Below are 88,191 nucleotides of genomic sequence, written 5' to 3' on the forward strand. Positions count from 1 at the left end.
GGTTTAGACCGTCGCGAGACAGGTCGGCTGCTATCTATTGGGGGTGTCATGGTATCTGACGGGAACGTCCGTATAGTACGAGAGGAACTACGGATGGTGGCCACTGGTGTACCGGTTGTCCGAGAGGGCACTGCCGGGCAGCCACGCCACACGGGGTAACGGCTGAACGCATCTAAGCCGGAAACCCACCTGGAAAAGAGATACCGCCGAGGTCACTCGTAGAAGACGAGATCGATAGACTCGGGGTGTACGCATCGAGGCAACGAGATGTTCAGCCCGCGAGCACTAACCGACCGAAGCCACCAATCATACCGCATTGGATACACGGACCCGTGATACGGGTCCAGGCGGAACCTGGATTGCACGTACATTACGGTCGTCGCCATCGGATCACCGATACTGGCGTCCCGGACATCGTCCGGGCGCGCGGTTCGATTCCGCGGATCGGCGTTAGGGCGGCCATAGCGGCGGGGTGACACCCGTACCCATCCCGAACACGGAAGTTAAGCCCGCCTGCGTTCCGGCGAGTACTGGAGTACGAGAGTCTCTGGGAAACCTGGTTCGCCGCCTCCACTCATCGCCCGACACATTCCGTCGGGCACTCATCACCCTCGACCAGCCACGGCTGGTCGGGGGTTTCTGTATTTGTAGAGCGACAGCTATCGTCGCGGTCGTCGCACGAACATCGAGAACGGCCGCTATTCCAGCTGCTCGGCGTACTCGAAGTCGAGTTCGGTCGCCTCGGGGTAGTCGCCGTCGAGTTCGATCCGCCAGCCGTGGATCGCGGTCGGGTCCGACAGGGCGGCCGAGAGCGTCGCGCGCACGTCGGCAACGTCGACGCCGTAGAAGTCGTCGGGGACGCCCGCCAGGTACTGCAGGGCAGTCTCGAACAGCGAGCGCATCCCGTCGTCGTTCTCGAAGTCGAAGTGCTTGTACGCGCCGGCGGCGACCTGGACCATTCCGTGGAGGAACTTGCTCTCTGCGGTGCCGCGGCCGTAGTTGTACCACTCGTCCTCGAAGCAGTCGTGCGATTCGTGGTACTCGCCGCTGTTGAACAGCGCGACGCCGTGGACGACGGCACGCCGGAGCGTACCGTGTTCCCACCCGTTGGACGCGCCGCGGTCGGCCCGCCACCCGGTGGGATCGCCCGACGTGGGCGGCCCGACGCCGTAGTCCCGGGTGTGTTCGTCCATCGGCAGTCACTCGGGGCGCGCGACGTGTAATCCCGTCGGTCCGGGCGACGCTCGCGAGGTGGGATAGTCGACGTGGTGGGCCGCACCCGAGAGTGTTAACCGGCTACCGGCCGAGCGGGACGCCATGGACGCTGCGTTCGAACACGAAGTCCCGGTCCGCTATCGCGACCTCGACACGTACGGGCACGTCAACAACGTCGTCTACGGCACCTACTGCGAGGAGGCGCGGGTGGCCTACGTCGAGGAGGTGCTCGGGCTCGACGAGATCGACGAGTTCACCGCCGTCGTCGCGTCGCTGGAGGTCGACTTCCGGTCGTCGGTGACGGAACTGACGACGGTCGACGTGGGCGTCTCGGTCGTCCGGATGGGCGAGTCGAGTTTCACGATGGCCTACGAACTCCGCCAGGGTGGGGAGGTGGTGGCGGAGGCGGAGACGACCCAGGTGTTCGTCGACCCGGAGACCAGGGAGTCGCGGCCGATCCCCGAGGCGTGGCGCGAGCGGGTCCGCGAGTTCGAGGGGCTGGACGACTGAACGGGGACGGTTCAGACGGTGTCGTCCGGGTCGTAGGCGTCGGCCATCCGGGCGGCTTCGGTAGCGTAGCGCTCGCGCTCCTCGGGGTCGGTGACGGTCCCGAGGTTGCGCGGGGGCACGTCGACCGCGGCGGTCGTCTCGCGCACGTCGCTCGTGAAGCTCGTCAGCGCGCGCTCCTTGCGGAAGTACCGCCGCCCGTCCGGCGTGGCGTAGACGAGGATGATGATGTTCTGCTCGTCGTCGGAGTAGGTGCGCTCGACGAGCCAGACGCGGACGGTCTCCTCGCTCGCCGCCGCCGTTCCGCTCGTCGGGGACGCCGGGTCGTCGGTCATACCGACGGGTAGGCGCCCGAGGCGGATAGGCGTTCGTCGGATTCCGACGGCGTGGGAACCCAGTTCAGGTCTCCGTCGGGTCGGGTCGTTCGCCGACGGTGACCTGTACGCGCTGGACTTCGCCGTCGCGGAGGACGGTCAGTTCGACGGTGTCGCCGGGTTCGGTCTCCGTGAGGAGGTACGTGCCGAGCGCCTCGCCGCTCCCGAGCTGCTGGCCGTCGATGGCGAGGATCACGTCGCCGCCGACGGGGACGGGCTGGTCACCGACGGACTCGGCCGCGGTCGCACCTTGCAGCGCGTCGGCCGAGGGGCCGTCCTCCAGGACGGAGACGACCGCGAGGCCGTCGGTGCGGTTGAGGTCGTTGGCGTCGGCGACCGCGGGGGTGACGGGCGTCGTCCGGACGCCGAGGAAGGGGTAGTCGAACTCGCCGTCGGCGACGAGCTCGGGGACGACCCGTTCGACGACGGACTGGGAGACGGCGAAGCCGATGTTCTCGGCGCCCTGCTGGGCGATGCCGGCGGTGTTGACGCCGACGACCTCGCCATCGCAGTTCACCAGCGGGCCGCCGGAGTTACCGGGGCTGATCGGCGCGTCCGTCTGGACGACGTCGGGGATCTCGAACCCGAACTGGGTCGGCAGCGTCCGGTTCAGGCCGCTGACGATCCCGTGGGTGATGGTCTCCTCGAGCCCGAGCGGGTTGCCCAGCGCCGCGACGCGCTCGCCGCGCTCGGGGCTGTCGGCGAGCGAGAGCGCACCCGTCCCCGCGGGCGCGTCCGAGACGTTCACCACCGCCAGGTCGGCGTAGGTGCTGCGGCCGACGACGGTCCCCGACCGGAACTCGCCGTCGTCGAACTCGATCTCGACTTCGGCCGCGCCGTCGACGACGTGGGCGTTGGTCACGACGTACGCGTCGCCGGTCGCGTTCGCGCCGGTCGCGTTCCCGGCGTCGTAGACGAACCCGGAGCCCTGCCCGGAGCTCGTCCGGACCGAGACGACCGAGTCGCTGGTCCGGTCGAACAGCGACCGGTAGTCACAGGCTGCCTGTTCCTGCTGGGCGTCCGCGACGGGGGCCGCTCCCGGGGCAAGCGCCAGCACGCCGCCGACGCTTCCCGCCGCGAGGAGGATCGTCAGGAGTACCGCTGTCGTTGTCCGTTGCATCGTCTCCGCGTTGCCCCGCCCCGCGGAAGTCACCCCGAATCGTTTCGTCGCGTTGGCACGGTCAAATCGCGGTTGCGAACGGAGTTGGGAGCGGTTACTCCCGGGACCGGCGTGGCGGCGTCGATAAGCGGTCGATACCGCCGGGACCGCGCCGATAGACGCGTCAGTCGTCCGCAGGACGGCGAGACCGTAGCCTATTCATGCGGGTCAACCGAACCACCGCGTGCGTGCGAGGGTAGCCAAGCCAGGAAACGGCGGCGGACTCAAGATCCGCTCCCGTAGGGGTCCAAGGGTTCAAATCCCTTCCCTCGCACTGCAGGACCCACGCGGTCCCTCGCCAGTGCGGAAGACCCGCGGGGCCGAACGGACGGCCCCGGTGCGAGCGGGGAGCGCGACGGCGCCCCCGCGAGCGGAGCGGTCTTCCCTCGCAAACTTCTCACGGAATCGCCGCTCGAGCGAAAGCTCCGTCCAGAAATCCCGCCGTCGGGGGCAGGTTTATGGGAATCCAGCGCGGAGATTGTGGTATGGCAACGGACGACACGGCGACCAACCCGCTGGAGGTGCCACCTCTGGAACACACCGCCTTCTTCGACATCGACACCAGGGACGGCTACGTCCGCATCGACCAGTCGTGGGGCGACCAGACGCTGTACACGCCCGAGGAGGCCCGCGAGATCGCCGAGTCGATCCTGGAGCAGGCCGACGAGGCACAGGGATCGGAGTAGCGGCCTACCGCTACCTTACTTGCCGCCCATCCGGCCGGAGAAGTCCCAGGTGTAGGCGCGGCCTACGTCGATCCGGATGCGCACCTCCTCGCGCTCGGGTGAGAGCAACTGCCGGGCCAGCTTCGAGTCCGTGTCGCCGAGGTAGCGCTCGACGAGGTCGCGGAGGACGGTCTTGTCCTCGTCGGGGGCGATGTCGGCGGTACCGGCGCCGCGGACGCCCCGGTAGGGCACGTCGTTGGTCGATATCTCGAAGGCGACGCCGGCGTTCTCGCGGAGATACCCGACGACCTTGGCGTTCGCGCCGGTGGCGCATTCGAGGGCGCCGTCGCGGTAGCGGTACCACAGCGAGAGCATCCAGAGGCCGCCCGCCGGCGTGTGGGTCGCGAGCCTGACCGGGATCGTCTGCTCGTCGAGGAACTGTTCGGTGCGCTCGCGGTCCCAGTCGCCGGTGATCTCGTCCATCGGGGTTCTACCGGACGGTCGGACGGCAGGGGGATAAATGGTCAGACCCGTTCGAGCGCCACGCGGAAGTCGGCGCCGCCGGCGTCGCTGTCGCGGACCTCGACGGCCCCGCCGTAGGACTCGGTGAGCGCGCGGACGAACCCGAGCCCGAACCCGGTCCCGTCGCTGTCGGGGCCCTTGACGCCCATCTCGAAGATGTCGTCCCGGATGTCGGGGTCGATGCCGGCGCCGTCGTCGGCCAGCCCGACGACGAGCCGGTCGGTCGCGGGCGCCTCGGCGTAGAGGTCGACGGTCACCCCGCCCTCGTTGTGGACCGCGGCGTTGGTGAGGACGTTGGTGAACACGGAGTCGAGCAGGTCGCCGGCGTAGACGCGGTACTCGAACGCCCCGGGGTCGAACGTCACCGACAGCGACTCGTACTGGTCGGTCGCGTCGCGGACCGTGTCCTCGAGCAGCGGGCGCAGGTCCCGCGGCTCGGGCTCGCGCTGGGATTCGAGCGTCGAGACCAGGTCGCCCACCCGCTCGACGAGGTCGGCGGAGTTGTTCGCGGCGCGTTCGATCTTGGCGACGTACTCGCTCGCCTGTTCGTCCTCGACTATGCCCGAGACGGCGTCGGCGAAGCCGGCGATGACCTGCAGGTCGTTGCCGATGTCGTGGCGCAGGAGGCGGTCGTACAGCTCGACCATCTCCTTGCGGGTCTCGAGGTCCTGGCGCGCGCGTTCGAGCCGTTCGCGCGAGCGGATGTTGCTGACGGCCGTCGCGGCGTGGGTCGCGAGGATCTCCATCGGGCGGACGACCTCGTCGCCGAACGCCTCCGCCGAGGTGGAGCGGACGACGATCACGCAGATGGGCTCGTCGACGATCCCCTCGGGGACAGCCAGCGCCGCGGTGGTGTCGTCGTCGGCGTCGCGGCCGGCCGCCTCGCCGGTGACGGTGACGGTCTCGCCGGTCTCGTGGGCCTCTTTGGCCACCTCGCTGGGCGTGCCGCCGGCCGAAACCTCGGGGTTCGTGCTCCCGACGACGTGGAGGTCGCCGTCGCGGACCTCGACGACGGTCACGTCGCTCAGCTCGAAGAGGATCGTGATCGCCTCCAGGGTCAGCGAGACGACCTCGTCGACGGACTCGCACTGGTTCAGCGCCTGCCCGTACTTGTTGAGGTCGGCGACCTGCCGCGCGAAGTCCTGGCGCTGTTCGAATCCCATGAGGTCTCGACTGGTTGTCCCACCTTCGGAAACTCGCAGGTAAACCCTTTCGCCGCCGTTATCAGCTGTGAGACGGGGACCGTCGCGGGCTGTCGACGGCTGGCCGCGGCGGGTCGTCGCCCCGGTGGAGTCGGTCGTCGGTTCGTCGGGGCCGGTCAGTCGATCCGGTAGCGCAACAGTGCGGCGATCCCGCCGAGGTTTCGGAGTTGCTGGCCGGGGTCGAACTCGCCGGAGAAGACGGTCACCTCGCCGCCCTTCTGCTCGGTGGTCTCGATGACCTCGTCGACGTCGATCTCCCAGTCGCCCTCGTCGCCGCGTTCGGCCCGCAGGCGCTCGTCGAGCACGAGCAGCTGGTCGATGGCGCCGAACTCGGCGGCCTCGGCGACCTGGTCGGGACCGTAGGCCACCTCCGACCCCGTCGCGATGCGCTCGGTCAGCTCGTCGATCAGGTCGGCCTCCGCGGAGATGCGCGTCTGGGTCTGGACCTCGTCGACGGCGCCGCGCTTGAGCACCTCGTGGACGCCGCGGTCGCCGACGCCCGTCGTGTCGACCGTCGTGACCTGCGCCGGGAGGTCGAAGGCGTTCTCCTCGATGTAGTCGAGCGCGTCCCGCTTCGTGAACCCCGGCCCGGCGAAGATGACCGCCTCGACGTCCATCCGTTCGAGGATCTCGCCGAGTTCCTCGAACAGCTCCTCGCGGGGCCGGGCGCCGTCGCCCCACGCGGCCTTGCCCGTCGGGCCCGTGATCGACGCCCGCTCTTCGGTGCCGTACTGGGCGACGGTGTGGACGTGGGCCTCCCCCTCCTCGACGGTCGCGATGGCCACGTCCGGGTTCTCGGTCGCCTCGACCGCCTCCTCCAGGCGGTCGTCCTGGTCGGGTTTCCAGACCTTCTCGACCTCCAGCTCCTCGAAGGGCTCGACGTTGAGCGTGTGGTGGAAGTCCAGCTGGTCCTCCCGCGAGCAGTCGACGATGACGCCGCCGACCCGGAGGCGGTTGGCGAACTTGGCGAACTCCACGTCGTCGACCTCGAGTTCGACCCACATGTGCTCGCGCTCGCCGCCGGTGTCGCGCATGTCGTCGTCGTTACGCTGGATGCGCCGCGTCGTGTCGCCCGAGACGAGGTCGCCCGGCTCGACGACGTAGGTGAGGTGCCAGAGGTCGTCCAGGCTCTCCGGGACGAGGGTGACCCGCTCCCGACCCTCCGTCGTCGGGTGGCGGTCGTTGATCTGCATACCCGAACCTCTGCCTCCGGCGGCAAGTGTGCTGTTATTCCGCGCCGTCGGACCGGTCGCCCCGGTGGCCTCCCGGTCCGGGCCGCCCGCGCCGCCCGCCGGACGCTCCTGGGTCGACGGACGTCCCGCTCCTTGACCGCCCGTCACGGTCCCCGTTCGGCGCTACGGTTTTCACTCCGCGGCCGCTAGTTCGGGCGACAGTGACCCACCCATCCTCCGGGGCCGGCGACGCGTCGCTCGGCCCGAACGACCCCGTCGAAGCGGCCGACGGCTACTCGCGGACGGTCTACCGGGAGTGTGACCTCTGCGAGACGGTGACCGACCTCACCGAGTCGCACGGCCTGTTCGTCTGTGGCGCCTGCGAGGAGCAACTGCTGCCCTGACCGGCGGCGGCCCGCGGGCGAGGCCGTCCGCGACTGTGTCGACTGTGTCGACTGTCCTGGCCCTGTTTCCGGGACCTTCTTGCCCTCGGGTCGCGCCCGTTCGAGTATGACCGAGATCATCGACGGCAACGCGGTCGCCGAGGACGTGCGCGACGAGGTGAGCGAGGCGGTCGACGCCCTCGAATCCGAGGGCGTGACGCCGACGCTGGCGACGGTGCTGATGAGCGACGACCCCGCCAGCGAGACCTACGTCTCGATGAAACAGAGCGACTGCGAGGAGGTCGGCATCGACACCGTCGACGTGGACATCGACTCCGACGCCGACGCCGCGGAGCTGTACGACACCATCGACGAGCTGAACGCCGACGACGACGTGGACGGGATCCTCGTCCAGATGCCGGTGCCCGACCACGTCGACGACCGCCGGGTCCTCCGCAGCATCGACCCCGAGAAGGACGTCGACGGGCTCCACCCGGAGAACATCGGCCGCCTGGTCGCCGGCGACGCCCGCTACAAGCCCTGTACGCCCCACGGCATCCAGCGCCTGCTCGAAGCCGCCGACGTGGAGACCGAGAGCAAGGAGGCCGTCGTCGTCGGCCGCTCGCGGCTGGTCGGCAAGCCGATGGCGAACCTGTTCATCCAGAAGGCGACGGGCGGCAACGCGACGACCACCGTCTGTCACTCCCGAACCGAAGACCTCGCCGAGCAGACCCGGTCGGCGGACATCCTCGTCGCGGCGGCGGGCGTCCCGGAGATGATCGACGGCTCGATGGTCGGCGAGGGCGCGGTCGTCGTCGACGTGGGTATCAACCAGGTCGACGCCGACACCGAGAAGGGTTACGAGCTGGTCGGCGACGTGGACTTCGAGAGCGCGACGGAGAAGGCCTCGGCGATCACGCCCGTCCCCGGCGGCGTCGGCCCGATGACCCGCGCAATGCTCCTGTACAACACCGTCAACGCGGCCGCGCTGCAGTCCGGCGTCGAGAGCGCGCTGTAACCGGTTTTCCCGTTCCCTTCAGAGGTCGACCTCGAACTCCTCGAGCCGCCGCTGGGCCTCGACGAGGGCGGTCTCGTCGTCGTCGGCCAGCGCGCGGCCGATGGCGCGGACGATGTAGACGAGTTCGCCCGCGCTGCGGGGGGACACGTCGCCGTCGAGCGCCTCGATGCGCTTCTGGTGGTCGCGCAGCGTCGCCAGCAGCGACCCGACGGTCTCGTCGGGGTTGTCGTCGAGGTACCGCCGCAGGTCCGAGCGGTAGGCGTCGACCGCGCGGGCGTAGGCGAGCCCGCGGACCGTCCGCATCGACTCGGGCACCGCGTCGGCGGGCGGGCGCTCGCCCGCGTCGGCCCCGCGGAGCAGTTCGAGGAAGTAGTACTCCTCGTCGTCGGAGACGCGCATCGCGCGGGCGACCTCCTCGCCGGCGAGCCGGAGCTCGGCCGCCGCGAGGTAGGTGTCGTCGAGCGGGCGCAACTCGCCGCCGCTAACGAACCCGGACTGGCGGACGTACTCCCGGCAGCGCTCGGCGGCGGCCTCGGCCACGTCCGCCAGCGGCTGGTCGTCGACGAGCCCGCGGATCTCGGTCAGGTCCAGCTGCGCGTTGCCGGCGGTGTGTTCGGTGGGGTCGTCGAGCCCGACGCTCCGCATGCTGCCGCAGTCCGGGCAGACGACGCTCCCCGTCTCGTAGTACGACCAGCGGGTCCCGCACTCCTGGCACTCGCGCTCGCCGCGGATCTTCATGCGTCGGCCTTGCGCCCGAACGCCTAAAGTCGACGCGGTCGAACGACCGGAACGGCACCCGTGCCCCCGCTCGCACCCGGCCGAGAACACGTTAGCGGACAGTCAGATGGCGATGGGATCCTGGGTCGGTATCTTTAAGTTGTTCCCGGCCGGATGTACAGGTGACGCTTCGCTTGGAGGGCCGAAGCGTCAGCGGGGACCAATTCAGGGCGGCAAGCGGCCGCGTGGGTTTTTCCCCCACGCGGCCGCTTTCCATTCCTTTCGTGACGTCGACTCGCGAGCCGAGGGTGTGTCCGGCGCGCTAGAGTTCTCTGCAGGGAGACCCGAAGTGTGTCGGCCCCGGGAGCCCGGAACACGTCCGGTAAGTCGTCGTTACCGCCACACAGCGGCAGCTCCGTCGTCGGTGGCCCCCGAGGACACGCGCCGCCGACCAGCACCCACCGCCGAACGGGCGGCCGCGTCGGGCGGCCGCGTCACTTGATCGACAGCGAGTCGTCGGACGCGTCGGCGTCCTCGTCCCACTCGAGTTCGAGTTCCAGGCCGAGCTCGCCGGGGCCGTCGGTCGGGCCCTCGCGCTCGACTTTCACCTCGAACTCGACCTCGCGGGGCACGTCCACCGTGATGGAGTCCGCCCCGGTCTCGAGCGTCAGCGGTTCGCCGGTCTCCAGTCGGTCGGCGACGGTCCGGAGGTACGAGGCCGTGTCCGTCCGGGTGAGTCGCCGCTCGTCTTCGAAGAGGACTGTCTCGGGCATACCCCACGTACGCGCCCACCGGAGATAAGTGTCCGCCCCCGTCCGGGCAGCACGGTCGGCCGTCGACCGACGGGACGACGTTTCGACGGCGATACGTGAAATCGAGCGAATACGAGTGCTCCCGCGTATCCATCAGCGGATTTAACAATGAGAGAGCGGGTAACGCCGGAGTAATCCGGGTGTTCGAATATCCTGACCCGCTCATCAGTCGATATATTTATCAATATCCGACAGTAAATTGCGAACGGACATTACCGATGTACGACCTGACAGGATTCCAGCGTGACCTGCTGTACGTCATCGCGGGGAAGGAGGAGCCCCACGGGCTGGCGATCAAGGAGGAGCTCGAGGAGTACTACGAGAAGGAGATCCACCACGGACGGCTCTACCCGAACCTGGACACGCTCGTCGACAAGGGGCTCGTCGAGAAGGGCCAGCGCGACCGGCGGACGAACTTCTACAGCCTCACTCGCCGGGGTCGCCGCGAGATCGAGGCTCGCCGCGAGTGGGAAGAGCAGTACGTCGACCTCTAGGGGTCGCCGCGTGACGTACCGTCGGACGCGTCCGCCCCGCCGTCGCTCCCGGCTTCCTCGCCGGTTGCGGCGGCTTCGTCGTCGGTCAAGGGGGATCCACCGGCGGCCGCGTCCGCGTCGCGGGTCACGCCGTCCCCGCTCTCGCCCTCCGGTTCGGTCCCGCCAGCGGCCGCGCTATCGGCGTCCATAGACGGTCGGCCCCGGCCGAGCAGGGCGGGGACGACCACCCCGCCGAAGTGCGTGAGGAAGACGAGGATCATCGGTCCGAGGAACAGGCCGTACCAGCCAAAGAGTAGCGGGCCGAGGATGTACGCGAACATCACGCTCCCGGTGTGCAGCGACCCGCCGGTGACGTACGGCCGGACCAGGAGGTCCGGGATGACGTCGACGACGACGAACGAGACAGCGACGAAGGCGCCGACGAACACCCAGCCCGTCCCTTCGGTGAACGCGGTCGCGGCGAGGTAGATCGAGACGGGCACGTAGACGAGTTTCATCCCGACGACGGGGATCAGGCTGGCGATGCCGGTGAGCAGGCCGACCAGGGCGGCGTACGGGACGGCGACCTCGGGGGGCGCGAAGACGTTGAGGACGCTGTAGGTGATCGCACCGACCGTCGCCGTGACGACGGCGTTGAGGATGTTGCCGGCGAAGATGAGTTCGAGGCTGTCGTCGACCTCGCGGGCGAACTCCTCGAAGACCGTCGGGCCGTCGTCGTCGAAGCTGGCCACCCAGGCGGCGAGCCGGTGGTCGTCGCGCAGCAGGTAGAAGGCGACGGCGAAGACGACGAACAGGTGGAGCAGGCCGGTCCCGAGAAAGCCCAGGTAGCTGGTCCCGCGGGACAGCAACGGGCCGACCAGGTCCATCCCGCCGGCGCCCTCGAAGACGCCCCGCGGGTTCTCGACCGCCTCCGTGACGTTCAGGTACGGGCCGGCGACCGCGATGTACTGGTCCAGGTCCGTCGTGCCCGCGAACTCCTGGAGTTCCTGAACGCCGATGGCCGTGGCGTACAGCAGCAGCAGTACCGCCGGGAGCGCGAGCGCGACCAGCGCCAGCGCGGCCGAGACGGACCGCTGGCCCACCCGGTCGCGGATCTCCCCGTGGACCCGCCGCGTCGAGTAGTAGATGAACAGCGCGAACACGAAGGTGCCGACGAACGACCAGAGCACCCACAGCAGGGCGAGCCCGAGGACTATCCCCACGGCCGCCCAGCCGATCCGCCCCCAGTCGGGGGCGAACTCGAACTCGACCATCGTCCGCGCAGTGGGTCGGATCGGACATAAAACGGCCAGTTCGGTCACGAACCCGGCCGGGGTAACGCCACGCTATTTATAAGTGAGAACGGCATACGTCGGGCAGTGTTCGGAGTCGCGCAGTTGTCGTCGGTCCCGCTCGACCAGGAGGTGCTCCAGATCACGCTGGCGGGCGTGCTGGGCCTGTTCCTCGGGCTGGAGCGGGAGTGGTCGCACAAGTCCGCCGGCGTGCGGACGTTCTCGCTGATCAGCATGCTCGGCGCGGCGTTCACGGTTCTGGGGTCGACCCCGCTGGTGGTCGTCGGCGGCGCGCTCGTCATCGTGCAGGGGACGTTACTGGCGGTCAGGGGCCTGCTCGCCGACGAGGAGGAGGAGGAGGGGCTGTCGCTGACCACCTCGATGTCGATGCTGGTCGCCTACGCCGTGGGGACGCTCGTCGCCAGTGCCTACACCATCGAGGCGGTGACGGTGACGGTCTTCTCGGCGCTGTTGCTCGTGCTCAAGCGAGAGCTACACAGCTTCGCCTGGGGGATGACCCGGACCGAACTCCGGTCGGCCGCGGAGTTCGCCATCCTCGCGTTCGTCGTCTACCCGCTGTTGCCCGCCCGGAGCTACGAGGTCGGCGCCGCCGACCTGATGGTCGAGGTCGAGCCCCGGGTCATCTGGCTGATGGTCGTCACCGTCGCGGCCATCGGCATCGTCAACTACGCGATCGTCCAGACCTACGGGAGCCGCGGCATCGCGGTCACCGGCTTCTTCGGCGGCCTGGCCTCCTCGACGGCCGTCGTCGGCGCGATGCTCGACCACGTCGAACAGCGCCCCGCGGTGAGCTCCTACGCCGTCGCGGCCATCCTGCTGGCCGACGCGGCCATGGCCGCCCGCAACCTCGTCATCGCGCTCGTCTTCACCTTCGAGACGGGGCTGCTCCTCGGGGCAGTCGTCCCGCTCGGCGCGGTGATCCTGGGGAGTATCGCGATCGCCGCCTACACCGCCGACTGGACGGAAAACCTGGAGATGGACCTGGAGAGCCCCTTCTCGCTGCGGAACGTCCTGAGCTTCGGCGGGCTGTTCCTGCTCGTCATCGTCGCCGGCGGGCTGGCCGCCGCCGAGTTCGGCCGGCTGGGCTTCTACGTGACCGCCGCGCTGACGGGGCTGGTCTCCAGCGCCGGCGCGACCACCTCCGCGGTGATCCTCTACCGCGGCGGCGGCCTCTCCGGCGAGGCGGCTATCTTCGCCATCCTCCTCGCGACGGCCTCCAGCATCGTCGTCAAGGCCGGGCTGACCTTCGCCGGCCCCGACCGGGAGTTCGCCGTCAAGACGGCGACGGTCAGCACCGTCCTGCTGGTCGCCGCCGGCGCCGTCACGGTCGGCGCGACGCTGTGAGGGCCGCGGTTCGACGCCCGGGTCCACCGCGACCCGACGGCCGACCGGCGAGCGCCCGTCAGATCACTTAACTTCCGACTGTGCTTCACTGCCGGCATGGACAGGGACACGGCGGAGCCCGCGGTGTCGTCGATCCCCGGCGAGCGCGCCCGGGAGTGGGTCGAGCACCACCACGAGACGGCCGCCCCGAGCACCTACGTCTACGAGTTCGTCTGGGACTACACCGAACCGGCGGAGGGACCGTTCTGCACCGACGTCGACGGCAACGTCCTCGTGGACTTCACCAGCCACGTCGCCGCCTCCCCGCTGGGGTACAACAACCCCAAACTGATGGAGCGCATGGAGGGGTTCGACCTTGTCGACCCCATGAAGATCGCCGGCCAGGACTTCTACGTCGCCAGCGGCGAACTCGGCGACCACCCGTTCCCCACCCCCGCCGACCTGATGGACCGGCTGACCGACCGGAGCGCTCAGTACGGCATGGACACCGTCTTCCTCTCGAACTCCGGCGCCGAGGCCGTCGAGAACGCCATCAAGATCTCCTACGACCACACCGGCGCCGACTACGGGATCACCTTCCAAGGGGGCTTCCACGGCCGCACCCTCGGCGCGCTGTCGCTCAACCGCTCGAAGTCCGTCTACCGACGCGACTTTCCCGAGATCTCCAAGGTCCACGACGTGCCCTTTTGCGACGACCGGACGTGCGACGCCGACTCCTGCTCCTGCGGCTTCTTCACCGGCGAGGGCTCGCAGTTGCGGAAACTGCTCGACCCGAAGCGCGGCGCCGTCCACCCCGACGACGTGGCCTACCTGGTCCTGGAACCGATCCAGGGCGAGGGCGGCTATCGCTTCCCGAGCGACGCGTTCGCCCGGGAGATCGCCGACCTCTGCGAGGAGCACGACCTGACGCTCGTCGCCGACGAGATCCAGTCCGGCGTCGGCCGCACCGGCGAGTTCTGGGCGTCGGACCACTACCCGTTCGAGCCCGACGTGATCGCGAGCGCGAAGGGGCTGCGCGTCGGCGCGACTATCTCCCGCGAGGAGGTGTTCCCCGAGCAGACCAGCCGACTCTCCTCGACGTGGGGCGCCGGCGACATCGTCTCGGCGCTGCAGGGCGCGCTCACGCTGGACGTGATCGACGACTACGACCTGATGGACAACGCCGTCGTCCGCGGCCGGCAGTTCCTCGAATCGATGCGCGACGCGGACCTCGACCCCGTCGTCGACGTACGTGGGAAGGGGCTGATGCTCGCCGTCGAGTTCGACACGAAGGAACGGCGCGACGACGTGCAGGCCGCGGCGATGGAGCGGGGGTTGCTGACGCTCGGCTGCGGCCACAGGACGCTGCGCGTGCTCCCGCCGCTGGACGTGACCGGGCGGGAGATCGACCTCGGCGTCGACCTGCTGACCGCCGCCATCGACGACGTGGCCTGACCCTCCGGAGCCCGGAAATTCGCGGTTACCCCGAGTAATCCACGAATAGAAATCCGGATTCGGGCGGACGAACGACCGTGTTCCCCGCCGTCCACACGGTCGGTCTCGGCCTCGCGGTCGTCCCCGGCGGCGCCGGGACCGTCCTGCAGACCGGGGGGAGCGAACTCCTCTCGAACCCGTGGTTCTACGCGGGCGTGTCCGCCCTGTCGCTGCTGGTCGGGTCGGCCGTCGGGATCTGGGTCAGCCCGGCCCGGCGGTGGCAGGCGGCGCTTTTGGCCGTCGGCGGCGGGTCGCTCGTCATCTCGCTGGCCTTCGAGCTGTTCGGGCCGGCCTTCCGGAACATCGGCGAGTACCCGGCCTCCGGGTACTTCCTCGTCGGCATCGTCGTCTTCGGGGCGCTGGACGTGGCCATCGACCGCTGGGCCGACGACGACACCGAGGAGAACGGCGTGGGCCTGTGGGCGAGCGTGACGACCGACGGCATCCCGGAGAACGCCGCAATGGGGTCGCTGCTGGCCGGCGACTTCCACGGCGCGCTGGCGCTCCTGTTCGGCCTCGCGGTCACCAACGGCTCCCAGTCGATGATGTCGGGCACGAACATGGCCGAGACCCACGGCGACCGGAAGACGATGGCCGGCTGGGCCGTCACCGCAGTCGTCGTCAGCGGGGCGGTGATCGCCGGCTACCGGCTGCTCCCGCCGCTCCCGAACTACTGGATCGCCGCGGTCCGCGCGTTCGCCGCCGGCGCTATCCTCGCCAGCCTCGCCGGCGAGATCTACCCCGACGCCTACGAGGAGGCCGGCCCGTACGTCACCCTCGCGACCGCCGTCGGCTTCCTGGTGACGTTCCTGCTCTGAACGGTGTCTGCGGGGCGTTCGAGCGTCCCGGCCCGGATCGCCGTGGGGGGCCGGGGACGGCGGTAACCGCACCCGACAGCCAGTGCCGGTCGGGTCGATCCGACCGGGGATCGACCCCGCCGCGACCGCACCACAGCGCGAGAGCGGCGCGCTTTTGCCGCCGAGGCGAGTTCGCCCGTCCATGTACGAGGTCGAGGTCAAGGTCCGCGCGGACCACGAGGCGGTCGAGCCGGCGCTGGCGACCGCGGGCGCCGAGTTCGTCGACAGCGTCGTCCAGGCGGACACCTACTACGACGCCCCTCACCGGGACTTCGCGGAGACCGACGAGGCGCTGCGGATCCGCCGGGAGCACAGCCCGGAGTCGGACGAGCCCGGGGACGAGGGCGGCCCGGAGACGACGAAGATCACCTACAAGGGGCCGCTGCTGGAGGCCGAGTCGAAGTCCCGCGAGGAACACGAGACGACCGTCGCCGACGCCGAGGCAGTCGTGGGGATCTTCGACGGTCTCGGCTTCGAGCCGGCCGCTACGGTTCGAAAGGAGCGGGCCCACTACCGCCTCGACGGCTACACCGTCACGCTCGACAGCGTCGACGGCCTCGGCGAGTTCGTCGAGGTCGAGACCGAGACCGCGGACGACGACATCGAGACCGCCCGCGAGGGCGCCCGCGCCGTCCTCGACGACCTCGGGCTCGACCCCTCGGAGCAGATCCGCACCTCCTACCTCGGCCTGCTCCTCGCCGACGATGCGGGAGAGTAATGAGATCGGGCGTTTCGGTTTCCGCAAGTTATACGAGTGGGGGTATCCAACGCGGAGACAATGACGAACAGGAACGTGAGCGTCCAGCCGGCGGCCGGACGCGCCGTCGAGGACCAGGAAGTGGAGATCGTCGAGCGGAAGGGCCTCGGCCACCCCGACTCGATCTGCGACGGGATCGCCGAGAGCGTCTCCCAGGCGCTCGCACAGACGTACCTCGACCGCGTGGGGAAGGTGCTGCACTACAACACCGACGAGACGCAGCTGGTCGCGGGCAACGCGGCGCCCGCGTTCGGCGGCGGCGAGGTGCAGGAGCCCATCTACCTGCTCATCGTCGGCCGGGCGACCAAGGAGTACGAGGGGACGAAGATCCCCGCCGAGACCATCGCGCTGGAGGCCGCCCGCGACTACCTGCAGGCGAACTTCCCGCACCTCGACGTGGGGACGGACGTGATCGTCAACGTGCGCCTCGGTGAGGGCAGCGGCGACCTGCAGGAGGTCTTCGGCGAGGAGGGGTCGGTCCCGATGGCCAACGACACGAGCTACGGCGTCGGCCACGCGCCGCTCACCGAGACCGAACAGATCGTCCTGAACGTCGAGCGCCGGCTCAACGGCGAGTACAGCGACGAGAACCCCGCGGTCGGTCAGGACATCAAGGTCATGGGCAAGCGCGAGGGCGACAACATCGACGTGACCGTCGCCGCCGCCGCGGTCGACGCCCACGTCGGGAGCCTGGAGGAGTACCGCGAGACGGTCGCGGGCGTCCGCGAGTACGTCGGCGAGGTCGCCGCCGAGTACACCGACCGCGAGGTGACGGTCCACGTCAACACCGCCGACGACTACGACGAGGGCGCCATCTACCTCACGACGACGGGCACCTCCGCCGAGCAGGGCGACGACGGGTCGGTCGGCCGGGGCAACCGCGCCAACGGCCTCATCACGCCCAACCGCCCGATGAGCATGGAGGCCACCAGCGGCAAGAACCCCGTCAACCACATCGGGAAGATCTACAACCTCCTCTCGACCGAGATCGCCCAGTCGGTTGTCGCCGACGTGGACGGCATCCGGCAACTGCAGCTTCGGTTGCTCAGCCAGATCGGCAGCCCCATCGACGAGCCCCACGTCGCCGACGCGACGCTGGTCACCGAGGACGGCGTCTCCGTCGCCGACATCGAGGACGAGGTCGCCGCCGCCATCGACGAGGAACTGGCGAACGTCACCGACATCACCCGCCGCGTGATCGACGGCGAGCTCTCGACGTTCTGAGCGGCCGCCCGTCGGACGACGCGTCCGGTCGGCCGCCGGTCGGGGCGGCCGCCGTACGAAGGCTGTTTATACGCGGGGTCGTCAACGGGTAGCCATGCACCCGCCGGGCGCAGACGTGGTCGTGGTCCGCCACGGCGAGATCGGGACCAAGAGCCAGCACGTGAGCGCGAAGATGGAGCGGCGGCTCCGCGAGAACCTCCGTGCGGTCCTCGACGACCGCGGGCTCGACGCCGAGATCGAACAGCGGCGGTTCCGCCTGTGGCTCCACACCGACGACCCCGAGGGCGTCACCGCCGCGGCGGCCGACACGTTCGGCGTCGTCTCGGCCAGCCCGGCCGCCCGCGTGGACGCGACGCTCGAATCAATCCGCGAGGGACTCGCCGAGGCCGCCCGCGAGGGCTACGACGGGGGAACCTTCGGCGTCTCCGCGCGGCGGGCCGGCGAGGAGTCCGCACATCCCTTCTCCAGCTCCGACATCGAACGCGAGGGCGGCAGCGCCGTCTGGGACGCCGCCGAGTCCCGGGGGGTCGACCCCGAGGTGGATCTGGACGACCCCGACACCGAGTTGTTCGTCGACTGCCGGGCGGACGACGCGCTGGTCTTCCTGGAGAAGCGGGCCGGCCCCGGCGGACTGCCGCTCGGGACCCAAGATCCGCTCGTCGCCCTGCTGAGCGGCGGGATCGACTCGCCCGTCGCCGCCTGGGAGGCGATGAAACGCGGCGCGCCCGTGGTCCCGCTGTACGTCGACCTGGGGGACTACGGCGGGGTCGACCACCGGGCGCGGGCCGTCTCGACGGCCGAGGCGCTGGCCCCCTACGCGCCCGACTACGACATGCGCCTCCGGGTGGCGCCGGCCGGCGACGCCGTCGCCGGGATCGCCGACGCCGTCGACGCCGGGCGGATGCTCGTCCTCCGGCGGTTCATGCTCCGGGTCGCGGCGGCCGTCGCCGAGGAGTACGGCGCCGTCGGGGTCGTCACCGGCGAGGCGGTCGGCCAGAAGTCCAGCCAGACGACGGCCAACCTCGCGGTCACGAGCGCCGCGGTCGACCTGCCGGTCCATCGGCCGCTGCTGACCGTCGACAAGACCGACATCACCGCCCGTGCCGACGAGATCGGCACGTTCGACGAGTCGACGATCCCGGCCGGCTGCGAGCGGCTCGCGCCCGACTACCCCGAGACCCGGGCGCGGGTCGGCGAGATCGAGGAGCGGGAACCGGACGGCCTGGCGGAGCGGGCCCGCGAGGTCGCCGAGGGGGTCGAGGTCCTCGACGGCTGTGGCATCGGCGACCCCCCGGAAGGCGAAACCGCTTAGGGGCGCCCGCGTCTCGACCCGAGCATGACGCGGGTGTGTCTGGTCGGCGACGAGGACGTGAACCTCCGCTACGAGTTGCTCTCCCGCGAGACCGCCCGCGAGGCGCTGGCCACCTACGACCTGCGCGAGCCGTTCGAGAACGCGGTCGGCGTCGAGACCGTGAGCCTCGGGGCGGCGGTCGCGCTGCTGAACGACCTCGACTGGTACCTCGTCCGGTTCGTCGACGAGGCGATGGTGCTCGAACCGAGCGTCAGCGAACGCGAGTGGCTCTCCCGCGACCTCGCGACGGCGCTCCGCGACGACGCCGTCGACTCCGACGAGGCCGCCCGCTTCCTCAAGATCTACGGCCTCGAACCGGCGGGCGCCGCCGGGGACGGGACCGACGCCGGCGACGGCTCTGAAGCCGGGGACGACCGGGACGGCTCCGTGGCGGGGGACGACGGACCCGGACGGCTCGTCGAGCCGATGTACGTCACGCGGACGGGCGGGGACGTTCCGGAGTACGACCTCCGCGACGTGGCGGAGACGGTCGTCGAGCGCGTCACCGAGTCTGAGTTCGGCGCCTGAGGCCGGGCCGTTCGGCCGCCCGCCGCGGCCGGACCGTGCCGCCAGCAGATTTATGCGACGCGCTGTCACACACGGCTAGTGTGTCATCGCGCCGATCGGTCGCCGGGGTCGTGGTCGTGCTCGCGCTCGCGAGCGTCCTCCCGGGACCGGCCGGTGGCGTCCGAACGGACGGCGGACCCGGCGGGCAAGCGCCGCTGGGGGTCGACGGCTCCGGGTGGGCCGGCGACACCGGGTGGATCGGGGACACTGAGTGGCCCGGCGACACCGGGTGGGCGGCCGGTCCGGGATTCGCGGGGTCGCCCGACGAGAACGAAACCGCGCCGGCGGTCGTCCAGACGGTGACCTACAGGCAGGCGCCGAACGCGTCGGGGACGATCGCGGCGACCCAGCGCTACCGGGTCGGGGCGAACGTCTCGGCGCTGGTCGTCTACAACTACACGCGGGGGCGGGTGGTCAACGCGACCGGGTTCGCCGAGCGGTCGAACGGCCGCTGGGTCTGGGACGGGAACACGACCGACCCGTCGGTGCGCCTCCGGGTCGGGGTCAACCGGTCGAGTCGGCAGTTCGGCGGCCTGCGGTGGGTCGACACCGGCGACTGGGCGCTCGCCAACCCCCGGACCGACTTCGCCTACCGCGACGCGGACCGCGACCGGTGGGTGTACTCCTGGGCGTCGAGCGCGCGCGTCGACCGCCGGACCCGCGTCGGGGCCGACCAGCGCGGCTTCGCCGGCCCGTCGATCGTCTACCTCGGCGGGTTCGAGGCGTCGACGGCCAACGCGACCGCCCAGCGGATCAGGCTCGTCCGGCCGGCGACCGCCGAGCTGGCCGACGAGCCCGACCGGGTGCTCCGCGTGCTGTCGGTGGCCGCCGACCAGCTCCGCGTCGGCGCCCGCGACGAGGTCGTCAACGCCTTCGCGGGGCCGCGACCGCTCCGCCACGGGGGGACCGCCGCGCTCGGGTCCGGCGAGCGCCAGGACTTCTGGGTCTCGGCGGGCTCCGACGCCGGCGTCCCGCCGAACACCTGGATCCACGAGTACGTCCACACCCGCCAGTCGTTCGTCCTCGGCCAGGAGATGGCGTGGTTCCGCGAGGCGAGCGCGAGCTACTACGCCGCCGTCCTCTCGGTCCGGGTGCCGCCGACGCGCCCCGGCGAGTTCGACAGGTTCCGCGCGACGCTGGCGAACGAGCGCGGCGCGAACGCGACGCTGTCGGACCGCTCGTCGTGGTCGACCACCTACGTCCCCTACGCGAAGGGCGCCCGCGTCCTCGCCGCGCTCGACGGCCGTATCCGGGCGTCGACCGGCGGAAACCGGACCCTCCAGGCGGTCTTCCGCCGGCTGAACGACCGCGACGGGCTGGTCACCTTCGAGGTGTTCGCCTCGGTCGTCGCCGACGTGAGCGGCGAGTCCCACCGCGAGTGGCTGGACGACCACGTCCGCGGCGGCGCGCCGGTCTCGCCGCCGGCGTCGCCCTACGCCTACACTGCCCCCGGCGGCGACTTCGACGCGGACGGCGACGGCCTGACGGCCGCGGCCGAACGGGCCAACGGGACCCACCCGTTCGTCGCGGACACCGACGGCGACGGCGTCGACGACGGGGTCGAACTCCGCCTCGGGACCGACCCCACCGACCCCTACTCGACGCCCGCCGTCGGGAACGGGACGCTCGGGAACGCGACCGCCGAGGTCGGGATGGCTGGAGGGGCGATCGCCGCGAACGCGACTGCGCGGGAAGCGAGCGCCTCGCCGACGGACGCGGCGGGGAGCGCCGCGGCGGGGTAGCCCCGCGGGGGGGAGTGGGACGGCGCCGTCCCGAACGGGACCGGCCCGGAACGGCGCTTTCAAGGTGCAGTCGGCCCGCGATCCGGGTATGACCACAGTCGCCCTGCTCGTCAGGCCGCCCGAGCCCGGGACCGTCCTCGACCGCCTCGTCGACAGCGGGGCGGTGACCGCCGCGGAGGCGGCCGACCTCTACGCCGCGATGGCCCGCGACGTGGCGGCCGCCGTCCGGGCCAGCGGCGGCGACCTCCTCGTCAACTACCTGCCCGCCGGGGCCGACGACCCGACCGAACCCGCCGGGGACGAGGAGTCGCTGGACGCGGTGCGCTCGATGCTCGGCCCCGCGCTCGACGACCCCGACGCGCCCCGCTACGAGGTGCAGGTCGGCTCGTCGCTGTCGGCCCGGGTCGGCAACACGGTCACCCATCTGCTCGACCGCGAGGAGGTCCGGAGCGCGGCGGTCGTCCGGCCGTCGGCCCCCTTCGTCCAGCGCCGAATCGTCGACAGCGCCGCGATGAAGCTCCGACAGTCCGAGGTCGTTCTCGGCCCGGCGACCGACGGCCGGGTCTCCTACGCCGCGTTCACCGAGCCGGTCGACTTCGAAGACGCGTTCGCCCAGCCGGCGGTCGAGACGCTGACCGACCGCGGTCGCGACGCGGGCCTGGACGTGGACTTCCTGGAGACGCTCCCGGTGGCGGAGACGCCCGGCGGGTTCGCCACGCTGGTCACCCAGCTCCGGGCGCGCCGGCGGGCCGACCTGTGGGTGCCGCCCCACACCGCGGCGGTCGTCGAGGACCTCGGGCTGGTCGCCTCCGCGACCGAGGACGGCCTCGCGGTCGGCCGGGACTGAGCGAACGCGAGGTGCTCGCCGCGGTCGCGAAATGCCCCGCGTCCCCGGGGCTGACCGACAGGCCTTAGGGTCGACGGCGAGAATCCCCGACCGCGGTGGGATAGCGAAGTGGCCTAACGCGCCTGCCTTGAGAGCAGGTGTCCTCACGGACCCAGGGGTTCAAATCCCCTTCCCACCGCTTTCTGTCGCGAACAGATCGGCGAGCACCTCGTGTGCTCGCCAGCGTGAGCGACGACCGCGGCGTCGGGATTCGAATACGGCAGACCGACGGGGGGAAGGTCTGGCATCGAGTTCAAATCCCCTTCCCACCGTGTTCTGCCGTGTCGCTCCCGACGGCGAGCGGCCGCTCTTAGCCCACTCGAATCGCTTCGATCGCCGCGTGAGCCCTTCGGAAGTCGAATCCTGGTTCGACGACCGTCGAGATGGCGGCCGAAAGAAGACGAGTTATGAGGGAGGAGCACACCGGTGGAGATAGCGACCGCGTAACAATGTCAGACAGCTACGATCTGGTCATCGTCGGCGGTGGAATCAGTGGGGCATCGCTTCTGTACACGACGGCGAAGTTCACGGACATCGACTCCATCGCGCTGGTCGAGAAGGAGTCGGAGGTCGCCGCGATCAACTCCCATCGGACGAACAACTCCCAGACGCTGCACTTCGGCGACATCGAGACCAACTACACGCTGGAGAAGGCCCGGGAGGTCAAGGAGGGCGCCGAACTGCTGGCGGGCTACCTCGAACACCACGACCCCGACCGGGAGATGCACTCGAAGCGGTCCAAGATGGTCCTCGGCGTCGGCGAGGAGGAGGTCGCCCAGCTCGACCGCCGCTACGACGAGGAGGGCTTCGGCGACCTGTTCCCGAAGCTCCGGCCGATCGGCCGCGAGGAGATCGCCGACCTCGAACCGAAGGTCGTCGAGGGCCGCGACCCCGACGTGGAGATGCGCGCGCTCCAGACGCCGGACGGCTACGTCGTCGACTACGGGATGACGACGAAGTCGTTCGTCGAGCAGGCGGCCGAAGAGACGAACGTCGACATCTACACCGGGACCGAGGTCACGAGCGTCGAACCGACCCGCGAGGGCTACGAGATCGCGACCTCCGACGGCGACTTCGAGTGCGAGGCGGCCGTCGTCGCCGCCGGCTCCCACAGCCTCCAGATCGCCAAGGAACTCGGCTACGGCCAGGACAAGGTCCTGTTGCCGGTCGCGGGCAGCTTCTTCCTCGCGGACGACCTGCTGAACGGGAAGGTCTACACACTCCAGATGAAGAAGCTCCCCTTCGCCGCGGTCCACGGCGACGCCGACGTCCACGACGGGTCGATCACGCGGTTCGGCCCGACGGCCAAGCTCGTCCCCACGCTGGAGCGGGGCCGGATCTCGACGGTGTCTGACTTCCTCGACGTGTTCGGCCTGAACGCCGCGGCGTTTCTCAGCTACGCGAACATCCTCTCCGACAGGGTACTCCTGCCCTATGTCCTCCGGAACCTCGTCTACGACCTCCCGGAGGTCGGCCCGCGGCAGTTCCTCCCCCACGTCCAGAAGGTCGTCCCGAGCGTCGAACTCGACGACATCGAGCGCGCGGAGGGCTACGGCGGCGTCCGTCCGCAGATCGTCGACACGAGCGAGCGCTCGCTGGACATGGGCGAGGCGAAGATCGTCGGCAAGGACATCATCTTCAACATCACCCCCTCGCCGGGCGCCTCGACCTGCCTGAAGAACGCGATGCGGGACGCCCGCACCGTCGTCGACTTCCTCGACGGTGACTACGCCTTCGACGAGGAGTCGTTCCGCGCCGAGACGATCGGCCACTTCCCGACCGCCGACACCGGCGGCCCGTCGGTCGACGCCGACGGCGCGACCGGCGTCGCCGCCGACGACGACTGAAAATCGCTACTCCTCTCCGTCCTGCAGCTCCCGGATCGCGTCCTCCTGTTCCTTCCGTGCGATCCCGCCGCTCTCGGCGTGGCGCCCGGTGTACTGCGAGTCGGGGATCGCCGACCAGACGGAGCTCCCCCCGGTTTCGGTGGTCCGCGCGAACCACACCGCACAGACGACGAGGTAGGCGAAGACGGCCAGCGCGAGGCTCGGGACGTAGGCGTTCTCGGCCAGTCCCAGGCCCTCGACGAGGAGGTCCAGCAGGGCCGCTACGCCGGTGACGAGGACGCCGCCCAGCAGGAAGAACACCGCGACGACACGGACCCAGCGGGGCACCGAGAGGTCGACTGTTCGGGCCATCGTCGGATGTTCGGTGCGACTGGGAAAAGGTCTTCTGGCCGACCTGTCCGTTCGATTCGACGTGCGAGTGTATCAGTGGTTTCTGTTGGCTGGGTCGTGGAAAGAAGTCGTATCGGAGTGGCCGCGCTCGACGGTGAGCGTTGAAAGCCCTCGGCGCGCTCGCGGTCGCTGAGCGGGATATCCGCGCTCTCCGCACCGCCCACGCGGATAGTGGCCCGCTCAGGCGACTACATAAACGCGAGCGCGCCTCGCCCGTTCAGTCCACCGGGAGAGCACGCTCTCCCGAGCCCGCGCTCACACGGTCGCGCGGACACCAGGGACAGCACCGCACAGCAACCGCGCCGCACCCGCCCCGCACGGCACCGCAGACGGCCACAGACCTCCCCAGCCGATTCGCTCGTTCGTTGCACTCACTCTCTCATCCCTCGCGCGGTGTCGTCGCGCGCATAAAAGCGCGCTCCAGCGCGCGCCGACCACACCGCAGCCGTTCACTGCAACCGCTACGCCTGTACTGAACGTCCCGGAGGCCACCAAAGACTCTGGTGGTGGGGCACGTAGGACGGGTATGGTCGAGTGCGCGGAGGAGGGTTGCGAGGCCGAGGCGGTCGTGGAGTTACACGTCCCCTGGGCCGACAACCGGCGGGTCTGCGCCGGCCACGCGCGGGTGATCGCACGGCAGGATGGTGTGGTCGCGGACCCGCTCGACGGTCAGGAGGACGAGTGGCCCTGAGGGGTGGCGGGGTCGCAAACGGACCGGCGGCGAGCCGGTCGGGCCGAGCCGCTGTCAGTCCGGGCCCGAGGGGCCGCGCATCCACTGGTCCGACCGGTAGGACTGGGCCACGTCGAGACAGCGCTCGACGAGCGGGTGGGGGTCGTAGCTGACGACGCCCTCCTCGCGGTCGAAGTCGACGACGCCGACCTCGTCGAGCTTCGGGAGGTGCTGGTGGTGGAGCGTCGAGCGGAGCACGTCGGCGTCGACCCCACACTCGGTGGCGACCGCCTCGACGAGCGCCGGGAGTTCCAGCGCACCCCGGGGCGCCGTGCGGAGCACCTCGATCACCGCCCGTCGCCGCCGGTCCGCGAGCAACTCGAAGGCCATGTCCAACTCGTCGTCTTCGTCCCCGTCGTCGGCCGTCATCGCCTACGACTTTGTGGAAACGCTGTATAAAAGACTACCGTGCTAACCCGTAGACCGTAGCCGAATCGACAGGACGGCTACTCGGCCGCCGGACGAACGGGCCGTGAACTGCGGGAGCGAGTCACCGACGGGGCCCGACCTCAGACCGTCGTCGCGAGCATGACCTCGTCGAGGTACTCGCCGTCGATCCTGTAGTGGTCCTCGCGGACGGCCTCGACCTCCCAGCCGTGGGCTTCGAGGAAGTCGATGGCGCCCTCGTTGGCGTCGGGGACGCTGTTGTAGATCTTCTCGTAGCCGTTGTCGCTGGCCCACTCGACGCCCCGGTCGAGCAGTTCGCTCCCGATGCCGTGGCCGCGGTACTGTTCGAGGACGCCGACCGTCAGCTCGGCCGTGTGGTCGAGCTTCTCGGTCTCGTGGGTGGTGAGGTTGACCCAGCCGACGACCTCGCCGTCGACGGTGGCGACGAAGAACACCCGCGACTGGAGTTCGTTGTGCCGCAACAGCACATCCTCGGACTCGACCACGTCGGCGACCGTCTCGGCGTCGACGTAGGTGCCGTCGCCGATGGCCTGGCGGATCACGCCCACGAGCCCGGTCAGGTCCTCCTCGCGGGCGCGGCGGATCGTCACCTGGAGCCCGCCCGAGCTGAACTCCGCCTCCAGTTCGTCGTCGTGGGCGATCCGCAGCTCCCCCTCCGACTCCAGCAGGACGCCGTCCCGCTTGAGGATGGCGACGTGGTGGCCGAACGCCCGCGGCTCCATCTCCAGCGCCCGCCGGGCCTTCTGTGGCTTTACCGACCCGTGGCGCTCGACGTAGTCGTAGATGTCGCGCCGGTCGTCGTGGTCGAACGATAGCTCCGCTGTGAGCTCCATGTGGGATGGTACCACTGCACGACACTTAGCGTTTGTCACGGTTGAACGCGATGGACCCGAACAGAGCGGGGTGCGACCGGCAGCGAACTCACCGGCCGTCGCGGTCGGGGACGCCGGTCAGGATCCGGGCCACGTCGACGATGTCGTGGGTGTCGAGCAGCGCCTCGGCCGCGGTCCGGACGGAGTGGTCGGGATCGACCTCGACGCCGTAACAGCGGGCGTACAGTTCGAGGTAGGTGTTCAGCGCCCGTTCGAGCCGCTCGAACTCCGCCTCGCCGAACCGGTCCCACTCGCCCGAACGGGCGTCGACGTAGACGGCGACCGCCTCGCCGACGCCCTCCCGGCAGAACGAGAGCGCGCGCTGCTCGTCGGGCGGGTCGGTCGGCGGGTCGAACGACTCGCGGGCGGTCGCCGCCTCCCCAGCCAGGTCGTCGATCCGGTCGCGGTACTGTGATGGCATGGCGCGTGAGAGAGGATGTGAGAGTCGGAAACGACGGTGTCAGCCCTGTTCGTACTCGACGCCCTTGCCGCCGCGGGGGTGGGTCCAGTCGGTGTCGGCGACGACGGCGCAGGTGCCACACTCGACGCAGGGCTGGGTGTCGAGGCTGACGACGTGCTCCTCGGTGCCGTTGGTCCCGACGTACTCGTCGCGGTAGCAGCCGCCGCCGAAGTCCTTCGCGCTGACCGGACAGGCCGTCACCGCCGTGCCGCTGGCGGCGAAGGCGTTGTCCCGCAGCTCGATGTGGGGGTTGCCCTCGTCGATGTCGTAGGTCAGGTCGCCGATCCGGTCGTCCAGCTCCGGCGGTTCGACCGTGTTGACCCCCTCGACGGGGTCGCCGAGCTCCTCGGCGATGACGGTCGGGACGGTGACGTAGCCCATCCGCGTGTCCGGGAGCATCCCCATCAGGAACGGGGAGTTGAACAGCGACTCGGCCCGGTCCCCGAGCGCCGAGACGGCCGCGCGCCCGACGGCGGAGTCGGCCACGGCGTTCATCGCCGAAGCCACGGGACCGACCTCGCCGAGCTTGCCCAGCGTCCTGTAGCGGGTCGGCCGGAGCTTGTCCATCACACCCTCGTTTTCGAGCTTGCTGACGTAGCGCTCGCCGGCCGCCGACGTATCGCCCCGCGACCTGGCGTCGACGAACGCCTCGGCGGCCAGCGCGCCCGCGGTGACGGCGTGGTTCATCCCCTTGATGATCGGCCCCTGGGCCTGCATCTGCCCGGCCGCGTCCCCCACGAGCAGCAGCCGGTCGCGATACGGGGAGGGGTGGGCCACCTTCTTCGAGTCCGGGACGAGCTTCGCCGAGTACTCCAGCTCCTCGTAGTCGTCGCCGAGCCAGTCCGCGAGCAACGGATGGGTCAGCAGTCCGTCGAGCAACTGCTGGGGCTCGGCGCGCTCGTCGGCGATGGAGTCGAGGTGGAAGACGGTCCCGATCGACAGGGACTGGTCGTTCGTGTAGAGGAACCCGCCGCCCCGCACGTTCTGGAAGAGGTCGCCCGAGAACAGGTGCGCGACGCCCTCCTCGTCGTCGACGTTGAACCGGTCCTCGATGGCGCCGTCGGGCATATCGACGACCGCCTTGACGCCCTGGAACCACTCCTCGGGCTCCTCCCAGTCCATCAGGCCGGCGTCGCGGGCGAGTTCGGAGTTGACGCCGTCCGCGGCGATGACCACGTCCGCCTTGATGGGGTCGAGCTCGTCGCAGGTGACGCCGACGATCTCGGCGCCCTCGCGGAGCAGGCCGTTGACCCGCACCTCCGTCAGGAGGCCGCCGCCCGTCTCGCGGGTCATCTCGTGGACCTCGCGGGCCAGCCAGGAGTCCATCTTCCGGCGGAGCACCGAGTCGGCCCACTCGGTGTCGTGGTGGTGCAGGTCGCCCAGGTCGAACGTCTTGACGTTGCGCCCCGAGATGTTGTGGATGTAGTGGTCAGTCACCTCCCGGTCGCTGGCCTCCTCGCGGAAGCCGGGGAACAGTTCGTCGATGGTGTACGGCGACGACTCCTCGGCGTAGAGCAGTCCGCCGGACACGTTCTTGGAGCCGGCGTCGACACCGCGCTCCAGAACCAGCGTCTCGATACCGTTGCGCGCCAGCGTGGCGGCCGCCGCCGCGCCGCCGGGTCCGGCGCCGACGACGACCGCCTCGTAGTGTTCGTAGTCGTCCGTCATTGTCAGTCGTCGCTCGCCTCCGCGACCGCCGCCGCCAGTTCGCCCGACTCGACCGCCTCGGTCAAGCGGGGGAGCACCTCGAACAGGTCGCCCTCGATGAAGTAGTCGGAGAAGCCGCGGATGTCCGCGTCGGGGTCGGTGTTGACCGCGATGATCGTATCCGACTCGTCCATCCCGACCTTGTGCTGGATCGCCCCTGAGATGCCCGCCGCGATGTACACGTCGGGTTCGACCTCCTGGCCGGACTCGCCGATCTGTCTGTCCTCGCCGATGTAGCTCTCGACGTGGCCCTCGAAGTTGTACGAGGAGGTGATCACGCCCCGCGAGAGGCCAAAGGCGGCGTCGTCGAACGCGTCGACCAGGTCGAGGCCGAGTTCGATCCCCTCGGTCGGGGCGTCGCCGATGCCGCGGCCCATCGCGACGACCACGTCGTGGCCGGTCAGGTCGACGCCCGAGTCGAGCGTGTCGAACTCCGTCACCTCGACCTGGAACCACTCGTCGTCCAGGTCCATCCCGTACTCGACCACCTCGCCCTCGCGCTCGGGGTCGGGATCGGGCAGGTCGAAACTGCCCGGGATGACGGAGGCGCCCTGCGGGTGGAAGTCCCGGAAGGGCTTGTCGATACAGAGGATCGTCGAGTACTCGAACCCGGAGAAATCCGGCCGCTTCATGTGCAGGATGCGGTCGAACTCCTTGCTGTCGCCCGGTTTCCCGGTCTTCGCCGGGTTGGAGATCATCGCCTCCTCGATGTACAGCCCCGAGCAGTCCGAGGCCAGTCCGGAGTCGAGTTCGCCCTGCACGAGCGCCGAGAGGTCGCGGCCGTTGTTCGTCGCCGGGAAGACGGTGTAGCGGGGTTCGTCGTAGTCCTTCCAGTCGACCGCCTCGTGGTCCTCGTCGGCGACCTGCCCGCCAGCGCGGGCCATCGAGCAGAAGACCTCCGTGTACGGCTTGTGTCGGAACCGCTCCAGCCGGTCGTCTTCGAGGTAGACGACCCGGTCCGCACCGTACTCGATGACCTGCTCGGTCAGGTCGCTCACGGAGTCACCGATCAGGACGGCGACCACGTCCTCGGGCTCGCCGTCCTCGTCGCCGCCGTACTCCTCGTTGTAGTCGTCCATCAGCTGGCGGGCCTTGCCGAGCATCTCCATCGACACGTCGATGAGCTCGCCGTGCTGGGTCTCGCAGTAGACCCACATGTCGCGGTACTCGGCGTCTTCGAGGCTCTCGACCCACTGCTTGTCGTTGGTGGGGTGGTCGAGGTCGGGGTGTTTCTCCTCGGGCGGGACGTACTCAAGCTCCTCGCCCTCCTCTTCCTCGCTGCCCTCGACGGACTCGATGCGGTCCTCGATCTGGCCCTTCGCGGTCTTGCGGTCCTGCCCCTCCTTCTCCCGTTCGAGCAGGTCCTCCAGAACCGCCACGTCGTCGATGTCGCGGACCATGTTGGCGATGTCCGCGACGGTCAGCTCTTCGAGGTCGACGGACTCGGGGTCGACCTCGCCGTCGTCGCCCTCGACGGACTCGATGCGGTCCTCGATGAGCGTCTTGACGGGAGCGCGGTCCTCTCCTTCCTCCTCCAGCTCCAGCATCTCCCGCAACTCGTCGGCGTCGTCGACGTCCTTGATCTTCGGGCCCAGTTCGGCGATGTCGTGGTCTGTGGGGTCTATCTCGGGCATGGTCAGTCACCCGCCGCGTACGGCGCAAGTTCGTCGACGACCTGTTCCATCTCGGCGTCGTCGTCGGGGTCGACCACCGTGGCCTCCCGCTCGCTGGGGGCCTTCGGGATGGGGTCGACGCCGGCGACGATGGTGGGCGAGCCGTCGAGCCCGATGTAGTCGGGGTCGAGGTTCAGGTCGGCGTGGTCCCACATCGTGAACCGGTCCCACTCCGCGGGGTCCAGGTCGGAGTCGTCGTCGAGGTACTCGCCGAACTCGTCGGCCCGGTCCTGCGTCGTCTCCCGGAGGTCCTTGTGTTTCAGCCGGTGTTCGGCCCGCCGGTAGGTGGGCTCGAACTCGGGGTCGGCGACGACGAAGGCCGGCAGCGGCGCCTCGACGGTCTCGATCTCCTCCACGTCGCCCTCGACGAGGCGCTTGGCACGGAGGGTGCCTTCCTCCTCGTCGATGTCGAGCGAGATGACGTGTGTCACGAGCGGCATGTCGAGACACCACTCGGTCTGGGGGCCGGTGTGGCCCGTCTCCCCGTCGGCGGTCTTGAAGCCCGCGAACACCAGGTCCGGCGGGTCCTCCAGCTTCTGGATGCCGGTCGCGACGGTCATCGCCGTCGCCCAGGTGTCGGCGGCGCCCATCTCCCGATCCGAGAGCAGGTACAGCTCGTCGGCGTACACGTCCCGCATACCCTCCTGCAGGACCTCCATGTAGCCGGGCGGCCCCATGCTCATCAGCGAGACGGTGCCGCCCCGCCGGACTTTCGTCTGCAGCGCCGCCCTGAGCGCGTGTCTGTCGTTCGGGTTCATCACCGTCGGCGTCTTCCCCCGCTCCAGATGGCCGTCCTCGTCGAACGAGACCTGGCCCTCCCTGAAGTCGGGGACGCCTTTGGTCAGTACGACACTATGCATATTGGTAGCACACAGTTTGGTAGCCGGGGGGACAGTGGGTAAGTTTTTCGTCCACCGAAACTCACTGATTCGGGACGCGTCCCGTGATCGTGATCGGATCCCGAAGACGCGGCTGTGCGGGGCCATTCACGGGTCGGACGACGGGGGCGACGCGACTGACGATGCGGGAATAAAAGTGCGGGACGCGACTACCGGAAAAAGTCCGGGACGTGACGGCGGTCGGCCACCGAGCCGGCGTGTGTCAGATGCGGCCGGCGCGGCCGGGGTCGACGTCGATGGCGTCGACCGGGCAGACGTCGACACAGAGCATACAGTCGATGCACTGGTCCTCGTGGGCGGGGTCGGCCTTGATCTCGCTCTCGGGGTGGTCCGGCGTGTCGACCCACTCGAAGACGTCGACCGGGCAGTCCTCCAGACACGCCCCGTCGGCGAGACAGATGTCGAAGTCGACGGCGACGTGCGTGCCGTGGATGCCCAGCGTCTCCGGTTCGTCGACGGGGCCCCAGACCTTGTGGCCCTCGTGTTCCTCGGCGATCTCGCGGTTGTTCTCGAACTCCGGATCGATGGCCATAGTGTCTACACGGTCCACTCGTGTACACGTAAACCTTGCCCCGACCGACCGCCCGACTGCGCCCCGATCGGTGCGAGCGCCCGTCTCGCGGCCGAACGAGCCCGCGTCGAGCGACCCCGGACGGACGACGGAGTCCCCCGGTCGTTCCCGGGGCCGGTCAGCGGTCCGCGGAGGTGAGGATCGTGTTCGTGACGAGCCTGACGATGGCCCGGCGGAGCCGTTCGGTGACTGCCTGGTCGGAGATGTCCAGTTGCTCGGCCAGCTCGACCGTCGTGCAGTCGCGCGGGATGTCGTAGTACCCCTCCTCGACCGCGAGGACGATCGCCTCCCGCTGGCGCTCGGTCAGCCCGAACCACGGCCCCAGGTCGGGTTTGCTGGGGTTGTACACCCTGATGACCTCGAAGCCGATATCGCCCTCGCGGCACCGCTCCTGGAAGGTCGACATCGCGTCGTGGGAGGGGAACCGCAGCTCGAACCGCCAGGACTCGCCGGTCCCGGTCGCGTTGAGGATGTAGGCGTTGACCCCGCGGATCGCCCGGAAGACGGCGTCGTTCTCGACCGACCACTCGAAGGTGTAGAGGACGCGGTCGTCGTAGGTGTCGATCTGGACGAGGTCGTCGACCGAGGGCGCCTCGAACACCGTCTCCTCGAACGCCTCGAAGTCCGCACCGTAGACCCAGAAGAAGGGAACCGCCCGCTCGCCCGTGGGGACGAGCGACTCCAGCTCGACCGTCCCCGAATCAGATACGTCCATGATACGTCCCAGCTCGAACTCCGTCGCGGGAATGCTAATCTCGGCGATGACGCTCATATAGACAACGCTTCCGTGTTACACGTCCCGCCCGAAAGCGGCCCAGCATGACACATCATGCTGCGTTATCACTCGCGATTCTGCTCCCGTCAGCCGGACCGACAGTCCGGCCGGGCGACCGGAGACAGGGGCCGCGCGACCGGCGGTTCGAGCGCCGACGGCGGGTGGCTGTCGGACCCATTCAGGGATGGGCGTAGTAGGCGACGGCCGGGTCGCCCTCGAGTTCGTCGAGGCGGGCGAACCCGACCCGCTCGAACTGGACCATCTCCCCCTCGTCGTAGTCGCGGACGCCGGGTTCGGCGACGCCGGTCACGTCGCCGTCCATCGTCCGGAGACGCATCCGCGGCCCCTCGGCGGGCGCCCAGTGGACCACGTCCACGTCGCCCTCCCGCACCACGTCGAGGTCGTCGCCCGTCGCGACGAACGCGTCGCCCTCGTAGCGGACACAGCCGTACCCCTTGAGCCACACGCGGTCGCCCTCGGCGGGCAGGTCGGCCGCCTCGACGACTACGCTCCCCTCGACGGGGATCGACCGCCGACCGCGGTCCTCGTGGTTGGGGTGGACGAGCGGTTCGCCGGCGTCCGGGCCGTCCGAGACCGGCAGTTCGACGCTGCCCTCGGTGCCGGGCCCCTCGGAGCGGACGAAGAAGGCGCGGTCGGCCCCCTCGTCGACCAGCTCGCGGTTGTTCGCGTAGATCGACGACATCGCGAGGTCGACGTTCGAGGAGGAGGTCCCCAGTTCGACCATCGCGTCGACGATGGCCTCGCCGCGGATGCCCCGCCGGCGCAGGCTCGCGATGGTGGGCGCGCGCGGGTCGTCCCACCCGGTGAGCTCGCCCGCCTCGATTTTCTCGATGATAGTCGAGGTACTCATCGGCACGTCGTAGGCGTCGATCTGGACGTGGCCCCAGTGGACGACCTCGGGGTACTCCCAGCCGAAGTAGTCGTAGACGAACGCCTGCCGTTTCGCCGAGTCCTGCAGGTCGATCCCGCGGATGATGTGGGTGATGCCCGTGAGGTGGTCGTCGATCCCGCTCTGGAAGTCCAGCATCGGCCAGCAGCGGTACTCGGCGGCCTCCTCGCGCGGGTGCGGCGTGTCGATCATCCGGAAGGCCACGAAGTCCCGCAGCGCGGGGTTCTTGTGCTCGATGTCGGTCTTGACCCGCAGGACCATCTCGCCGCTGTCGTACTCCCCGTCGACCATCGCCTCGAACTCCTCGCGGACCGTCTCGGCGTCCTTGTCGCGGTGCGGGCAGGGCTCGCCCGAGTTCTTCAGCTCCGAGAACTCCTCGCCCGGGCACGAGCAGGTGTACGCCCCACCGAGGTCGATGAGTTCCCGCGCGTGGTCGTAGTAGATATCGAGGCGGTCGCTGGCCCTGATAACCTCGTCCGGCTCGAACCCGAGGTAGTCGATGGCCTCGATGATCTCGTCGTAGGCGTCGGGGTCCGGCCGCTTGGTCTCGGGGTCGGTGTCGTCGAACCGGCAGAGCATCCAGCCGTCGTACAGCTCCTTGTACGTCCCGATGACCGCGGGCATCCGTGCGCTCCCGAGGTGCCACGGTCCGTTCGGGTTCGGGGCGAGGCGCATCCGCACCTCGTCGTACTCCTCGACGTTGGGCAGGTCGGGGAGCGCCTGGTCGTCTTCTTCGTCCTCGGCTTCCAGCTCCTCGACGCGCTCGGGGGCGAGTTCCTCCAGGCGGTCGCGTTTCTCGTCGGCGTCCATCCCGTTGACCCGCTCGACGACCGGCGCCACCACGCCGGCCATCTCGTCGCCGTACTCGCGGAACTCGGGGTATTCGCCCATCAGCGGGCCCATGATGGCCCCGACCTGCGCGTCGCTGTCGTGTTTCAGGGCGTTGTAGAGGGCGTTTACCTCCGCGGCCTCCTCGGCCTGTTCGCGTACGTCGTCGTCCATTGGTGGGAACTTCTGGCCCCCGCGTAAAAACCACGTTGGGTTCGGCCGCGGGTCATACGGATTATTGCAAGCGTTTACTGGGTCGACCGCACGCAGTCGTGCGGTCGATCCCGGACTGTCTTGCAATAATCCGTATCAGTACTCGCGCTCGATGAGGTAGTCGGCGATGTCCTCCAGGCGGGCGCGGGCCTCGTTGTCGGGGAGAACCTGGAGATTGTCTTTGCCGCTGGCGATGAGGTCCCGGGCGGTCTCGCGGGCGTACTGGATCGACCCCGCCTCCCGCAGGCGCTCGACGGCGGCCTCGATCTCGGCCTCGTCGACGGCCTCGACGGAGTCGGTCTCGACGAGGTCGTCCACGTCGACGCCCTGCTCGCGGGCGTGGAGGGTGATCAGCGTCTGTTTGCCCTCGACGAGGTCGGAGCCGCGCTGTTTGCCCAGCTTCTCGCTGGGCGTCGTCAGGTCGAGCAGGTCGTCCTGGATCTGGAACGCGCGGCCCACGTCGAGGCCGTAGCCGTGCAGCGAGTCGACGGTTTCGTCGTCGGCGCCGACGAGCATGGCCGGGATGGCCGCGCTCGCGGCGTACAACACCGCGGTCTTGAGTTCGACCATCTCGAGGTACTCGTCGGTGGCGACGGCGTCGCGGGACTCGAAGTCGATGTCCAGCGACTGCCCCTCGCAGATCTGGGTGCAGGTGGTAGACAGCTCCATCAGCGCGGCGTTAGTGCGCTCGGGGGCGGCGCCGGTCTCGACGAGGTACTCGAAGGCCTTCGAGAAGAGGGTGTCCCCGGCGAGGATCGCCGTCGAGAGGTCGTACTCGCGGTGGACCGACGGGACGCCCCGGCGGAGGTCGTCGTCGTCCATGATGTCGTCGTGGATGAGGGTAAAGGACTGGATGACCTCGACGCCCACCGCGGCCTTGAGTACGTCGACGGTCCCGCCCTCGGCGGGGAACGACCGGTAGTCGGCGGTCTCGGGGTCGACGTCGGCGTCGGCCAGCGACTCCGCGACCAGCAGCAGGACGGTCGGGCGGAGCCGCTTCCCCCCGGCGTCGAGCAGGTACCGCGTCGCCTCGTAGAGCCGCTCGGGCTCGTCGACCGGCAACTCCTCGGGGATGGCGTCGTTGACGCGCTCGCGGCGCGCGGCGATGGCCCGCTCGACGGCCGCCTGGGACTGTCTGCTCATGCTACTCGACCAGCTGGATCAGGTTGCCGTTGCGCGTGACGTGCAGGTCCCGCCCCAGCTTGTACCCCTCGCTCTCGGCCAGGTTGACGTAGTCCGAGAAGCCGGCCATGTCCTGGTGAGCCGGGATGACGTTCTGGGGCTGGAGCGCGTCGAGCATCTCGTAGTGGCCCTCCTTGTTCAGGTGGCCCGAGACGTGGATGTCGTCGTAGATGCGCGCGCCCTGCATCCCCAGCAGCTTCTCGCTCTGGTAGCGCTGGCCCTCGTTGGTGGGCTCGGGGATGACCCGCGCCGAGAAGATCACCTTGTCGCCGTCGTCGATCTCGTAGGGGGTCTCGCCGCGACCCATCCGGGTGAGCATCGCCCGCGGTTCGCCCTGGTGGCCCGTCACGATCGGCAGGAAGTTCTCCTTGCCCTCGTTCATGATCCGCTTGAACGTCCGGTCGACGGACTTGCGGTGGCCGTACATCCCCAGGTCGTCCGGGAAGTCGACGAAGTCAAGCCGCTCGGCGGTGCCGGAGTACTTCTCCATCGACCGGCCCAAAAGCACCGGCTGGCGGCCGATGTCCTCCGCGAACTCGACCAGCGAGGTGACCCGCGCGATGTGGGAGCTGAAGGTCGTCGCGACGATGCCGCCGTCGTAGTCCTCCAGGGAGTACATCACGTCCTTGAGGTGGCGGCGCGCCACCGACTCGGAGGGCGTGCGGCCCTTCTTGCTGGCGTTGGTGCAGTCCTCGATGTAACAGAGGACGCCCTCGCGGCCGATCTCCCGGAACCGCTTCATGTCGATGGGGTCGCCGATGACCGGCGTGTGGTCCATGCGCTTGTCCAGCCCGTAGACGATGGCACCCTCGGGCGTGTGCAGGACCGGGTTGATGGCGTCGATGATGGAGTGGGTGACGTTGACGAACTCGAGTTCGGTCTGGTCGCCGATCTGCATCGTCTCCCCGGCCTCCATCTTCTGGAGGTCGTTCTGGACGCCGAACTTCTCCTCGCTTTTGATCTGCTGTTTGACCAGCTCGATCGTAAAGGGCGTCGCGACGACGGGCGCGTCGTAGCGGTGGGCGAGCTTGGAGATGGCGCCGATGTGGTCGAGGTGACCGTGTGTCGGCACGATGGCCTTCACGTCGCCTTCCAGGTCGGACATGACGCGGTCGTCGGGGATCGCGCCCATGTCGATCAGGTCGAGGCTGTGCATCCGTTCGGTCTCGACGTTGTCGTGGATGAGGACCTTCGAGAGGTTGAGGCCCATGTCGAACACCACGACGTCGTCGCCTGCGCGAACTGCCGTCATCTGGCGGCCGACTTCCTCGTAGCCGCCGATGGTTGCGATTTCGATTTCCATGGTTTGCACTCCGAGGAAGGCTCGCCCGCGACGGCGGTGCGACCGGCGAACAGTGGACGCTGGCGTGACTGGCTCGCTCCGGACCGTCCCGGTCGGCCGACCCGCGAGCCGTCGGGCGGTCCCGACGGCCCCCGCGTCACCGGCACGGTCGGAGCCCAGTCCGCATCGGCGCCCGATGCGTCAGCCGGCCGCCCACTCCGCACCCGGGCGGCCGTATGCTCGGTTACCTCAACCTATACGGCGAGGTTTTAAAAAGCGTGCGACTCGTCTCCGAAACCTGTCACTCCCCGCCGACGTGGCCCGGCCCCGTCGTCCAGCCGCCGCTCCCGTCGTCCCCGTCGTCCCCGCTCTGTTCGTCCCCGTCCCCGTCTGCGTCATCGCTCCCGTCCCCGGTCCCGTCACCGCCGACACGGCCGGCGGATCCGCCGACCCCGTCCGCTCCCGAGCCGTCGTCGGACCCCGGGGCCAGGGGGTCGCCGGACTCGTCACTGTCCCCGGGCGCCAGCGGGTCGTCCGACGGTCCGTTCCCCCCGGGGGCCAGGGGGTCGTCGCCCTCGTCCGCGAACGGGTCGTCGTCCCCGTCCGAGAACGGGTCGTCGTCCCCGTCCGAGAACGGGTCGTCGTCCCCGCCCGGTGCGATGGGGTCCTCGCTCTCGTCAGGTGCGATGGGGTCCTCGCTCTCGTCAGGTGCGATGGGGTCCTCGCTCTCGTCAGGTGCGATGGGGTCCTCGCTCTCGTCAGGTGCGATGGGGTCGTCGCTCTCGCCCGCAGCGGGCGCGTCGTCCGACCCGTTCCCGTCAGCGGGCGGGAACGGCTCCGGCTCGTCGGCCGGGTCGTCCGGGAGCGCGGCCGGCGTCTCGTCCCCGTCGCCGCCGAAGCCACCCGACTCGGCTTCGCCACCGGAGTCGGCGGTGTCGCCCGGTTCGTCACCGGCGCCGCCCGCGAGCGGGTCGCCGCCCTCGTCTCCGAGCGGGTCGTCGCTCTCGTCCGCCAGCGGGTCACCGCCGTCGTCCGGTGCCAGCGGGTCCGCGTCCCCGGTGTCGGTGGGCGTCTCGTCGCCGGCGTCTCCGTCCGGGCCCTCCGCCCCGGTGTCCGGGCCCGACCGTTCCGCCGAACCGCTGTCCGCCGCGGACTCCCGGGCCGGGTCACCGGGCTGGCCGAAGCCGAGTTCCTCGGCGATCTCGCTCTCGCTGGCCACGTCTTCCGGGGACCGCTCCCCGCCTTCGGTGCCCTCGGCAGCGTCGTCCGTCGCATCGCTCGGGTCGGCGCCCTCCGTGGCGTCGGCGGAGTCGGTATCCGCCGGCTGGTCGGCGTCCGCCGGCTGGTCGTCCGTCGTCGCACCGTCGGTCTGCGATTCCTGCTCGCTCACGCCGCCGGGCGACACCCACTCGTCGGCCGTCGTTTCCCCGGGCCCGTCGTCCGTGGTAGTCTCCCCGGGGTCGTCCCTCGCTGCAGCCCCGTCGCTCTCCCCCGCCGCCGCTCCGTCGGCTCCCTCGTCCGCAGCGCCCGCCGGCTCGGCCGCGTCCTCGGACTCTTCGGCCTCGGTCGGTTCGGCGGAGTCGCCGCCGTCGTCCTCGTCGGCCGCTGCGGGCCCGGTCCGCGGCGCGGCGGGCTCCCGCTCCCGGGGTTCCGGGTCCGGCCGCTCGTCGGCGCCTGCTTCGCCGCCTGCCAGCGGGTCCCCGGACCCACTGGCCGAACTCGCGGCGGCCGCGCCGCCCCCGGCTGTCGGCTCCGACTCCGCTGTCGCGTCCGCCTCCTCGGCCGCATCCGACGCTTCGGTCGTCTCGCCCCCGGTGTCGTCGACCGACCCCACGGCGGCGGCGACGCCCGCCCGCGTGCCGTCCGCGACGAGTTTGTAGGCGAGGCCGGTCTGGCCGGCGCCGTAGCCCAGCACGCCGAGGACGACCGCGAAGCCGCCGGCGGCCGCCCGGGCGCCGTCCGCGGACACGTCGAACGCCGCGACGTTCCCGTCGGTGAGCAGCCAGAGGCCGCCGCCGACCAGGGCGGCGCAGACGGCTACCAGCACGAGCCAGTACGAGAAGAGATAGAAGCCGTATCCGAACGCCGCGCGGCGGGGGACCGATGTCATATCGCGACCATTGCATAGCCCGGCCTAATAGGTTACGCCGTTCGTATCGACCGCGAGACTCGCGCGGTCGCGTCCCCGTCTCACTGCCGGCCGGCGACGACGGTCCCGGGCGACCCGCCGGCGACGAACGCTTCGAGGCCGTCCGGGCCGAAGACGTGCGCCGGCGCGCCGAGCGCGAGCAGCTTCTCCACCTTCGCGGCCATCCCGCCGGTCACGTCCGTCGCGTCGCTCCCCCCGAGCGCGTCGGCGGCGTCGGCGAACCGCTCGATCCGCTCGATCACCGCGCCCTCGGCGTCGAGGACGCCCGGGACCGTCGAGCAGAGCCCGACCCGGTCCACGTCGAGCCCCTCGTCCGCGGCCAGCGCGACGACCAGGTCGTCGCCGCTCGTGACCGTGACACCGGCCCCCGACTGGACGACCCCGTCGCCGTGGAGCACCGGGACGAACCCCTCCGCCAGCATCGTCGCGACGCTCCCGGTCGGCACCGAGAGGTCGCCGTCGGCGTCGCGGCTGGCGAGCGACAGGGGTCGCACCGGCAGCGCCTCGACGCCGGCCCCGTGGAGTGCGTCGAGGACCGCGGCGTTGAGCCGCCCCATCGCGTCGTGGATCGCGCGGGCGTCAGCCGCCGAGCGGGTCCCCGAGTCGGCGCCGACTCCGCGCTCGGCCGCGGCGTGGTGGCCGAAGCTCCCGCCGCCGTGGACGAGGACGAGATCGCCGTCGAAGTCGGCCACCGCCTCGGCTGCCCGGGCGAGCGCGTCGTCGTCGACGGTTTCGGGGGAGTCCTTCTCGGTGACGACGCTCCCACCGAGTTTCAGCACGGTGGTCATTCGATCCGGACTCCCTCGGTGTCCAGCGCCGCCCGGAAGACCTCCTCGCAGCCGGGGAGGTAGCGCAGCGCCGTCTCGGTCTCCTCGGTCTCGTCGAGCGCGACGACGCAGCCGCCGCCGCCGGCACCCGTCAGCTTCGCCCCGAGCGCGCCCGCGTCGCGGGCCGCCCACACCATCGCGTCCAGCGACCGCGAGGAGACCCCCAGCGCCGACAGCAGGCCGTGGTTGAAGTCCATCAGGTCGCCGAGTTCCTCGAGGTCGCCGTCCAGCAGCACTTCCTCCCCGCGGCGGGCGAGGTCCCCCACCACGTCCACGGTGTCGGCGGCGAAGTCGTAGGTGTCCTTCAGGTCGCGGACGCCCGCGACGAGCGCGCCCGTGTCGCCCGCGCCGCCGTCGAACCCGACGACCAGCGGGAGTTCCGGCGCGTCGAGCGATTCGCGGTCCTCCCCCTCGACGCGGACAGCGCCACCCGTCGCCGAGCAGAACGTGTCCGTGCGCGAGGCGTTGCCCTCCTGGACCTCGTACTCGACGCGGTAGGCCCGCTCCGCGACCTCGCCCGGCGTGAGTTCGACGCCCAGCTCGCGGGTCGCCGCGTAGATGGCCGCGACGGTGACCGCGGCCGACGAACTCAGTCCGGCACCCAGGGGGATCTCGCTCTCGATGGTGACGTCGAACCCGGCCTCGGGCGCGTCCGCGGCGTCGCGCGCCTGTTCGACCGCGGCGTCGACGTATCCGGTCGCCGCCTCGATGAGCGACTCCGAGACGTCCACGTCGGGGTCCTCCTCGGCCGCGCGGCCGTACTCAACGGTGAACCCGTCCAGCGTCAGGTCCTCCGAGTCGACGCGCAGATGGTCGTCGTCGCGTGCCTCCACGGTCACTGTCGCCCGGCGGTCGATCGCGGCGGCCACCGCCGGCTCGCCGTAGACGACCGCGTGTTCCCCGAAGAGGTAGAGCTTCCCGGGGGCGCTCGCGGTAACCATGTCCGCTCATCGCACCTGCGGGGAAGTAATGGTTTCCGAAGGCCGGGGGACGGCGCCCGCCCGCCGATCCGCCCTGCCCGGTCAGAGGTCGATGTCGGTGTCGTACTTGACGTAGTTGCCGATCCAGCCGCCCAGGGCGCTCAGCCCGACGGTGTAGACGAGGATGAAGACGAAGATGATGACGACCACGAAGCCGCCGACGGCGAACGGCAGCGCCTCGCCGCTCCCGAGCGAGACGAACCCGAGGAAGCTGAAGATGAGGACGGCGACCCCGAGGACCGGGATCGACGCGATGGCGCCGGAGATCGCGCCGACCTTCAGCCCGTCCGAGCGGGTCCCGCCCTGGAAGTAGCCCGCGAGCGCCCCGCCGAGTACCGGCGCGAACGGGATGAAACTGCTCGCGACCGCCGAGACCACCGCTCCCACCAGCGCGTTGACGAACGTGTTGCCTTCCTCCATGCGCCCCCGTTCTCCCACCTGTGACTTAAAAGTGTCACTCGGTCAAACCGCGGGGCACTCGACCGACTCGCGCCCGCGCGGCCCCGCGACCGCCTACAGCGAGACGGTCACGCCGTGCCAGCCCGTCGATCCGCCGGGGTGGGCACCGGTCTCCTCGCGCGTCTGTCGCTCGCCCGTCCCGTCGGTCGCGCGGACGACCACGTCCTTCGGGCCCGAGTCCGGCAGGTCGGCGACGTGGCGGAACCGGCGCCAGGCGTGGGGCGAGGGCGGCTCCTCCAGATCCGCGTCGGCCCACGTGTCGCCGCCGTCGAGGCTCACCTCGACGCGGTCGATCCCCCGTCGGCCCGCGTAGGCCACACCGCCCACCGCGACGCGGTCGCCGCGGCGCTGGACGCCCCGGACGTACGACAGGGTGTTGACGACGGCCTCCTCGACCCACCCGCGGGCCTCCCAGTAGGCCTCGTGGTCGCCGGCGCTGACCTCGATGGTCTCGACCCACTTCGTCGACTTCATGCCGTAGCGGCCGGGGATCAGGAGCCGCGCCGGGAAGCCGTGCTCCTTCGGCAGTGTCTCCCCGTCTATCCCCACCGCGAGCACGATGTCCTCGCGGTCGCGCACCGCGTCCCACGGGATCGCCTCGGTGTAGCCGTCCGCCGCCCGGGTCACCACGTCCTCGGCGGCGTCGGGGACGCCCGCCTCCGCCAGCAGCGCCCGGACCGGCACCGCGCGCCACTCGGCGGTGCTGATCAGGTCGCCGCCGACGGAGTTGGAGATACACGCCATCGTGACCGTCATGTCGCGGGCCTCGGGGTGGGTGACCACGTCCGAGAACGACAGCTCGTAGGACTCCTGGACCGCGCCGCGGACCGACAGCGACCACCGGCCGGCGTCGACGCTCGGGTTGGAGACGTTCTTGTCGACGACGTAGTGGTCGGCGGCGGTCCCGACCGCCGGGGGCATCCCCGCGAAGTCGTAACCGAAGTCCGGATCCGCGCCGGTCTCGGCGACCGAGACGACGACGTTCTCGGTGGTGCTGCGGGATTCGAGGCGCTCGCCGTTCCCGGCGGGCGTCGCCGTCCGCCCGGTGTCGGGGGTCGTCGTCCCCCCATCGCGCTTCTCGGCGACCGCGTCCAGCGACTCGCCGGGCTGGGGTCCGTCGCCGGCGGTCGCCGGCCGGCCGAGACTCCGGGCGACCAGCCCGCCGCCCGCTGCCAGCCCGACCGCGCCGCCGACGTTCCGGAGCGTCCGCCGCCGTCCCACGCTCGGGCGGTGCGGGTCGCCGAGGGCCCGGAGGAGGCCCGGCGGGACCAGCGCCAGCGCCGTCGCGGCAGTCCACCGCCAGAGGACGCCGTCGCCCGCCGCCCGGAAGCCGGCGGCCGTCAGGGCGACCACGAGTATCGAGACGCCGGTGACGAGGTAGCGGTCCTGCCTGCGGGTCGTGCCGTACCCCTCGGCGAAGGCGGCGATCCCGGCGGCGCCGGCCACCGCCGCGATCGCGAGCCCGGCCATCAGCGCCGGCTGTGCGGCCGCGCCGAGCGTCTCGATCGCCAGCGTCGCCACCGCCCCGGGCGAGGCCTCGATGACGACCTGCGCGGCGACCGCCAGCGGGTGGCCGCCCACCAGCGGCGCCGCCGCGAGGATCCCGACCAGCCACACGGCCGCCGTCGCGGCCCAGCCGACGGCGGCGCGCTCCTGTCCGTCCATGCCCCGCCCTCAGGACTGACGGCGGTAATACTTTGTGCGCCGCGGAACCGCTCGCGCTCTGCGGCCGCCGGAGCGGTCGGCCCCTCGCCCGCTACGCCGGCGCGAACTGCTCCTTGTAGGTCGCCGAGAGGTAGATCAGGACCGGCGTCCCGACGACGGTCGGCCCCAGCCACCGCACGACGCTCGGGAGGAACCCGAAGTTGACGGTCGCGAACGCGGTCACCGTTGCGATGTAGGCGGCGCCCATCCGGGTGACGTGCTCGGGCACCCAGGCGCCGCGGTCGCGCTCGCGGCGGAACTTCAGGGCGTCCGTCCCCGCGAAGACCGCGCCGATCCCGCCGAACACCAGCGCGACCGGCGCGAACGAGTCGCCGTTGAGCGCCAGCAGGCCGCCCATCCCGACCAGCCCGACGCTCGCCGCTCCCACCAGCCCGACCGCGAGCCAGTCGACCGCCGCCGCCGCCCGGTCGGCCGGTCGCTTGCGCCCCAGCACCCGATACCCCGAGAAGGCGAAGTAGAAGCTGAACACCGCCACGAGCGCGAGGAACTGCCGGAGCGCGGTCGCCTCGAAGGCGAACAGCGCCAGCGCCGACGCCGAGACGAACGCCATCGCGTAGACGTACGTCCGCCCCAGTCGGCGGTGCCGGCGGCCGCCCTTCTCCGTGAGGAACGCGCCCAGCCCCGAAAACAGCGCGACGAACCCCGCCGCGATGTGCGCCCACAGCGTCAGCTCCTCCGGGCTCATACCCGTGGGTGAACGCCCGTGGGTTTCAGGATTGTGCCGCGGCCGTTCGGCTACTCGACCTGCGGAAAACGACGCGAAAGGCTCCGAAAAGCGGGTTAAATCTCGGTCTCGAAGTCGTCGAGACCGTAGCTGGGCTCGGCGCCGCGACGGTCGAGCGTCTCGTTGGCCAGCAGCCAGTAGACGACCGACAGGGCCTTGCGACCCTTGTTGTTGGTCGGGACGACCAAGTCCACGTTGGAGGTCTGGTTGTTGGAGTCGCACATCGCGATGACCGGGATGCCGACGGTGATGGCCTCCTTGACGGCCTGGGCGTCGCCGATGGGGTCGGTGACGACCACGACGTCGGGCTCGATGTAGCCCTCGTAGTCGGGGTTGGTCAGCGTCCCGGGGATGAAGCGGCCGGTGCGGGCGCGGGCGCCCACGGCGTCGGCGAACTTCTCGGCGGGGAAGCGGCCGTACTGGCGCGACGAGGCCACGAGGATCTGCTCGGGGTCGTAGTTGGCCAGGAAGTCCGCCGCCGTCCGGATGCGCTGGTCCGTCATGCTCACGTCGAGCACGTACAGGCCGTCGGTCCGGACGCGGTGGATGAACCGCTCCATGTCCTTGGTCTTCTGCTGGGTACCGATGTGGACACCCGCGGCCAGGTAGTCCTCGACGGGGATGAGGAGGTCAGCCTCGTCGTCGGGCATGACGTCCTCGTCGAGGGCGGGCCCCTCGTCGGCCTCCTCGGCCGCGTCCTCGTCGGCCGCCTCGTCGGCGACCCGCTCCTCGGCCCCAGTGGCCGGTTCCTCAGTCTCTGTCTCGACGGGCTGGTCCTCGTCGACCTCGGGGTCGACGTCGGACTCGCTGGCGTCGAGACCTTCGTTTTCGTTTCCGCTCATACTGCGTTGTCCTCGATTCGGATGAGTTCGTTCAGCTTGGCAGTGCGCTCGCCCGCGACCGCGCCCGTCTTGATAAAGGGGGCGTCCGTCGCGACTGCGAGGTGTGCGATGGTGGTGTCCTCGGTCTCGCCGCTCCGATGTGAGACCACGTGTCCGTACGAGTTCTCCACCGCCAGTTCGATGGCGTCGAACGCGTCCGACAGCGTCCCGATCTGGTTCGGTTTGATCAGGATGCTGTTGGCCGCGCCCTGCTGGATGCCGTCGCCCAGCCGCTCGGTGTTGGTCACGAACAGGTCGTCGCCACAGACCAGCGTCCGGTCGCCGACCCGGTCGGTCAGGTCGGCGAAGCCCTCGTAGTCGTCCTCGTCGAGGGGGTCCTCGACGTACTTGAGGTCGTACTCGGCGACGAGGTCGGCGATGTACTCGACCTGCTCCTCGGTGGTGCGGAGCCCGTCGGAGTAGACGTAGCCGGCTTTCGCCTCGTCGTACATCTCCGCGGCGGCCACGTCCAGGCCGAAGCGGATCTCGAAGCCGACCTCGTCGGCGACGGCCTTCGTCGCCTCGTCCATGATCTCGAAGGCCTCGCTGTCGTCGATCGAGGGGGCCCACGCGCCCTCGTCGCCCTTGCCCGCGGGCTCGTCGCGCTCGATGAGGATGTCGTGGACCTTCCCGTGGACCGCCGCGTTGGCGAAGATGGCCTCCGAGACGGAGGGCGCCCCGACGGGCGCCGCGAGGAACTCCTGGATGTCCGTCGCGTCGGCAGCGTGTTCGCCGCCGCCGATGACGTTGCCCAGCGGGACCGGGAACGTGTTCCCGCGGAAGGTCCCGCCCAGGTGCTGGTAGAGGGGGGCGCCGGTGACGCTGGCGCCGGCCTTCGCGGCGGCCATCGAGATGGCGACCGCGCTGTTGGCGCCGATGCCCGAGAAGTCGTCGGTGCCGTCGGCGGCGTGGAGTGCGGCGTCGACCTCGCGCTGGTTGCCCGCGTGGACCTCCCCGACGAGTCGGGGGACCGCGTCCTTGCGGGCGGCGGCGATGGCCTCGCTGGCCGGTAGCTCGATGGCCTCGTACTCGCCGGTGGAGGCGCCGCTCGGCGCGGCCGCGCGGCCGAAGCCGCCGTCCTCGGTCAGCACGTCGGCCTCGACGGTGGGGTTGCCCCGCGAGTCGAGCACGCGACGGAGCCGCACGTCGGTGACGAGCGTCATTGCTCACCCCGCCGCACGGTGAAGGGGAGCACACCGGCGTCGTACTCCTCGGCGGCGATCAGGATGGGCTGGGTCTGCTCGGTGTCCACGAGGACGGGCGCCCCGTAGGCCACCTGCAGCGCTCGCGCGCCGATGATGCGGGCCTTCTCGTAGCGGTTGCGCGACTGGCTCATTGGTAGGGTGCGACGATGTCGACCAGGTCCTTGTGCGAGACGAGCATCCGCCGGCAGCAGTGCCGTTCGACGCCCAGCTCGTCGAGGACCTTCTCGGGGTCCTCGGGGTCGTCGGCCTCGCGGGTGCGGGCCTTGAACTCTTCCCAGTGCTCGCCGACGACGTTGCCACAGGTGAAACACCGGACCGGGACCATCATGGCGATATCACCTGTAGGACTTCTGGTAGCGGGCCCGTGCGCCGGGGCCGCCCCACTTCTTGGACTCGCTCTGGCGCACGTCGTTGACCAGCAGCGACCGGTCGAACTCCATGAACGCGTCGCGGAGTTCGGCGTCGTTGGTGTGCTGGACGAGGCCGCGCGCGATGGCGGTGCGGGCCGCGTCGGCCTGCCCCATCACGCCGCCGCCCTGCACGTCCACCTCGACGTCGACGCCCTCGCGGAGGTCGTCGTCGGCCAGGCGGAACGGTTCGAGCATCTTCAGCTGGGCCAGCTCCGGCTCGGTCAACTCGACTGGCTGTGCGTTGATGCGCACGCGGCCCTCGCCCTCGCGGATCGTCGCGCGGGCGACGGCCGTCTTCTTCTTGCCTGATGTGTTCGTTACCATGTTTGCTTGGCTCCCAGCGCCTCGCTCACGTCGCCGAGCGAGACGAACTTGATGTTCGACAGCCGGTCCAGCGAGGTCCCCTCGAGGACGTCGCCGTCCTCGTCGTAGGGGTTGCCCACGTAGACGCGGACGTTCTCGAACGCCTCGCGGCCGCGGTCGGTCTTGTAGGGCACCATCCCGCGGATCGACCGCTTGAGGATGCCGTCCGGCCGCTTGGGGTAGGCTGGCCCCTGGTCGGAGCCGACCTCGCGGCGCGTCTCGAACGTGCCGATCACGTCGTCCTCGCTGCCGGTGACGACCGCCGCCTCGGCGTTGACCACCGCCACGCGCTCGCCGTCGAGCGCGCGCTCGGCGACCTGCGAGGCGACGCGACCGAGGATGCAGTCGCGCGCGTCGACGACCACGTCGGCCTCGAACTCGGCGAGGCTCATCGGATCACCCGCACGTTCGACCCCTCGGGGTTGTCTTCGAGTACCTGTTCTAGCGGTGCCGCCTCGCCGACCTGGTCGATCTTCTGCTCGGCGGTGCCGGAGAAGTCGACCGCGGCCACGGTCACGTCCTTCTGCAGGACGCCACTGCCGAGCACCTTGCCGGGCACCACCACGGTCTCGTCCTCCTGGGCGTATCGCTCGATACGACCCAGGTTGACTTCCGCGTGGGTGCGCCGCGGGCTCTCCAGGCGCTCGGCCACGTCGCCCCAGACGTCGCCGCCCGAGTTCCGGGCGGTCGTCTTGAGGTCGGCGATGAGGCTACTGAGTCTCGGATTGCTCTTGCTCATACGTTTCTAGAAAAGTGCAGGGAGCAGGATTTGAACCTGCGGACCCCTACGGGACAGCGCCCTGAACGCTGCGCCGTTGGCCTGACTTGGCTATCCCTGCTCGCGATTTCTACTTTCGTCGGCCCCTTCAAACCGCTTTCGATCCCGGCGCTCGCCGCGCCGGATCGACGCTCGGTCCGCGCGTTCGCAGCCGGACGAGCGCGGCGCTCGTGGCCGTCGGAACTGCTGCCCGACGACCGGATGCGAGCGCCGTGGGTCTGAAGGGGGCCGTTCATCGTTACAGTTGCACCGACTGTCGCAGTTCGTCCGCGCGGTCCCGCAGCGAGCCGACCGCCCGGACGACGAGTTCCTCGACCGTCAGCGACCCGTCGGTCTCGACGTGGAAGACGAAGGCGTTGGGCACGTCCTCGACCTCCAGTTCCTTGCCGGGGTAGCGCTCGGTCAGGTCGTTGTCGAACTCCTCGGTGGCCACCAGCTCGCCGTCGTCCTCGATGACCCCGCGCAGGATGTGGGGGTCGTCGTCGGCGAACTCGCCCTTGTCGCCGACGACGTTGACGCGCTGGAGGTGCCGGTAGCCGACGGCCACGCCGCCCTGGTGTTTGGCGTGTTCCCGACCGTGGTCGAGCACCGCGTCGGCCTCGACTTCGAGCCGCTGGCCGGCCTTGAGGTCGATGATCGGGATGTTGTCGTCGGCGGGCTGGACCATCTCGTCGCTGGAGACGATGTCGCCCGAGTACGCGGTGACGGTCTCGGTTGTCTCCTCGCGGCTCGGTCCCTCGACGTCCAGCGCCAGCGTCACCTCGTCGCCGACCTCGAACTCCCCCTCGGGCGTGGTCAGCGGGACCAGCCCGAGCCGGAGTCCGATCTGCTCGTCGAACATGACGCTGGAGTTCTCCACGACCCGCAGCTGGTCGATGGAGAAGGTCGGCACGTCCGCGATCATCGCGCGGCGGATCCCGTTGGCAAAGGCGGGGGTGATCCCCCGCACCAGGAACCGCGCTTCCCGGTCGCCGCGTTCGACGAACTCGACCTCGTAGTCCTCCATCGTTAGAATCCTGCGTTCTTGGGACCGCGAGTGCCGTCGTGGGGGATCGGGGTCACGTCCTCGATGCGACCGATCTCCAGGCCGGCTCGCGCCAGCGCGCGGATGGTCGCCTGCGCGCCCGGTCCGGGGTTGGTCTGCTGGTTGCCACCGGGGCCGCGCACGCGGACGTGGACACCCTCGACGCCCTGGGACTGGACCTCCTCGGCGACGACCTCGGCCATCTGCATGGCGGCGTAGGGCGACGCCTCGTCGCGGTTCTGCTTGACGACGGTCCCGCCCGAGGACTTCGCGAGCGTCTCGGCGCCCGTCTCGTCGGTGATCGTGATGATCGTGTTGTTGAACGATGCGTGCACGTGGGCGATGCCCCACTTGTCGTCCTGCGTTTCGCTCATGTTATTGCTCCTCCGCGCGTTCCGGGTGGAGTTCGTCCGTCAGCGGGCTCCCCGAGTCGAACTCGACGGCGCCCTCCTCGCTCACGTCGACCTTCTTCGAGGGACGCGTGACGCGCTGGCCCTCGACGGTGATGTGGCCGTGGGAGACGAACTGGCGGGCCTGGCTCGTCGTGTTGGCCAGCCCCTTCCGGTAGACGACCGTCTGGAGCCGCCGTTCGAGGATGTCCGTCACGTCCAGCGACAGGATGTCGTCCAGCGAGTCCGTCTCGTCGAGGACGCCGATGCGCTTCAGGCGCGCGAGGAACTCCTCGGTCTCCTTGCCCGCGCCCTCGGCGTCGGTCTGGCCCAGCAGCTTCCGGGCCTCCCGGCGGTAGGCGCGCAGCTCGGACTGGGCGCGCCACAGCTCCTCCTTGTTCTTCAGGCCGTACTGGCCGACGAGGCCGGACTCCTCGCTGATGCGCTCGCCCTGGTAGGGGTGGTTGGGCGTCTCGTAGAACTTGGTGTTGCTACCGAGTGCCATTACTCCTCATCCCCCTCTTCGGCGGCGGCTTCCTCGGCCTGCTCCTCCTTGATGGCCTCGACGTTGACGCCGATGGTGCCCTCGGAGCGGCCGGTGGACTTGGTGCGCTGGCCGCGGACCTTCTGGCCGCGCTTGTGTCGGACCCCCTTGTAGGAGTCGATCATCTTCATGCGGTTGATGTCCTGACGGCGGGTCAGTTCGAGGTCGTTGCCCGTCTCGTGGGTGGTCTCGCCGGCGAAGAAGTCGTTCCGGTGGTTCGCGAGCCACTCGGGCGCCTCCTCGGCGAAGCCCTCCACGAGCGAGACGATCTCGTCGATGTCCTCCTCGTCGAGTTTGCCGAAGACTGCCCGGCGGTCGATGCCGGCCTCCTCGGCGATGATGCGGGCCGCGCGATGGCCGATACCGTTCATGTCGGTGAGCGACCGCTCGACGGACTTCGTGCCGTCGAGGTCGGTCTGGCCGATGCGGACGAAGTATCGGATGTCCTCCTCTTCCTCGTCCGGGTCTTGGTCTTCTGCACTCATGTGTCTGTGATTCGGGTGTGAGCGTCGTGGCGGGGATTCGAACCCCGGAGGCTGTACGCCACAGAGTTAGCAACCCTGCGCCTTGGGCCAGGCTTGGCTACCACGACACGCACTGCGGCGTGCGGTTGTATACTGTCGCCCTCGCACGAACTGCCGCGCGGGACTCGGGGCCCGGCGCCCCTGCACGAGCGTACCTGAATTACCTCCTGGCCCCTATTTAAACATCACGGAGTGGGGCCGACGCGGGAACCCCTGTCACGGGTAGCGGTCGGACCGACGCCATCACTTTGTCTGTCCGCACCCAAGCGCCCGTGTGACCGACAGCCACGCGGCGGCCGTCGACCCGACCGAGCGGGCGGCCGTCCGCGACCACCTCGAACGGTTCGCCGGCGCCGACGCGGTCTCCGAACGCGACGACGGCGCCGTCGTCGCGCAGTTCCGCGGCGTCACGCACGTCACAGTCCGACCGGACGGCCGCGTCGAGACGGGGATGCCCCTCCACGAGTTCGCCGGCCGGCCGGACCGGCTCGTCTTCGACCACGACGCGGGCGAACTCCGCGTCGAGCGCGACGGCGTCTCCTACACCTTCCGGCGGCCGTGATCCGACCGAGCTAACACGTCGGGGGTCGACCGACCGCCGATGACGAACTTCGAGCCCGACTACTGCGGCTACTGCGGGCACGAACTGCGCGACTCGGACCTCGCGCCGGGCGCGTACGTCTGCGGCGACTGCGAGCGGTACGTCTTCCACAGCCCCACGCCCGGCGCGAGCGTCACTGTCGTCGACGGGGACAGCGTCCTGCTCGTCCAGCGCGCGGTCGGCGAGACGGAGGGCCAGTGGGGGACGCCCGCCGGCCACGTCGACTGGGGGGAGGATCCGGACCGCGCGGCCGCGCGCGAACTCGAAGAGGAGACTGGACTGGTCGTCGACCGCGCGGACCTGACCCTGGTCGCCGGCCGCGGCACCTGGCCCGCCGAGGGCAAGCACATGGTCGCCTTCGAGTACGCGGTCCATCGCCGGGACACTCGCGGGGCGCTCTCGGCCGGCAGCGACGCGAAGGACGCCCGCTTCTGGACCGCCGAGGCGTGGAACCGGGCCGACGAGCGGATGCGCGCCGTCACGAAGCGGCGCTACGGCACGACCGACATGACGGAGATCGCCGAGCGGACGCTGGCGGAACTGGAGGGGTAGCGCCCGGCCGCGCAACAGATAGTTGTAAGACACCGCCCGCCCCACCCCCGGCCACGAATGCCCGATCCGGACGAGACCGTCGACAGGAAAGACGACCACATCAGGATCGTCTCCGAGGAGGACGTCGAGGAGCCGGGGACCGGGTTCGCCGACGTGTCGCTGGTCCACGAGGCCCTCCCGGAGATCCACCGCGACGAGGTCAACCCTAGCGTCGACTTCCTCGGTCACGAACTCGCGGCGCCGGTCGTCATCGAGAGCATGACCGGCGGCCACCCGAACACGACCGAGCTCAACCGGGCGCTGGCCGCCGCGGCCGAGGAGGTCGACATCGCGATGGGCGTCGGCAGCCAGCGCGCGGGCCTGGAGGACGCGGACACCGTCGAGTCCTACTCGGTGGTACGGGAGGCCGCGCCGACGGCCTTCCTCTACGGGAACATCGGCGCCGCGCAGCTCGACGAGTACGGTGTCGCAGGCGTCGAGCGCGCGGTCGAGATGATCGACGCCGACGCCGTGGCCGTCCACTGCAACTTCCTGCAGGAGGCCGTCCAGCCCGAGGGCGACGTGGACGCGCGGGGCTGTCTCGACGCCATCGAACGCGTGGCGGAGGGCCTGTCGGTCCCCGTGATCGTCAAGGAGACGGGCAACGGCTTCTCCCGGAGCACGGCTCGCAAACTGGCGGACGCGGGCGTCGACGCCATCGACGTGGCCGGCAAGGGCGGCACGACGTGGTCCGGCGTCGAGGCCTACCGCGCCGCGGCCAGGGACGAACCCCGCGGCGAGCGCCTCGGCGAGCGGTTCCGCCGGTGGGGGATCCCGACGGTCGCCAGCACGCTGGAGTGTCTGGAGGTCCACGACACGGTGATCGCCAGCGGCGGCGTCCGCTCGGGCATCGACATCGCGAAGGCCGTCGCGCTCGGGGCGACCGCCGGCGGACTGGCGAAGCCGTTCCTCTCGCCCGCGGGTCGGGGTGTCGAGGCTGTCGTCGAGACCGCCGAGGACCTGATCGCCGAGCTGGAGACGGCGATGTTCGTCACCGGATCGCGGACGGTCGCGGATCTGCGAGCGGCCGACGTGGTCGTCGGCGGCCCGACCAGGGAGTACCTGGACCAGCGCGGCGTCGACTACTGAGAGTCTCGAAAGGCCGCCTGTGCGACCGCCGGGCCCGCGCTGACGCGACCCGACCGGCGGTCGGTCGTCGGTCTCGGCCGGTCGTCAGTCGTCGGTTTCCGCCGGCGTCTCGTCGACGGTCGGGTACGCGTCGCCGCCGGGCGGGTCGTCCAGGTACTTCTCGTTGACGACCCACTCGCCGTCCTCTCTCACCATGTACTCGCCGTAGTAGGGGACCCGATTCGCGACCGTCTCGCGGAACGTCTCGCGGATCTCCGGGCGAGTCATCTCGCCCATCGGCCGCAGGTCGTCGTTTCGGTTGAGACACCCTTTCAGATACCCCTCGTGCGTCACGCGCACGCGATGGCAGTTCGCGCAGAACGTCGGGTTCTCGACGGGGTCGACGATTTCGACCATCCCCGCCTTCGACTCGTCGACCGCCCCGTCCCCGTCGAGAATATCGTCGCCAGCGAGGTCGCTGTCCTCGGGCGTGACCCAGTAGCGCCGCCGGTCGTGCATCTCGCGGCGCTCGACGCGGTCGGCCTGTTCTTCGAGCCAGTCGTGGACCCGACCGATGTCGATCGCCCACTCGGGGTGGCCGGCGATCTCCGGCATGTACTCGATGAGCTGCAGGCGCAGCCCGTCGTTCTCGGCGACGTGCTCGACCATCTCCGGGACGTACCCGGCCGTCTGCTCGAAGACGACCATGTTGAGCTTGACCGGCGCGAGGCCCGCTTCGAGGGCGGCGTCGACGCCGTCCATCACCGCGTCGTACGCGCCGGCCTGGGTGACCTGCTTGAACGTCTCCCGGTCCAGCGCGTCCTGGGAGACGTTGACCCGTTCGAGGCCGGCGTCGACCAGATCGTCGGCGCGACCGGGGAGCATCGTCCCGTTCGTTGTGAGCGAGACCTCCATCGCCTCGGGCGTGCGGGCGACGATCTCCTCCAGATCGTCGCGCAGGAGCGGCTCGCCGCCGGTGAACTTCACCGAGTCGACGTCGAACTCGGCGGCGACCTCCAGGAACCGGACCACGTCGTCGGTACTCATCTCGTGCTCGCGGGGCGCCATGGGGCCGCGGGTGTCGCCCAGGCCCTCGTTGTGGCAGTAGACGCAGTCGAAGTTGCACCGGTCGGTGAGCGAGACGCGCACACCCGACACCTCCCGGCCGAACTCGTCCGCGAGCATACCCGCACTTTCGGCCCGGCGGTAATAAGGCCGGTGCCCGTTCCAAGATTTCTGTACGCCCGCCCACTCGCGAGGGGTCCACGTCCACTAGGCCGGCCCGTCCCCGGTGCAGGGATCGCCGCCGGCGACAGGTTCAAACCGCCGTGACACGCAGTCCCGTGTCATGACCTCCGGTCGGCCGGACGAGGGCCGAGCGTCGGACCGAAAGTCGACCGACGGAGCCGCGACCGCCGCCGCCGACCCGGACGCGCCGGCACCCAGCGACGCCTTCGGCGCGCTGGGCGGGGAGACGCGGCTGGCCGTCGTCAAGGCGCTCGACGAGGCGTCGCCGCGGACCTTCTCCGACCTCGTCGACGCGGCCGACGCGGACACCTCCGCCGGGTTCGCCTACCACCTCCGCCAGCTCACCGGCCGGTTCGTCCGCCAACGAGCGGACGAGCGCTACGAGTTGACCGACGCCGGGCGGTCGGCCGCCCGCGCGCTCGCGGCCGGTACCTACACCGCGAGCGTCGACCGCGATCCCGTCGACCTGGACGAGCCGTGCCCGCTCTGTGGCGAAGAAGGCCTCGTCGCCGCCGTCGCGGACAACGTCACCGAGATCGGCTGCGAACGCTGCGGCGGGACGGTCCTCCGGCTCGCGCTCCCGCCGGGCGGCTACGCGGACCGCGACGCCGACGGCTTCGCCGACGCAATCGACGCCCATCACCGCCGTCGCATCGAGTCGTTCGACGACGGCGTCTGCCCCGAGTGCGCCGGGACGGTCTCGACCCGGATCGAGTCAGTCGTCGACAGCGCCGACGGCGACAGCGGCAACGGGCGCCACGATCCCGGCCGAGGACACGAGGGCGACGAGTACGGTCCGGTACAGGCGGTCTACGAGTGCGACACCTGCGGCGCGGACCTGCGCTGTCCCGTCGCGCTCACCCTCCTGAACCACCCCGCCGTCGTCTCGTTCTACCACGACCACGACCGGGAGGTTCGCGACCGACCCATCTGGAACGTCGGCAGCGAGTGGCGCGAGCGGGTCGTCTCCCGCGACCCGTGGTGTATCGTCGTCAGCGCCCGCCTCGACGGCGAGGACCTCGTCTGCTACGTCGCCGGCGACGGTCGCGTGGTCGACCACCGACGGGACTCCCGCGACGACGGTCCGGAAGGGAACTGCGGCGTAGCCGACGATGGACCCGTCGACACGACCGCCGACGCGACTTCCGACGCCGAATCGGAGACTGTCGAGGCGGACTCCGGAGCCGTCACCGCCGACGACACGGCCCCGGAATCCGGCACCGCCGAGTCGTGACGCTCGACCCCGTATTTCGGTTCGGCGTTACGACGCTCCACCGAACCCCGCCTCCGCCAGCGCGGATTCGCGCCGGTCGCGGTCGAACGCGTCCAAGCCGGCTTCGTCCAGCACGGCCACGTCAACCTCCTCCGGGGTCGGCGTTTCGTCGCTGCTCTCCGCGAGGGCGGTGAGTGCGAGCGAGAGGCCCGCCGAGGTGCCGAGCCCACGCTCGTACTCGGTCTCGAGGTGGTCGCGGACGGCGTCGCTCCCGCGGCCGACCGCCGTCGCGCGCCACTCCGTGGGCGTCCCCGACGGGTCGATCTCGTACAGCCTCGGGTCGACGTCGGTCTCGCCAACTCCCTCTACCGGCGGGGAAGCCCCCGAGACGCCGCCGACCAGGAGCGCGGCGCCGAACGGCCGCGTCCCGCCGGTCTGGGTCGACTCCTGGATCCGGTCTGCGACGGCCTTCGCCAGCGATTCGACTCCCGGCGGTTCCCCGTAGCGCAGCCGTTCGCGCTGGGCGAACTGCCGCCCGAAGTCGACGAGCCGCCGCGCGTCGGCGACGTGGCCCGCCGTCGCGACCCCGAGTCGGCCGTCGAGGTCGTGGACCTTCTCGATGCTGTCGGTCTCCATCAGCGGCGACCGCGGCCGGGCGTGCGCGGCGAACACCACCGCCTCCTCGGTCGCCACGCCGACGGCGGGACTGCCGCGCTTGACCGCCTCGCGCGCGTACTCGACCTGGTACAGCCGGCCGTCGGGGGAGAACACCGCCACCCCGCGGTCGTACGCCTGCTGGTCGTTCGACTGCATCAGGCCACCTCCTCGCTGGCGGCGTCGGAACCGCCAGCGTCTCCCGCCTCATCGTATCCCTCGATATCGACCCCGTCGGCGGTGACCGTCGCCACGGTCACGCCGTTGCCGCTCGCGGTGTCGCGCTCGCTCGCCGCTTCGACCGTGGCGACGGCCGCGTCGGTCGCCTCGTCGAGTTCCGCCCCGGGGTCGAACCGGCGTTCGAGCACGCCGTAGGCGACCTGCATCCCGCTCCCGCCCGCGGCGTAGTCGGTCGCCATCACGCTCCCGCCGCCGTCCAGCTCGTAGACGTGGTTCCCCTCGCCGTCCACGCCTGCGAGGATCGGTGCGACCGGCAGCCCCCGAACGAGGTGGCCCGCAGTCTGGGAGAGCGCCCGCATGCTCATCCGCTCGTCCCGGCGGGACTCGTAGAGGCTCGTCTCCGCCCGCAGCGACCGGACGAGGTTCTGCGCCGGCCCGACCGACCCCGAGATCGCCAGCGCGGCGGTCGGGTGGACCCGCGAGACCTTCTCGGCGTTCTTGTTCGTCGTGAACTTCCCCCCGAGACTCGCCTGCTGGTCGGCCGCCATTACCACGCCGTCGGCGGCGGCGACGGCGACGATCGTCGTCCCCGTGTCGAAGGTCGGCGCGTCGTGGTCTGCCCGGTCGGCGTTCGGGAGGTTGTCGTGTGGTAGTTCGTGGAGCGGTTCGTCCGCGGGACCGAAGTCGGGTGGCGTCATCGACAGGGTGTCGGGCCTGGGTAGAAATATATGTTAGCTAAAATATAATTTAGTAGAAGCCCGAGATATTCGGTAATGCCCTAATTAAGGATCTCAGTTAGCAGACTCGTTATGGAGTGTAACATTCCCCGATCTCTGCATGAAATCATAGGCAAATTTGATTTCTTTTGAGGTCATATTCCGCTTAGTGTCCCAGTACTGTTCTTGGAATTCTATAACATCGATCTGATCAGTATAGTACTTCCGAGCTAAAGAGTTATTTATATATACTGTCTTTGGTGGTGCGCCAGTATTATTGATTTCGAGTATACGTAGACCATCCGTCATTTCCCCACCAATTTTCCCGGTATCATGGTGGGCCACTGCTTGTACATATCCGCTGGTGATCAGTATATTCACCTGTTTAGCCCGTTTTAGATCATTCTTGGATTTTGCGGTCAGATCTAAAATCATAACTAGTGAATTATTCTCCCCAATCGTCCAACCACGAACCCTGATAGGAACTTCTGCATCAGCTTCAGCTTCACCACCCACCACACTTACAAATTCATGGTACTCCTGATTAGCATACACTACAGTGGGGGTAGTGGTCATTGTTGGAGATCCTGGCACTGAAGATGTCGCAGTTGACGATAATTCCGGAGTTGATGTAGGCGTCGGCACGGATGTCCGCGTACTAGGTGTTACAGGAGTGGGCTCTTGTACGGTGCTCACAGTTAATTGCCTGATTGTAGTAGTAGAAGTTCTTGGACTCTCGATAGTAGCTGGCTTTGACGCAGATTCTGTATTTTTTAATGTCTCTTTACCACCCAACAAAAATTGGGATTCTGAACCACTCATCGGAAAAATTGCGCATATAATTAATAATAAAATCACTAGTGATACTAATTTTTTCCATTTTAAATTGTGTAGCTTGGACATATCAAGTACAATTATCTCTGGATTCGACCTGGCTATATTGGGTACCGACCGAAAGGAACCCGACCGGTTCTGGTGTTAATATTATTGTCTGGCTTTGAATAATTTCTTTTTTGTTCTATCGTCTCACGCACTCTTTCTGGCATTGTATCTGATTTTTCATTCTCTGAATCCGGATATGGGGAGGAATCTTTGCTCTCACCAGACTCATTGGTTATAGTCGGCTGATCGCTACTATCATCACCCCCACCACCAGAAGAAACCCTACTGGATTGATTGGTAGCAGAAACCAGCCTATCTTTCGAATTCACCTCAGATTCCGGATCGACACTCACAGTATCGACACCTAACGCCTCTTTGTACGCTTCCTGGCTTTCGAAGGTCACCATGTCGTCCACGGAGTCGTAGGACACCCCGTCGTTGTTCTGGGCGAACTCTTCGTCTACGTTCACCTGGGCCCACTGGACCGAGCCGTCGTTGTCAGCGTCGGAGATGACGATGCCGTTGCTGTCGATCGTCATCCGGTCGTTGTCGCAGTAGCGGTCGTCGTCCCTGTTGAAGCGCGAACACGCCGACCCATCGTCGTCGCCCGAGTCACCGCCGGAGGTAGACCCGCTGCCGGAACCGACTCCGACCGATCCACCGCCGCCGCTACCGGGTGAACTCGGGACCGTGACGGTGACGTTCTTCGTCGCCGTGCGCTGGCGGCCGAGCCGGTCGACGGCGGTAACCCGGAGCGTGACGGTCCCGTCGTGTCTGAACGCGTGAAGCCGGTCGACCGACGCGCTCTCGCCCGCGAGCGAAGTCCGGTTGACGCGCCGTCCGTCCGCCCGCCAGACGACCGCCGCGAGGTCGTTCGCTCCGGCCGAAACGGTCGCCGTGTACTGCGCGACGCCGCCCTCGACCACGCTGTCCGGGCCGCTGATCGACACCGACGGCCCGTTCGACGGCTCGACGTGGACCCGGAGCGTGTCCGTGCTGGTGGCGCCGTCACCGTCGGTCACCGTGACCGTCGCGTTGTACGTCCCGGTCTCGCGCGGGACGAACCGCGTACGCCCGCAGGTCTCGCACGACGGCGTCGTGTAGCTGCCGTCGGGTTCCTCCAGCCGCCAGCGGTAGCTGTCGATCTCGCCGTCGGGGTCGCGCGACCCCGTCGCGTCGAGATACACCGTCGCGTTGGCGCTGACGGTCCGGTCCAGCCCCGCGTCCGCCAGCGGGGCCCTGTTCCCCCCGTCGTCCGGCCCGCTCGCGGCCGCCGCGACGGCTCCGCCAGCTACCGGACCACCGGCGAACGCCGCGCTGACGACCAACACGGCGCTCATCACGACCGTCGAAATCCCCTGCTCGCAGCCCATCGTTCGGTCACCGAAAATTGCTCTCCCGCTATCATAAAAATGTTCGCAGCACTGGTAGTGTCTATTTCACTATCGGCCGAACGACCGCTCGCGGCGGAATCCAGTCGGGCAGCGGCCGCTCCACAACCCTTTTCGCCGGGAGCGCCGGTATCCGAACCATGGACGAAGACGAAGTGCTCGACCTGCTCGGGACGGTCGAGGACCCGGACCTGGGCGACGACATCGTCTCGCTGGGACTGGTCAACTCGGTCGAACTGGACGACGAGGAGGTCCGCGTCTCGCTGGCGCTGGGCGCGCCGTACTCCCCGACCGAGACTGATATCGCGGGCCGGGTCAGGGAGGCGCTGTCGGACCTGGACCGGCGGGTCGAACTGGACGCGGAGGTCGACAGCGGGCTCGTCGCCGAGGGGTCGGTGCTGCCGGGCGTCGAGAACGTCATCGCGGTCGCCTCGGGGAAGGGCGGCGTCGGCAAGAGCACCATCGCGGTGAACCTCGCGGCGGGGCTGGCGCAGCTGGGGGCCCGCGTGGGGCTGTTCGACGCGGACGTGTACGGGCCGAACGTGCCGCGGATGCTCGACGCCGACCAGCAGCCCCAGGCGACGCCCGACGAGACGCTCGTCCCGCCCGAGCAGTACGGGATGAAGCTGATGAGCATGGACTTCCTGGTCGGCGAGGACGACCCCGTCATCTGGCGGGGGCCGATGGTCCACAAGGTGCTCACCCAGCTGTGGGAGGACGTGGAGTGGGGGAGCCTGGACTACATGGTCGTCGACCTCCCGCCGGGGACCGGCGACACGCAGTTGACCCTCCTCCAGAGCGTCCCCGTCACGGGCGCGGTCATCGTCACGACGCCGCAGGAGGTCGCCATCGACGACGCCCGGAAGGGCCTGGAGATGTTCGGCGAGCACGAGACGCCCGTGCTGGGCATCGTCGAGAACATGAGTTCCTTCCGCTGTCCGGACTGCGGCGGCGAACACGCCATCTTCGGCGAGGGCGGCGGCGAGGCCTTCGCCGAGGAGGCGCAGATGCCGTTCCTCGGCGAGATCCCGCTGGACCCGGCTGTCCGCGAGGGCGGTGACGCCGGCGAACCGATGGTGCTCGACGAGGACAGCGAGACCGGCGAGGCGTTCCGGTCGTTCGTCGAGAACACGGCGAACAACCAGGGGATCGTCCACCGGCGGCGCCACGCCGACTCGCGGTAGTCGCCGCGGTCGCGCGGGTCCCGGATCCGTTGCGCCGGTCAATCGAGTCCGTCACTCGGGTCCCTCTGGCCAGTCGGGTCGGCCACTCGGGTCAGTCGTTCTTCTCGGGGTACTCCAGGGCCTGCCGGTCGACGCGGTAGACGGTCGCGCCGTCCCACTGTTTCTCGACGGTGACGCCGCTCATCGACTCGAAGCCGGCCAGGTCGTCGCTCGTGTAGGCCGACCGCTCGTTGGACCCGACGTAGACGTACTCGACCGCGTAGACGTCGAGGTAGTAGGCCCGCTGCTCGGCGGTGCCGGTGTAGATGGTGTTCACGTCGTCGACGCGCGCCCGGTAGGCCTCGCCGCCCCGATACCCGACCTCGTGGGCCCACCCGGCCAGCGTCGGGACGCCGGTGAGGCTCGCTACCGGGTTGGTCCAGCGGTACATGTCCTGTCCGGGGGCCGAGGCGATGTTGGGCTGGCCCTCCAGGTCCTCGAACCACTGGATCGCGGCGTACTCTTCGGGGTGAGTCTCGTTGATGTAGGTGAACCCGTCGAGGGTGGGGTCGTCGGGGTGGTTGTAGCGGCTGAAGTAACCGTCGCCGCCGAAGTGGCCGCCGAGGGCCAGGGCGCCGTACAGCGAGGTCGAGACGACCAGGACGACCGCGAGCACGCGAAAGGCCCCGGCCCACTGCTCGCCGGACATGGCCAGGCCCGGCGAGTGGTTCTCGACGAGGTGGGCGAGGACCGCGCCGGCAGCGACCGCCCAGAGGACCCACACGTCCGCGTAGGTCTTGAACACGGTGTTCATCCGCCCCGGCCCCGCCTGCTCCTTGACGTAGAGGAATTCGACGAGGACGACGATGCCGGCGCCGGCGACGATCAGGAGCGTCTCGAACCCGACCACGTCGCGGAGCCGCTCCCCGACTCCGGCTTCGGTGTCGGACCCGGCGGGCGTCGAGGCGGGCTCGCTCTCGGCAGTCGCGGTCCCGCCGTCCGTGACGGCCCGGCGGGCGGCCCCGGAGGCCCGCGCGGTGGCGCGGTGGACCGCGTCGGCCTGCGTCCGGAGGAGCAGCCAGGCGACGAGGATCATCGGGCCGAAGAGGGCGAGCGCCGCGGCCGACGCGCCGATCCACGCGACCACCACGGCGACGGCGAGCATGACGACCGCTTCGCCGACGTGCTCCCGTTCGATCTGCGGGACGGCGTGGCGCGACAGGTGGATCGCGAACAGGAGCACGAACGCGCCGTGGGCGAAGAGGAGTCCGCCGAGCGAACTGCGGTCCGGCAGGAAGGCGATCGACCGGCCGCTGGCGGTGCCCAGCCAGAACGGCAGCGACCAGACGAGCCCGAGGGCGACGACGGCGACGGCGCCCCCGAGTGCGACCCCGTGACGGGCGAGTTCCCGCTGCCAGTCCTCGCCACGGGGGATCCGGTCGGCGACCGACCCCGGGAGCAACGTCACCGGATCCGCGGGCGCGAGCGCGAGCGCGAGGAAGGTCAGCCCGCCGGCGGTCGGGAACGACCACGTGTTGACGACGGCGAGCAACCCCGCGAGCGGCGGCACGACGGCGAGCACGAGCAGTCGCCGTCGGGTCAGGTCGGTCTCGGGCGTCCGGTAGTAGCTGAACAGGAGGGCGGCGACCAGCAGGACGAACGGCGTCGACATCATGTGGGCGTGCATGTCCCCGTTGAGCCAGGCGAACAGCGGGAACTCGTTGATGGTCCCCTCGATGACGCGGCTGGCGTCCCAGTACCTGAACGCGGTCGGGCCCTCCTTCGCGACCCGGCCCAGACTCGTGCCGAACAGTCCGGCGAAGAAGGAGGCGATCCCGTCGGGGAGCAGCCACGCGACGAAGTACACGGGCGTCGAGACGTTGCTCGCGAACCCGACGAAGAAGGCGCCGAACGCGCCCGCCCGGACTCGCGAGACGCCGCGGCTCGCGGCGACCGAGCCCGCGAGCCCGTAGGCGGCGGTGACGAGCATGCCGTAGAAGCCCGCGAGCGCGAGGTTGTAGGCGAACCGGGGCTCGGTGCCGGTGATCTTCGTCAGCAGCGCGGCGATCAGGTGGCCGCCGTAGTAGTACTGGACGGGGCGGCCGGCGAACCACATGTCCTCCGGGGGGAGGCGGTCGGCACGCAGCAGCGACTGCAGCATGCCGAAGTCGAGGAACTTCTCGCCGAGGAACGGGTGGACGCCCGCGTCGACGGCGCGGACGGCGATCATGAACAGGAACGCGACGGTGAACACGGCGGCGGCCTCCCCGTAGCGACGGCGGTCGAACGTCGGGCGGGTCTCCGACTCACTGGCGCGGTAGAGGGCGGCGCCGGCGGCGGCCGCCAGCGCGGCGAGGCCGACGAGCAGCCCGGCGGTCAGCGAGAGGTGGCCGACGAGGTAGGCGACGATCCACAGGACGGCCAGCGCCACCGGGAGCGCGACGCCCGCCCCGCGATCGGCGAGACGGGGGAACAGCAGCCCCGCCAGCGGCATCCCCACGGCCAGCAGGGCGAGGTAGGCCACGAGCCACCAGAGCACCAGACCGTACTCCATTACCAGTGTGGCCGTCTCCGGGGCCTATACCTCTTGTGGACCGCCCGACCGCCCGGCGGCTCGCCGACCGGAGGGCGACCCGCGGGTCGACTTGCCGCCGGCCCGCGCGTCGACCTGCCGTCGCTCACCTCCCGGCGCTGGCACCTCCGCCGTCGCCGAACGGTCGCCGACGTGTCGGTCGTTCCGAACGGTTTTTACTCGCCGCGGTGGTCACGGCAGACAATGAGCGCGTCCGTCGGCCTGGTGGTCCCCGCCTTCCGTCCCGACGTGGACAGGCTCGCGGCCTACGTCCGCTCGCTCGACGAGGCGCTCGCGCCCGAGGCGATCCGGATCGAACTCGACGACGCCGACGAGCGGGTCGTCGCCGCGCTGGCGGACCTCCCGGCGACCGTCAACGTCTCGCCGTACCGCCGCGGCAAGGGCGCGGCCGTCACCGCCGGGTTCGAGGCGCTGGAGACCGACGTGCTCGGGTTCGTCGACGCCGACGGCTCGACCGCCCCCGCCGAGTTCGCCGACGTGCTCGCCGCCATCGAGGGCGGCGCGGACGTAGCGGTCGGATCGCGGCGCCACCCCGACTCGACGATCACCAGCCACCAGACGTTCGCCCGCCGCTTCCTCGGCGACGGCTTCGCCTGGCTCGCCCGCCGGATGCTCGACGCGGACCTGTACGACTACCAGTGCGGCGCCAAGGCCATCACCGCCGAGTCGTGGGAGGCCGTCCGTCAGCACCTCTACGAGCCGGGGTTCGCCTGGGACGTGGAGCTGGTCGCGATGGCCGGCGCGCTGGAACTCGACGTGACCGAGGTGCCGCTCACCTGGGAGGACAAGCCGGGCTCGACCGTCTCGCCGGTCCGCACGTCGCTGCGACTCGCCCGGGCGCTGCTCTCGTCGCGCCACCGGGCGAAACAGATCCGGAACAGCCGCGTCCACAACGCCATCGCGGCGACCCGCGAGGAGCCGACGGCGCTGGTGGACAGGCATGACTGACGGGAACGTCGACGGGACCGGCGAGCCCGACTTCGAAGGCGGCGACGAGTCGCGACTGGACGCCCTGCTCTCGGGCGTGCGGTTCGGCAAGTTCGTCTCCGTCGGCGCGGTCGGTGCGGTCGCCGACAACACGATGCTCGCGCTGCTCGGTCTCGGTTTCGGCGTCCCGGAGCTGGTCGCCAAGGCGATCGGGATCGAGACGGCGATCCTGGTGATGTTCACCGTCAACGAACACTGGACGTTCGCCGACGAGGGCGCGCCCGGTGCGAGGGCGTTCCTGCGTCGGCTGGGCAAGTCCCACCTCGTCCGTTCGGGCGGCTCGCTCATCCAGTTCGCCATCTACTGGTTCCTGACCCAGCGGCTGGACGTGACCGTCGTCGTCTTCGAGACGGACCTGTGGTTCCTGCTGGCGAGCCCGATCGCCATCGGGGTCGCGATGTTCGTCAACTACGTCTTCGAGAGCCTGTTCACCTGGCAGGTCCACGAGGCGTGACCGCGGGACTAATTCACGGACGGCGAACGAATCACAACCCTTAATGGGCGGTCGGGGATATGAACAGGTAGCGGGATGGGATAGCCAGGAGATTCCGGCGGGCTCATAACCCGCAGATCGGTAGTTCAAATCTACCTCCCGCTATATTCTGCCGCGAGCTACACGGTGAGCACCGCTTTGTACGTGTTCGCCACCGTGAGCGGCGATCTACCTCCCGCGATCATTCTGCGACGCGCTCTTCGCGGGGCGTTTCATCGCCGAACACTTCGCACCGTCACGATCCCCTGGCGGCCGCGAGTCTCATCAGGAACAACCCCAGCAGAAGCACGATCCACCCGACCCACTCGACGGGGGCGTCCGGAAACTGGGGGCCGATCAGGTCGAACTCGGCGGTCAGGGCGACGCCGGCGAGAGACAGAGCTGCTCCGGGGATCAGCAACCCGAGTCTCATAGTCGAGCGTATTACCGCTCGTTGAAGTCGATTTCGAATTCACGGTTAATTGTCACTTGGGTCGGGGGATGGACTGCGACGACCGCGTCGAATACACTCCGTGTGGTCGGTGGGGCTGTCCAGTCAGACGGCGAACGTCGGGTACCGTGCGACGGTCGCCGAACGACCGGGGAGCTGTCAATCGCGACCCGTCAACAGTCCCGCACGTGGTCCGTGACCGACTTCACGGCTGAGTGACCACAAACGGAGAGTACTTAGGTCGTCGCGACACAGACACGTCACGTATGCGTCACCCGAGTCTCACCGCGCGGATGGCGATCGTGGGATCGATCCTGTTCGCGTTCTACGCCGTCGCCGCGGTCGTGGCGATGGGCGCGTTCGCGGTCCCGCTGTGGCTGGTACTGGTCGGCAGCGTCCTGTTCGTGGGCGTCCAGTACAAGGTCGGCAAGTGGGCCGCGATCCGCAGCGTCGGGGCCGAAGACATGCCCGAGGAGCAGTACCCGGAGATCCACCGCCAGGTCGAGGCACTCTCCGAGGAGATGGGCATCGACAAGCCCCGGCTCATGATCGCGCGGATGGGCGTGCCCAACGCCTTCGCCGTCGGCCGGAAGGGCGCCGGGACGGTCGTCGTCTCGCGGGAGCTGCTCGCGACGCTCGACGCCGACGAGGTCGAGGGCGTCCTCGCCCACGAGCTGGCCCACATCGCCAACCGCGACGTGGTGATGATGGTCCTCGGCCAGGGGATCGCTTCCATCGTCGCCATCGTCGCCCAGTGGGTCGTTCTGCTGACCGGCGACAACGAGATCGCCGACTTCTTCCTGGCCATCGTCGTCGGCCAGATCGTCCAGATGCTCGTCATGCTGTTCGTGATGGCCATCTCGCGGTACCGCGAGTACGTCGCCGACAGCGACGCCGCCGGCGCCATCGGCTCCGGCGAACCGCTCGCACGCGCGCTGGAGAAGATCAGCCGCGGCAACGAGCGCGCCAGCGACTCGGCGATCGACGAGCAGGTCAACGCGCTGTGTATCTTCGGCGAGGAGCGCGGGCTCGCGCGGCTGTTCGCCACCCACCCGCCGATGGAGAAACGCATCGAGAAGCTGCGGAGCTGAGATGGACTACCGCACGCTGCTGGCCGCGGTCCTCGGCGTCGGCCTCGGCGCCGTCCTGGTCGCGGTGCCGGAGGCCGTCGTCCGCGCGCACACGGTTGGGCGCGTCCCGGGCGACCGGGGCGGCGAGTACGGCAGCGACGACGAGTTAGACGGCCGGATCCGGCGGCTCGTGCAGGCAGTGGGCGCGGCGCTGATCCTCGCGGGACTGTACTTCGGCGCGGTCGCGGCGGGAGTCGCGTAAAAGGGAAGCGGCTACCGGGTCAGTCGTCGCCCTGTTCGTCGACGATGACGACCTCGCCGTCCTCGACGACGACGTTGATGAGCGTCTTGGCCTCGTAGCCGGCGTCGGCGAGCTTGTTCGGGCCGTCGTCTTTCTTGATGACGCAGACGATGTCGACGATGTCGGCGCCGATCTCCTCGAGGGCGCCGGTGATGCCCGAGAGGGTACCGCCCGTCGAGAGCACGTCGTCGAGGACGAGCACGCGGTCGCCCTCGTAGACGTCGTTGACGTACATCTCCGACTCGGAGTAGCCGGTGACCTGCGAGAGCGCGACCTCGCCCTCCAGCCCGTACTGGCGCTTGCGGACGACGACGATGGGGATGTCGGTCATCAGGGAGACGGCGGTGGAGATGTGGATGCCCATCGCGGCGGGGGTGACGATCTTGTCGACGTTCTCCAGCTCGGCCTTGCGGATGATCTTGATGACGATCTCCCGCAGCAGCTCGGGGTGGAGCATCGGCACGCCGTCGCTGATCGGGTGGACGAAGTAGTGATACCCCTCCTTTTCGACGATCGGGGCGTCGAGCAGCGACTGCTTCAGGCGGTTCATGCCCGGGGAATGACCACGGGGGGCCAAAAGCCTGACTAGCTACGCCGACGCCAGCAGGTCGGCGAGCCAGTCGACGACCGGCAGGGCGTGGGGTCCGTACCGGAAGTACACGAGCGCCGAGCAGAGCGCCAGGTCCGTCCCGAGCGCGGCGGCGAGCCCGCCGACCGCGGCCGTCGCGGCGTCGAACCGCTCGTCGAGGGCGCTGCCGACGGCCGACAGGGCGAAGGCGGCGCCGACGACCAGCCCGACGACGGCGTGGAGCTGGAAGGCGCCCCCGCGGCCGAACGAGCCGACCGTGACGACGACGAACAGCAGTTGCGCGCCCAGGCAGACGCCGCCGAGGTAGCTCCACAGGACCGTCCGCCCGCGCTCGGCGAGGACGCGGCGGGCCCATCGCTGGCGGGCCAGCGCGTAGACAGCCAGGACGTACACCGGCAGGAGGTACCGGACGGTCACCTGCGCGAACAGCGGGAGACTCGGGAGGTAGACCAGCGTGAACAGCACGGCGAGGACGGCGACGAACGCGTCGGTGGCCGTCGTCGGAGCCGTGCGGACGGTCCGGACCGTCCGTCGAACGCGGGCGCCGAGCGGTTCGGCCGCGTCGCGGCGAACGGCGACGGCCGCCCGGCGGCCGCCGGTCGCGACCAGCGCGGCGACGCCCGCGAGCAGCGGCGCCGATTCGAGGACCGAGAGGTTGATCGCCTGGTCGTTGTCGTGGCGGCCGATGTAGCCGTCGTAGCCGGCGCGGACGAACGTCCGGTACAGCGACTCGGGGTCGGAGACGAGCGCCTTCGCGCCGGCGACGAACGGGCCGAAGAGGAGCCCCAACCGGTCGCCGGCCGTCGCGGCGAGCGCGCGGACCGGAGCCGGCAGGAGCGGCGCGGCACCGCCGCTCGCGGCGCCTCCGTCGCCAGTCCCACCCCCGGCGTCGCTCCCACCACTACCGCCTCCGAACGTGGCGTCGGCGGTGGGGGCGCCGAACTCCGAGAGCATCCGCGGCGGGCGGAGCGGGTCCCCGGAGATGGCGGCGTTCGTCACGAAGAAGGGGACGAGCGACGCGGCGAACGCCGCCCCGACGACCGCGAGGGTCCGTCGGTCGTTCGACGGCGCTGTCGGCAGGTCGACGGCGACCAGCGCGAGGAAGACGACGAACGCCTCGCCCGCGTGGACCCAGGTGCAGAGCCCGACGAGGGCGTAGGCCAGCGCGCGGAACCCGGTCGGCGAGAGCAGCGCGTCGGCGGCGCCGGTGGTCCGGGCGTCCGAACGGCTCCGGTAGAACGCGTAGACGACGCCCACGACGAGCGCCGTGACGGTGACGTGGCGCTTCGGGATGGCCGCCCAGAACGCGACGGGCGTCGCGAGCCCGGCGCCGAGGGCCGCGGCAACGCCGACCCGGCGGTCGTGGACGCGCGCGAGGAGTCGATAGACGGTGGTCGCGACGAGCGCCGCGGCGAGGACGGTCCCGAGCTGGAGCGCCGCGAGCGGCAGCAACTGTGCGGGGATCGGTTCGGCCAGCGCGGCGTTGCCGGCGAACGCCGCGAGCGCGAGGGCGGCCCCCGCGGTCCCGAGGAGCGACTCCCGACCGGCGAGACGGGCGACCTGGACGGCGAACGCGAGCGCGAGCAGCGACCACGCCGTCGCGAAGACGAGCCCCGGGTCGGCGACCGCCGTCGCGGCCCGCAGGCCCCACAGCAGCGGGAGGGCGAGCGCCACCTGGCCGTAGTTGCGGCCGTAGAGCCGCCCGTCGTGGACCTGCATCCCGGGCGCTTCGAGCGACCCGTAGACCGCCTCGTCGACGACGAGGCTCCCGTCGGCGAGCGCGACCAGCGCGTTCGCCAGCGTGTAGCTGTCGTTGATGAAGACGCCGATCCGCCAGGTCGTCCCGACGGCGAGCAGCGTCCCGAGGAAGACGACGAGGCCGAGGCGGTCGCCGACGAGTGCGCGGACGAGCAGCGTCCGTGCCGCCGCCACCCGCTCGCGGGCGTCCGCCGGGACGAGCGCCCGGGCGCGTCCGGTGCTCATTCGCGCACCTCCACCGGGACCGTCCGGTTGGCGACGACTGACTTCCCGTCGCTGTCGCGCACGACGAGCGACAGTTCCCCCTCGTAGCGGTCGGCGTCGACGGCGTCCTCGGCGAAGGTGTCCTCGCGCAGCGACAGCGAGGCCCAGCCGGCGTCGCCGTCGCGCAGGAAGTGCGTCGTCGACCGGGAGTAGCCCAGCGCGGGGATGTCGATGCCGTAGGCGACGGTGGGTTTGCCCTCGACGGTCGCGAAGCGGACCCGCGCGTCGGGGACGGTGAGGTAGTACGACTGGGACTGATAGCCGCGGTCGAGCGAGACCGACGAGGGGAGGTCGACCTCGTCGACGGCGGCCGACCCCTCGCCGAGGCCCGACATGTCGTACCGCGGCGTCGTCAGGTCGACGAGGCCGACGGCGGGGCCGCTGAGGACGGTCACCGCGACGATGACCGCGGCGGCGGCGTAGACGGCGACTCGGCCCCGATCCATTGGCGGATGACTGCACCCGACCGAAATAAAGCCGACGGCCGCGGCTGGCGACCGTCGAAACGAAAGAAAGCGGGAACGCCGCTCAGGCGTCGGGGCCTTCCTGCTCGTTGAGCGTCGAGGAGGTGTCGCCCTCCTGGGCCTGGTAGACGACGCTGACCTCGTAGTCCGAACTCACGTAGACGCCGGCGCGGTCGCCCGAGACGACGGCGCTGTCCTCGCCGCTGGCCGTGCCGTTCCAGGCGCCTGCGCTGGTGTGGTGGATCTGCGGGCCACCGCTGTTGCGGACGAAGGTTTCCAGATCGGTCCCGCTATCGATCGTAGTGCCACTTATGGCAGTCCCGTTGAACCCGCTCCCGCGGATGTACAGTTCGTTACTCGAGACGGAGTCACCGCCGTCGTGCGAGACGGCCAGTGCGCCCCAGTTCGAGCCCCCCGAGTTCTCCTCGATCTCCTCGTAATCCATCCCGATCGTCGCAGTCGGTGCGCCCTGCTGTGCCTGGTTCCCCAGTCCGAGGACGAACGAGGCGATGACTGCGGCCAGGATAACCGTGATCGCCACCATCAGGATGACGCCGATGACCGGCGACACCGCGTCGTCGTCCGCGAATAGTTGCTTGAATTTCATGTGTGCCTGCACCCCGTCCGGCCGGCGCGAGCCCGCCGCGAGCCGGGAATGCTGTCGCCACCTCTGTCGGTATCAGTAGTTAACCCCGACAACCGTTCACCGGATATCGGCGGCTCAAACCTGCCTTGAGTGCGACCCTTCCAGATATCAATTCGGAAAATAGGTGCGAAGGCGTCGTAAACGCCGGGCCCGATCGGTGGCGTGGCCGGCGAGGGTCGACCGGGCCGTCGGTGGTCACCGGTCGAACTCGTCGGGGGCGTACTCGTCGTCGCCGAGCTGCATGTCGGCGCCGCTGTAGGTGTGGTAGGCCGCGGCGACGGTGAACGTCGCGGCGATAACCGTCGCCCACTCCAGCGGCGTCAGCAGCGTGAGCGGGTACAGCTCCGTCCACAGCGCGGCGACCACGGCACAGCTGATCGACCCGAGCGAGAGGTAGAACTCCCGCCAGGGGAACTCCGACCCGGGGACGATCTCGAGGTACACGGTCAGCTCCTCGGTGTGGGGCGTCCGCGCGACCGTGTTGGTCTCGGTGTCGTACTCGACGATCCCGGCCTCCTCCATCTTGCCGAGGTGCGTCTGCTGGAGAGTCGTGTACACCCGCTTTTTCTGGTCGTTGGTCACCTCCTCGACCGGCGTCTGGTACTCCCAGGCGGCGACCTGGGTGGCCAGGTCGCTCAACCCCACCGGCTCCTCGAAGCGCTTGAGATACTCCAGAACGTACCGGCGGCGCTGGTTCTGCAACACGTCGAAGATCTCCCCCTTCGACAGCTCCTCGCTCCCGTTCGCTCCGGTCGAAAACCGTCTCGTCTCGTTGCTCATGTGTCAGACCCGTCCTCGTGAGAGGCCATCTACCGCCCCGTCGATGATGTGTGATTCTATGGGCATGTGCTAAGAGCGTTTCGGAGCCGTCGGGCGTGGCCGCGCGGCCTCAGTCGCGACCGCGTCGGTCCGTTCGAAGTTCTCACGAACGATACTTCTGTCCCGGGTTCAGAATCGAGAAGGGAAAAGAGGGCCGTCGGACGGCCCCGGGTATCGAGGCGCGTCGGTCAGGCCGTGGGGCCGGTCCACTCCTTCAGCGTGGTGGAGCTCTCGCCGGTCGAGCTCTGCCAGACCAGGCTGATCTCGCCGTCCGAGCCGATGTTATCGATGCTCGCGGTCATTCCCGCCTGGACCTCGGAGGTCGGGCCGGCCGAGCTGTACTCGTTCCAGCTCTGTCCGAGTGCCGGAGTTGCCGGGTCGGGTCCAGCGCTCCCCTCCGAACCGCGGAGGTAGAGGTTCTGTGCCTGGATCGTCTCGCCGCCGTCGTGCGTGACGCGCAGCGTCGCTTCCTCGCCGCTGGCGCCGTTCCACTCGAAGCTGAACGATGCCTGGGGGGAGGTGTTGCTGACCTGGTCGCCGAGTCCGAGGACGAAGGTCGCGATGACGGCCGCCAGAATGACCGTGATCGCTACCATCAGGATGACGCCGATGACCGGCGACACCGCGTCGTCGTCGTTGAGTAGTTGGTTGAGTTTCATGGGTTGTCGTCACGCCCGATGCGTGGGGGGGTCCCTCGCGAGGTCGCCGGCCGGACCGAGCCATCCTCGACGGTCCCGGCGGCGTTCGGTGCGTGTCACCTGTGACTCTCCCAGCACGACACATAAGCCTCACTACCGTATTATCAAAATCGTAAATTCAACCCTGGCTATCCGCGTATCGAAAACTGATTCTGGCGGCGGACAGACCGGACCGGTGCCCGGAGATCCGACGCCGTCGCGGCGGCGGGCGGTCGGACTGGCCGGCGACCGGTCGACAGTGGGCCGGGTTGCCGACGGACCGACAGTTCGCCGAGACCCCCGTACGGACGATCGGTGATCGGGCGATCGATGGTCGGGCGAACCGGCGGCGCCCGGACGGAGACCGGACAGATCGACGCGCTGTCGGGGGAGAAAGAAATCCTTTAACGAGTTCCGGATAAGAACCAACCGAACGATTGATGCCAGCTATCTTCGTCCGAACGGCGCCGGTCCAGCCGGGAGGGTCGGCCCAGTGAGCGGAGCCCGCCTGCTCGTGCCGGTCTCGGAGTCGCCGACGCTCCGGAACACCGTCGCGTACGCGGTGGGGGAGGCGCTCGACGCCGCCGACGCGACGGGCGACCGCGCCGCGGTCCACTTCGTCTACCCGGTCTCCGAGCGGCTGACCATCGGCGAGGACTCCCGCGAGACCGAACGGGCCCGCGAGCTCCTGGAGAAGGTGACCGTCTGGGCGGAGGAGGACCTGGGCGACGACGCCGGGACGGTGGCGGTCGAGACCGACCTCGTCGGGACCGGCGAGTACCTGTTCAGCCCGGGCGACTACGCCGAGGTGCTGACCAGCTACGCGGACGGCCACGACCTCGACCGCGCGGTGTTCGACCCGGAGTTCAACCCCCTGGGGACGACGCCGCTGCTCCCGCCGCTGGAGGGCGAGGTGCGCCGGGCCGGCCTCGACGTCGAGGAGGCGCCGGTCCAGCGCCAGCGGCGGAGCCCGCTGCTGGTCAAACGCGGGACTGTCGCGCAGTTCTTCGCGCTGTTCGGGGTCTCCTTCCTCTTCTATCTGCTGCTGGCCGGGTCGGTAGTGACGTTCGAGCTCGTCACGGGCGCTATCTCGGCCGGGATCGTCGCGGTCGCGCTGTGGGGCGTCTCGCTGACCGCGCCGGTCGAGCCCGTCCGGACGGTCCAGCGGCTCGCGCGGTTGTTGCTGTACGTACCGTATCTGCTCTGGGAGATCGCCCTGGCGAACCTCAGTATCGCCTACGTCGTGCTCCACCCGTCGCTGCCGATCGACCCGAAGATGGTCGAGTTCGACGCCGCGGTGTGGTCGCCGCTGTCGGTCACGACGCTGGCCAACAGCATCACGCTCACGCCGGGGACGCTGACCGTCGACGTGTCGCGCCGGCACTTCACCGTCCACACGCTGACGCGGGACGCCCGCGAGGACCTGTTCGGCGGGTCGCTGGAGCGGGCGGTCCGGTTCGTCTTCTACGGGCGGGCCGGCGCGCGCATCCCATCGCCGCGGGAGCGCTCGACGGAGGAGGGTGAGGAGTCGTGACCCTCGTCGAGAACGTCCTGCTGGGGGCCGCCGCCGCGTTCGTCCTCACGTCGCTGGTCGCGCTCTACCGGATCGTCGACGGGCCCACGATGCCCGACCGCGTCATCGCGGTCAACGTCATCGGGTCGAACGTCGTCATCGTCATCGCGCTGCTGGCGGCCGCGATCGGCGAACCCGGCGCGCTCGACATCGCGCTGGTGTACGCGCTGCTGAACTTCCTGCTGAGCATCGCCATCTCGAAGTTCACCGTCGAGCGCGGGGGGGTGCTCTGATGACGCCCCGCGAGATCGCGGTGCTGGTCCTGGCCGCCGGCGGCGTGTTCTTCGCGCTGGTCGCCGCCGTCGGGCTGGTGCGGCTGCCGGACCTGTACACCCGCGCCCACAGCACCTCCAAGAGCGAGACGCTCGGCGCCGTGCTGACGCTCTCGGCGGTCGCGGTCTCCTTCGGCACGACCATGTCGACGGTGAAGGCGGTGCTCCTGCTCGTATTCATGTTCATCACGAACCCGACCGCCGCCCACGCGATCACGCGGGCGGCCGCCGAACAGGGGATCGAACCGTGGACGGAGGAGGACGACGGACAATGACCGGGCTGCTCGAGGTCGGACTCGTGGTCTTCGTGCTGGGCTGTGCCGTCGCGACGGCCATGCTCCGTGACGTGCTCGGGTCGATCATCGCCTTCGGGGCGTACAGCCTCGGCATCGCAGTCATCTGGGTGTTCCTGCGGGCGCCCGACGTTGGCCTCACGGAGGCCGCGGTCGGCGCCGGGATCATGACGATCCTCCTGCTTCTGACCATCGCGAAGACCGTCCGGCCGTCCGACGACGAGGTCCTGGAGTCGGTGGACCTCCGGGCGCTGGCCGTCTCGGTCGCGCTCGTCGCGGCCCTGTCGACGACGCTCGTCGCGCTCCCGGCGGTCGGGTCGGCCGACTCCGCGGTCGCGACCGACAACGTGACCGAGTACTACCTCGACAACGCCTACGAGGAGACCCAGGTGCAGAACGCGGTGACGGCCGTGCTCGCGGCCTACCGAGGGTTCGACACGCTCGGCGAAGCGGTCGTCGTCTACTCGGCGGGGATCGGCCTGCTGGTCGTCCTCGACAGGGAGGTGCTCGGATGAGCGACGCCGAGGAGACCACGCTCGGGACCGAGTCCCCGGCCGAGAGCGGGGAGGGGCTCTACGTCGAGAGCCCGATCATCATGACCACCGTTCGGGTGATCACGCCGTTCGTCTTCACGCTCGGGCTGTTCGTGATGTTCCACGGCGCCGACTCCTCCGGCGGCGGGTTCCAGGGCGGCGTCATCGTCGGGACGGTCGTGCTCATGCTCGGGATCGCCTTCGGCATCGAGACGACCCGCGAGTGGGTCGGCCCGCGCCTCGCGGTCGCGCTCGTCGGGCTCGGCGTGCTCGCCTTCCTCCTGATCGGGCTCGGGTCGGTCGCGCTCGGCGGGGACTTCCTGGAGTACGAGGTCTACGGCATCTACCACGCCACCAAGTACGGCATCGAGCTCGTCGAGCTGGCGATCGGGCTGGTCGTCTCCGGGATCGTAACCGGCCTCTTTTTCGTCATCGCCGCGGGAGTGGCCGACGACGGGAGTGATCTCGCATGATAGACCTCCTCGCCGACCGCCTCTACTACGTCGTCTCGTTCCTGCTGCTGGGCGTCGGGACGTACATGCTGATCGGCAACCGCAACGTCGTAAAGAAGGTGATCGGGATGAACGTCTTCCAGACCGGCATCTTCCTGTTTTTCATCACGTCGGCGTTCGTGACCGGCGCGAGCCCGCCGCTGCTCACCGCGCCCGCGCCGCGCGTGAGCCCGCTCCCCCACGTCCTCATCCTCACGGCCATCGTCGTCGGGGTGAGCCTCACGGCGGTCGCGCTCGGGCTCGTCGTCCGCGTCTACGAGGCGTACGGCACGCTCGACGAGGACGCCATCAGGCGGGTGAGCCACGATGAGTGACCTGCCCGCCCTCGTCGTCGCGCTCCCGATCCTGGGGTCGGTCGCGGTGCTGCTCGCCGGGCTCGTCCGCCCGCGGACCGGCTGGCCGATCACCGTCCTCGCCGCGGTCGGGCAGGTCGTCGCGGTCGGAGCGCTGGCGACCCGCGCGTTCGGCGACGACCCGGTCCGCTACGTCGTCGGCGGGTTCACCGCCCCCTTCGGGATCGAACTCGTCGTCGACGGGCTGTCGGCCTCGATGGCGCTGCTCGTCGCGGTCGTCTCCGTCGGCGTCCTCGCGTACGCCCGGACCGCGGGTCCGCGGTCGAACCCGTTCTACGCGACCTACCTCCTGCTGGTCGCCGGCCTGACGGGCATGAGCATCACCGGGGACGTGTTCAACATGTACGTCTTCCTGGAGATCACGGGGCTGACCGCCTACGCCCTGGTCGCCAGCGGCGAAGGCGGCCGCTCGGCGCTGGCGGCGCTGAAGTACCTGCTCGTCGGGACCGTCGGCGCGTCGCTGTTCCTGCTCGGGATCGGCTACGCCTACATCGCGACCGGGACGCTCAACATGGCCGACCTGTCGGCCCAGCTAGCCGAGGTGGGTTACACGGACCCGCTCGTGCAGGCCGCGTTCGGCCTGCTCGTCGTCGGCCTGTTCGTCAAGGTGGCGGTCTTCCCGGTCCACACCTGGCAGCCGACCGCCTACGCCGGCGCGCCCGACTCCGTGAGCGCGTTCATCTCGGCGCTGGTCTCGACGGTCGCCGCCTACGCGCTGATCCGGATCGTCTTCACCGTCTTCACCGTCGACTTCCTCGCCGCGAACGGCTTCGCACAGACCCTGCTGGCCGCGGCGGCCGTCGTCAGCATCGTCGCCGGGAGCGTCCTCGCGGTGACCCAGACCGAGATCAAGCGGATGCTCGCCTACTCGTCGGTGTCGCAGTTCGGGCTCGTCCTCGCGGCGATCGCCGTCGCGAACGGGACCGCGCTGACGGGCGCGGCGATCCACCTCGTCGGTCACGGTATCATGAAGGGCGGCCTGTTCCTGACGAGCGGGCTGGTCGCGACCGAGACGGGCGCCCGGACGGTCGACGGCTACGAGGGCCTGGCCGAGCGGCTGCCCGCCGGCGCGGGGGCGTTCGGCGTCCTCGCGCTCGCGATGGTCGGCGTCCCGCCCGCCGTCGGCTTCGTCGGCAAGTGGTACGTCGCCCTGGGCGCCGTCGAGGCCGAGGCCTGGCCGCTCGCGGTCGTCATCTTCGCGAGCACGCTGCTCACGCTCGCGTACTTCGCCCGGATCGTCGAGCGGATGTACTTCCGCGAGGCGCCCGCGGCCGACGCGAACGTCGAACCGGCCGGCGCCGAGCGCGGGACCCGGACGGCCGTCGCCACCGACGGCACCGGACAGCCGAGTGACGAGACCGGTTCGTCCCCGACCGGTGACGCGCTCGCCGGGGCGCGCGTCTCCCTCGGGATGCGCGCGACGGTCGTCGCCGCGGCCGTCCTGGCTATCGTCCTCGGCGTCGCCGCGTTCCAGTACGGACAGCTCCTCGAACCGACCATCGAACGGCTCCTGTCATGACGGAACTCACATCGCTCAGACCGGTCGCCGCAGTGCTCGTATCGGCAGTCGCCATCGTCCCGATCCTCGCCTCGCGCGGGCGGCCCAACCTCCGCGAGGCCTGGACGGTGCTGGCGGCGCTCGCCAAGCTGGGGATCGTCGCCAGCATGGTGCCGGGCGTGCTCGCCGGCGACACCTACGTCACCGATTTCGGCACGTTCGTCCCCGGGGTCCAGTTCGTCCTCCGCGCGGACTCGCTGGGGATCCTCTTCGCCCTGCTGGCGAGCCTGCTGTGGCTCGTGACCAGCTTCTACAGCATGGGCTACATGCGCGGGCTCGACGAACACAGCCAGACGCGCTACTTCGCGGCGTTCGCCGGCAGCCTCGCGTCGGCGATCGGCATCGCCTTCGCCGGTAACCTGCTCGTGCTGTTCGTCTTCTACGAGCTGCTGACGGTCGCGACCTACCCGCTGGTCGCCCACGACGAGACCGACGAGGCCCGCGCGGCCGGTCGGAAGTACCTCACCTACACCTTCGGCGGCGGCGTCGCCGTCCTCGCGGGCGCGGTGCTGGTCTACTGGGTCACCGGCACGACCGCCTTCGCCGCCGGCGGGATCGCCGACCTGGCGACGGCCGACCCGCTCGTCGCCCGCGCCGCCTTCGCCCTGCTGATCACCGGCTTCGGCGTCAAGGCCGCGCTCATGCCGATCCACTCGTGGCTGCCCGACGCGATGGTCGCGCCGACGCCCGTCTCCGGCCTGTTGCACGCGGTCGCCGTCGTCAAGTCCGGCGTGTTCGGCATCGCGCGCGTCGTGCTCGACGTGTTCGGGCCGGACCTGATGGCCGAGCTCGGCGTGGGGACGATTCTGGCGGCCATCGCCGCGTTCACGCTCGTCACCTCCAGCGTGATCGCGCTGCGCCAGGACAACCTCAAGCGCCGGCTGGCCTACTCGACGGTGAGCCAGCTGTCGTACATCGTCCTCGGGCTGGCGGTGTTGCACCCGATGTCGCTGGTCGGCGGCCTCCTGCACATCCCCGCCCACGCGTTCATGAAGCTCACCCTGTTCTTCTGCGCGGGGGCGATCCACGTCGAGACCCACACCGACGACATCAGCAACATGGCGGGCATCGGAAAGCGGATGCCGCTGACGATGACGGCCTTCGGCGTCGCCGCCCTGGGGATGGCCGGCATCCCGCTGGTCGCCGGGTTCGTCAGCAAGTACTTCCTGCTCATCGGGACGGTCTCGGCCGGCGACGTGGTATTCACGCTCGCGCTGCTCGTCTCGGGCGTGCTCAACATCGCGTACTTCTGGCCGGTCGTCTACGCCGCCTTCTTCGAGTCGCCCGGCGAACAGGACCCCAAACCCCTCGTCGAGGCCGTCCTCGGGGGCCGCTTCGGCGAGCCCGACGTGGCCGCCGACGGCGGGAAGCCGGACGACGACCCCGACGGCGAGCCGGCTGACGACGGCCCCGACGAGGAGTCGGACGGTCCTGCCGACGACCACGACCACGGCCACGCCGACGACCACGGCTACGCCGACGACCACGAGGGCCAGGGGCCGCTCGACGACGCCGAGGCCGCGGCCCAGATCCAGCCGGAACACGGCCCCGACGACAGCCTCGCGTGGGAGCACCGCCGGTGGACCGGCGAGGAGTCGACCTGGCTGATGCTCGGGCCCATCCTGTTCGCCGCGACCGGCTCCGTCGTCCTCGGAATCGTCCCCGACGCGGCTGTCTTCCTGCGGATCGTCAGGCTCGTCGTCTCCGGCGTGACGGGGGTGAGCGTCTGATGGTCGACCCCCTCGTCCCGCCGTTCCTCCCCGTCGCCGTCGCGGCGCTGCTGTTGCCGTTCCTCGGCCGGAAGCTCGGCCACGCGCTGGGCGCCCTCGCGTCGGCCGCGGTCGTCCCCTACGTCTGGCTGACCGACGCGGGGACCCACTGGGAGGTGTCGCTGTTCGGCTTCCGGGCGGTGCTGTACAACGTCGACGAGTTCTCGACGCTGATGGGCCTGATCTTCGGGTTCATCGCCGCCGCGGCGGTGGTCTACTCCTACTACAGCGAGGCCGACTCGCTCCAGACCGCCTTCGCGCTGAGCTACGTCGCCGCCAGCCTCGGCGCCGTCTTCGGCGGCGACTGGCTGTCGCTGATCTTCTTCTGGGAGCTGATGGCCGTGACCAGCACGCTGCTGGTCTGGCACTACGGCGGCCGGGCGGTCCGCGCGGGCTTCCGCTACGCGCTGCTGCACGGCGTCGGCGGGACGCTCCTGCTCGGGGCCGTGATCTGGCACTACGTCGAAGTCGGATCCTTCCTCTTCTCGGCCGCCGAGGGCGGCATGGCCGGGGAGGTCGCGCCCCTGCTCGCGGCGGTCGGCATCGGCGTCAACGTCGGGTTCGTCGGCCTGCACGCCTGGCTGCCCGACACCTACCCGCGCCCGCACGTCGCCGCCAGCGTCTTCCTCTGCGTGTTCACCACGAAGACCGGCGTCTACGGCATGTACCGCGCGTTCCCGGAGGGCCACGTCGCGGTCGCCTACATGGGCGGTATCATGGCCGTCTTCGGCGCGACCTTCGCACTGTTCCAGAACGACATGCGCCGCCTGCTGTCCTATCACATCCAGTCGCAGGTCGGCTACATGGTCGCCGGCGTCGGCATCGGTACCGCGCTCGGCCAGGCCGGCGCGATGGCCCACGTGTTCAACCACATCCTCTACAAGGGACTGCTCTTCATGACCGCCGGGGTCGTGATCTACCGGACCGGCAAGGAGAGCCTGAAGAAACTCGGCGGACTCGGCCGCGAGATGCCGATCACCGCCGTCTCGTTCGCCGTCGCGGCGCTGTCGATCGCCGGCTTCCCCGGGTTCAACGGCTTCGTCAGCAAGGGGATCGTCATCTCCGCGAGCCACTACGAGTTCCCGGCGGGCCCGCTCGCGGTCGGCGACTTCCACACGCTGGAACTGCTCCTCCTGATCGGTGGCGTCGGCACCTTCCTCTCCTTTATCAAGTTCGGCTACTACGCGTTCCTCCACGGCGAGTACGACGGCAGCGTCCCCGACGCAAACCGGGGCCAGACCGTGGCGATGGTCACCGTCGCCGCGCTCTGTGTCTTCTACGGGCTCTTCGACGGCGCGCTGTTCGCGATCCTCCCCTTCGACGTGACCAGCGACGCGGCCGTCGGCCACGTCTACGAGACCTACACGGTCGGCCACGTCGTCGAGGGCGTCGCGCTGGCCGCGATCGGCCTCGTCGGGTTCGTCCTCATCAAGAAGCCGCTGTCGAAGGTGGGCCGGGTCCCCGACATCGACAGCCTGTACAACCCCGCGGCGCTGTACGGCACCCGCGCGCTCGTCGTCGGCGTCACGGAGCTGTACGCCGCGGCCGACCGCGCCGTCGTCGGCCTCGCCCAGCGCTCGGTCGCCGTGACCACGCAACCGCGGGAGGCCATCGCGGGGTCGACCGGCGAGGCGCCCGACTCCCTGCGGGCGGGCATCGGCACCAGTGTCGTGCTCGTGGCGCTGGTCGCCATCGCCGTCCTCTTCGTCCTGATCGTCTGACCCCCGGTCCCGTCCCTGCTCGGGACCGCCCGACCGAAGTGACCGCCCGTCTTCCCGGCCCCGTCACAGGCTCGCACACCGCCGCGTCGCTTTTCACACCGGCCGTCGACCCGCCGGTATGACTCACTGGACCGAATCGGTCTACCGCGAGAACCCCGACGTGTTCCGCCGGCACCTGGAGGACCGCGTCGACGACGCCGCCGAGGAGACCGAGGCCCTGCTCGCACTGCTGGCCGAGCACGGGATCGAACCGGCGTCGGCGCTGGACGTGGCCTGCGGCATCGGCCGCCACGCGGTCGAACTCGGCGACCGCGGCGTCCCTGTCCATGGGATCGACATCTCCGAGTCGTACCTCGGCCGGGCGCGCGAGCGGGTCGCCGAACGCGGCCTCGACGAGACGGTGACCCTCGAACGCGCAGACATGCGCGACCTCGGCGAGCGAACGGACGAGTACGACCTCCTGGTCAACCTCTGGACCTCCTTCGGCTACTACGACGAGGCGACGAACCGCGAGATCCTGACCGGCATGGCGGAGCGCACTGCCGAGGGCGGGGCGCTCGTCCTCGAACTCGTCAACCGCGAGGGCGTGCTGGCCGACTTCCGGCCCGCCGCCGTCCCCGAGGACGACGACGCCCTCGTCGTCGAATCAGCCGAGTACGACCCCGAAACGGCGCGGATGGAGACGACCAGGCGCGTGTTCGTCGAGACCGACGACGGGTACGACTACGAGGGCGAGATGGTCTACGACGTGCGGCTGTACGCGCCCGCCGAACTCGCGGCGCTGTGTCGCGACGCCGGCTTCGGGTCGGTCTCGCTGTACGCCGACCTCGACGGCGACCCCCTCGAACGGGAGTCGACGCGGCTGGTCGTCGTCGCCGAGCCCTGACCGCGGGCTGACCCCCGAACGGACTGCCGCTTGCCACCGCCGAGATCGCCCGATTGCGGAGGTTCAAAGAGGCGTTTGATAGCAGGGAAGACACTCATACTGGACGACAGTACCGGCGAGTATGTCCCTGCTGCAGCGGCTGTGGGCGCGCCGCCGCGAGCGCCCGGCGCTGGTCGCTTTCGCCGCCCTCCTGCTGGCGTCGCTGCTGGCCTACCCCGCGGTCGACTGGTGGCTCCGGGCGACCACCGAGTTCGCGTCGAATTTCCGGTTCGGCGACTTCGGCGCCTACACCGGCGCCGTCGACCGCTGGGGGGCCGGCGAGCCGCTCTACCGGCGGACCGACGACGGCGGGTTCTGGGGGACGTACCTCTACCCGCCCGTGGTGGTCCTGCTGTTCTGGCCGTTCGAGGCCCTGCTGGCCTTCCGCGACGGGGCGATAGCCTGGCTGCTCGCGAGTGGCATCTTCCTGTGGACCGGCCTCCAGGCGCTTGTCGCGGCGCTGGGCTACGACCTCCGGTGGTCCGAGCGACTCGGACTGGCCTGGCTGATCGCGGGGTTCCACCCCGCTCTCCTGACCGCGAAACTCGGCCAGGCGGCGCTGTTCATGGGCGGGCTGCTCGCCGTCGCCGGGGCCGCGCTGGTCCGGGACGGCCGCTCGCGGCGCCCGACGGACGAACCCACCGACGCCGGCCTGTGGGACCGTCCGCTCGCGCTGCTCGCCGGCGCCGCCACCGCCGTCGTCGGGGTCGTCAAGTTCGCCTACGCGCCCGTCGGCGGGCACCTCCTCCACGACCGGCGGCGGCTGGTCGGCGCCCTCCTCGTGGTCCCGCCGGTCGCCTGGCTCTCGGTCCGGTTTTTCGGGATCGGCGCGCACCTGACCTACCTCGACGTGCTCCGCTGGGGCGTCTCCCAGGGGGGCGACGGCGCCCGCTCGCCGACGCTGTGGCTCGCGCCGTACTACAAGCCGCTGGCGTGGGTCCTCGCCGCGCAGGCGCTCCGGGTCGTCGCCTCCGCCGGGATCGCCGGCCTCGCCGCCCTCGCGCCGCCGCGCGCGCGCCGGACCGTCTTCGCGCTCGGCGTCGCCGCGTTCCCGCTCGTCACGCCGCAGACCTACACCTACTACTTCGTCGCCCTGCTGCCCGCCGCCGTCGTCCTCCTCGCGGGCGAACTCGACCGGGATGGCTACCCCGAACTCGTCCTGCTGGGCGTGCTCCTGTTGCACGCCCACGCCTACGGGCTGCGCTTTCTGGTCGTCACCCTTCCGAACGCCGTCCCCGCCTTCGAGGCGCTGCGACCCGTCTACCTGCTCCTCCAGCCCGGCCTGTGGGGCAACGCCGTCCTCGTCGGCCTCGCCGCCGTCCGGGTGGTTCAGACCACCGAACTCTCCGAACTCGCCGCGGATCTCCTGCCTGTGGGGAACACGTCGACGGCCGGCGCGGCCGACGGAGACTGAAAAGCACTGGACCGGATGGGGAACGAACCCCTCAGTCCAGTTCCGCGGCGAGTTCGTCGGCGATCCGCGCGCCGAGGGCGGCCTTCTCGCCCTCGAACTCGGTCACGTCGTCGGGCCGGACGAGCAGCGCCCGGGTGCGGTCGGCGGCCATCACGCTCGCGTCGTTGCCGACGACGAAGGCCATCCCCGCCCGCTCCAGCAGCTCGCGGGCCTGCGCGACGACGGCGTCGTCGTCGCCGCCGGTCTCGGCCTTGAACCCGACGATGGGGAGGTCGGGGTGGTCGTCGCGGACGGCGTCGACGAGCTTCGGCGTCGGTTCGAGTTCGAGCGTCAGCGACTCGGCGCCCGAGCGGATCTTCGAGTCCCGGCGCTCGACGGTGTAGTCCGAGATGGCAGCCGCCGAGACGAGCGCGTCGGCGTCGGCGACCGCCTCCCGGGTCGCCGCCACCATCTCCGCGGCCGACTCGACGGGTTCGACGGCGGCGTACGGGCGGTCGTCGCCGTCGTGGACGAGGGTCACGTCGGCGCCGCGGACGTAGCAGGCCCGGGCGACGGCGCGGCCGGTCTTGCCCGACGCGCGGTTCGAGAGCGTGCGGATCGGGTCGACCGACTCCGTGGTGGCGCCGCTGGTGACGACGACGTGCCGGCCCGCGAGCGGGTCGGGCGTCGCCGCGCGGGCGGTCGCCAGCGCGATGGCGTCCTCCGTGGCGATCTTGGCCTTGCCCTCCTCGACGCGCGGGTCGACGAACGCGACCCCCCACGACTCGACGCGGTCGATGGCCGCCAGCACGCCCGGGTGGTCGTACATCGGCTCGTGCATCGCGGGCGCGACGACGACCGGCACGCCCGCACCCAGCGCCGTCGTCGCGCACGTGGTGACCGGCGTGTCGTCGACCGCGGCCGCGATCTTGCCGACGGTGTTGGCCGTCGCCGGCGCGACCAGCAGCACGTCGGCCCACCCCTCGCGGCCGCAGAGCTCGACGTGTTCGACGGCCCCGGTGATCTCGGTGACGACGGCGTTGTCGGTCGCGAACTCCAGCGCCCAGGGGTGGACGATCCCCTCGGCGGCGTCGGTGGTGACCGCCCTGACCGCGGCGCCGCGGCGGCGCAGCTCGTGGGCGAGTTCGACCGTCTTCACCGCGGCGATCGAGCCGGTGACTCCCAGCGCGACGTTGACGCCGTCCAGCATCGCCCGCACCTTGGCCGCGCCGCGACTTATAAGGGCCGGCTCGCGCGCTCGCGAACGGCGGCGGATCGCGGTCCGCGAGTCCCGCCGCTGGGCGAACCGGGCGACGAGAGAGGGGGGAGAGGGTGTCCGATCCGATGGGGGAATGCCTCTGACACCCATCGGATAGTCGGCGGGAGGGACCTATTCAGTGTTCCGTTCGTTCATCGGCCGCGCACGACCGCGAAATCGCGGCTTTGCGCCGCTGTGGGGTCACAGCGGCCGATATTCGCTTCCCCGATTCCGCGCACCGTTCGCGATCCCGTCACTCCTCGTCGGCGACGCTCGGGTGCATGGTCGGCTCGTCGGGGTGGGGGTCGGCGACCGACTCCCGGATCGCCGCGCGGGCCTCGTCCTCGCGGCGGCGCCGCTCGGCCTCGTCGATCTCCTCGCAGCCCGGCGGGACCTCCCGGTCGCGGCCGGTGAAATAGCCCTCCGGGACGACCCAGTCGTGGTAGAAGGGCCGGTCGGAGTCCTCGACGAGCGTGATCGCCACCTGGGCGCCGTGGCCGGCCGCGACGACCGCCTGGTGGTACTGCTTCGCCAGGCGGCCCGCCGCGTAGAGTCCCTCGACCTCCGTCCGTCCCAGGTCGTCGACGCCGACGAACTGCTTGGACCCGCGCTGGACCAGCGACACGTCGAGGTCGTCGAGGTACGACGGATCCGACCACGACGCCGCGACGACGTACGTGGCCGTGAGCGCGTCGCCGTCCGCCAGCGAGACGGTGAAGCCGGCCACCTCGTCGGCCGGACCGAGGTCGCCGTCCTCGGGATACGACGGGTCGGCGGGGTCGAGCGGCGCGACCCGCTCGACGCGGGCGTCGGTGAACCGGACCCCGTTGCGCTTGGCCTGCTCGCGCGTCGAGTCGAGCAGCAGCCGCGGGTTGACGCCGGCGGGGAAGCCGGGGAAGTTCTCCAGGTGGGCGTTGCGCCGGAGGATCGGTTCGCCGGTCGAGACCACCCGGGTGTCGAGGCCCGCGCGGGCCGTGAACAGCGCCGCCGTCAGGCCGGCCAGCCCGCCGCCGACCACGAGCACGTCCTCGTCGGTCATGGGAGTCGGTTCCCCGGGTGTCCGGTTAAGCGATGCGGCCGCGGCTACTCTCGCAGCGCGGCTCCGCGACCTCGTCGACCGGCAGGGAGAGCGGCGATGCGACCGCGATACCCCTCGGACGAACCGTCAGGACAGGTCGAACTGCTCGGCGGCGGTCTCCATGTCCTTGTCGCCGCGCCCGCTGAGATTGACGAGGATCGTCTCGTGGTCGGTCTCCTCGGCGACCCGCTTTGCCATCGCCAGCCCGTGGGCCGTCTCCAGCGCCGGGATGATCCCCTCCTCCTCGCTGAGCGCGCGGAAGGCTTCCAGCGCCTCGTCGTCGGGGATCGCCCGGTACTCGGCGCGCCCCATCTCGCGGAACATGGCGTGTTCGGGGCCGACGCCCGGGTAGTCGAGCCCCGCCGAGACGGAGTGGACCTCGGTGTCGTCGTCGATGACGCGGGTCTTCATCCCGTGGAGCACGTCCTCGCGGCCGTCGTCCAGCGGCGCGGCGTGGCGGCCCGAATCCGCACCCTCCCCGCCGCCCTCGCCGCCGTAGAAGGCAACGTCCTCGTCGCGGAACGCGTGGAAGAGGCCGATGGCGTTCGAGCCGCCGCCGACACACGCGACCGCGGCGTCCGGGAGTTCGCCGACCCGGTCCAGGAACTGCTCGCGGGCCTCGCGGCCGATGACCGACTGGAACTCACGGACCATCCGCGGGAACGGGTCCGGCCCCACCACGGAGCCGACGAGGTAGTGGGTGTCGTCGATGTTCTCGACGAAGTCCTCCAGGGCGGCGTCGACCGCCTCCGAGAGGCCCTGGCCCTCGCGGTCGACCTCGTTGACCTCCGCGCCCATCAGCCGCATCCGGAAGACGTTCATCCGCTGGCGCTCGGCGTCTTTCTTCCCCATGTAGATCTCCGTGTCGAGGTCGAACAGCGCGCCGACCATCGCCGTCGCCGTGCCGTGCTGGCCGGCGCCGGTCTCGGCGATGAGCCGCGACTTGCCGGCCTTCTCCGCGAGCAGCGCCTGCCCGACGGCGTTGTTGATCTTGTGGGCGCCGCCGTGGAGCAGGTCCTCCCGCTTGAGGTAGATCTCCGCGCCGTAGCGCTCGCTGAGGTTCTCCGCGTGGTAGACCGGCGTCGGCCGCCCCGCGTACTCCTCGAGGATCGCGCGGAACTCCGCGCGGAACTGTTCGGTCTGTGCCACCGTCTCGAAGGCGTCGGCCAGTTGCGCCAGCGGCTCCTGCATCGGTTCCGGAACGTGTCGGCCACCGAACTCGCCGAACTCCTCGTTATCGCTCATACCCGCCCCTGTCCACGCTCGCGATAATAGGTCTGTCGGGGTGGCGGCGCGCGGGTCCGTCTGGCCGCAACCGGGCGTCTGTCCGGCCTCACCGGGGTCCGTCGGGTCGGTGGTGTGGGGCCGCGCTCCCGTTCTCAGCGAGGGGGAACGGCCGGAGGCGATTATAGCCTCGGCGGCGAACGGTCGGGTATGCACTACCTCGTCGCGACCGACGGGTCGACAGTCAGCGACCGGGCCGTCGAACACGCCGCCGAGGAAGCGAGCGTCCGGGACGCGGATCTGGAGGTCGTCCACGTGTTGACGCCGGAGACGAAACTGGTCGACGGGGACATCGTCCTGCCGGGCGAGGCCTCGGCCGTCGACCACGCCGAGGGGATCCTCGACGCCGCCGTCGAGACGGCCGCGGCCGCCGCCGAGGGCGACGACGTCCCAATCGAGACGCAGCTGTTGACCGGCCGACCGGCGACCGCGATACCCGAGTACGCCGAGAACGCCGGCGTCGACGCCGTCTTCGTCGGTCACCGCGGCCGCTCCGAGACGCCGGGGGCGGTCGGGAGCGTCGCCAAGAGTGTCATCGACAGGGCGTCGGTCCCCGTGACCGTCACGCGGTGACTGCCGGCGCGGCCGGAAACAGAACATCGGGCCTCAGAGCCCGCAATGGGAACGATCTGGCACATAGGCTTATCGTGTGAGCGAGCGTATACTTCCTCATGGCTACGAGATCCAACTCGTTCGTCGAGCGCCGCGAGGGGGAGTTCTGGGTGAACGCGCTGATCGGCGCGGTCGTGATGGTGGTCCTGTCGTGGATCCCGTTCGCGACGGTGCTGGGTGGCGGCGTCGCGGGCTACCTCCAGCGGGGTACCCGGATGGAGGGCGCCAGGATCGGCGCGGTCTCCGGACTGATCGCCGCCGTGCCCGTCTTCGCGGTACTGGTACTGGTGTTCAGCGTGTTCAGCTTCGGCGCGGTCGTCGGCGGCGAGGCGTTCGGGGCCGCCGTCTTCGTCGCGATCGCCCTGTTCGCGCTCGCGGTCACCGCCGCGGTCGTCGCCGGGACCGGCGCCGTCGGCGGCTACCTCGGCGTCTACCTCCGGGAGCGCACCGACGACGACCCCGACGACCACGGCCCGGCCACCGTCGACCCGACCGTCGAGGTCGACCCCGAGACCGCACCCTGAGCGGCGACCGACTCCGTTTTCCGTTCCCTGCCGTCCGCGCGATCCGTTCGAAGCGCCCGCGTCGCGAGGCTATTAGTACCAGCGGGCCCCAGGGCGGGTGTGGACGAAGTCGAGGTCAGCACGGTCATCCACGTGCCGCCCGCGGAGGCCTACGAGTTCATCGTCGACTTCCCGCGGTACGCCGACTATTCCGAGTACCTCGAGCGAGTCCGTCGCGACGGCGACGGTTCGCCCGGCACGCGCTACGCGCTCCGATTCTCCTGGTGGAAGCTCACCTACACCGCCCACACCGAGGTAGTCGACGCCGACCCGCCCGAACAGCTCGACTGGCGCGTCATCAGGAACATCGACGCCGACGGCCACTGGCGCATCGAGGAGGCGGCCGACGAGGCACCCGACGGGGTCGAGGCGGCCTCCCGGGTCTCGCTGCGCATCGAGTACGACCCCGGCTCGGTCAACGCCGGCAGCATCGACCTCCCGCGGTTCGTCTCGCTGTCGTGGGTCGTCGAGAAGGTCAAGCCGCTGATCCAGAAGGAGGCCGAGCGAGTCGTCGAGCGGATCGTCGCCGACATCGAGGGCCAGCCCCGCGAGGTCGACCTGACGGTCCACACCCGCCCGGACGCGCTGTGAACCGAGGGAAACGGCCGGAACTGTCCCAGTCTACTCGTCGTACTCGCCGTAGTCGCCGCCGTACTTGATGAAGAAGTAGGCGAGCCCGAGCGTCGCGGCCATCCCGAATCCGGTGGCGATGCCCAGCGACTTCGCCGCGGCCGGGACCTCCGGCCGGGAGCCTCCGCCGCCGCCCGTGTCGACCTCCTCGGTCTCGACGTCTTCGCCGACGGCGATGGCACCTTTCATGCCCTGGCCCTCGTGGGGGGCGCAGTTGTACGTGTACATGCCGCCGGTCTCCAGCGTGACCTCGTAGGTCTCGCCCTGTGCGATCGTGGCGAACTGGCCGCCCTCGGTCCCGTCGAGACCGCCGCCGTCGGGCTGTTCGGTCGGCTTGACGTTGTGGCCGGGGGAGGCGAACTCGAAGACGATCGTCGTCCCCGACTCGATCCAGATCTTCGTCGGTGCGAACGAGAAGTTCCCGTCCGGGCCCACCTGGACGGTCACTTCCGACTGGCCCCGCAAGTCCTCGTAGCTGCCGTTGTTCGCGTCGCTCACGTAGGAGGGCCAGACAGGCTTGACGCTGCCGCCACCGCCGCCTTCCTCCTGGGCCGCGGCGGTGCCCGCACCGGCCGCGACTGCCGTGGCGCCTGCACCGGCGCGCAGGAACGCCCGCCGTGACACGTCCGCGCTCTGGTCGCTCATGTCCGGCCGTATGGACCCGCCCGTAGTGAATCCACCGGAACGGCGTCGAACTCACCGCGGGTTCCCCGGCCCGGTTGCACACCCCGCAAGCGGGCGCTCGGAGCTGTCCACGCCCGGTATCGACGGTCATGCCTCCTCGAACTCGCCGTAGTCGCCGCCGTACTTGACGAAGAGGTACGTCAGCCCGAGCGTCGCGGCCATCGCGACGCCGGTGGCGACGCCGAGCGTCCGCGCCGCGTCGGGCACCTGCGGGATCCCGGGGCCGCCCCCGCCGCCACCGCCGGTGTCGACCGTCGGGTAGTCGGTCCCGACGACGACCGCCCCCTTCATCCCCAGCTGGACGTGCGGCTCGCAGACGTACGGGTAGATGCCGTCCTCCTCGAAGGTGTACTCGAAGGGACCGACGCCCTCGCAGCCCGGTTCCCCGGAGTCGAAGACCTCCTCGTCCTCGACGACGTTGTGCGGACAGCCCTCACCGGTCCAGGTCCAGGTGAGCGTCGCGCCGTTCTCGACGTGGACCGCCGGCGGACCGAACCCGAAGGCCCCGCCGTTGGCCTCGGTCCCGACCTGGACCTCCGGGTCCGAGTCGTCGCGCAGGTCGACGACCTCGCCGGTGTAGTTGCCGACGCCCTCGAACCAGCCGTCGAAGTCCGGCTGGCCGCCCCCGCCACCGCCGGCCGCCCCGCCGTCCGCGGTCCCGCCGCCGTCGTCGGTTTCGGTCTCCTGCGCGGCCGCGGCCGCGCTCGCCGCTCCGGCTACGCCCGCGCCGGCGAGCCCGGCCACGAAGCCGCGTCGCGTGGTCCCTCGCATACCCCCGATCGGTCGCCGAGCCGCGTGAGTCCGCGGCTTGCAACGCCAACCGGTCCGGGTCCGACCGCCCGGCCCGGTTCCGGCGGCCCGGCCCGACCGCCGGCCGGTATCGCCGACCGCCGGACGAGACCCCGGACCGCCGGCCGGCG

The 88,191-nt window shown here is 70.0% G+C and carries 95 protein-coding genes, 5 tRNA genes and 2 rRNA genes; 44 read left to right on the forward strand and 58 right to left on the reverse strand.

Going from position 1 to position 88,191, the window contains the following annotated elements; all coding sequences use genetic code 11:
* Both ACMGFG_RS19840 and rrf read left to right on the forward strand, forming a co-directional pair.
* Positions 1 to 309 (forward strand): 23S ribosomal RNA (locus ACMGFG_RS19840); the annotation flags it as partial.
* A 142-nt stretch (positions 310 to 451) separates the two neighbouring features.
* A 5S ribosomal RNA gene (rrf, locus tag ACMGFG_RS19845) occupies positions 452 to 573 on the forward strand.
* Between the two features lie 125 nt (positions 574 to 698).
* Here rrf and ACMGFG_RS19850 read toward each other — a convergent pair.
* Entirely contained in the window at positions 699 to 1,193 is a 495-nt protein-coding gene (locus ACMGFG_RS19850; protein ID WP_436932048.1) for a DUF309 domain-containing protein, read from the reverse strand.
* A gap of 124 nt (positions 1,194 to 1,317) precedes the next feature.
* Between ACMGFG_RS19850 and ACMGFG_RS19855 the strand changes: the two genes are divergently transcribed.
* A complete protein-coding gene (locus ACMGFG_RS19855) occupies positions 1,318 to 1,725 on the forward strand; it encodes an acyl-CoA thioesterase (RefSeq protein WP_436932049.1) in 408 nt (135 codons plus the stop codon).
* Positions 1,726 to 1,736: 11 nt separating this feature from the next.
* Here the strand turns inward: ACMGFG_RS19855 and ACMGFG_RS19860 are convergent, their stop codons facing one another.
* Together ACMGFG_RS19860 and ACMGFG_RS19865 are read right to left on the reverse strand one after the other, a co-directional pair.
* On the reverse strand, positions 1,737 to 2,057 hold the full coding sequence (locus ACMGFG_RS19860; RefSeq protein WP_436932050.1) for a DUF7967 family protein: 321 nt from the start codon (positions 2,055 to 2,057) through the stop codon (positions 1,737 to 1,739).
* A gap of 64 nt (positions 2,058 to 2,121) precedes the next feature.
* Positions 2,122 to 3,216 (reverse strand): S1C family serine protease, encoded by a 1,095-nt coding sequence (locus tag ACMGFG_RS19865; RefSeq protein ID WP_436932051.1) that lies wholly within the window; start codon positions 3,214 to 3,216, stop codon positions 2,122 to 2,124.
* A gap of 229 nt (positions 3,217 to 3,445) precedes the next feature.
* Between ACMGFG_RS19865 and ACMGFG_RS19870 the strand changes: the two genes are divergently transcribed.
* Positions 3,446 to 3,529, forward strand: a tRNA-Leu gene (locus ACMGFG_RS19870).
* Between the two features lie 211 nt (positions 3,530 to 3,740).
* Positions 3,741 to 3,941: a hypothetical protein gene (locus ACMGFG_RS19875; RefSeq protein ID WP_436932052.1), complete on the forward strand. Its 201-nt coding sequence runs from the start codon at positions 3,741 to 3,743 to the stop codon at positions 3,939 to 3,941.
* Between the two features lie 15 nt (positions 3,942 to 3,956).
* On the opposite strand, the gene ACMGFG_RS19880 is transcribed toward ACMGFG_RS19875, so the two are convergent.
* From ACMGFG_RS19880 to ACMGFG_RS19890, 3 genes are all read right to left on the reverse strand, one after another.
* The gene (locus ACMGFG_RS19880; protein WP_436932053.1) at positions 3,957 to 4,403 is read right to left on the reverse strand and encodes a pyridoxamine 5'-phosphate oxidase family protein; all 447 of its coding nucleotides are present in this window, start codon (positions 4,401 to 4,403) and stop codon (positions 3,957 to 3,959) included.
* Between the two features lie 41 nt (positions 4,404 to 4,444).
* Complete coding sequence (locus tag ACMGFG_RS19885) at positions 4,445 to 5,605, reverse strand: sensor histidine kinase (protein WP_436932054.1); 1,161 nt, start codon at positions 5,603 to 5,605, stop codon at positions 4,445 to 4,447.
* A gap of 155 nt (positions 5,606 to 5,760) precedes the next feature.
* Positions 5,761 to 6,837, reverse strand: a complete 1,077-nt coding sequence (locus ACMGFG_RS19890; RefSeq protein WP_436932055.1) for an mRNA surveillance protein pelota — start codon at positions 6,835 to 6,837, stop codon at positions 5,761 to 5,763.
* Between the two features lie 200 nt (positions 6,838 to 7,037).
* Here ACMGFG_RS19890 and ACMGFG_RS19895 point away from each other — a divergent pair, with 200 nt between their 5' ends.
* Positions 7,038 to 7,220 carry a hypothetical protein gene (locus ACMGFG_RS19895; protein ID WP_436932056.1) on the forward strand — a complete coding sequence of 61 codons (183 nt, stop codon included), beginning with the start codon at positions 7,038 to 7,040 and terminating at the stop codon, positions 7,218 to 7,220.
* A 106-nt stretch (positions 7,221 to 7,326) separates the two neighbouring features.
* Complete coding sequence (folD, locus tag ACMGFG_RS19900) at positions 7,327 to 8,217, forward strand: bifunctional methylenetetrahydrofolate dehydrogenase/methenyltetrahydrofolate cyclohydrolase FolD (protein WP_436932057.1); 891 nt, start codon at positions 7,327 to 7,329, stop codon at positions 8,215 to 8,217.
* Positions 8,218 to 8,235: 18 nt separating this feature from the next.
* Here folD and ACMGFG_RS19905 read toward each other — a convergent pair whose 3' ends face one another.
* A complete protein-coding gene (locus ACMGFG_RS19905; RefSeq protein ID WP_436932058.1) occupies positions 8,236 to 8,955 on the reverse strand; it encodes a DUF7117 family protein in 720 nt (239 codons plus the stop codon).
* Positions 8,956 to 9,428: 473 nt separating this feature from the next.
* Entirely contained in the window at positions 9,429 to 9,707 is a 279-nt protein-coding gene (locus tag ACMGFG_RS19910; RefSeq protein WP_436932059.1) for an amphi-Trp domain-containing protein, read from the reverse strand.
* 257 nt (positions 9,708 to 9,964) lie between these two features.
* Here ACMGFG_RS19910 and ACMGFG_RS19915 point away from each other — a divergent pair, with 257 nt between their 5' ends.
* A complete protein-coding gene (locus ACMGFG_RS19915; RefSeq protein WP_123539147.1) occupies positions 9,965 to 10,240 on the forward strand; it encodes a PadR family transcriptional regulator in 276 nt (91 codons plus the stop codon).
* Here the strand turns inward: ACMGFG_RS19915 and ACMGFG_RS19920 are convergent.
* The gene (locus ACMGFG_RS19920; RefSeq protein WP_436932060.1) at positions 10,237 to 11,493 is read right to left on the reverse strand and encodes an AI-2E family transporter; all 1,257 of its coding nucleotides are present in this window, start codon (positions 11,491 to 11,493) and stop codon (positions 10,237 to 10,239) included. The two genes, ACMGFG_RS19915 and ACMGFG_RS19920, sit on opposite strands and share 4 nt — an antisense overlap.
* A 105-nt stretch (positions 11,494 to 11,598) precedes the next feature.
* On the opposite strand from ACMGFG_RS19920, the gene ACMGFG_RS19925 reads away from it, so the two are divergent.
* The 11 genes from ACMGFG_RS19925 (at position 11,599) to ACMGFG_RS19975 (ending at position 23,580) form a co-directional block, all read left to right on the forward strand.
* Positions 11,599 to 12,876 (forward strand): MgtC/SapB family protein, encoded by a 1,278-nt coding sequence (locus ACMGFG_RS19925; protein WP_436932061.1) that lies wholly within the window; start codon positions 11,599 to 11,601, stop codon positions 12,874 to 12,876.
* 96 nt (positions 12,877 to 12,972) lie between these two features.
* Complete coding sequence (locus ACMGFG_RS19930; protein WP_436932062.1) at positions 12,973 to 14,310, forward strand: aminotransferase class III-fold pyridoxal phosphate-dependent enzyme; 1,338 nt, start codon at positions 12,973 to 12,975, stop codon at positions 14,308 to 14,310.
* A gap of 77 nt (positions 14,311 to 14,387) precedes the next feature.
* A complete protein-coding gene (locus ACMGFG_RS19935; protein WP_436932063.1) occupies positions 14,388 to 15,167 on the forward strand; it encodes a ZIP family metal transporter in 780 nt (259 codons plus the stop codon).
* A 181-nt stretch (positions 15,168 to 15,348) separates the two neighbouring features.
* Positions 15,349 to 15,924, forward strand: a complete 576-nt coding sequence (gene cyaB, locus ACMGFG_RS19940) for a class IV adenylate cyclase (protein ID WP_436932064.1) — start codon at positions 15,349 to 15,351, stop codon at positions 15,922 to 15,924.
* A 60-nt stretch (positions 15,925 to 15,984) separates the two neighbouring features.
* Entirely contained in the window at positions 15,985 to 17,187 is a 1,203-nt protein-coding gene (locus tag ACMGFG_RS19945) for a methionine adenosyltransferase (protein ID WP_436932065.1), read from the forward strand.
* Between the two features lie 94 nt (positions 17,188 to 17,281).
* On the forward strand, positions 17,282 to 18,499 hold the full coding sequence (locus ACMGFG_RS19950) for a tRNA sulfurtransferase (RefSeq protein WP_436932066.1): 1,218 nt from the start codon (positions 17,282 to 17,284) through the stop codon (positions 18,497 to 18,499).
* A 24-nt stretch (positions 18,500 to 18,523) separates the two neighbouring features.
* Positions 18,524 to 19,066: a DUF5804 family protein gene (locus ACMGFG_RS19955; RefSeq protein ID WP_436932067.1), complete on the forward strand. Its 543-nt coding sequence runs from the start codon at positions 18,524 to 18,526 to the stop codon at positions 19,064 to 19,066.
* Between the two features lie 80 nt (positions 19,067 to 19,146).
* Positions 19,147 to 20,847, forward strand: a complete 1,701-nt coding sequence (locus ACMGFG_RS19960; RefSeq protein WP_436932068.1) for a M61 metallopeptidase family protein — start codon at positions 19,147 to 19,149, stop codon at positions 20,845 to 20,847.
* A gap of 88 nt (positions 20,848 to 20,935) precedes the next feature.
* Positions 20,936 to 21,694 (forward strand): DUF2064 domain-containing protein, encoded by a 759-nt coding sequence (locus ACMGFG_RS19965; protein ID WP_436932069.1) that lies wholly within the window; start codon positions 20,936 to 20,938, stop codon positions 21,692 to 21,694.
* A 94-nt stretch (positions 21,695 to 21,788) separates the two neighbouring features.
* Positions 21,789 to 21,872 (forward strand) — tRNA-Ser (locus ACMGFG_RS19970).
* Positions 21,873 to 22,182: 310 nt separating this feature from the next.
* A complete protein-coding gene (locus ACMGFG_RS19975; protein ID WP_436932070.1) occupies positions 22,183 to 23,580 on the forward strand; it encodes an FAD-dependent oxidoreductase in 1,398 nt (465 codons plus the stop codon).
* A gap of 6 nt (positions 23,581 to 23,586) precedes the next feature.
* Here ACMGFG_RS19975 and ACMGFG_RS19980 read toward each other — a convergent pair whose 3' ends face one another.
* On the reverse strand, positions 23,587 to 23,931 hold the full coding sequence (locus tag ACMGFG_RS19980; RefSeq protein WP_436932071.1) for a hypothetical protein: 345 nt from the start codon (positions 23,929 to 23,931) through the stop codon (positions 23,587 to 23,589).
* 565 nt (positions 23,932 to 24,496) lie between these two features.
* Between ACMGFG_RS19980 and ACMGFG_RS19985 the strand changes: the two genes are divergently transcribed.
* Entirely contained in the window at positions 24,497 to 24,661 is a 165-nt protein-coding gene (locus ACMGFG_RS19985) for a DUF8014 family protein (protein WP_436932072.1), read from the forward strand.
* Positions 24,662 to 24,715: 54 nt separating this feature from the next.
* Here ACMGFG_RS19985 and ACMGFG_RS19990 read toward each other — a convergent pair whose 3' ends face one another.
* The 30 genes from ACMGFG_RS19990 to ACMGFG_RS20135 all read right to left on the reverse strand — a co-directional run bounded on the left by ACMGFG_RS19990 (position 24,716) and on the right by ACMGFG_RS20135 (position 49,530).
* Complete coding sequence (locus ACMGFG_RS19990; RefSeq protein ID WP_436932073.1) at positions 24,716 to 25,069, reverse strand: DUF7344 domain-containing protein; 354 nt, start codon at positions 25,067 to 25,069, stop codon at positions 24,716 to 24,718.
* Between the two features lie 140 nt (positions 25,070 to 25,209).
* Positions 25,210 to 25,941 (reverse strand): GNAT family N-acetyltransferase, encoded by a 732-nt coding sequence (locus ACMGFG_RS19995; RefSeq protein WP_436932074.1) that lies wholly within the window; start codon positions 25,939 to 25,941, stop codon positions 25,210 to 25,212.
* Between the two features lie 88 nt (positions 25,942 to 26,029).
* The gene (locus tag ACMGFG_RS20000; protein WP_436932075.1) at positions 26,030 to 26,401 is read right to left on the reverse strand and encodes a DUF8055 family protein; all 372 of its coding nucleotides are present in this window, start codon (positions 26,399 to 26,401) and stop codon (positions 26,030 to 26,032) included.
* A gap of 39 nt (positions 26,402 to 26,440) precedes the next feature.
* Positions 26,441 to 28,108 carry an FAD-dependent monooxygenase gene (locus tag ACMGFG_RS20005; RefSeq protein WP_436932076.1) on the reverse strand — a complete coding sequence of 556 codons (1,668 nt, stop codon included), beginning with the start codon at positions 28,106 to 28,108 and terminating at the stop codon, positions 26,441 to 26,443.
* Between the two features lie 2 nt (positions 28,109 to 28,110).
* Positions 28,111 to 29,781 carry an electron transfer flavoprotein subunit alpha/FixB family protein gene (locus ACMGFG_RS20010; RefSeq protein ID WP_436932077.1) on the reverse strand — a complete coding sequence of 557 codons (1,671 nt, stop codon included), beginning with the start codon at positions 29,779 to 29,781 and terminating at the stop codon, positions 28,111 to 28,113.
* A gap of 2 nt (positions 29,782 to 29,783) precedes the next feature.
* Positions 29,784 to 30,680 (reverse strand): electron transfer flavoprotein subunit beta/FixA family protein, encoded by an 897-nt coding sequence (locus tag ACMGFG_RS20015; protein WP_436932078.1) that lies wholly within the window; start codon positions 30,678 to 30,680, stop codon positions 29,784 to 29,786.
* Positions 30,681 to 30,921: 241 nt separating this feature from the next.
* Positions 30,922 to 31,251: a 4Fe-4S dicluster domain-containing protein gene (locus ACMGFG_RS20020; RefSeq protein WP_436932079.1), complete on the reverse strand. Its 330-nt coding sequence runs from the start codon at positions 31,249 to 31,251 to the stop codon at positions 30,922 to 30,924.
* Positions 31,252 to 31,408: 157 nt separating this feature from the next.
* Entirely contained in the window at positions 31,409 to 32,062 is a 654-nt protein-coding gene (locus tag ACMGFG_RS20025; RefSeq protein WP_436932080.1) for a helix-turn-helix domain-containing protein, read from the reverse strand.
* A gap of 181 nt (positions 32,063 to 32,243) precedes the next feature.
* Complete coding sequence (locus ACMGFG_RS20030) at positions 32,244 to 33,977, reverse strand: glutamate--tRNA ligase (protein ID WP_436932081.1); 1,734 nt, start codon at positions 33,975 to 33,977, stop codon at positions 32,244 to 32,246.
* A gap of 135 nt (positions 33,978 to 34,112) precedes the next feature.
* Positions 34,113 to 35,159 (reverse strand): geranylfarnesyl diphosphate synthase, encoded by a 1,047-nt coding sequence (idsA3, locus tag ACMGFG_RS20035; protein WP_436932082.1) that lies wholly within the window; start codon positions 35,157 to 35,159, stop codon positions 34,113 to 34,115.
* Position 35,160: 1 nt separating this feature from the next.
* On the reverse strand, positions 35,161 to 36,501 hold the full coding sequence (locus ACMGFG_RS20040) for an RNase J family beta-CASP ribonuclease (protein WP_436932083.1): 1,341 nt from the start codon (positions 36,499 to 36,501) through the stop codon (positions 35,161 to 35,163).
* Between the two features lie 280 nt (positions 36,502 to 36,781).
* Complete coding sequence (locus ACMGFG_RS20045; RefSeq protein WP_436932084.1) at positions 36,782 to 38,590, reverse strand: hypothetical protein; 1,809 nt, start codon at positions 38,588 to 38,590, stop codon at positions 36,782 to 36,784.
* An 80-nt stretch (positions 38,591 to 38,670) separates the two neighbouring features.
* Positions 38,671 to 39,417, reverse strand: a complete 747-nt coding sequence (locus tag ACMGFG_RS20050) for an isopentenyl phosphate kinase (protein ID WP_436932085.1) — start codon at positions 39,415 to 39,417, stop codon at positions 38,671 to 38,673.
* Positions 39,414 to 40,397 carry a mevalonate kinase gene (gene mvk, locus ACMGFG_RS20055; RefSeq protein WP_436932086.1) on the reverse strand — a complete coding sequence of 328 codons (984 nt, stop codon included), beginning with the start codon at positions 40,395 to 40,397 and terminating at the stop codon, positions 39,414 to 39,416. Before mvk ends, ACMGFG_RS20050 begins: the two co-directional genes overlap by 4 nt.
* 81 nt (positions 40,398 to 40,478) lie before the next feature.
* Positions 40,479 to 40,856, reverse strand: coding sequence for a DUF5518 domain-containing protein (locus ACMGFG_RS20060; RefSeq protein ID WP_436932087.1), 378 nt, complete (start codon positions 40,854 to 40,856; stop codon positions 40,479 to 40,481).
* A 93-nt stretch (positions 40,857 to 40,949) separates the two neighbouring features.
* A complete protein-coding gene (locus ACMGFG_RS20065; protein WP_436932088.1) occupies positions 40,950 to 42,560 on the reverse strand; it encodes a molybdopterin-dependent oxidoreductase in 1,611 nt (536 codons plus the stop codon).
* A 91-nt stretch (positions 42,561 to 42,651) separates the two neighbouring features.
* Positions 42,652 to 43,305, reverse strand: a complete 654-nt coding sequence (locus ACMGFG_RS20070) for a hypothetical protein (RefSeq protein ID WP_436932089.1) — start codon at positions 43,303 to 43,305, stop codon at positions 42,652 to 42,654.
* Positions 43,306 to 43,400: 95 nt separating this feature from the next.
* Positions 43,401 to 44,186 (reverse strand): 30S ribosomal protein S2, encoded by a 786-nt coding sequence (gene rpsB, locus ACMGFG_RS20075; RefSeq protein WP_436932090.1) that lies wholly within the window; start codon positions 44,184 to 44,186, stop codon positions 43,401 to 43,403.
* Complete coding sequence (gene eno / locus ACMGFG_RS20080) at positions 44,183 to 45,388, reverse strand: phosphopyruvate hydratase (RefSeq protein WP_436932091.1); 1,206 nt, start codon at positions 45,386 to 45,388, stop codon at positions 44,183 to 44,185. Before eno ends, rpsB begins: the two co-directional genes overlap by 4 nt.
* A complete protein-coding gene (locus ACMGFG_RS20085; RefSeq protein WP_436932092.1) occupies positions 45,385 to 45,561 on the reverse strand; it encodes a DNA-directed RNA polymerase subunit K in 177 nt (58 codons plus the stop codon). The genes eno and ACMGFG_RS20085 overlap by 4 nt, the downstream gene beginning before the upstream one ends.
* Complete coding sequence (locus tag ACMGFG_RS20090; protein ID WP_135362633.1) at positions 45,558 to 45,758, reverse strand: DNA-directed RNA polymerase subunit N; 201 nt, start codon at positions 45,756 to 45,758, stop codon at positions 45,558 to 45,560. The genes ACMGFG_RS20085 and ACMGFG_RS20090 overlap by 4 nt, the downstream gene beginning before the upstream one ends.
* A gap of 7 nt (positions 45,759 to 45,765) precedes the next feature.
* The gene (locus ACMGFG_RS20095) at positions 45,766 to 46,164 is read right to left on the reverse strand and encodes a 30S ribosomal protein S9 (RefSeq protein ID WP_198061090.1); all 399 of its coding nucleotides are present in this window, start codon (positions 46,162 to 46,164) and stop codon (positions 45,766 to 45,768) included.
* Complete coding sequence (locus ACMGFG_RS20100) at positions 46,158 to 46,595, reverse strand: 50S ribosomal protein L13 (protein WP_436932093.1); 438 nt, start codon at positions 46,593 to 46,595, stop codon at positions 46,158 to 46,160. Before ACMGFG_RS20100 ends, ACMGFG_RS20095 begins: the two co-directional genes overlap by 7 nt.
* Positions 46,592 to 46,942 carry a 50S ribosomal protein L18e gene (locus ACMGFG_RS20105; protein ID WP_135362636.1) on the reverse strand — a complete coding sequence of 117 codons (351 nt, stop codon included), beginning with the start codon at positions 46,940 to 46,942 and terminating at the stop codon, positions 46,592 to 46,594. The genes ACMGFG_RS20100 and ACMGFG_RS20105 overlap by 4 nt, the downstream gene beginning before the upstream one ends.
* Before the next feature lie 15 nt (positions 46,943 to 46,957).
* Positions 46,958 to 47,042 (reverse strand) — tRNA-Leu (locus tag ACMGFG_RS20110).
* Between the two features lie 177 nt (positions 47,043 to 47,219).
* On the reverse strand, positions 47,220 to 47,987 hold the full coding sequence (locus tag ACMGFG_RS20115) for a DNA-directed RNA polymerase subunit D (RefSeq protein ID WP_436932094.1): 768 nt from the start codon (positions 47,985 to 47,987) through the stop codon (positions 47,220 to 47,222).
* A gap of 2 nt (positions 47,988 to 47,989) precedes the next feature.
* Complete coding sequence (locus ACMGFG_RS20120) at positions 47,990 to 48,379, reverse strand: 30S ribosomal protein S11 (RefSeq protein ID WP_436932095.1); 390 nt, start codon at positions 48,377 to 48,379, stop codon at positions 47,990 to 47,992.
* Between the two features lies 1 nt (position 48,380).
* The gene (locus ACMGFG_RS20125) at positions 48,381 to 48,899 is read right to left on the reverse strand and encodes a 30S ribosomal protein S4 (RefSeq protein WP_135362639.1); all 519 of its coding nucleotides are present in this window, start codon (positions 48,897 to 48,899) and stop codon (positions 48,381 to 48,383) included.
* Positions 48,899 to 49,423 carry a 30S ribosomal protein S13 gene (locus ACMGFG_RS20130; protein WP_436932096.1) on the reverse strand — a complete coding sequence of 175 codons (525 nt, stop codon included), beginning with the start codon at positions 49,421 to 49,423 and terminating at the stop codon, positions 48,899 to 48,901. The genes ACMGFG_RS20125 and ACMGFG_RS20130 overlap by 1 nt, the downstream gene beginning before the upstream one ends.
* Before the next feature lie 22 nt (positions 49,424 to 49,445).
* Positions 49,446 to 49,530 (reverse strand) — tRNA-Ser (locus tag ACMGFG_RS20135).
* Positions 49,531 to 49,736: 206 nt separating this feature from the next.
* Between ACMGFG_RS20135 and ACMGFG_RS20140 the strand changes: the two genes are divergently transcribed.
* Genes ACMGFG_RS20140 through fni form a run of 3 tightly spaced genes read left to right on the forward strand, consistent with a single transcriptional unit; the run spans position 49,737 to position 51,743 of the window.
* Positions 49,737 to 50,024 carry a hypothetical protein gene (locus ACMGFG_RS20140; RefSeq protein ID WP_436932097.1) on the forward strand — a complete coding sequence of 96 codons (288 nt, stop codon included), beginning with the start codon at positions 49,737 to 49,739 and terminating at the stop codon, positions 50,022 to 50,024.
* Positions 50,025 to 50,063: 39 nt separating this feature from the next.
* The gene (locus ACMGFG_RS20145) at positions 50,064 to 50,615 is read left to right on the forward strand and encodes an NUDIX domain-containing protein (protein ID WP_436932098.1); all 552 of its coding nucleotides are present in this window, start codon (positions 50,064 to 50,066) and stop codon (positions 50,613 to 50,615) included.
* 57 nt (positions 50,616 to 50,672) lie between these two features.
* Complete coding sequence (gene fni / locus ACMGFG_RS20150) at positions 50,673 to 51,743, forward strand: type 2 isopentenyl-diphosphate Delta-isomerase (RefSeq protein ID WP_436932099.1); 1,071 nt, start codon at positions 50,673 to 50,675, stop codon at positions 51,741 to 51,743.
* A gap of 84 nt (positions 51,744 to 51,827) precedes the next feature.
* On the opposite strand, the gene moaA is transcribed toward fni, so the two are convergent.
* Positions 51,828 to 52,907: a GTP 3',8-cyclase MoaA gene (gene moaA / locus ACMGFG_RS20155; RefSeq protein ID WP_436932100.1), complete on the reverse strand. Its 1,080-nt coding sequence runs from the start codon at positions 52,905 to 52,907 to the stop codon at positions 51,828 to 51,830.
* Between the two features lie 163 nt (positions 52,908 to 53,070).
* Between moaA and ACMGFG_RS20160 the strand changes: the two genes are divergently transcribed.
* On the forward strand, positions 53,071 to 54,204 hold the full coding sequence (locus tag ACMGFG_RS20160) for an ArsR/SmtB family transcription factor (RefSeq protein ID WP_436932101.1): 1,134 nt from the start codon (positions 53,071 to 53,073) through the stop codon (positions 54,202 to 54,204).
* Between the two features lie 27 nt (positions 54,205 to 54,231).
* Here the strand turns inward: ACMGFG_RS20160 and ACMGFG_RS20165 are convergent, their stop codons facing one another.
* The 4 genes from ACMGFG_RS20165 to ACMGFG_RS20180 all read right to left on the reverse strand — a co-directional run bounded on the left by ACMGFG_RS20165 (position 54,232) and on the right by ACMGFG_RS20180 (position 57,988).
* The gene (locus ACMGFG_RS20165) at positions 54,232 to 54,996 is read right to left on the reverse strand and encodes an archaeal proteasome endopeptidase complex subunit alpha (protein ID WP_436932102.1); all 765 of its coding nucleotides are present in this window, start codon (positions 54,994 to 54,996) and stop codon (positions 54,232 to 54,234) included.
* Positions 54,996 to 55,715, reverse strand: a complete 720-nt coding sequence (locus ACMGFG_RS20170; RefSeq protein ID WP_436932103.1) for an Ntn hydrolase family protein — start codon at positions 55,713 to 55,715, stop codon at positions 54,996 to 54,998. Before ACMGFG_RS20170 ends, ACMGFG_RS20165 begins: the two co-directional genes overlap by 1 nt.
* A gap of 93 nt (positions 55,716 to 55,808) precedes the next feature.
* The gene (locus ACMGFG_RS20175) at positions 55,809 to 56,309 is read right to left on the reverse strand and encodes a hypothetical protein (protein ID WP_436932104.1); all 501 of its coding nucleotides are present in this window, start codon (positions 56,307 to 56,309) and stop codon (positions 55,809 to 55,811) included.
* Positions 56,310 to 56,668: 359 nt separating this feature from the next.
* On the reverse strand, positions 56,669 to 57,988 hold the full coding sequence (locus ACMGFG_RS20180; protein ID WP_436932105.1) for a PKD domain-containing protein: 1,320 nt from the start codon (positions 57,986 to 57,988) through the stop codon (positions 56,669 to 56,671).
* A 158-nt stretch (positions 57,989 to 58,146) separates the two neighbouring features.
* On the opposite strand from ACMGFG_RS20180, the gene ACMGFG_RS20185 reads away from it, so the two are divergent.
* On the forward strand, positions 58,147 to 59,190 hold the full coding sequence (locus ACMGFG_RS20185; protein ID WP_436932106.1) for an Mrp/NBP35 family ATP-binding protein: 1,044 nt from the start codon (positions 58,147 to 58,149) through the stop codon (positions 59,188 to 59,190).
* A gap of 91 nt (positions 59,191 to 59,281) precedes the next feature.
* On the opposite strand, the gene ACMGFG_RS20190 is transcribed toward ACMGFG_RS20185, so the two are convergent.
* On the reverse strand, positions 59,282 to 61,723 hold the full coding sequence (locus ACMGFG_RS20190; RefSeq protein ID WP_436932107.1) for a DUF2298 domain-containing protein: 2,442 nt from the start codon (positions 61,721 to 61,723) through the stop codon (positions 59,282 to 59,284).
* A 222-nt stretch (positions 61,724 to 61,945) separates the two neighbouring features.
* Between ACMGFG_RS20190 and ACMGFG_RS20195 the strand changes: the two genes are divergently transcribed.
* The 3 genes from ACMGFG_RS20195 (at position 61,946) to ACMGFG_RS20205 (ending at position 63,347) form a co-directional block, all read left to right on the forward strand.
* Positions 61,946 to 62,710, forward strand: a complete 765-nt coding sequence (locus ACMGFG_RS20195) for a glycosyltransferase (RefSeq protein ID WP_436932108.1) — start codon at positions 61,946 to 61,948, stop codon at positions 62,708 to 62,710.
* The gene (locus ACMGFG_RS20200) at positions 62,703 to 63,203 is read left to right on the forward strand and encodes a GtrA family protein (RefSeq protein WP_436932109.1); all 501 of its coding nucleotides are present in this window, start codon (positions 62,703 to 62,705) and stop codon (positions 63,201 to 63,203) included. Before ACMGFG_RS20195 ends, ACMGFG_RS20200 begins: the two co-directional genes overlap by 8 nt.
* A 69-nt stretch (positions 63,204 to 63,272) precedes the next feature.
* Positions 63,273 to 63,347: transfer RNA gene (locus ACMGFG_RS20205), tRNA-Met, on the forward strand.
* Positions 63,348 to 63,477: 130 nt separating this feature from the next.
* Here ACMGFG_RS20205 and ACMGFG_RS20210 read toward each other — a convergent pair.
* Positions 63,478 to 63,654, reverse strand: coding sequence for a hypothetical protein (locus ACMGFG_RS20210; RefSeq protein WP_436932110.1), 177 nt, complete (start codon positions 63,652 to 63,654; stop codon positions 63,478 to 63,480).
* Between the two features lie 284 nt (positions 63,655 to 63,938).
* Here ACMGFG_RS20210 and ACMGFG_RS20215 point away from each other — a divergent pair, with 284 nt between their 5' ends.
* Positions 63,939 to 64,763, forward strand: coding sequence for a M48 family metallopeptidase (locus ACMGFG_RS20215; protein WP_436932111.1), 825 nt, complete (start codon positions 63,939 to 63,941; stop codon positions 64,761 to 64,763).
* Between the two features lies 1 nt (position 64,764).
* A complete protein-coding gene (locus tag ACMGFG_RS20220) occupies positions 64,765 to 65,004 on the forward strand; it encodes a hypothetical protein (RefSeq protein ID WP_436932112.1) in 240 nt (79 codons plus the stop codon).
* A 19-nt stretch (positions 65,005 to 65,023) separates the two neighbouring features.
* On the opposite strand, the gene hpt is transcribed toward ACMGFG_RS20220, so the two are convergent.
* The 6 genes from hpt to ACMGFG_RS20250 all read right to left on the reverse strand — a co-directional run bounded on the left by hpt (position 65,024) and on the right by ACMGFG_RS20250 (position 70,242).
* A complete protein-coding gene (hpt, locus tag ACMGFG_RS20225; protein WP_436907194.1) occupies positions 65,024 to 65,593 on the reverse strand; it encodes a hypoxanthine/guanine phosphoribosyltransferase in 570 nt (189 codons plus the stop codon).
* A 39-nt stretch (positions 65,594 to 65,632) separates the two neighbouring features.
* Complete coding sequence (locus ACMGFG_RS20230) at positions 65,633 to 67,615, reverse strand: hypothetical protein (RefSeq protein ID WP_436932113.1); 1,983 nt, start codon at positions 67,613 to 67,615, stop codon at positions 65,633 to 65,635.
* Positions 67,612 to 68,100, reverse strand: coding sequence for a hypothetical protein (locus ACMGFG_RS20235; protein ID WP_436932114.1), 489 nt, complete (start codon positions 68,098 to 68,100; stop codon positions 67,612 to 67,614). The genes ACMGFG_RS20230 and ACMGFG_RS20235 overlap by 4 nt, the downstream gene beginning before the upstream one ends.
* Before the next feature lie 82 nt (positions 68,101 to 68,182).
* Positions 68,183 to 68,725, reverse strand: coding sequence for a type IV pilin domain-containing protein (locus ACMGFG_RS20240; protein WP_436932115.1), 543 nt, complete (start codon positions 68,723 to 68,725; stop codon positions 68,183 to 68,185).
* Between the two features lie 234 nt (positions 68,726 to 68,959).
* The gene (locus tag ACMGFG_RS20245) at positions 68,960 to 69,544 is read right to left on the reverse strand and encodes a DUF7344 domain-containing protein (protein WP_436932116.1); all 585 of its coding nucleotides are present in this window, start codon (positions 69,542 to 69,544) and stop codon (positions 68,960 to 68,962) included.
* Between the two features lie 227 nt (positions 69,545 to 69,771).
* Entirely contained in the window at positions 69,772 to 70,242 is a 471-nt protein-coding gene (locus tag ACMGFG_RS20250) for a type IV pilin domain-containing protein (RefSeq protein WP_436932117.1), read from the reverse strand.
* A 511-nt stretch (positions 70,243 to 70,753) separates the two neighbouring features.
* On the opposite strand from ACMGFG_RS20250, the gene ACMGFG_RS20255 reads away from it, so the two are divergent.
* The 11 genes from ACMGFG_RS20255 (at position 70,754) to ACMGFG_RS20305 (ending at position 81,183) form a co-directional block, all read left to right on the forward strand.
* Positions 70,754 to 71,794 (forward strand): monovalent cation/H+ antiporter subunit E, encoded by a 1,041-nt coding sequence (locus ACMGFG_RS20255; RefSeq protein WP_436932118.1) that lies wholly within the window; start codon positions 70,754 to 70,756, stop codon positions 71,792 to 71,794.
* Entirely contained in the window at positions 71,791 to 72,066 is a 276-nt protein-coding gene (locus ACMGFG_RS20260; protein ID WP_135362663.1) for a cation:proton antiporter, read from the forward strand. The genes ACMGFG_RS20255 and ACMGFG_RS20260 overlap by 4 nt, the downstream gene beginning before the upstream one ends.
* Positions 72,066 to 72,380, forward strand: coding sequence for a monovalent cation/H(+) antiporter subunit G (gene mnhG, locus ACMGFG_RS20265; protein WP_436932119.1), 315 nt, complete (start codon positions 72,066 to 72,068; stop codon positions 72,378 to 72,380). The genes ACMGFG_RS20260 and mnhG overlap by 1 nt, the downstream gene beginning before the upstream one ends.
* Complete coding sequence (locus ACMGFG_RS20270) at positions 72,377 to 72,913, forward strand: DUF4040 domain-containing protein (RefSeq protein ID WP_436932120.1); 537 nt, start codon at positions 72,377 to 72,379, stop codon at positions 72,911 to 72,913. The genes mnhG and ACMGFG_RS20270 overlap by 4 nt, the downstream gene beginning before the upstream one ends.
* The gene (locus tag ACMGFG_RS20275; RefSeq protein ID WP_436932121.1) at positions 72,910 to 73,404 is read left to right on the forward strand and encodes an MnhB domain-containing protein; all 495 of its coding nucleotides are present in this window, start codon (positions 72,910 to 72,912) and stop codon (positions 73,402 to 73,404) included. Before ACMGFG_RS20270 ends, ACMGFG_RS20275 begins: the two co-directional genes overlap by 4 nt.
* The gene (locus ACMGFG_RS20280) at positions 73,401 to 73,757 is read left to right on the forward strand and encodes a cation:proton antiporter subunit C (protein ID WP_436932122.1); all 357 of its coding nucleotides are present in this window, start codon (positions 73,401 to 73,403) and stop codon (positions 73,755 to 73,757) included. Before ACMGFG_RS20275 ends, ACMGFG_RS20280 begins: the two co-directional genes overlap by 4 nt.
* Complete coding sequence (locus ACMGFG_RS20285) at positions 73,750 to 75,315, forward strand: monovalent cation/H+ antiporter subunit D family protein (protein ID WP_436932123.1); 1,566 nt, start codon at positions 73,750 to 73,752, stop codon at positions 75,313 to 75,315. Before ACMGFG_RS20280 ends, ACMGFG_RS20285 begins: the two co-directional genes overlap by 8 nt.
* Positions 75,312 to 77,084, forward strand: a complete 1,773-nt coding sequence (locus ACMGFG_RS20290; protein WP_436932124.1) for a cation:proton antiporter — start codon at positions 75,312 to 75,314, stop codon at positions 77,082 to 77,084. Before ACMGFG_RS20285 ends, ACMGFG_RS20290 begins: the two co-directional genes overlap by 4 nt.
* The gene (locus tag ACMGFG_RS20295; protein WP_436932125.1) at positions 77,084 to 78,844 is read left to right on the forward strand and encodes a Na(+)/H(+) antiporter subunit D; all 1,761 of its coding nucleotides are present in this window, start codon (positions 77,084 to 77,086) and stop codon (positions 78,842 to 78,844) included. Before ACMGFG_RS20290 ends, ACMGFG_RS20295 begins: the two co-directional genes overlap by 1 nt.
* Before the next feature lie 118 nt (positions 78,845 to 78,962).
* The gene (locus ACMGFG_RS20300) at positions 78,963 to 79,730 is read left to right on the forward strand and encodes an SAM-dependent methyltransferase (RefSeq protein ID WP_436932126.1); all 768 of its coding nucleotides are present in this window, start codon (positions 78,963 to 78,965) and stop codon (positions 79,728 to 79,730) included.
* 121 nt (positions 79,731 to 79,851) lie between these two features.
* On the forward strand, positions 79,852 to 81,183 hold the full coding sequence (locus ACMGFG_RS20305) for a glycosyltransferase 87 family protein (RefSeq protein WP_436932127.1): 1,332 nt from the start codon (positions 79,852 to 79,854) through the stop codon (positions 81,181 to 81,183).
* Positions 81,184 to 81,214: 31 nt separating this feature from the next.
* Here ACMGFG_RS20305 and coaBC read toward each other — a convergent pair whose 3' ends face one another.
* The 3 genes from coaBC to trpB form a co-directional block, all read right to left on the reverse strand.
* On the reverse strand, positions 81,215 to 82,372 hold the full coding sequence (gene coaBC, locus ACMGFG_RS20310) for a bifunctional phosphopantothenoylcysteine decarboxylase/phosphopantothenate--cysteine ligase CoaBC (protein WP_436932128.1): 1,158 nt from the start codon (positions 82,370 to 82,372) through the stop codon (positions 81,215 to 81,217).
* 301 nt (positions 82,373 to 82,673) lie between these two features.
* On the reverse strand, positions 82,674 to 83,459 hold the full coding sequence (locus ACMGFG_RS20315) for an NAD(P)/FAD-dependent oxidoreductase (protein ID WP_436932129.1): 786 nt from the start codon (positions 83,457 to 83,459) through the stop codon (positions 82,674 to 82,676).
* Between the two features lie 126 nt (positions 83,460 to 83,585).
* Positions 83,586 to 84,743, reverse strand: coding sequence for a tryptophan synthase subunit beta (trpB, locus tag ACMGFG_RS20320; RefSeq protein ID WP_436932130.1), 1,158 nt, complete (start codon positions 84,741 to 84,743; stop codon positions 83,586 to 83,588).
* A gap of 189 nt (positions 84,744 to 84,932) precedes the next feature.
* Here trpB and ACMGFG_RS20325 point away from each other — a divergent pair, with 189 nt between their 5' ends.
* From ACMGFG_RS20325 to ACMGFG_RS20335, 3 genes are all read left to right on the forward strand, one after another.
* On the forward strand, positions 84,933 to 85,355 hold the full coding sequence (locus ACMGFG_RS20325) for a universal stress protein (protein WP_436932131.1): 423 nt from the start codon (positions 84,933 to 84,935) through the stop codon (positions 85,353 to 85,355).
* A 98-nt stretch (positions 85,356 to 85,453) separates the two neighbouring features.
* On the forward strand, positions 85,454 to 85,918 hold the full coding sequence (locus ACMGFG_RS20330) for a DUF5518 domain-containing protein (RefSeq protein WP_436932132.1): 465 nt from the start codon (positions 85,454 to 85,456) through the stop codon (positions 85,916 to 85,918).
* 99 nt (positions 85,919 to 86,017) lie between these two features.
* Positions 86,018 to 86,548, forward strand: coding sequence for a type II toxin-antitoxin system RatA family toxin (locus tag ACMGFG_RS20335; RefSeq protein WP_436932133.1), 531 nt, complete (start codon positions 86,018 to 86,020; stop codon positions 86,546 to 86,548).
* A 30-nt stretch (positions 86,549 to 86,578) separates the two neighbouring features.
* Here ACMGFG_RS20335 and ACMGFG_RS20340 read toward each other — a convergent pair whose 3' ends face one another.
* Positions 86,579 to 87,232: a plastocyanin/azurin family copper-binding protein gene (locus ACMGFG_RS20340; protein ID WP_436932134.1), complete on the reverse strand. Its 654-nt coding sequence runs from the start codon at positions 87,230 to 87,232 to the stop codon at positions 86,579 to 86,581.
* Between the two features lie 126 nt (positions 87,233 to 87,358).
* Entirely contained in the window at positions 87,359 to 88,042 is a 684-nt protein-coding gene (locus tag ACMGFG_RS20345; RefSeq protein WP_436932135.1) for a halocyanin domain-containing protein, read from the reverse strand.
* Between the last annotated feature and the right edge of the window lie 149 nt (positions 88,043 to 88,191).

The sequence above is a fragment of the Halosimplex halobium genome, assembly GCF_051414055.1.
Lineage (GTDB): Archaea > Halobacteriota > Halobacteria > Halobacteriales > Haloarculaceae > Halosimplex > Halosimplex halobium.

Coding starts and splice junctions, on each gene's coding strand:
- ACMGFG_RS20315 (WP_436932129.1), bottom strand. CDS start 83,459: ATGACCGACGAGGACGTGCTCGTGGTCGGCGGCGGGCTGGCCGGCCTG.
- ACMGFG_RS20275 (WP_436932121.1), top strand. CDS start 72,910: ATGAGCGACGCCGAGGAGACCACGCTCGGGACCGAGTCCCCGGCCGAG.
- ACMGFG_RS19915 (WP_123539147.1), top strand. CDS start 9,965: ATGTACGACCTGACAGGATTCCAGCGTGACCTGCTGTACGTCATCGCG.
- ACMGFG_RS20250 (WP_436932117.1), bottom strand. CDS start 70,242: ATGAAACTCAACCAACTACTCAACGACGACGACGCGGTGTCGCCGGTC.
- ACMGFG_RS19980 (WP_436932071.1), bottom strand. CDS start 23,931: ATGGCCCGAACAGTCGACCTCTCGGTGCCCCGCTGGGTCCGTGTCGTC.
- ACMGFG_RS20000 (WP_436932075.1), bottom strand. CDS start 26,401: ATGCCATCACAGTACCGCGACCGGATCGACGACCTGGCTGGGGAGGCG.
- ACMGFG_RS20330 (WP_436932132.1), top strand. CDS start 85,454: ATGGCTACGAGATCCAACTCGTTCGTCGAGCGCCGCGAGGGGGAGTTC.
- ACMGFG_RS20235 (WP_436932114.1), bottom strand. CDS start 68,100: ATGGATCGGGGCCGAGTCGCCGTCTACGCCGCCGCCGCGGTCATCGTC.
- ACMGFG_RS20040 (WP_436932083.1), bottom strand. CDS start 36,501: ATGGAAATCGAAATCGCAACCATCGGCGGCTACGAGGAAGTCGGCCGC.
- ACMGFG_RS20190 (WP_436932107.1), bottom strand. CDS start 61,723: ATGGAGTACGGTCTGGTGCTCTGGTGGCTCGTGGCCTACCTCGCCCTG.
- ACMGFG_RS20270 (WP_436932120.1), top strand. CDS start 72,377: ATGACCGGGCTGCTCGAGGTCGGACTCGTGGTCTTCGTGCTGGGCTGT.
- ACMGFG_RS19890 (WP_436932055.1), bottom strand. CDS start 6,837: ATGCAGATCAACGACCGCCACCCGACGACGGAGGGTCGGGAGCGGGTC.
- ACMGFG_RS20340 (WP_436932134.1), bottom strand. CDS start 87,232: ATGAGCGACCAGAGCGCGGACGTGTCACGGCGGGCGTTCCTGCGCGCC.
- ACMGFG_RS19990 (WP_436932073.1), bottom strand. CDS start 25,069: ATGACGGCCGACGACGGGGACGAAGACGACGAGTTGGACATGGCCTTC.
- ACMGFG_RS20030 (WP_436932081.1), bottom strand. CDS start 33,977: ATGGACGACGACGTACGCGAACAGGCCGAGGAGGCCGCGGAGGTAAAC.
- ACMGFG_RS20050 (WP_436932085.1), bottom strand. CDS start 39,417: ATGACCACCGTGCTGAAACTCGGTGGGAGCGTCGTCACCGAGAAGGAC.
- ACMGFG_RS20170 (WP_436932103.1), bottom strand. CDS start 55,715: ATGACGCCACCCGACTTCGGTCCCGCGGACGAACCGCTCCACGAACTA.
- ACMGFG_RS20165 (WP_436932102.1), bottom strand. CDS start 54,996: ATGCAGTCGAACGACCAGCAGGCGTACGACCGCGGGGTGGCGGTGTTC.
- ACMGFG_RS20145 (WP_436932098.1), top strand. CDS start 50,064: ATGACGAACTTCGAGCCCGACTACTGCGGCTACTGCGGGCACGAACTG.
- ACMGFG_RS20230 (WP_436932113.1), bottom strand. CDS start 67,615: ATGAGCACCGGACGCGCCCGGGCGCTCGTCCCGGCGGACGCCCGCGAG.
- ACMGFG_RS20245 (WP_436932116.1), bottom strand. CDS start 69,544: ATGAGCAACGAGACGAGACGGTTTTCGACCGGAGCGAACGGGAGCGAG.
- ACMGFG_RS19885 (WP_436932054.1), bottom strand. CDS start 5,605: ATGGGATTCGAACAGCGCCAGGACTTCGCGCGGCAGGTCGCCGACCTC.
- ACMGFG_RS20195 (WP_436932108.1), top strand. CDS start 61,946: ATGAGCGCGTCCGTCGGCCTGGTGGTCCCCGCCTTCCGTCCCGACGTG.
- ACMGFG_RS20060 (WP_436932087.1), bottom strand. CDS start 40,856: ATGGAGGAAGGCAACACGTTCGTCAACGCGCTGGTGGGAGCGGTGGTC.
- ACMGFG_RS19930 (WP_436932062.1), top strand. CDS start 12,973: ATGGACAGGGACACGGCGGAGCCCGCGGTGTCGTCGATCCCCGGCGAG.
- ACMGFG_RS20290 (WP_436932124.1), top strand. CDS start 75,312: ATGACGGAACTCACATCGCTCAGACCGGTCGCCGCAGTGCTCGTATCG.
- trpB (WP_436932130.1), bottom strand. CDS start 84,743: ATGAGCGATAACGAGGAGTTCGGCGAGTTCGGTGGCCGACACGTTCCG.
- ACMGFG_RS20120 (WP_436932095.1), bottom strand. CDS start 48,379: ATGAGCGAAACGCAGGACGACAAGTGGGGCATCGCCCACGTGCACGCA.
- ACMGFG_RS19850 (WP_436932048.1), bottom strand. CDS start 1,193: ATGGACGAACACACCCGGGACTACGGCGTCGGGCCGCCCACGTCGGGC.
- ACMGFG_RS20015 (WP_436932078.1), bottom strand. CDS start 30,680: ATGCATAGTGTCGTACTGACCAAAGGCGTCCCCGACTTCAGGGAGGGC.
- mnhG (WP_436932119.1), top strand. CDS start 72,066: ATGACGCCCCGCGAGATCGCGGTGCTGGTCCTGGCCGCCGGCGGCGTG.
- ACMGFG_RS19910 (WP_436932059.1), bottom strand. CDS start 9,707: ATGCCCGAGACAGTCCTCTTCGAAGACGAGCGGCGACTCACCCGGACG.
- ACMGFG_RS20100 (WP_436932093.1), bottom strand. CDS start 46,595: ATGAGCCTCGCCGAGTTCGAGGCCGACGTGGTCGTCGACGCGCGCGAC.
- ACMGFG_RS20300 (WP_436932126.1), top strand. CDS start 78,963: ATGACTCACTGGACCGAATCGGTCTACCGCGAGAACCCCGACGTGTTC.
- ACMGFG_RS19955 (WP_436932067.1), top strand. CDS start 18,524: ATGACGCGGGTGTGTCTGGTCGGCGACGAGGACGTGAACCTCCGCTAC.
- ACMGFG_RS20160 (WP_436932101.1), top strand. CDS start 53,071: ATGACCTCCGGTCGGCCGGACGAGGGCCGAGCGTCGGACCGAAAGTCG.
- ACMGFG_RS19920 (WP_436932060.1), bottom strand. CDS start 11,493: ATGGTCGAGTTCGAGTTCGCCCCCGACTGGGGGCGGATCGGCTGGGCG.
- ACMGFG_RS20325 (WP_436932131.1), top strand. CDS start 84,933: ATGCACTACCTCGTCGCGACCGACGGGTCGACAGTCAGCGACCGGGCC.
- ACMGFG_RS20045 (WP_436932084.1), bottom strand. CDS start 38,590: ATGACATCGGTCCCCCGCCGCGCGGCGTTCGGATACGGCTTCTATCTC.
- ACMGFG_RS20175 (WP_436932104.1), bottom strand. CDS start 56,309: ATGACCACTACCCCCACTGTAGTGTATGCTAATCAGGAGTACCATGAA.
- fni (WP_436932099.1), top strand. CDS start 50,673: ATGCCCGATCCGGACGAGACCGTCGACAGGAAAGACGACCACATCAGG.
- ACMGFG_RS20095 (WP_198061090.1), bottom strand. CDS start 46,164: ATGGTAACGAACACATCAGGCAAGAAGAAGACGGCCGTCGCCCGCGCG.
- ACMGFG_RS20115 (WP_436932094.1), bottom strand. CDS start 47,987: ATGGAGGACTACGAGGTCGAGTTCGTCGAACGCGGCGACCGGGAAGCG.
- ACMGFG_RS20070 (WP_436932089.1), bottom strand. CDS start 43,305: ATGAGCCCGGAGGAGCTGACGCTGTGGGCGCACATCGCGGCGGGGTTC.
- ACMGFG_RS19875 (WP_436932052.1), top strand. CDS start 3,741: ATGGCAACGGACGACACGGCGACCAACCCGCTGGAGGTGCCACCTCTG.
- ACMGFG_RS20180 (WP_436932105.1), bottom strand. CDS start 57,988: ATGGGCTGCGAGCAGGGGATTTCGACGGTCGTGATGAGCGCCGTGTTG.
- ACMGFG_RS20345 (WP_436932135.1), bottom strand. CDS start 88,042: ATGCGAGGGACCACGCGACGCGGCTTCGTGGCCGGGCTCGCCGGCGCG.
- ACMGFG_RS19855 (WP_436932049.1), top strand. CDS start 1,318: ATGGACGCTGCGTTCGAACACGAAGTCCCGGTCCGCTATCGCGACCTC.
- ACMGFG_RS19880 (WP_436932053.1), bottom strand. CDS start 4,403: ATGGACGAGATCACCGGCGACTGGGACCGCGAGCGCACCGAACAGTTC.
- mvk (WP_436932086.1), bottom strand. CDS start 40,397: ATGGTTACCGCGAGCGCCCCCGGGAAGCTCTACCTCTTCGGGGAACAC.
- ACMGFG_RS20220 (WP_436932112.1), top strand. CDS start 64,765: ATGGACTACCGCACGCTGCTGGCCGCGGTCCTCGGCGTCGGCCTCGGC.
- ACMGFG_RS19995 (WP_436932074.1), bottom strand. CDS start 25,941: ATGGAGCTCACAGCGGAGCTATCGTTCGACCACGACGACCGGCGCGAC.
- ACMGFG_RS20085 (WP_436932092.1), bottom strand. CDS start 45,561: ATGAGCCAGTCGCGCAACCGCTACGAGAAGGCCCGCATCATCGGCGCG.
- ACMGFG_RS20125 (WP_135362639.1), bottom strand. CDS start 48,899: ATGGCACTCGGTAGCAACACCAAGTTCTACGAGACGCCCAACCACCCC.
- ACMGFG_RS19905 (WP_436932058.1), bottom strand. CDS start 8,955: ATGAAGATCCGCGGCGAGCGCGAGTGCCAGGAGTGCGGGACCCGCTGG.
- ACMGFG_RS20010 (WP_436932077.1), bottom strand. CDS start 29,781: ATGCCCGAGATAGACCCCACAGACCACGACATCGCCGAACTGGGCCCG.
- ACMGFG_RS20090 (WP_135362633.1), bottom strand. CDS start 45,758: ATGATGGTCCCGGTCCGGTGTTTCACCTGTGGCAACGTCGTCGGCGAG.
- ACMGFG_RS20200 (WP_436932109.1), top strand. CDS start 62,703: ATGACTGACGGGAACGTCGACGGGACCGGCGAGCCCGACTTCGAAGGC.
- ACMGFG_RS20210 (WP_436932110.1), bottom strand. CDS start 63,654: ATGAGACTCGGGTTGCTGATCCCCGGAGCAGCTCTGTCTCTCGCCGGC.
- ACMGFG_RS20185 (WP_436932106.1), top strand. CDS start 58,147: ATGGACGAAGACGAAGTGCTCGACCTGCTCGGGACGGTCGAGGACCCG.
- ACMGFG_RS19950 (WP_436932066.1), top strand. CDS start 17,282: ATGCACCCGCCGGGCGCAGACGTGGTCGTGGTCCGCCACGGCGAGATC.
- ACMGFG_RS20025 (WP_436932080.1), bottom strand. CDS start 32,062: ATGAGCGTCATCGCCGAGATTAGCATTCCCGCGACGGAGTTCGAGCTG.
- ACMGFG_RS19945 (WP_436932065.1), top strand. CDS start 15,985: ATGACGAACAGGAACGTGAGCGTCCAGCCGGCGGCCGGACGCGCCGTC.
- ACMGFG_RS19860 (WP_436932050.1), bottom strand. CDS start 2,057: ATGACCGACGACCCGGCGTCCCCGACGAGCGGAACGGCGGCGGCGAGC.
- folD (WP_436932057.1), top strand. CDS start 7,327: ATGACCGAGATCATCGACGGCAACGCGGTCGCCGAGGACGTGCGCGAC.
- ACMGFG_RS20305 (WP_436932127.1), top strand. CDS start 79,852: ATGTCCCTGCTGCAGCGGCTGTGGGCGCGCCGCCGCGAGCGCCCGGCG.
- ACMGFG_RS20005 (WP_436932076.1), bottom strand. CDS start 28,108: ATGACGGACGACTACGAACACTACGAGGCGGTCGTCGTCGGCGCCGGA.
- ACMGFG_RS20020 (WP_436932079.1), bottom strand. CDS start 31,251: ATGGCCATCGATCCGGAGTTCGAGAACAACCGCGAGATCGCCGAGGAA.
- ACMGFG_RS20285 (WP_436932123.1), top strand. CDS start 73,750: ATGAGTGACCTGCCCGCCCTCGTCGTCGCGCTCCCGATCCTGGGGTCG.
- ACMGFG_RS19865 (WP_436932051.1), bottom strand. CDS start 3,216: ATGCAACGGACAACGACAGCGGTACTCCTGACGATCCTCCTCGCGGCG.
- ACMGFG_RS19985 (WP_436932072.1), top strand. CDS start 24,497: ATGGTCGAGTGCGCGGAGGAGGGTTGCGAGGCCGAGGCGGTCGTGGAG.
- ACMGFG_RS19975 (WP_436932070.1), top strand. CDS start 22,183: ATGTCAGACAGCTACGATCTGGTCATCGTCGGCGGTGGAATCAGTGGG.
- ACMGFG_RS20065 (WP_436932088.1), bottom strand. CDS start 42,560: ATGGACGGACAGGAGCGCGCCGCCGTCGGCTGGGCCGCGACGGCGGCC.
- ACMGFG_RS20295 (WP_436932125.1), top strand. CDS start 77,084: ATGGTCGACCCCCTCGTCCCGCCGTTCCTCCCCGTCGCCGTCGCGGCG.
- moaA (WP_436932100.1), bottom strand. CDS start 52,907: ATGCTCGCGGACGAGTTCGGCCGGGAGGTGTCGGGTGTGCGCGTCTCG.
- idsA3 (WP_436932082.1), bottom strand. CDS start 35,159: ATGAGCAGACAGTCCCAGGCGGCCGTCGAGCGGGCCATCGCCGCGCGC.
- eno (WP_436932091.1), bottom strand. CDS start 45,388: ATGACGCTCGTCACCGACGTGCGGCTCCGTCGCGTGCTCGACTCGCGG.
- ACMGFG_RS19965 (WP_436932069.1), top strand. CDS start 20,936: ATGACCACAGTCGCCCTGCTCGTCAGGCCGCCCGAGCCCGGGACCGTC.
- ACMGFG_RS20130 (WP_436932096.1), bottom strand. CDS start 49,423: ATGAGTGCAGAAGACCAAGACCCGGACGAGGAAGAGGAGGACATCCGA.
- cyaB (WP_436932064.1), top strand. CDS start 15,349: ATGTACGAGGTCGAGGTCAAGGTCCGCGCGGACCACGAGGCGGTCGAG.
- ACMGFG_RS20280 (WP_436932122.1), top strand. CDS start 73,401: ATGATAGACCTCCTCGCCGACCGCCTCTACTACGTCGTCTCGTTCCTG.
- ACMGFG_RS20105 (WP_135362636.1), bottom strand. CDS start 46,942: ATGAGCAAGAGCAATCCGAGACTCAGTAGCCTCATCGCCGACCTCAAG.
- coaBC (WP_436932128.1), bottom strand. CDS start 82,372: ATGCTGGACGGCGTCAACGTCGCGCTGGGAGTCACCGGCTCGATCGCC.
- ACMGFG_RS20215 (WP_436932111.1), top strand. CDS start 63,939: ATGCGTCACCCGAGTCTCACCGCGCGGATGGCGATCGTGGGATCGATC.
- rpsB (WP_436932090.1), bottom strand. CDS start 44,186: ATGAGCGGAAACGAAAACGAAGGTCTCGACGCCAGCGAGTCCGACGTC.
- hpt (WP_436907194.1), bottom strand. CDS start 65,593: ATGAACCGCCTGAAGCAGTCGCTGCTCGACGCCCCGATCGTCGAAAAG.
- ACMGFG_RS20240 (WP_436932115.1), bottom strand. CDS start 68,725: ATGAAATTCAAGCAACTATTCGCGGACGACGACGCGGTGTCGCCGGTC.